At 42.0% G+C, this 109,505-nt stretch carries 86 protein-coding genes and 6 pseudogenes (1 of these 92 only partly in view); 43 read left to right on the forward strand and 49 right to left on the reverse strand.

The window, feature by feature from the left end; all coding sequences use genetic code 11:
* The 5 genes from V7K40_RS11415 to V7K40_RS11435 form a co-directional block, all read right to left on the reverse strand.
* A protein-coding gene (locus tag V7K40_RS11415) for a helicase-related protein (RefSeq protein WP_334959536.1) crosses the window boundary here: on the reverse strand, positions 1-2,261 show its 5' portion. It extends 1,453 nt beyond the left edge of the window; only the first 2,261 of its 3,714 coding nucleotides appear in the window; it begins with the start codon at positions 2,259-2,261; its stop codon lies off the left edge, out of view.
* A complete protein-coding gene (locus V7K40_RS11420; RefSeq protein WP_334959538.1) occupies positions 2,251-5,355 on the reverse strand; it encodes a hypothetical protein in 3,105 nt (1,034 codons plus the stop codon). The genes V7K40_RS11415 and V7K40_RS11420 overlap by 11 nt, the downstream gene beginning before the upstream one ends.
* A gap of 416 nt (positions 5,356-5,771) precedes the next feature.
* Positions 5,772-6,047: a hypothetical protein gene (locus tag V7K40_RS11425; protein ID WP_334959540.1), complete on the reverse strand. Its 276-nt coding sequence runs from the start codon at positions 6,045-6,047 to the stop codon at positions 5,772-5,774.
* Between the two features lie 94 nt (positions 6,048-6,141).
* Positions 6,142-7,110, reverse strand: coding sequence for a chlorophyll a/b binding light-harvesting protein (locus V7K40_RS11430; RefSeq protein WP_334959542.1), 969 nt, complete (start codon positions 7,108-7,110; stop codon positions 6,142-6,144).
* A gap of 162 nt (positions 7,111-7,272) precedes the next feature.
* Positions 7,273-8,307 (reverse strand): chlorophyll a/b binding light-harvesting protein, encoded by a 1,035-nt coding sequence (locus V7K40_RS11435; protein WP_334959544.1) that lies wholly within the window; start codon positions 8,305-8,307, stop codon positions 7,273-7,275.
* Here V7K40_RS11435 and V7K40_RS11440 point away from each other — a divergent pair.
* Complete coding sequence (locus tag V7K40_RS11440; RefSeq protein ID WP_334959546.1) at positions 8,298-8,540, forward strand: hypothetical protein; 243 nt, start codon at positions 8,298-8,300, stop codon at positions 8,538-8,540. The genes V7K40_RS11435 and V7K40_RS11440 overlap by 10 nt on opposite strands.
* A gap of 286 nt (positions 8,541-8,826) precedes the next feature.
* Here V7K40_RS11440 and V7K40_RS11445 read toward each other — a convergent pair whose 3' ends face one another.
* The 4 genes from V7K40_RS11445 to V7K40_RS11460 form a co-directional block, all read right to left on the reverse strand.
* Entirely contained in the window at positions 8,827-9,579 is a 753-nt protein-coding gene (locus tag V7K40_RS11445) for an alpha/beta hydrolase (protein ID WP_334959548.1), read from the reverse strand.
* Positions 9,580-9,756: 177 nt separating this feature from the next.
* Positions 9,757-10,269: a flavodoxin FldA gene (gene fldA / locus V7K40_RS11450; protein ID WP_334796149.1), complete on the reverse strand. Its 513-nt coding sequence runs from the start codon at positions 10,267-10,269 to the stop codon at positions 9,757-9,759.
* A 96-nt stretch (positions 10,270-10,365) separates the two neighbouring features.
* Positions 10,366-11,799 carry a chlorophyll a/b binding light-harvesting protein gene (locus V7K40_RS11455; RefSeq protein ID WP_334959551.1) on the reverse strand — a complete coding sequence of 478 codons (1,434 nt, stop codon included), beginning with the start codon at positions 11,797-11,799 and terminating at the stop codon, positions 10,366-10,368.
* 2 nt (positions 11,800-11,801) lie between these two features.
* Positions 11,802-12,833, reverse strand: a complete 1,032-nt coding sequence (locus V7K40_RS11460; RefSeq protein ID WP_334959553.1) for a chlorophyll a/b binding light-harvesting protein — start codon at positions 12,831-12,833, stop codon at positions 11,802-11,804.
* Positions 12,834-13,147: 314 nt separating this feature from the next.
* Between V7K40_RS11460 and V7K40_RS11465 the strand changes: the two genes are divergently transcribed.
* Positions 13,148-13,456, forward strand: a complete 309-nt coding sequence (locus V7K40_RS11465) for a hypothetical protein (protein WP_334959556.1) — start codon at positions 13,148-13,150, stop codon at positions 13,454-13,456.
* Positions 13,457-13,562: 106 nt separating this feature from the next.
* Here the strand turns inward: V7K40_RS11465 and V7K40_RS11470 are convergent, their stop codons facing one another.
* The 4 genes from V7K40_RS11470 to V7K40_RS11485 all read right to left on the reverse strand — a co-directional run bounded on the left by V7K40_RS11470 (position 13,563) and on the right by V7K40_RS11485 (position 20,074).
* Positions 13,563-16,091 (reverse strand): mannose-1-phosphate guanyltransferase, encoded by a 2,529-nt coding sequence (locus V7K40_RS11470; protein ID WP_334959697.1) that lies wholly within the window; start codon positions 16,089-16,091, stop codon positions 13,563-13,565.
* A 218-nt stretch (positions 16,092-16,309) separates the two neighbouring features.
* Complete coding sequence (locus V7K40_RS11475; protein ID WP_334959558.1) at positions 16,310-16,783, reverse strand: hypothetical protein; 474 nt, start codon at positions 16,781-16,783, stop codon at positions 16,310-16,312.
* A gap of 75 nt (positions 16,784-16,858) precedes the next feature.
* Complete coding sequence (locus tag V7K40_RS11480; RefSeq protein ID WP_334959560.1) at positions 16,859-18,733, reverse strand: glycosyltransferase; 1,875 nt, start codon at positions 18,731-18,733, stop codon at positions 16,859-16,861.
* 102 nt (positions 18,734-18,835) lie between these two features.
* The gene (locus V7K40_RS11485) at positions 18,836-20,074 is read right to left on the reverse strand and encodes a glycosyltransferase (RefSeq protein ID WP_334959562.1); all 1,239 of its coding nucleotides are present in this window, start codon (positions 20,072-20,074) and stop codon (positions 18,836-18,838) included.
* Positions 20,075-21,176: 1,102 nt separating this feature from the next.
* Here V7K40_RS11485 and V7K40_RS11490 point away from each other — a divergent pair.
* Together V7K40_RS11490 and V7K40_RS11495 are read left to right on the forward strand one after the other, a co-directional pair.
* Positions 21,177-21,653, forward strand: a complete 477-nt coding sequence (locus V7K40_RS11490; protein ID WP_334959564.1) for a hypothetical protein — start codon at positions 21,177-21,179, stop codon at positions 21,651-21,653.
* A 472-nt stretch (positions 21,654-22,125) separates the two neighbouring features.
* Entirely contained in the window at positions 22,126-22,788 is a 663-nt protein-coding gene (locus V7K40_RS11495) for a DUF1361 domain-containing protein (RefSeq protein WP_334959566.1), read from the forward strand.
* An 88-nt stretch (positions 22,789-22,876) separates the two neighbouring features.
* On the opposite strand, the gene dnaB is transcribed toward V7K40_RS11495, so the two are convergent.
* On the reverse strand, positions 22,877-24,409 hold the full coding sequence (dnaB, locus tag V7K40_RS11500; RefSeq protein WP_334959568.1) for a replicative DNA helicase: 1,533 nt from the start codon (positions 24,407-24,409) through the stop codon (positions 22,877-22,879).
* A gap of 14 nt (positions 24,410-24,423) precedes the next feature.
* Complete coding sequence (locus V7K40_RS11505; RefSeq protein WP_334959570.1) at positions 24,424-24,900, reverse strand: hypothetical protein; 477 nt, start codon at positions 24,898-24,900, stop codon at positions 24,424-24,426.
* A 262-nt stretch (positions 24,901-25,162) separates the two neighbouring features.
* On the opposite strand from V7K40_RS11505, the gene V7K40_RS11510 reads away from it, so the two are divergent.
* A complete protein-coding gene (locus V7K40_RS11510; RefSeq protein WP_334959572.1) occupies positions 25,163-26,335 on the forward strand; it encodes a hypothetical protein in 1,173 nt (390 codons plus the stop codon).
* Between the two features lie 151 nt (positions 26,336-26,486).
* Here the strand turns inward: V7K40_RS11510 and V7K40_RS11515 are convergent, their stop codons facing one another.
* A complete protein-coding gene (locus V7K40_RS11515) occupies positions 26,487-28,016 on the reverse strand; it encodes a hypothetical protein (protein WP_334959574.1) in 1,530 nt (509 codons plus the stop codon).
* Between the two features lie 243 nt (positions 28,017-28,259).
* Here V7K40_RS11515 and V7K40_RS11520 point away from each other — a divergent pair, with 243 nt between their 5' ends.
* Positions 28,260-28,472, forward strand: coding sequence for a hypothetical protein (locus V7K40_RS11520; RefSeq protein ID WP_334959576.1), 213 nt, complete (start codon positions 28,260-28,262; stop codon positions 28,470-28,472).
* 311 nt (positions 28,473-28,783) lie between these two features.
* On the opposite strand, the gene V7K40_RS11525 is transcribed toward V7K40_RS11520, so the two are convergent.
* Entirely contained in the window at positions 28,784-31,138 is a 2,355-nt protein-coding gene (locus V7K40_RS11525; RefSeq protein WP_334959578.1) for a putative PEP-binding protein, read from the reverse strand.
* Positions 31,139-31,898: 760 nt separating this feature from the next.
* Here V7K40_RS11525 and V7K40_RS11530 point away from each other — a divergent pair.
* Positions 31,899-32,357, forward strand: a complete 459-nt coding sequence (locus V7K40_RS11530) for an MgtC/SapB family protein (RefSeq protein WP_334959580.1) — start codon at positions 31,899-31,901, stop codon at positions 32,355-32,357.
* A 158-nt stretch (positions 32,358-32,515) separates the two neighbouring features.
* Here the strand turns inward: V7K40_RS11530 and V7K40_RS11535 are convergent, their stop codons facing one another.
* The 3 genes from V7K40_RS11535 to V7K40_RS11545 form a co-directional block, all read right to left on the reverse strand.
* Entirely contained in the window at positions 32,516-33,649 is a 1,134-nt protein-coding gene (locus tag V7K40_RS11535; protein WP_334959582.1) for an acyltransferase, read from the reverse strand.
* A gap of 743 nt (positions 33,650-34,392) precedes the next feature.
* On the reverse strand, positions 34,393-35,514 hold the full coding sequence (gene recF / locus V7K40_RS11540; protein WP_334959584.1) for a DNA replication/repair protein RecF: 1,122 nt from the start codon (positions 35,512-35,514) through the stop codon (positions 34,393-34,395).
* A gap of 69 nt (positions 35,515-35,583) precedes the next feature.
* The gene (locus tag V7K40_RS11545; RefSeq protein ID WP_334959586.1) at positions 35,584-38,442 is read right to left on the reverse strand and encodes a cation-translocating P-type ATPase; all 2,859 of its coding nucleotides are present in this window, start codon (positions 38,440-38,442) and stop codon (positions 35,584-35,586) included.
* 491 nt (positions 38,443-38,933) lie between these two features.
* Here V7K40_RS11545 and V7K40_RS11550 point away from each other — a divergent pair, with 491 nt between their 5' ends.
* The gene (locus tag V7K40_RS11550) at positions 38,934-40,613 is read left to right on the forward strand and encodes a transglutaminase domain-containing protein (RefSeq protein ID WP_334959588.1); all 1,680 of its coding nucleotides are present in this window, start codon (positions 38,934-38,936) and stop codon (positions 40,611-40,613) included.
* A 57-nt stretch (positions 40,614-40,670) separates the two neighbouring features.
* On the opposite strand, the gene V7K40_RS11555 is transcribed toward V7K40_RS11550, so the two are convergent.
* The 5 genes from V7K40_RS11555 to V7K40_RS11575 form a co-directional block, all read right to left on the reverse strand.
* Positions 40,671-40,970: a hypothetical protein gene (locus V7K40_RS11555; RefSeq protein ID WP_334959590.1), complete on the reverse strand. Its 300-nt coding sequence runs from the start codon at positions 40,968-40,970 to the stop codon at positions 40,671-40,673.
* Positions 40,957-41,643, reverse strand: coding sequence for a hypothetical protein (locus V7K40_RS11560; RefSeq protein ID WP_334959592.1), 687 nt, complete (start codon positions 41,641-41,643; stop codon positions 40,957-40,959). The genes V7K40_RS11555 and V7K40_RS11560 overlap by 14 nt, the downstream gene beginning before the upstream one ends.
* Positions 41,644-41,713: 70 nt before the next feature.
* Complete coding sequence (locus tag V7K40_RS11565; RefSeq protein ID WP_334959594.1) at positions 41,714-42,406, reverse strand: hypothetical protein; 693 nt, start codon at positions 42,404-42,406, stop codon at positions 41,714-41,716.
* A 76-nt stretch (positions 42,407-42,482) separates the two neighbouring features.
* On the reverse strand, positions 42,483-42,707 hold the full coding sequence (locus V7K40_RS11570) for a hypothetical protein (protein WP_334959596.1): 225 nt from the start codon (positions 42,705-42,707) through the stop codon (positions 42,483-42,485).
* 123 nt (positions 42,708-42,830) lie between these two features.
* Positions 42,831-43,685, reverse strand: a complete 855-nt coding sequence (locus V7K40_RS11575; RefSeq protein ID WP_334959598.1) for a PD-(D/E)XK nuclease family protein — start codon at positions 43,683-43,685, stop codon at positions 42,831-42,833.
* 147 nt (positions 43,686-43,832) lie between these two features.
* Here V7K40_RS11575 and V7K40_RS11580 point away from each other — a divergent pair, with 147 nt between their 5' ends.
* From V7K40_RS11580 to V7K40_RS11595, 4 genes and pseudogenes are all read left to right on the forward strand, one after another.
* Positions 43,833-45,257, forward strand: a complete 1,425-nt coding sequence (locus tag V7K40_RS11580; protein ID WP_334959600.1) for a phosphoglucomutase/phosphomannomutase family protein — start codon at positions 43,833-43,835, stop codon at positions 45,255-45,257.
* 72 nt (positions 45,258-45,329) lie between these two features.
* Complete coding sequence (locus V7K40_RS11585; RefSeq protein WP_334959602.1) at positions 45,330-45,602, forward strand: LapA family protein; 273 nt, start codon at positions 45,330-45,332, stop codon at positions 45,600-45,602.
* A gap of 9 nt (positions 45,603-45,611) precedes the next feature.
* Positions 45,612-45,707: pseudogene (locus V7K40_RS11590) on the forward strand (DUF433 domain-containing protein); the annotation flags it as partial.
* Positions 45,708-45,723: 16 nt separating this feature from the next.
* A complete protein-coding gene (locus V7K40_RS11595; RefSeq protein ID WP_334959604.1) occupies positions 45,724-46,167 on the forward strand; it encodes a DUF29 domain-containing protein in 444 nt (147 codons plus the stop codon).
* Positions 46,168-46,220: 53 nt separating this feature from the next.
* Here V7K40_RS11595 and V7K40_RS11600 read toward each other — a convergent pair whose 3' ends face one another.
* The 3 genes from V7K40_RS11600 to V7K40_RS11610 form a co-directional block, all read right to left on the reverse strand.
* Positions 46,221-47,834 (reverse strand): WD40 repeat domain-containing protein, encoded by a 1,614-nt coding sequence (locus V7K40_RS11600; RefSeq protein ID WP_334959606.1) that lies wholly within the window; start codon positions 47,832-47,834, stop codon positions 46,221-46,223.
* A 114-nt stretch (positions 47,835-47,948) separates the two neighbouring features.
* A complete protein-coding gene (locus tag V7K40_RS11605) occupies positions 47,949-48,671 on the reverse strand; it encodes a Uma2 family endonuclease (RefSeq protein WP_334959608.1) in 723 nt (240 codons plus the stop codon).
* 156 nt (positions 48,672-48,827) lie between these two features.
* On the reverse strand, positions 48,828-50,405 hold the full coding sequence (locus V7K40_RS11610) for an NAD(P)H-quinone oxidoreductase subunit 4 (protein ID WP_334959610.1): 1,578 nt from the start codon (positions 50,403-50,405) through the stop codon (positions 48,828-48,830).
* 337 nt (positions 50,406-50,742) lie between these two features.
* Between V7K40_RS11610 and V7K40_RS11615 the strand changes: the two genes are divergently transcribed.
* From V7K40_RS11615 to V7K40_RS11645, 7 genes are all read left to right on the forward strand, one after another.
* Positions 50,743-51,000 carry a hypothetical protein gene (locus tag V7K40_RS11615; RefSeq protein WP_334959612.1) on the forward strand — a complete coding sequence of 86 codons (258 nt, stop codon included), beginning with the start codon at positions 50,743-50,745 and terminating at the stop codon, positions 50,998-51,000.
* A 4-nt stretch (positions 51,001-51,004) separates the two neighbouring features.
* Positions 51,005-51,331: a type II toxin-antitoxin system RelE/ParE family toxin gene (locus tag V7K40_RS11620; RefSeq protein ID WP_334959615.1), complete on the forward strand. Its 327-nt coding sequence runs from the start codon at positions 51,005-51,007 to the stop codon at positions 51,329-51,331.
* 81 nt (positions 51,332-51,412) lie between these two features.
* Positions 51,413-53,461: an N-6 DNA methylase gene (locus V7K40_RS11625; protein ID WP_334959617.1), complete on the forward strand. Its 2,049-nt coding sequence runs from the start codon at positions 51,413-51,415 to the stop codon at positions 53,459-53,461.
* Positions 53,461-54,864 carry a restriction endonuclease subunit S gene (locus V7K40_RS11630; protein ID WP_334959619.1) on the forward strand — a complete coding sequence of 468 codons (1,404 nt, stop codon included), beginning with the start codon at positions 53,461-53,463 and terminating at the stop codon, positions 54,862-54,864. The genes V7K40_RS11625 and V7K40_RS11630 overlap by 1 nt, the downstream gene beginning before the upstream one ends.
* Entirely contained in the window at positions 54,861-55,346 is a 486-nt protein-coding gene (locus V7K40_RS11635; RefSeq protein WP_334959621.1) for a helix-turn-helix transcriptional regulator, read from the forward strand. The genes V7K40_RS11630 and V7K40_RS11635 overlap by 4 nt, the downstream gene beginning before the upstream one ends.
* An 83-nt stretch (positions 55,347-55,429) precedes the next feature.
* On the forward strand, positions 55,430-55,819 hold the full coding sequence (locus V7K40_RS11640; RefSeq protein WP_334959623.1) for a hypothetical protein: 390 nt from the start codon (positions 55,430-55,432) through the stop codon (positions 55,817-55,819).
* A 136-nt stretch (positions 55,820-55,955) separates the two neighbouring features.
* Positions 55,956-56,159, forward strand: a complete 204-nt coding sequence (locus tag V7K40_RS11645; protein WP_334959625.1) for a hypothetical protein — start codon at positions 55,956-55,958, stop codon at positions 56,157-56,159.
* An 83-nt stretch (positions 56,160-56,242) separates the two neighbouring features.
* Here V7K40_RS11645 and V7K40_RS11650 read toward each other — a convergent pair whose 3' ends face one another.
* The 5 genes from V7K40_RS11650 to V7K40_RS11670 all read right to left on the reverse strand — a co-directional run bounded on the left by V7K40_RS11650 (position 56,243) and on the right by V7K40_RS11670 (position 61,670).
* The gene (locus V7K40_RS11650) at positions 56,243-58,345 is read right to left on the reverse strand and encodes an NAD(P)H-quinone oxidoreductase subunit 5 (RefSeq protein ID WP_334959627.1); all 2,103 of its coding nucleotides are present in this window, start codon (positions 58,343-58,345) and stop codon (positions 56,243-56,245) included.
* Positions 58,346-58,676: 331 nt separating this feature from the next.
* Positions 58,677-59,063, reverse strand: coding sequence for a thioredoxin domain-containing protein (locus V7K40_RS11655; RefSeq protein ID WP_334959629.1), 387 nt, complete (start codon positions 59,061-59,063; stop codon positions 58,677-58,679).
* Positions 59,064-59,877: 814 nt separating this feature from the next.
* A complete protein-coding gene (locus V7K40_RS11660; protein WP_334959631.1) occupies positions 59,878-60,123 on the reverse strand; it encodes a hypothetical protein in 246 nt (81 codons plus the stop codon).
* 144 nt (positions 60,124-60,267) lie between these two features.
* Positions 60,268-60,486, reverse strand: a complete 219-nt coding sequence (locus V7K40_RS11665) for a helix-turn-helix domain-containing protein (RefSeq protein WP_334959633.1) — start codon at positions 60,484-60,486, stop codon at positions 60,268-60,270.
* A gap of 461 nt (positions 60,487-60,947) precedes the next feature.
* Complete coding sequence (locus tag V7K40_RS11670; RefSeq protein WP_334959635.1) at positions 60,948-61,670, reverse strand: NnrU family protein; 723 nt, start codon at positions 61,668-61,670, stop codon at positions 60,948-60,950.
* 212 nt (positions 61,671-61,882) lie between these two features.
* Here V7K40_RS11670 and V7K40_RS11675 point away from each other — a divergent pair, with 212 nt between their 5' ends.
* The 8 genes from V7K40_RS11675 to V7K40_RS11710 all read left to right on the forward strand — a co-directional run bounded on the left by V7K40_RS11675 (position 61,883) and on the right by V7K40_RS11710 (position 73,016).
* Positions 61,883-62,896, forward strand: a complete 1,014-nt coding sequence (locus tag V7K40_RS11675; RefSeq protein WP_334959637.1) for a LysR family transcriptional regulator — start codon at positions 61,883-61,885, stop codon at positions 62,894-62,896.
* A 484-nt stretch (positions 62,897-63,380) separates the two neighbouring features.
* Entirely contained in the window at positions 63,381-64,781 is a 1,401-nt protein-coding gene (locus V7K40_RS11680; protein ID WP_334959639.1) for a serine/threonine-protein kinase, read from the forward strand.
* A gap of 25 nt (positions 64,782-64,806) precedes the next feature.
* On the forward strand, positions 64,807-65,883 hold the full coding sequence (locus V7K40_RS11685; RefSeq protein WP_334959641.1) for a PstS family phosphate ABC transporter substrate-binding protein: 1,077 nt from the start codon (positions 64,807-64,809) through the stop codon (positions 65,881-65,883).
* A 65-nt stretch (positions 65,884-65,948) separates the two neighbouring features.
* Positions 65,949-67,346 carry an ABC transporter substrate-binding protein gene (locus tag V7K40_RS11690; RefSeq protein WP_334959644.1) on the forward strand — a complete coding sequence of 466 codons (1,398 nt, stop codon included), beginning with the start codon at positions 65,949-65,951 and terminating at the stop codon, positions 67,344-67,346.
* A 521-nt stretch (positions 67,347-67,867) separates the two neighbouring features.
* The gene (locus V7K40_RS11695) at positions 67,868-68,488 is read left to right on the forward strand and encodes a PEP-CTERM sorting domain-containing protein (RefSeq protein ID WP_334959646.1); all 621 of its coding nucleotides are present in this window, start codon (positions 67,868-67,870) and stop codon (positions 68,486-68,488) included.
* A 144-nt stretch (positions 68,489-68,632) separates the two neighbouring features.
* Positions 68,633-70,705, forward strand: coding sequence for an alkaline phosphatase family protein (locus V7K40_RS11700; protein WP_334959648.1), 2,073 nt, complete (start codon positions 68,633-68,635; stop codon positions 70,703-70,705).
* Between the two features lie 95 nt (positions 70,706-70,800).
* Positions 70,801-71,778 (forward strand): hypothetical protein, encoded by a 978-nt coding sequence (locus V7K40_RS11705; RefSeq protein ID WP_334959650.1) that lies wholly within the window; start codon positions 70,801-70,803, stop codon positions 71,776-71,778.
* A 191-nt stretch (positions 71,779-71,969) separates the two neighbouring features.
* Positions 71,970-73,016: a PstS family phosphate ABC transporter substrate-binding protein gene (locus tag V7K40_RS11710; RefSeq protein WP_334959652.1), complete on the forward strand. Its 1,047-nt coding sequence runs from the start codon at positions 71,970-71,972 to the stop codon at positions 73,014-73,016.
* A gap of 78 nt (positions 73,017-73,094) precedes the next feature.
* Here the strand turns inward: V7K40_RS11710 and V7K40_RS11715 are convergent, their stop codons facing one another.
* The gene (locus V7K40_RS11715; protein WP_012412419.1) at positions 73,095-73,814 is read right to left on the reverse strand and encodes a Crp/Fnr family transcriptional regulator; all 720 of its coding nucleotides are present in this window, start codon (positions 73,812-73,814) and stop codon (positions 73,095-73,097) included.
* A 307-nt stretch (positions 73,815-74,121) separates the two neighbouring features.
* Between V7K40_RS11715 and V7K40_RS11720 the strand changes: the two genes are divergently transcribed.
* The gene (locus V7K40_RS11720) at positions 74,122-75,135 is read left to right on the forward strand and encodes a DALR anticodon-binding domain-containing protein (protein ID WP_334959654.1); all 1,014 of its coding nucleotides are present in this window, start codon (positions 74,122-74,124) and stop codon (positions 75,133-75,135) included.
* Positions 75,136-75,316: 181 nt separating this feature from the next.
* Here V7K40_RS11720 and V7K40_RS11725 read toward each other — a convergent pair whose 3' ends face one another.
* The gene (locus V7K40_RS11725) at positions 75,317-76,186 is read right to left on the reverse strand and encodes a Cof-type HAD-IIB family hydrolase (RefSeq protein WP_334959656.1); all 870 of its coding nucleotides are present in this window, start codon (positions 76,184-76,186) and stop codon (positions 75,317-75,319) included.
* 212 nt (positions 76,187-76,398) lie between these two features.
* Here V7K40_RS11725 and polA point away from each other — a divergent pair, with 212 nt between their 5' ends.
* A complete protein-coding gene (polA, locus tag V7K40_RS11730; protein WP_334959658.1) occupies positions 76,399-79,341 on the forward strand; it encodes a DNA polymerase I in 2,943 nt (980 codons plus the stop codon).
* Between the two features lie 523 nt (positions 79,342-79,864).
* On the opposite strand, the gene psb27 is transcribed toward polA, so the two are convergent.
* The 3 genes and pseudogenes from psb27 to cofH form a co-directional block, all read right to left on the reverse strand.
* Entirely contained in the window at positions 79,865-80,269 is a 405-nt protein-coding gene (gene psb27 / locus V7K40_RS11735; RefSeq protein ID WP_334959700.1) for a photosystem II protein Psb27, read from the reverse strand.
* A 141-nt stretch (positions 80,270-80,410) separates the two neighbouring features.
* Positions 80,411-80,527 (reverse strand): annotated as a pseudogene (locus V7K40_RS11740) (phosphatase PAP2 family protein); the annotation flags it as partial.
* Positions 80,528-81,186: 659 nt separating this feature from the next.
* The gene (gene cofH, locus V7K40_RS11745; RefSeq protein ID WP_334959702.1) at positions 81,187-82,326 is read right to left on the reverse strand and encodes a 7,8-didemethyl-8-hydroxy-5-deazariboflavin synthase subunit CofH; all 1,140 of its coding nucleotides are present in this window, start codon (positions 82,324-82,326) and stop codon (positions 81,187-81,189) included.
* A gap of 584 nt (positions 82,327-82,910) precedes the next feature.
* Between cofH and V7K40_RS11750 the strand changes: the two genes are divergently transcribed.
* The 6 genes from V7K40_RS11750 (at position 82,911) to V7K40_RS11775 (ending at position 89,524) form a co-directional block, all read left to right on the forward strand.
* Positions 82,911-83,936, forward strand: coding sequence for a multicopper oxidase domain-containing protein (locus V7K40_RS11750; protein WP_334959660.1), 1,026 nt, complete (start codon positions 82,911-82,913; stop codon positions 83,934-83,936).
* A 196-nt stretch (positions 83,937-84,132) separates the two neighbouring features.
* Entirely contained in the window at positions 84,133-85,164 is a 1,032-nt protein-coding gene (locus V7K40_RS11755) for a helix-hairpin-helix domain-containing protein (protein WP_334959662.1), read from the forward strand.
* 137 nt (positions 85,165-85,301) lie between these two features.
* Positions 85,302-85,736, forward strand: coding sequence for a ferritin-like domain-containing protein (locus V7K40_RS11760; RefSeq protein WP_104906910.1), 435 nt, complete (start codon positions 85,302-85,304; stop codon positions 85,734-85,736).
* A 196-nt stretch (positions 85,737-85,932) separates the two neighbouring features.
* Positions 85,933-86,880 carry an FTR1 family protein gene (locus V7K40_RS11765; RefSeq protein ID WP_334959664.1) on the forward strand — a complete coding sequence of 316 codons (948 nt, stop codon included), beginning with the start codon at positions 85,933-85,935 and terminating at the stop codon, positions 86,878-86,880.
* 167 nt (positions 86,881-87,047) lie between these two features.
* Entirely contained in the window at positions 87,048-87,260 is a 213-nt protein-coding gene (locus tag V7K40_RS11770; RefSeq protein ID WP_334959666.1) for a hypothetical protein, read from the forward strand.
* A gap of 764 nt (positions 87,261-88,024) precedes the next feature.
* Complete coding sequence (locus V7K40_RS11775; protein ID WP_334959668.1) at positions 88,025-89,524, forward strand: family 10 glycosylhydrolase; 1,500 nt, start codon at positions 88,025-88,027, stop codon at positions 89,522-89,524.
* Positions 89,525-89,720: 196 nt separating this feature from the next.
* Here V7K40_RS11775 and V7K40_RS11780 read toward each other — a convergent pair whose 3' ends face one another.
* The 3 genes from V7K40_RS11780 to V7K40_RS11790 all read right to left on the reverse strand — a co-directional run bounded on the left by V7K40_RS11780 (position 89,721) and on the right by V7K40_RS11790 (position 92,889).
* On the reverse strand, positions 89,721-90,323 hold the full coding sequence (locus V7K40_RS11780; RefSeq protein WP_334959670.1) for a molybdenum cofactor guanylyltransferase: 603 nt from the start codon (positions 90,321-90,323) through the stop codon (positions 89,721-89,723).
* Between the two features lie 223 nt (positions 90,324-90,546).
* Positions 90,547-92,604, reverse strand: a complete 2,058-nt coding sequence (locus V7K40_RS11785; RefSeq protein WP_334959672.1) for a thioredoxin domain-containing protein — start codon at positions 92,602-92,604, stop codon at positions 90,547-90,549.
* A gap of 129 nt (positions 92,605-92,733) precedes the next feature.
* The gene (locus V7K40_RS11790; RefSeq protein WP_334959674.1) at positions 92,734-92,889 is read right to left on the reverse strand and encodes a hypothetical protein; all 156 of its coding nucleotides are present in this window, start codon (positions 92,887-92,889) and stop codon (positions 92,734-92,736) included.
* Positions 92,890-93,364: 475 nt separating this feature from the next.
* Between V7K40_RS11790 and clpP the strand changes: the two genes are divergently transcribed.
* Positions 93,365-93,976: an ATP-dependent Clp endopeptidase proteolytic subunit ClpP gene (gene clpP, locus V7K40_RS11795; protein WP_273768852.1), complete on the forward strand. Its 612-nt coding sequence runs from the start codon at positions 93,365-93,367 to the stop codon at positions 93,974-93,976.
* 260 nt (positions 93,977-94,236) lie between these two features.
* On the opposite strand, the pseudogene V7K40_RS11800 reads toward clpP, so the two are convergent.
* The 4 genes and pseudogenes from V7K40_RS11800 to V7K40_RS11815 form a co-directional block, all read right to left on the reverse strand.
* A pseudogene (locus V7K40_RS11800) lies at positions 94,237-94,422 on the reverse strand (hypothetical protein); the annotation flags it as partial.
* Between the two features lie 264 nt (positions 94,423-94,686).
* Positions 94,687-94,872: pseudogene (locus V7K40_RS11805) on the reverse strand (hypothetical protein); the annotation flags it as partial.
* A gap of 633 nt (positions 94,873-95,505) precedes the next feature.
* Positions 95,506-95,685 (reverse strand): annotated as a pseudogene (locus tag V7K40_RS11810) (hypothetical protein); the annotation flags it as partial.
* Between the two features lie 83 nt (positions 95,686-95,768).
* The gene (locus V7K40_RS11815) at positions 95,769-96,656 is read right to left on the reverse strand and encodes a hypothetical protein (RefSeq protein WP_334959677.1); all 888 of its coding nucleotides are present in this window, start codon (positions 96,654-96,656) and stop codon (positions 95,769-95,771) included.
* A gap of 1,218 nt (positions 96,657-97,874) precedes the next feature.
* Between V7K40_RS11815 and V7K40_RS11820 the strand changes: the two genes are divergently transcribed.
* The 3 genes from V7K40_RS11820 (at position 97,875) to V7K40_RS11830 (ending at position 102,264) form a co-directional block, all read left to right on the forward strand.
* Positions 97,875-100,229: a ribonuclease R family protein gene (locus tag V7K40_RS11820; RefSeq protein WP_334959679.1), complete on the forward strand. Its 2,355-nt coding sequence runs from the start codon at positions 97,875-97,877 to the stop codon at positions 100,227-100,229.
* A 17-nt stretch (positions 100,230-100,246) separates the two neighbouring features.
* The gene (locus V7K40_RS11825; RefSeq protein ID WP_334959681.1) at positions 100,247-100,867 is read left to right on the forward strand and encodes a flavin prenyltransferase UbiX; all 621 of its coding nucleotides are present in this window, start codon (positions 100,247-100,249) and stop codon (positions 100,865-100,867) included.
* 698 nt (positions 100,868-101,565) lie between these two features.
* Complete coding sequence (locus tag V7K40_RS11830; protein ID WP_334959683.1) at positions 101,566-102,264, forward strand: LapA family protein; 699 nt, start codon at positions 101,566-101,568, stop codon at positions 102,262-102,264.
* Between the two features lie 19 nt (positions 102,265-102,283).
* Here the strand turns inward: V7K40_RS11830 and V7K40_RS11835 are convergent, their stop codons facing one another.
* Positions 102,284-102,478: a hypothetical protein gene (locus tag V7K40_RS11835; RefSeq protein ID WP_273768857.1), complete on the reverse strand. Its 195-nt coding sequence runs from the start codon at positions 102,476-102,478 to the stop codon at positions 102,284-102,286.
* 497 nt (positions 102,479-102,975) lie between these two features.
* On the opposite strand from V7K40_RS11835, the pseudogene V7K40_RS11840 reads away from it, so the two are divergent.
* A pseudogene (locus V7K40_RS11840) lies at positions 102,976-103,200 on the forward strand (NB-ARC domain-containing protein); the annotation flags it as partial.
* Between the two features lie 627 nt (positions 103,201-103,827).
* Here the strand turns inward: V7K40_RS11840 and V7K40_RS11845 are convergent.
* A complete protein-coding gene (locus V7K40_RS11845) occupies positions 103,828-104,352 on the reverse strand; it encodes a sugar O-acetyltransferase (protein WP_334959686.1) in 525 nt (174 codons plus the stop codon).
* A gap of 334 nt (positions 104,353-104,686) precedes the next feature.
* On the opposite strand from V7K40_RS11845, the gene V7K40_RS11850 reads away from it, so the two are divergent.
* Complete coding sequence (locus tag V7K40_RS11850; protein ID WP_334959705.1) at positions 104,687-105,232, forward strand: shikimate kinase; 546 nt, start codon at positions 104,687-104,689, stop codon at positions 105,230-105,232.
* 11 nt (positions 105,233-105,243) lie between these two features.
* Here V7K40_RS11850 and V7K40_RS11855 read toward each other — a convergent pair whose 3' ends face one another.
* A complete protein-coding gene (locus V7K40_RS11855) occupies positions 105,244-105,846 on the reverse strand; it encodes a Uma2 family endonuclease (protein ID WP_334959688.1) in 603 nt (200 codons plus the stop codon).
* A gap of 108 nt (positions 105,847-105,954) precedes the next feature.
* Positions 105,955-107,655 carry a pentapeptide repeat-containing protein gene (locus V7K40_RS11860; RefSeq protein WP_334959691.1) on the reverse strand — a complete coding sequence of 567 codons (1,701 nt, stop codon included), beginning with the start codon at positions 107,653-107,655 and terminating at the stop codon, positions 105,955-105,957.
* A gap of 238 nt (positions 107,656-107,893) precedes the next feature.
* On the opposite strand from V7K40_RS11860, the gene argB reads away from it, so the two are divergent.
* Together argB and V7K40_RS11870 are read left to right on the forward strand one after the other, a co-directional pair.
* A complete protein-coding gene (gene argB / locus V7K40_RS11865) occupies positions 107,894-108,790 on the forward strand; it encodes an acetylglutamate kinase (protein WP_334959693.1) in 897 nt (298 codons plus the stop codon).
* Between the two features lie 109 nt (positions 108,791-108,899).
* Positions 108,900-109,202, forward strand: a complete 303-nt coding sequence (locus V7K40_RS11870; protein WP_334959695.1) for a hypothetical protein — start codon at positions 108,900-108,902, stop codon at positions 109,200-109,202.
* Positions 109,203-109,505: the final 303 nt, after the last annotated feature.

Consider the following 109,505-nt stretch of genomic DNA (forward strand, 5'->3'; position numbering starts at 1 on the left):
GCATCTAAAGTAAAAGTTTCATCTGTAATATTATCTGAGCTTAGTGACTGGACAAATATGTGATAATTAAATATCAGTTTGTCAGCGGGATATGAATTTGCATTTATCAGAGTCGCAGGCTTATTCAAAAAACTAAATTCATTAAAAGATAAGCATTGACCAATTGAATCTGAAACTTGTCTAACAAATATTTTATCTCCCTGAATTTGATTGTTAGAAAGATGATTTTCAACTACATCTTGTATTGTCAGTGACGCATCAGCAGTAATCACTTTCAGATTAAAGCCGTATTCAGGATTTAACAAATCATATTCTTCAACAAAATCTAAAACGCCATGTAGAAAAGCAACTCCCTCTTGCGAACCTGTAATTTCGTCAATCATAATGAAAATATTTTTCATCCGACTGGCGATTTCTTTCATCTTCTTTGGAATAATCCCAGGAGGCTTTTTGGAAGAATTATAAGCACTACTAAATATTCTGCCCAAATGCTTTAAAGTATTACCGTAACGAGTTTCTTTTAAAGACTGCATTGAGGCTGTAGCAATAATATTATTAGGTAAGTCAGGATTAATAATACAGGTGTGAATTGCTTCACATAAACTTGCTAGGACTCCAACCTCATGGCATTTTTCTACTTGTACCAAGTTATCTGCATATCTAACTAATCGACTGGGAAAGTCAGATACTTTCTCTTTTAAAATTCTAGCGTCTAAAAATTTCACTTGCCCTATATGATGCTCTTCAGTAAGGTTGTTGTTATAGTACTCAACAGCGTAACCTCCATTGGCATCATCAAGTATTCTTTTATTGGTATTAAGACAAATTAAATTGTCCGAAACCAACTTTAACCTACTTTTATCTTTAAAATTATTGTCGATAATATCTCGGTTAACCTGAATTCGAGGACTGACATATATTAGGAGTGACCCCTCATGCAAGTGGTCAATAATTTGCTTTGCGACTGCTGTAGTTTTACCAATTCCAGGATTTCCTGTCAAAAACAGCAATGGTATTCTAGAATCTGCAAGCGCCCAATATATCAACTCTGCATGAGCATCTCTAAATTTTGTTGCTGTTAGCTGTAGCGATCGCTTAATATATTCAGGTACAATATCAGCCGTATTAAAAAAGTCTTGTCCCGCTTCAAATACTTCAGTATTTTGGATATAGTTTATTGTATCTTTTTGATTTTCAACTATATTTTTGACAAATCTGCTGCCATCCTGAAAGTTTCTAGCTGCATTACTTTTAATGACTTCAAGTAAGGTGTTGCGGCTGTCATTAATATCTTTGTCACTCTTATTTTTGTATATTTCATAACAATTTTTTAGTATTTCCAGACTATTTTGAGCATTGTCTTTTTCTTTAGTCAAAGCAATGCCGTTAATCATTCTGTCACTATATCCAAAACAATTAAATTTAAGTTCATCAGTTGGTAAAATTTTACCTGACGACAGCAAAAATTTATAAAAACTCCAAGCATAACTACAAGCTTGGATAACCTTGACTGCTTCCTTATCGTTAGTCTTGAAAGCACAGAAGAAGCGGGTCAATTCTTTAGAATATATTTCGTTAAGTTTATTGTTATTGTCGCTACTATCTCCAGTATCTATACCAAGTCCACAAAAACTAGACTTGGAACGCACATAATTTAATTCAGTATTTAATGATTCTATCAAACTTTGAATGTTATTTAAGTCAGTTACAGAATGAATAGCTGAAGTTGTAAAAGTGGATAAGTCTACAACTAAAATTCGATACTTACCCAAATACCGCAGCAATAAGAGGGTATCTGCTTTCAGAAATTCACCAGCATCCATATAACGGCTGATATCTACGTTTTCAAATCCCTGAATTTCTAAAATTTCCTTGTAGCAGTCAGGAGCGGATCTTTCTAAATTTTTGATACCAAAGGCATTTTCATTGTGGAAATCAGACTGAAAATAGATAATTTCTATTTTGCTTTTAGTCAGCCAGCCAGCCGCTTCTATATACTCTCGCACAAAGCTGTAGCCCGAAGTCCATCCTTTTTGAATAAATAATTTTACCCAGTCTCCAATAATCTCTTGATGAGATTTATCTATGAAATTATTGGCTATAGCTTTTTGGATCTTATGCAAAGATAACTTACTTAAAGGTTGAAGATAAACATCGCCATAGGAATGTTGTAACTTGGAATGCTGAAAATAAGTTAAAATGCCGATATTAAAACTTATTTCAAATACTCGACCTAAGTTAATGCCTAAATCATTTGCCATAAAGCGCACTCCTAATTTCGGTCAAAAAGGCTAAGTTATTAAACTTAACATTCTTCACGGAGTAAGTATAAGTAGATATTTTACCGATACCTTCGTCACCAATTAGCTTACTGTAAGGGTTCAGCTTGAGAGCAATGTTTATATTTACTTCGTATCGAGAAAAATGAAACAAAGTAATGTATTGTAAAATCGTCTTTTGTAAAGGCGAATCTTTATCTAATAACCCTTCTATAATATCTTTCGTATCACCTACGTCATAAATATTTAATAAAGTACTGTAACAAACTACACTATTAAATATAGTACGCTTTTTATCTACAGAACGACCTGTAAACAGGTTGAGAAAAACTCTGGTTTGTTGACTTTTATCCAAAGATAACTTCTCCAATTCTTCAATGTCAGGAATATAAAAAGAATCAGCTTTACCTTCAACCAAGTTAATAGCAGGATAGTTATCCATAAATATTGGATACAGCTTGATATCTGGCTTACCTGCTTTAAGATACTGAACTACATCCTGAGACATGAAAAATAATGAATCTGGATCTGATTCCAAGTTAGTTATACCCAAACTTCTGGTATAGGGAGCTTTTGCTATGTATAGAAAATGGCGATAACCTTGTTGGTAAAGTTTACTAATTTCATCTCTAACAACCTCTGATTCTGTAGATATTTTAGAATGAGGTTGATTGTCTGCAAATGTTTTGATAGGTTCAACCTTGACTGCTGTGTCAGATACCTGATTAATGACAATAATTTCGCCATATATATTTGAAATTCTGACAGGTTTATCTTTTTCATCCCAAACTGCATCACTCAACCAGCTAGAAACAACAATAATTGCTAATTTATCCAGTTGAGCCTGATAACCTTCTCGCAACTCGAAAGTTTTAGGAATCAAAGCGTACAACGATGATAAGGCATTTTGTACTTTATACTTATCTATAGTTTTAACGTTAAGTCCTTGAGCATCAGCCATACAATCTCGACGAAGAATATGTGCTAATGCCTTTGATAAAGAATTGAGAAAAACTTCATCTTCTGTTGTTTCCTGAGTATTTTGGAGATGAAATCTAAAAATGGGAATAAAGAGTTTTTCTTGCTTTTCGCTATCTAGACTAATTTGCTCTCGACAAATACTAATGCACAAGTAACTTAATAAAGTGAAGACTTGTTGATATATAGTTGCTTCTGGTGATTGAGTATTTTTAAATATTTCTTCTCTAGCTTGTTTAGATTGGTAATAAATTCCAATCATTGTTTGTGATTTATAATATTTGTCATATATTGGATGATTCTCTAATTTGTTTGTTTTAGGATTAGGAGCAATAGGATAAAAGATTACTGGCAATGCTTTAATACCTGTGATATCATACTCCATCGAGAAATCTTGCTTATCGCTATCTGTAAAATAGCGAACATCATCAAAAGTAAAACTCACAGATAACGAGCTAAGAGATTGTTCATTTACAGTAGGTGGTAAAACCTCCACATAAGCCAGAGCTTCTCTAGCTCTAGCTTTCAACTGTGATTGATTTTGTTGATTTAAATCAAGTTTCAAAAAACTATGATTATTAATAATTTTTGAGACGCTTTTATGCAAAATCTCTTTATTAATACATAACTGTACTATCTTAGAAAAAGATGGCAATATTTCTTTTTTATTAAGAAAGGTTTGTAGCAAATTTCTTAAAGCTGCTAATTTGTGTTCGACTTGACAAACATCCTTATTAAATATCAAACTTTTAATTTTGATTAATAAATTTTTTACTTCCTCATCAGAAGTTGCACCCGCTTTCAATTTATTTAAAACATCCGTCTCAAATTTGGGAATAGGATTATAATCTTTATCAGGTATATTACCTTCTTCATCGACAGCGAAAATAAAATAATAAAGACAAGCAATTCTCAAAACCTTCTCTTTAAAGTTCTTGGCTTTGACTGGCTCTTTTAGTTGGTCGATATGACGCGGACTGTTGGGGTCAAGTTCAGTCATATAATAATTTAGGACTGAATTTTCATGATAAGAATTTACAGAACCATTGAGCTTTAACCTCACACCCAAGTTGAATTCTTTGATACCTCTATCTTTATCTATGCTTTCTCCTATCATTCCTTCATACTCAGGAATAATAGGCAAGATATCAAAGGCATTTGCTTGAGAAAAGGCTGTCCGCAGATTAAGAGGCTTGTCAAGTAAATAACTTACTTCATAATGGGGATCATCTAAATTTGGATCGTTAATATAATTTATTAACAATCTCAGCCGATTAATCAACGTTTCTAAACATTCAAAACCTTGTGTATTGGAATTACGTGGATTAGTTTTTGCACATTCTATCCTCAAATAATCTAGATAATCTATTTTGATATCTCGCAGTAGTCTCGGAAGAGATTCAGTATCTACTATTTTTTGGAATTCAGTAAGTTCAGATTCGTCTTGATCTGATATATTGTCTAAAATTTCTGTCAGTTGTTGCCAATCTTGTGAATCGGGTCTAGTTATAGTATCTATATAGCTTTTAAGACTATCTAAAAACCTACTCTTAAAATTAGATATGCCTTCAAATTTGACGTTCAAGTGATGAGCTTTTATGACTGACTCTGTACCCCTGCGCCTCTCTTGAGCCAACCTATTCTCAATAACTAATCGCTGAGATGTAAAACTATAAGGCTTGTTAAAAGGATATTGAAATGGTAAGCCAGCTTGAGTACTAATAAAATTAGATAATGGTGTACAAAGATTATCTAAGGAAGATTGAGTTTGGTTTTCTCCGCAAGCAGTATCAAGTTGTCTTCTCAATTCATCTCTAATAGTTTGGATTTTAGAATAAAACTCTGTATCCGAAATAAAATTTACGGTTGCTGCTTTAATACCTATATTCTGGGTTAAAGGACTTTGTGCCCGTAGGTTTAGATCGGTAGCAATTTCATAGGCTATATCATAAACTGATATCCTGAGTTTATTTTTGTCAGGAGAAAATTTAAAAAGTGTCTTTTGTTTAATTAACCCTAAAACTTTATCTAGTAATGGAGCGTAATCTAATTTGGCTAAGGGATTTGAGCTTTCCTCAATAGAATGTCTTGATGTCATAATGCAACCACTGTTTAGAAATATTTTAATTATGTATGTGACTTACCTTGAAAGATTAATGCGTTTAAACAGCAGCCAACATAGTAAGTGGTAGAATGAATTCTGAGTTTGTAAGATTTATCTTATAACCCAAAAATTTTAATTCAGCCATATCGATAGCTTTGAAGACTTATGCTTATCTGGTGAATTTTATAGTATAAATGTATCAAAAATATAACTTGATAAAAAAGTTTAAAATTATTAATTTTTAGTAATAATAGTTTATTAATCAATTTGGTAAAAAAGTGCTTTCAACTGTAAAGTAGCGATGCCTACGGCGGCAAGCTACGCACCCCAGTACACCCCATCATAAATGCGTAGCCGTAAGGCTTGTCGTCAGACATCGCACTCTTGTATCTTACTGAACGATTATAAATTTAACAAAGCTTTCGTCGTCCCTTTTGGCAAGCATTACAGGCAGAAGTTTTCGGCTCAAAATCAATACAAGCGATCGCTTCCTCAGAACAAGCTTTTTTTGGGTGTACAGTACATTTGAGGCGGTAGTCGTTGGTGAAATATTCACAACCAGAGCAGGGAATTTCATGCAACGTTTTTAAATGAATTATCCCTTTTTTTAGCGTTAACCAGACACTACCAATAAATAGAATCATTATTGTCCAACCACAGAAGGCGCACAAAATCATAGTTAACATTAGTTATCCTCATAAAAATTCCAAAAAAATGCCCGCAATCCACTGCTGTTAACCGCAGGCATAGGACTTTATTTAGCTAGGGTTGAGCGAAAAATTAACTATTAGCTTGACGCGACGATCGCCAATAGTGCCATACATAACCTAAGAAGGCCACTACACCAAGGAAGAACTGAATATCTGCCAATTCTAGACGTTCATAACCGTAAAACTCTCTAGGATAAACTGTCGTGTTATATGCCACGAACACAGCAGAAATCCAAGCCATCAAAGCTAAACCTAGCAAGCTGTAAGAAAGAATTTCTTCACCATTTTCGATTGGGAAAATTCGTCTTACCCACCTAAAAGGTTGCACAAGAATATGCCACGCGCCACCAGCAATTAAGATGAAGCCAACCCAAATGTGACCACCAATGACATCTTCTAAGTTGTCAACACTTGCCATCCCTAAAGGAGTCCAGCTACCATCTTTCAAACCAACTAAATAGCCAAAAATTGTCACTGGGTTTAAATTAGGATTGCTAATTAGGCGGACATTTTCTACGTTAGTATCATAAATTCCACCAAAAATCGTCGCCTTTAGTACTAGCAAAAATGCTCCCAAACCCAGAATAATTAGGTGATGACCTAAAATCAAACCCAATTGCTTGGGGTCATTCCATTCATAGTGAAATTTCGCCGCCTGTCCACCGGCACTATATAAAATTGCCGGGCCACGAAAAACATGAAAAAGTCCACCTGCACCCAATACAGCAGATGCAACTAAATGCAAAATGCCAATTACAAAATAGGGATAGGTATCGACTACTTCACCTCCAGCACCTACACCCCAGCCCAAAGTTGCCAAGTGGGGTAACAAAGTCAATCCTTGTTCATACATTGGTACGCTAGGAACAAAGCGTGTAACTTCCGATATTGTGATTGCTCCCGCCCAAAACATAATTAAGCCTGCATGAGCAACGTGAGCGCCTAATAATTGACCAGATAAATCAATTAAACGGGCATTACCCACTAACCACGATAAATTTGTATCTTCTGCTAAGGTTCTATCAGTTGTAATTGTCATAGTTAAATACCTTTATGAGCATTTTGAATTTTGAGATTTTGCGGAAAGTCTGAGCGCCGATTTCCGGCGTTAGCGAGTGAGTCCGCCAGCGTCTCAGAACTTTCCAAGACGGATTTTAGATTATGACAATCTAAAATCCCAAATCTAAAATCTAAAATTGTTTTACGACTCGCTACCTATGGCATTTATTGCCCTTTCAATTTGGCTAAAGTCAACACCAATTGCTCGTAGGGCGTGCCACAGATGACCTTGCAAGAAGAAGAAAGCTAAGAAGAAATGGGCATTTGCTAACCATGCTCTGGAAGTATAACCACCGTTAGCTAACTTAATGCTGTCGGCAAAATAAGGACTTACTCCGAGTTTTAGTTCCAGGATAGGGCCATAAAATTCCACGGGGTAAGCTAAAGTATTCACCGCACAGAAGTAAGCTGCAACAAATCCTGCTAAGGCAATACCGCCTAAAGAGTAAGAAAGGATGGCTTCACCGGAGAAGATTAAAAGCTTTTTCGCCCAAGGTAAAGGCTCTATGAGGATGTGCCAAATACCGCCGCCAATGAGTAACAAGCCTACATAGATATGACCGCCGACTAAATCTTCTAAGTTGTTAACACTGGCAAAGTGGGTTTGATAGCCATAAATGACCAAGGGGTTGAGGGTGGGGTCGGTGACAACTCGAACATCGTGAATTGTCGAGTCGTACAGTCCTCCCCAGAACATTGCTTTTCCTACCAAGAGTAAAGCACCTACTCCCAAGAAAATCAGGTGATGTCCTAAGATAAACCCAAGTTTTTTCGGGTCGTCCCATGCAAAGTGAAATTTCCGAGCGCGACCAGTGGCGTCTTTTAAGTTTTTTGGACCTTTGAAGGTGTGGAAAAGTGCCCCTGCACCAAGCACAGCAGAAGAAATTAAGTGTAAAGCGCCGATAACGAAATAAGGGTAAGTATCGACTACCTGACCACCTGCGCCCACACCAAAACCCAAGGTGGCTAAGTGGGGAAGCAAAATCAGCCCCTGTTCGCCCATAGGCACTTGAGGATTGTAGCGAGAGATTTCAAACCATGTAAACGCCCCAGCCCAGAGCGTCGTCAGCGCTGCTTGTGCCACATGAGCGCCGATAAATAAGCCAGAGAGGTTGGCGAAGCGGGCGTTACCATTCCACCAATCAAATTTAACGTCGGGATTGCCGTATGTCTGCATTGTTAAGCCGATTAGTAATTGTTGCTAATAATACTCAATTAATCAGTTCTTATTTCAGCAGTGAAATGTCGCGTCAGTCCAACAAATCAGCTAGCACATGTGTAGAGCTGAAGCTTTTACCTGAAGGAGGAGGGCTTCTTTTTACCGCAGGCGTTACCGATTGTAGTCAGCACTTCTTGCCACATGCTCTACTTATTGAAGTTAATTACCAATTATTGAGATTACAAATTTAGTTTATTGAAAATTATTCTTATTTGAAATACATCTTTACAAAATGTAATCATCAAAACCGGAGAAAAAATAGACACCACAAGCAAAGCGACAATACTAACTATTACCGCTCTAACTACTCTTGGCTGCAAGCAAATATCAATTTTTGCTAACAGTTTTTTCTGAAGCTGATATCAAGTTTGGATGAACACTTATAATTCAATCCGCTTGGGTTAAGACTTAATCCTCCCTAACCCTCCTTTTTAAGGAGGGAATTAGAGCAAGCCTTTTTAAGCGAAATTTATATTGTTAATTTGTAGAAGTGCTTAAGGATAGTGCAGATGCTTCCAGTGGATGCGGATGGTGGCATTCCCAAAAACTCAAAATCTGTTTGCCAACCTGTTCCGGATAGAAGTAGTGAAAAAAATGATAACCTTCTGGGCATTCCCACAGCTTATCTTCTGGCTTTAACCAATTCAACCAGTCATGCAATGCAGGTGGATTGACTACCGGATCACTCTTGCTACCACATACGATCATTGGCATAGAAACTCCACCCTTGGGTAAATAAACCAACTTAAACAAAGAGTGTGACGAGGGAGATTGTTCTAAATCTTTATCTAAGGCAGCTACTAACTTCTTAGTGGTATGAGGTGGTTGATTTCCAAAAAGACTGCGAACGTTGCTTGCCAAAACTAGTTCACGGCTGATCTGAAAAAGTTGTCGTTGAAAGTAATAGTGAGCGTGCCAATTGTTTGCAGGTTGAGCTGCTACAGCCAGTAGAGTAAGCGAGCGCACTTTTTGAGGAAATCGACGAGCATAGCTTAAAGCGATCGCACCACCCATACCATGACCTGCAAGATGCACAGGGCGATCGCGGCATTCTAAAAATTCATCCACTAACTCCACAGCTTGATCTATGGAACTGGCTTCATCTTTGGTTTGATGGTATTCCCACTGGGCGACGCTTATATACCCAGATAAGTATTTAAGTAATGGTTCATCAAAACGCTTCAAAATAGGACTAGCATTTAACCACAGAACATCAAATGAATTAGACATAAATACCTATAACTTCTGAATTATCAATTTCAGCTATAAGAGCGATTAGAAAACGCGTCTACACTAGGCTTTACCCATCTGCACTGGTAAAAAACCTTGATTTTCTATTAGCCCACGCAGGTGTAGTTCCTGTTTGTGTAGCCGCGTATTCCATTCACCAAGACTTAAGTTGACTTTCTACAAACCAAATTCTGTCTTCAACTGAGCAACCCAAGTTTTAATTCGCTCGTCTGTTAACTCAGATTGACTACCTTGATCAAGTGCCAATCCGACAAACTTGCCATTTTTCAAAGCTCTAGATTGATCAAATTCATACCCCTCAGTTGGCCAGTAGCCAACAGTTTTACCGCCCCGTTTGGAAATTTTTTCTTCCAGAATTCCTATTGCATCTTGGAAGTTATCGCTATAGCCATATTGGTCTCCATCACCAAAATACGCGACCAGCTTACCACTAAAATCTATATCATCCAGATCAGAGAAAAAGCCTTCCCAATCGCTCTGAAGTTGACCAATATCCCAAGTGGGAGAGCCAATAATCAGCAATTCATACTCATCAAAAGTGCTAGTATCCGCTTCGTAAATGGGATGTAATGTTACAACATCACCACCAAACTCATCCCGGATTTTTTCGGCATCAGATTCAGTGTTGCCAGTTTGAGTACCGTAAAACAAACCAATTTTTTTAGACATTTTGTCACCTGATAAATAGTTTTGCAATCAATCAAAAGGACTTATGCAACAATAGCTATTCGTCCTGTAAATAAACCTCACACAAGTTAATGCAACTTAGAAAAACAAACTGCTATTGGTTAACAGCAGGAAGGCAAACAAAGCTCCTCCGCAGCTACCCACTGTCCAGCCAGCATTAAACTCGCTCCAAGACTTAGCCGTTTTCATGTTTTCCGGTAGTTCCCCAAGAGCAGGTTTGCGTTTTTGAAATGACACACTGCCATACAACCACAAGCAAATAGACAAAATCAATAGCAGAGCAATTGTCGCAAGTAGCCCTGTTAGATTCGCCAACTCCGTATCCCGCAGTGGACCTAGTTTTACGAACGGGCCAATCAAGAAATAGCCGTGTGCCATACCAATTTCCAGCCCCCGTGAAAAGGGAGACAAGCCTTGACGGTAAATAGGAAGATTCGTCAACAACTTCAAGGTGATATCAGAAGCATTCACCGGGGTGTCGAAATTCCCAATTTCAGGACTCCCCGCAGGATTGATAACTCCCTGCTCAAAATCAAGTCCAGCCGCTATGACACGCACCCTCAAGGCGTGCCATATATGACCAGCTAAAAAGACAACTGCCAAAGCAAAGTGACTGGTTGCTAGCCAAGTACGAACCGTAATCACTCCCGATGCAGTAGTACTCAGTCCTAACGGCCCATAGAAAACTGTGGAATAAACGGTATCATTTACCGTTACAAAATATGCTGCCAACAAACCCATGTAAGCCAGAGCGCCCAGGCTATAGGATAGGTAAGCCTCACCAGACCAAAATAGTATCTTTTTCGCCCAACTAAAAGGCTTGGTGAGAATGTGCCAAAATCCTCCTACAATGCAGAGTATTCCTACCCAGATATGTCCCCCGATGACATCTTCTAGGTTATTAACTGCTGCCATTCCCTGTTTGCCAAAAGCACCGAAGAGATAGCCAAAGATGCGACCAGGGTTAATAGTCGGTTCAGTAATCACTCGTACAGATGCCACTGCTGGATCATAAAGACCACCCCAAAACAGCGCCTTTGCCACCAACAACCAAGCCCCCAACCCCAACAACAGCAAATGAATGCCGATGATCGTGGTCATCTTGTCTTCATCTTTCCAGTCGTAGCCAAACAAACCAGGGAAAGACGGATTATCATCCAACACTGTTGGGCCTAGAATGGCATGGTAAATGCCACCAGCACCTAGTACAGCGGAACTAATCAGATGTAAAACACCAATTACAACAAAAGGATAGGTATCAACAATTTGGCCGCCGTCGCCAACACCAAATCCTAAAGTTGCCAGATGCGGCAGCAAAATTAATCCCTGCTCATACATCGGTCGCGAGAGGTCGTATTTGGTGATTTCAAATAAAGTCATTCCTCCTGCCCAAAGGACAATCAACCCAGCATGAGCAACATGAGCGCCCAAAAGCTTACCCGATAGGTTAATGAATCGGGCATTGCCAGCCCACCAACCGGATTCCTGCGGGATTATCGTTGCAGTTGCCATAGTTAGATTGCCTCCCCACGAGTTGAACGGACGACTCTCCAAGCGCGGAAGTCAAATCCAGCAGCGCGTAAAGCGTGCCAGAGATGCCCTTGAAGAAAGAAGAAACCTAGCCAGAAATGAGCATTCGCCAGCCAAACGCGAGAGGATAGTAAATTTCCACTCTGGAAGTAGGGAAAACGGTCAAACCCAATACTCAGGGCTGGCCCATAAAATTCCGGTGGGTAAGCTAATGTGTTAACAGAAACAAAATAAGCAGCAATAAAACCCATTAGAGCTAAAGCACCCAAGCTGTAAGAAAGGTATGCTTCTCCTGACCAGATAAAAAGTTGCTTTGTCCAGCCAAAAGGTTGAGTGGTAATGTGCCAGATACCGCCAGCAATGCAGAGAATGCTCACCCAAATATGACCACCAACCAAGTCTTCCAGGTTGTTGACTCCAGCAATCCAGTGTTTGCCACCGCCACCAAATAAGTAGCCAAAAATGACGACGGAGTTCAAAGTAGGGCTAGAAACTACGCGCACCTCACCTACCGTAGAATCGTACAAGCCGCCAAAGAACATGGCTTTGGCTACCAGTAAGCCTGCTCCCAGACCCAGTAAGACTAGGTGAATACCCAGAATAGTGGTCATTTTATTAGCATCTTCCCAGCGATAGCCAAAGAAGGAAAATCTCTCTTCTAAGATGGCAGGCCCACGTAGGGCATGAAAGATACCGCCAAATCCCAGGAAGGCGGAGCTAATTAGGTGCAATACTCCAACGACGAAGTAAGGATAGGTATCTACTATCTGTCCACCACTTCCAACACCCCAACCAAGGGTTGCAAGATGGGGTAATAGAATTAAGCCCTGTTCGTACATTGGTTGCGCTCTGTTGAAGTGGGCAAGTTCAAAAAGGGTTGTTGCACCAGCCCAGAGAACAATTAACCCCGCATGAGCAACGTGAGCGCCTAAAAGCTTACCTGAGAGGTTGGTTAACCGGGCGTTCCCTGCCCACCAGGGAATTGACTCCGGTTTTTGAACAGCCACGCTTGTCATGGCGTTATCTCCTGAGAAAGTTTGCAAATAACTGAAACAATTAGCTTAATGAATATCTATCTCAAGAAGCATGAAGATATACTACCAGAGTTATTGCAAAGTTTTATCATTTGATTTAAGTAAAGTTTTATAAAGGATTTCAGAAACAAACTGAAAAGGCGGGCGACGATTCATTCCACCTCAAGAAGGAGTAGGCTACAACACAACTTCTTATAAGTACCTTACGATATCCTCACACAATATTCCGAATGATTACTAGTTTCAAAAAATACATCGGTAAAGGAAGCTAGAGAAAGTAACTTTTTTGTGCATTTATGAAATTAATCCAAATACTAAAAGTAGCTGTAATTCCGGTTTTGACTGTATTGAGCTTGTTGTCTGCATCAAATAAAGTACTAGCTGACTATTTAACTAGTCAGGGGTCAGGAGGTTATTCCCGTTACGAATTATGGTCTACTGATGATAATAGTGGTTACTATTTAAAAATTTGGTCATCTGAAGCAAGTCCAAACAGTGAAACATACTACACAAGTAGAGCATTCACTTCTACTGGGGAAGCTTTAATTTATTTTGATTGCAAATACGCTAATAAGAATTTACCTGAATGTCCGAATGTCCAATGATAATTTTGAACCCCTCGCAAAGCATTCTGGGAGGGGTAGGATAATTCGTAATTCGTAACAAAAGAATTCAATTACAAATTAGAAATTAGAAATTCAGAATTACAAATTACACTTCGGCGGGTTGATATTCTTGTTGTCTTTCTACAAACGCCTGAACACGGCTACGGTAGTTTCTTACAGTCTCATCTACCCAATCGCGATCGTTGCTATTTGCATACAAATGCACCAGTGGTTCGCTGGCATCTGGTAAAACTAACAGCCAACTGTCATCGTAGGGTTGACAAATTTTCACTCCATCGATGAGTTCTAGGTTTTGGGCTGGGTGAGTTTCCACTAAGTAACGCATCAAAGCACCCTTGGCTGTCCACGGGCAACGGATTGTATAAGTTTTGTGAATTACACGGGGCAATTCTGACCGAGCAGCAGCGAGCGATCGCTCCTGGATAGTCAACATCTCAATTATCTTAGCAATGCAGAACATGGCATCAAATCCTGGATGCAGTTGTGGGAAAATAAAACCAGTTTCTCCACTACCTCCTAACACCACATTCGGATTTTTCTGACAAGCTTCCATCAAAGCTGTAGGGTTGGCTTTGGTGCGAATCACTCTGCCATCGTGGCGACGGGCGACTTGTTCAATAGCACTGGAAGCATGAACTGGCACTACTACTGTTCCTCTGGGGTTAGCCGTCAGAATCATGTCTACCATCAGTGCTGTTAAAGTTTCCCCACGAATTGGGAAGCCTGATTCATCAACTAAAATCAGCTGTTCTCCATTAGCCGTAACTTGCACACCAAAGTTAGCTTTCAATGCCTCGACTACATGACCTAACTGAGTCAGCAGTCCTTCTCGGTCAGTTACTGACATCGCCGTTTTATTTACACTGGCATTCAGCACCACCGCATCAGCACCAAATTTATCCAACATTTGGGGTAAAACTGCCCCCGATACGGCATAAACATAGTCAATCACCACTTTTGCGCGGCTGTTGCGGAGTGTAGCAACATGTAAAAGCTTCTCAAACGCAGTGCAGTAGCGGTCAATGACTTGGCTGGGGTAAGATACATCGCCAATTTCATGAATTAGCGCCCGTCGCATATCCTCCTTAAAGTAAGCCCCTTCAATTTTCTTTTCTAGGGCTTTGGAAATATTAATCCCCTTAGCATCCATGAATTCAATCAAAATGTAGTCAGGACGATCAGGGTGTACCCGCACATGGATACCACCAGCTACCGACATTGTGGGTATAATCGTGCGGGTGATGGGGATAGCTGTAGCATCGAGGTTTTGAATATCAATACCTACTGACATCAAACCAGCAATCAGTGATCGCGTCACCATCCGAGAGACATTACGCTGATCACGAGAAACCGTTACCTTAGAACCAGGTTTCAAAGTAGAACCGTAAGCAGCTCCCAATTTCACGGCAAATTCTGGGGTGAGGTCGATATTAGCTAATCCTTGCACACCACGTTGCCCAAATAAATTCCGTTGGGCGGTGTTTCCCCAAATCAAGTTAATGTTTAAAATTGCTCCTGACTCAATCTTTTTACTGGGCCAAACACGGACGCCAGGGCTAATTTGGGCTTCTTCTCCCACCGTAGAGAGCGAACCGACAACAGCAGCTTCTAATACTTGGGCGCGGCGGTCTACACGAGTCCCACGGGAAATCACACAGGCAGAAAGAGCTGCTTCCTCGCCAATGAATGCCCCATTCCACACTATGGGACGTTTGAGATTAGCATCAGTGCCAATAGTGACATTATCACCAATTACGGTTCCTGGCTCAATATGTACTCTTGCCCCGATGCGGCAATTATCACCAATCACTGCTGGGGTTTGAATCACAGCCGTTTGGTCGATGTAAGTATTTTGACCCACCCATAGTTTAGGGGAAACTTCTTTATAGGCATAATCCAGTTGCACTTTCTGATCTAAGGCGTCATACTGAGCCTCACGATAGGCTTCTAAGTGACCAACATCACACCAGTAACCTTGAGCAATGTAACCATACATTGGCTCATCTTTTGCTAATAATAAGGGGAATAAGTCTTTGGAAAAGTCAGATTCAGTGTTTGCTGGCAGATATTCCAAAACTTCTGGTTCAAGAATGTAAGTGCCAGTGTTGACGGTATCGGAAAAAATTTCACTACTAGAGGGTTTTTCTAAAAATCGCCGAATCCGTGTTTCCTCATCGGTAATCACCACCCCAAATTCAATTGGGTTGGGAACTCTGGTTAAAATCAAAGTAGCTTTTGACTTTTTTTGTTTGTGAAATGCGATCGCTGCCGTGAGGTCAAAATCTGTTATGCTATCACCGCTAATGACTAAAAAGGTTTCATCAAGGAGTTCGGCAATGTTTTTCACACAGCCTGCTGTACCCAAAGGCTGATCTTCTTCGACAGCATAGGTCATCTGGACACCAAAATCGCTGCCATCTTGAAAATAGTCTCGCAAGACATCAGGTAAATAATGCAATGTTGCAATAACTTCTGTAATTTGATGTCGTTTGAGAAGATTGATAATATGTTCGGCAATTGGTCGATTTAGAATGGGCACCATCGGTTTGGGGAGATCGCAAGTTAACGGGCGAAGCCGCGTTCCCGAACCGCCTGCCATTAGTACTGCACGCATAAATCCTCCTTCTTCGCTATTTACAGCCTTGGCTGCTTCAAGACCCATAAGATATGTTTTGTTCTTCCTTCTTTAGTTTGCTATGGATCTTGATATTTGAGGAACTTCCACAAGATGCATCTAGATTGGGGTCATTGGGCATCGGGCACTTGTACTGAGCAGCTTCTTGCCTTGAGTGTTCGCGCAGCGTCTCGTAGAGAAGCCGACTTGTGCCGAGTTTAGCCTGAGCATCTCGGCTTGCGGACATGGAGCCGGCGTCGTAAAGCCTGCGGCATAGCTACGCTTAGGGCGCAGCCTCTCCAAGAGTTGGGCGAAGCCGAGGTAAAGGAGCCGAAGTATCGGGCATTGGAAGCTTTAAGGTTCTGAGGTGGATGAATCCAGTTCAAAGGTGGATGAACGAGTATCGAAGGTGGATGAACGAGTATCGAAGGTGGATGAACGAGTATCGAAGGTGGATGAACGAGTATCAAAGGTGGATCAACGAGTATCAAAGGTGGATCAACGAGTATCAAAGGTGGATCAACGAGTATCAAAGGTGGATGAACGAGTATCAAAGGTGGATCAACGAGTATCAAAGGTGGATGAATGAGTATCCGAGGTGGATGAATCCAGTTCAAAGGTGGATGAACGAGTATCAAAGGTGGATGAACGAGTATCCGAGGTGGATGAATCCAGTTCAAAGGTGGATGCACCAGATTCTAACTCTCCCCATGCCTCCCCTGCCTCCCCTGCTTCCCCTGCTCATTCATTCCCCATTCCCCAGCTTATTAACTCTGCTGGCAATGATAAAGTTCATATTCGTAGCCGTTTATGTTTGGCAAAGATTGAGTATTAGACTTAACGCATGTTTTGACGGTTTCTGCTACGGGGGCGTGAAAGTTTACTAGCCACAAGTCAAAAGGTCGTGGTAATTTCTTTAAAGTATTTTCCAGAGCAATGGTGGAAGTATTCGGGTCTTGGTCTTGATGGGCAAGAAGAAACAAAGGTTTTTGAGGTAAATTGGCAAGTTTAATCTCCCTAGCTACTCCCATCATTTCCCCAGTGTGTACATAAGTTTTGTGGGTAGTGGCAATCAGTACTGGCACTGGGGATATTTGTTGGATTAGTTGCACAAAAAGGTCAGGGCGATAATATTTTTGATAGCCAAGATTACAGAATACTGTTACTGCACTAAAAAATCCCATTAACCAAATTAACATCACGGCTTTTTTCCCGTTTATTCCCCATTTACCTATGCGTTTTATGCCATTTTTCCCTTGTTCTCTTTCCATCAATTTCTTGGGAGGATGCCAACAAACAGCGAGACTTGCCCCTAGTAAAATAACAATGGCGGGAAAGTAAACAAAGTTATAGCGAGCACCCCTGGTCAGGTCAATCCCCAAAAAGTACGTAAAGATAAAAAATAAAGCGATCGCACTGATAACGACTCCAGCAAACACCTGAATCATAATCCGGCTTTTTGGTTGCTGTAGTTGAATCTTGATTCCACGCAGCAAAATTGGTACTGCCCAAATAAAGAAAGTCAACATTACCAGTCCAGAAGGAATCACAACCAATAGCTGTGAAGATTCAACCGGGAGGAGGGAAATCATTGCAATCAATGTTCCTAAAGCTTGAAAAATTGGGCTGAACCAATCTAGTCCGACGCGAGAACCTCGAATCCACTCGGTCAAATTATCACGATTTCTATTTTGTAAAAAGATTGGTAGCCAAATTAAACTCGCAACAATTGTACCTGTAGCAACGGCATAGATGCGCCGCCAGGGAGGAGAGAATAAAAGAGAATATTTGCTGCTAGTCTGCAATTGATGCCAAGCAAGAAAAATCAAAACTACACCTTCTGTGCAGAGGGTGAGAGTGAAGAAGTAATGAGTAGCAACACCTAAAGCATTAATTCCTACCCAGAGAAGTGCTATCCAGATCGGTAAAGGTGTGCGGTTTTGAATATGACGGGTGGCAATTACTAAGCAGGTAAGGGAAGCAGTTACCCATAAGGCTGCCAAACTGTATTGGCGTGCTTCTTGTGCTAAAAAGATGCCGTAGGGTGATACTGCCATCATGGCAGCAGCCAAGTGTCCCACTAATGGCGAACGAAACGCTAGTTTACCTAATATGTAAATACATGGAATGGAGGCAGCACCGATTATAGCTGGTAGCGATCGCGCCGCAAACAGCGATACTAATCCTCCTTCGCTCTTAAATAATTTCATCCACAAGTAAGCCAGCACAAAATACAGTGGTGGATGGTTATCTTGTGTAACTAAGTTATGAATGACATCACCAATACTAGCTGCTGGGTTTGGTTGCAGTGGTTGTAACAGGATATCAGGTGCGATCGCTTGATCTAGGGGTACTGATAAAAAAGTATTCCCCAAGCTAAACACCAGCGTTGAAAACTCATCAGTCCAAGGAGGCTTTGCAGTCAAGTTGGCTAGGCGCAAGTTGATGCCGATGATTAACCACATCAAGTTCAGCAAGGGGTGAAGCCAGGAAGGAGGGAGGCGAGTCTGCCAATGATGCCAATGCTTGTGTTGTAAGCCAGAGTTTGTATCTGCTAGAGACAGGAAATGGGTAGCATAGACAGGTAGCAACGAGATAATTTTTCTGTAAAAATCAAATGCACCTTGGAAAAAAACTCTCATTGCTGATCCTCACAGGAATGGATTTGTAGATTTGACGTTTGAGATTTAAGTTCGTTCTAAAGTCTAAAAACAAAAATCAAAATCTCAAATCCCTCGTTGTGATTATTTCACGTCGGTGACGCGCCAGCTAAGTTTCAAATTAATCCAAAAATTCCAGATAGTAGCAACTGCGATCGCTATCAACTTAGCTAAATACTGATTTATCCCCAAGACATTATAGAGAAAGTTAATTATTAGAGCTTGTAATATAACTCCTGCCAAACAGATCACAGTGAACTTCAAGAATCGCTTGAAACGTTGATGGGGATCACGTTGCCTCCGAGAAATATCACCAAAAGTCCATAAATCATTCCATAGAAAATTATTTATGATTGCCACTCCGGCCGAAAGAATCGTACTGCGAGTTAAACCTAAATGAATCACAGTACGCAGCAAGTAAAACACCGTTAAATCCACAAACACACCACTAAAGCCAACCAACCCAAAGCGGAGGAATCGACCAACGGGGAAATTGACTTTTCTACTCAATCGTCCAACTCGCCCTGTGGAAAGCCGCAACCGCACTAAGTGGTGGATGTAATCTACATATTGCTTCCATGTCACCTTACTCTCACCCTCTTTGCGTTCGCAGAACACATACCCAACTTCGGCAACTTGGTTTACCTTTCCCCGCCCGATTACTTCTAGGAGAATTTTGTATCCGACTGGATTGAGTGTTGCATTTGCGATCGCACTTCGACGTACCATAAAATAACCACTCATGGGGTCGGAAACTCTGCCCAGTACCCCTGGTAAAATCACTAAGCCTAACAACTGAGCGCCACGAGACAAGAAACGCCTGACAACACTCCAGCTACTTACACCGCCTCCTTCTACATGACGGCTGGCTACTGCTATATCTGCTCCCTGCTCAATACTACGCAATAGTTGCATCAGCACCTCTGGTGGATGCTGCAAATCTCCATCAATCACCCCCAACACACTCCCCGTAGCTGCTTGCCACCCACGAATCACTGCTGAGGACAGCCCCCGTTCCTGTTGGCGTCGCATCACCCGCAACTGTGGGTATTCTTTCGTCAAGGATTCTGCTACTTCCCAAGTTCGGTCTGGGCTATCATCGTCTACCACAATCAATTCATACTTTCCTGGAATAGATTCATCCAGTAACTGACTCAATATGCTGACCACATTCTTAATGTTGTCACGCTCTTTGTAAGTAGGAATTACTAGGGAAAGATGGGTAGATTCACTACTTGTATCCACACCGTTAGGGGGCAACTCTGAAATCTTTAGTGGCCCAGTTGGTACTGTTAACAGCGAGTTGGATGAGTTTGTCTTCATAATTTCACATTACAGAACGAGGATGTGTAAAGACCGAGGGAAATCAAGCCAAACATCTGCTGGCTTTCTTGACTAAACCTGGTTAGTCAAAATTTAATGAATACTTTTGTTACAGTTAGCTGTTTTGAAAAGTTTAGTAATTCCAATACCTCAATTTAAAATATTTAGCTAAACTTCATCTAAACTTTAAATTTAACTACTCGTTTTCATAGTAAAATTTCAAATTTCATAGAATCTTTTTATACAAAAAACTCATTAATACTGTACCATTAAGTCAGCTAAATCAGCAAAAATACAGTTTATCAAGATTATGTGAAGATTTTTTAGTATTTAGTAAAGCTAATATACCAATCCAAAATCATTAGTGAGAAAATAGAGAAATAAATATAAAGTAGTGATTACGACTAAATGAAAAATGTAGTAATAGTGGGTGAAATCACTAAAAGACTCGCACTTTTGGGGCGCAAGACTTTGCGCCCCTACTAAGAGGTTATTTGAAAAGTATCTGCCCGTGATTTTAGGCACTTATTGATCTCCCCTAACCCACGCCAGTCGCTTATGGGTAGCCACTGCGTTGGGTGGGTAATGCCCGACTTGTTGACGCAGCGTCTCATGCCACTTGCTACAACTCTTGGAACCACCAAGGACGCAGGGCTGTCCCTTCTCAACATTGGGAAAGACTAACGCCTGCGGTAGGATGCCCGAACGCGAGTGCGTCTCCTATCTTGAGAAGGGCTATAGGGAGAAGCAAGTGGCGTGGATTAAGGGGGATCTAAAACCTTTTGCTTTTCGCTTAGAGAACTTTTAAAACATCCTCTAAGGCAGATGTGGTTCAACGCGCTTTGGTAGTGTCTGGTGGTCAGCATTCAAATAAACAGCAATATTTAACCACTTTTACAAGATAGTGCTACTTTAGACCAGTTGGGTTTACCGATAGATTGGTGATCGCAGATGAGGGGGGAGTGGGGAGTAGGGGGAGATAGAAGAGATGAGGGAGATGAGGGAAATAACCCATGCCCAATGCCTAATCCCTCTACTTAGTTACTTTTTTACTCATAATACTGGATACTATATTCTGGATTTTATTGCTGTTGGGGTGTTAATGTCTATTTCACATAAATATACTGTTATTGCTTTTGTTAGCCTGAGCATTGCTTTGTTCATTACTAGTTGTAACGGAAATAAAGTCTCCCAGTGCCAGCGACTGATTCGAGTTGTGAATGCTGGAACTTCTTTGATTGATAAAAATAAAGGAACCCAAGTGATCACTAGCTTACAACTGTCTAAAGATTTAGAATTTGTAACTAAATCGATTGGGGAACTGAAGTTAACAGACCCCAAGCTGAAAGAATTTCAAAGCAGTTTTGTCAAAATTTTTCAGAATCTCAGTGAAGCGATCGCCAAAGCAGCTAGGGCACTTGGTGCGACTAAAACAGCAGAAGCCTCAGCATCGGGTAGAGAAAAAATTGAAAAGGCCAGAGCCGAAATTGATTCAGCACTGACAGCAGCTACAACTGTTGGCAAGCAGTCCGATACCTTAGTGAATGAGATGAATAAGTATTGTAGCCAGCCAGAATAATCCAATTTGGTGAATTCGTTCTCAAGGGATTATAGGATTATTCTCAGTCTCTTGGCAAAAGCTTTAGGATGCTTCTGGAACTCGAGTAGGGCAAAATAAAATCAATATAATAGCCAGGACAGGGGTAACATTCCCATAAAAAAGTCCACAGTCAGTTATTGTGCGGCGTTTTTGTAGCTCAGACTTTCTTTCTGTGGTAAATTTTACCCTGATGATTTTTCTGGCTATACTAGTGATTTAAGCTGATTGATTGATAAATTTCATCCCCCAATATGAAAGATATAAAAACTCGAAATTTCATACATATATCATATCAGTGTGCATTTTCTTTCAAATGACACAAAAGCCTTGTCTGGTCTTGAAGGAAATAAATTTCTTGGGGGTAGAAAAATTTCATCAGTCAATCACTGAGGTTAATACTAACACTACAGAGTGAATCTAGATCAATCAAACGTCTTCTGAGTTAGCACCTATGAAAGAAGAATTGATAGCCAGAGTTGTGCAGGTCTTGCGAATTAATATGAGTTGGATGACTTGGAATTTATTTCTGGCTTTTATACCTTTAGCTTTGAGTGTGTGGCTATTTCGCATCAAGCGTGGTGGCACTTGGCTTTGGTGGCTAGGATTCTTAGTTTTCTATGCTTTCTTACCGAATGCACCGTATTTATTGACTGATGTAATTCACCTGATAGACGATATCCGCACGATTCAATCGATTTGGATGATTACTTTGGTACTCATTCCTGTGTATTTGTTAGTAATTTTAGGTGGATTTGAAGCTTATGTAATCTCGTTAATCAATTGGGGTTACTACTTACATCGCATTGGCAAAAGCCAATGGATTTGGCGCTTTGAGTTGATCACACATTTTCTCTGCGCTGTTGGTGTTTATTGGGGGCGATTTTTGCGTTTCAATAGCTGGGATTTTATTACTCAACCTGATGCCGTACTAACCAAAGGAGTAGAAGAAATTCTTGGGAAACAGCCTTTAGTAATTATTGTTATCACCTTTGTGGTACTTGCGGGTTTGTACTGGATTATGAAACGAGTAACTTTAGGTTTTGTCAGGCAACCAAAAAATCCATATCCTATCAAGACACAATCAGCCGATACTAACACCCCAAATGCTCGATGAGTGAAGGCTTTTCATCAAAATCTCAACTTCTATTATTTATAAAACACAATGTGAATTACTACGCCCCTCATGGGCGTAGCTTAATGCTTTAAAACTTGAGGTTCTTGAAGCAAGCAAACTGTGTATCGAACAAAAGCTTAATTGTTCCTGTGGGGTCGTTGCGGTGTTTAGCTAAAATGACTTCTGCAATACCTTGATCGGGAGAATCTGAACTATAATATTCATCGCGGTAAAGCATGATTACTAAATCAGCATCTTCCTCAATAGAACCTGACTCTTTTAGGTCTGACAGCATTGGTCGTTTATTAGTTCGAGACTCAACACTTCGGTTAAGTTGAGATAATACAATTACAGGAACATTGAGTTCTTTGGCTAGTCCTTTTAGAGAACGTGTAATCTTTGCTAACTCCCGCGCGCGATTTTCATCATTGTCTCCTGTCAATAACTGTATATAATCAATCACAATTAACCCTAACAAACTCTCGTGTTCGAGCATAACTTGGCGGGCTTTAGACTGAATTTTAGCAACACTAAGATTTGGACGGTCATCAATATAAATTGGAAGTTGAGTCAAGATTCCTATAGCACGTGAGAGGGGTTCCCATTGACTATTACTGATGCGACCTGTCCGCAAGTATCTACTTTCAATTTTTGCTTCTGCTGATAATAAGCGTGAGACAACTTGCTCTTTCGACATCTCTAAACTAAAAATACAAACTGGTAATTTATAAGAACTAGCGATATTGGAAGCAATATCTAAGCAGAAGGCAGACTTACCCATAGACGGGCGTCCAGCCACAATAATTAAATCAGAGTGCTGAAATCCGCTAGTCATTGCATCTAATTCATAAAATCCACAAGGAATGCCAGATAATGTTATACCTTGATATCTTTCTTCTATATTTTGAAATGTTTGGATTATTATATCTGATATATGAATTAGTTGATTTGTGTCACTTTTGTTAGCAATTACCTGAATAGATGCCTGTATAGTATTGATTAATTCGATAACAGGTCGCTGGTAGTTTCGATTAAGTCGTGTAATTTTAGCAGGTAACTGTTGAATTTGTCGGCGCAGATATAAGTCATATAGTTCTTTTGCATAACTTTCGGCATTCTGTAAATTAGGGCAAGAACTAACCCAATTATTTAGCAATTTTTCAGCTTCTTCTGCTTCCAAAACTTTAGACTGGGCTAAATAGCCAGCTATGATTACTGAATCAATCGCTTTTTCCTGATTAGCTCTATAACATAAGTAATTAAAAACTTCTCTTCTCAAATTAGATGTAAAAATATCAGGAGGTAAATCAGATAAGCTTTTAATAAAAGCAGGATTTTGCTGGAGTAAAGCTCCAAGTAGTCTTTCTTCCAATCTTTGGTCTGCAAGCCTCTGAACCTCAGCTAATGAATCATGATAGAGTTGATGATGATCAGAACACAGCACTACTAAATCTTCTAAATGGTCCCGTTCATTTCCGAGATTATCGTAGGAATTATGATGAACATCCAAATCATTTCCTGCTCCACAAATTTGACATTTACGCCCAGATCGTTGTAATGCAAGTTTTCGGACTTCCTGCCAATTCTGAGAATCTATATATTCGTAGTAGTTTAGTGACATAAAATATTTATTTATCAAGTGCTTGCGTAGTTAAGTACTCGTTCCCATTCCCAACGCCATGCAGTCTCTACCAGCAATTCTTTACTGTTAGTGAATACAATGTACTCTTTCCCTCGGTTATTAGCAATATTTGCAACAGTTTGATTACGCAGATCATAACCCCAAATCTTGGCAGCACTCTCATACCATCTTTGCCCTTGAGATTGCAGTTGGGGTAAACCAAGCCATTCATCACGCCAATTTTTTGGTTTCCATTGTTCGTTAAGTGCGCGGATTAATACAGCGCTAGGATATTCCATTGGTTTTTCTTGCTGCTGCAACCAAATCCAATAGGCAATAACGGCTTTTAAAGCATCTTCGAGTCCAAAACAACATACTTCTAAGATATCCTGCACGTCTTCCCTGCCAAAATCTATACCAATTGCAGATAATGCATATTCGTATTGCTTGAATATCTCGTACTCTATTGAGTCTTCCTCCCAAAACCCCATACCTAACCAACCTCCCAACAATTGACCTCATAATTCTTCTGGAGCCACCTATTTCTCCATCTAAAGGATAGTGTATACAATGGGTAATGTTTTATCAAAAGAAAGATGTAACTAAACCATTTTTGAGGTGAAATAAACTTAGAAGCAAACGGTTGGACTTCAACCGCCGCCACCATCAGAGAATAACGTCCTATCAGATCATTGAATATCCATGGTCTGGTTTAATGTATGTGAGTATGTAATCACGTTAATAGGAGGGGATATGCAATTAATCTCTAGAGAGGAAATAAAGACATTAATAGAGCAGCCAAAAGGAAATTGTGTTTCAATTTATATGCCAACGCACCCAGCGGGGCCAGAAATGCGACAAGACCCAATTCGCTTTAAAAATTTGGTCAAGGAAGCGGAGACTCGTTTAATTGATGCGGGTTTGGAACAGAAAGAAGCGATCGCATTGTTGGAAAAATCCCATGAAATCGATACCCAAGAGTTTTGGGAGCAAATGGGAGAGCAAGGGCTAGCGATTTTTATTTCTGAAAATATTTTTCGCTATTATACCCTGCCAATTGATTTTCAAGAATTGGTCGTGGTTACAGACCGATTTCACATCAAGCCACTGCTGCCAATTTTAAATGGTAATGGTCGTTTCTATATGCTGGCTTTGAGCCAAAAAGCTGTCAGGTTCTTTGAAGGAACACGCTACAGCGTCAATGAGGTGGAAGTAGAAAATCTCCCTAAAAGTTTAGATGAAGCTCTGCAAAAAGACGATACTGCCAAAGAGGGTCAGTTCCGCATCGCAACATCAAAAGGGGGAACCGCCAATTCTTTTTCACAGCCAGGCGCGTTTCACGGGCAAGGAAGCCCTGACAGGGATAAACACCAAGAAGACATAGTACAATTCTTTCAGATCATTGATGGCGCATTGCACGAAAAACTGCGAGAGCAAAAAGCCCCTTTGGTAGTGGCTGGAGTAGAATATCTCTTGCCCCTATATAGACAGGCAAATACTTACCAGCATTTGATGGATGAAGCTATCACTGGTAATCCAGAAATTCTTAGCGCTCAAGAGTTACATAATGAAACTTGGCCAATTGTCGAAGCTGATTTCCAGAAGTCCCAGCAAGGATTTTTGGAACAATTTCACCAATTGTTTGGTGGTGATACTGGTAAGGCATCTAACAACCTCCAAGAAATTGTCTCAGCGGCTTATTACCAACGAGTGGATTCATTATTAGTTGCAGTTGGTCGGCAACAGTGGGGTTTATTCGATCCAGCCTCAGAAACGGTTTATTTGCACCCAGAAAAAGAAACTGGTGATGAAGATTTGTTAGATTTTGTTGCTGTTCATACATTATTAAACGGTGGCACAGTTTACGCTGTTCCCCCAGAACAGATTCCATATAGCACACCTGTTGCGGCAATTTACCGATATTGAACATTTTCGCGGTGTTGTATAAAGTTGAATCTGCTATAGCAATCCTAAATCATTCGTGAAAAGTTAGTTTGGCAACATCCCTGTGAGAGAGGAAGCAGCACTCTTATTAGGGATCGCCTCTGATCACACTGTCACTACACCAGCAATCGTATTAGACCTTAATTAAAGTATCAAGCTGATTCATGTATATATTCAACTTTTTAAGCACATAGTCAGCAACAATGCCAGGCTCATCTCTATTGGTGTAATGGCATTCTATACAAATTTGTTTGTGTGGTAAATCAATAAAGATATCAGGTATAATATTAGAAATCCACGGATGTTGAGTGTCGCTATTTGCTTTGGTAGCTCCACAATCTGTAATAGCTTGTGCTAAACATTTATTTATTTCTTTGTCAGTTCCTGCTCCACTAACCCACTTCACCATTTCAGAAAATACTGGTTCTGCTGTAGCAAGAGCATCTGCTGCTGGTTTACCCCTTCTCATGCCAACCTGAAATGTCTCACCGATAAGTTGCTTGTAGACAGGGGTTTTCATCAAAGAACGCCTGGCTTTAGACTTATCTTTCCAGCCTTGTGGCATACCTGCTTTATCAAATAAATTTATTAGCTCTGCATTCTTAGAATAAGATGCTACACAAGAAATTAATGCATTGGTAGGTAAAAACAAAACTCTTGTTTTCAAAGCTCCATATAATGCCAATTGAAGTCTTTTTGCATTCCAGATAGAGCCACGTTGATTCCCATCATGTATATATTCATAAAACTTGTCATGGATAGTAGTCCAGTTGTCTTCGTTCCTATTACTCTTACGTATAAACTGTGCAATTATTGATTCTGCATCCTTATATGAGAAAATAAACCATATTTCAGTTGATTTAGGTATATTTGCCCTGAGCTTAATTTGATAATCGCTTACCTTGCGCCATCTCTCTTTCAAGATTTCCAAATATTCACGCATGGTTCTGTCGGTTACTGAAAGTTTTTCTAGCTCTTGACGAACCTCTGTCAAATCATCATACGTTAAACCAAACTCGGACAACTCTTTACCATTATTAAGAACGGAAATTGTTCTCAATGCAATGTCGGCAAACTTATTTGTACTAGGGCCTGAAAACTTTATTACTTCTTTTTCCCTATAAAAAATAGTGCCGGAGACGCTTTTTGAATGTTGAAGCATCCGATAAATATCAGTTTCGTCGGTTGCTGGCCACACAACAAATATTGGTGCATTCCTCAAAAGACCATTGAGCTTTCGGAAGAACCCCTTAACATCGCCATCCTCAAAATCGTCCAAGTATTCGAGATAATTTATAACGAGGCAAGTTACCCCATTATCCCTTTTATCTCTTGCCTCGGTTTCATAGGATTTGATTTTAGAAAACAAGTTAGAAATATTTCCATTAAATGTATATTCATTAGCATTAATTTGCACCATATCTCTAACATTTATGTGTGGTCTCCAGCTTAAAGAACGAATAAATGTTGATTTACCTGTACCGGGCTTACCTAATATGAAAACAACTTTTCCAGAATTGCCCATAGATAAAGTTATTTCATTAATTTCAGCTTCAATATCTGGCAAAGGCTCAATAAATTCCATGAGCTTGGAATTTAGTTGATCCCCATTAAGCTCACTAGCAATTTCTTCAAAGGTGGAATAAAGAATTAGTTCACTCATTTCTTACGTGGGCATTCCTGGACATTAATTAATATTATACGAAACAACTTGTTGTTAGTGTAATAATGATAACAGGCTCCTCCAAATGCTTACAGTCAGATGTTTATCGCTTTGATACAGCCAGCATTTCTTATTTAGAGCTTAATTAACTGACTACATATCTCAATTTTCGGTTAGTTTTGATACTCAGCACATCGCCAGCTGATGCGATAGACTGTCCACTGGATAGACTGGACACTATATATGACAGTAGAAATCGATCCGTTCCCCGTTGCTGCACTCCTTGATAGGTACAATCTTGGGAAACAAGCGGTTTACAACCGGATAGACGCGCTCGACATTAAGACATTCAAGCAGGGGAATAAATCTTACATCACTGCATCGGCGGATGTTGAATTGCTCGATCAGCTGCATGACCATATCAATAAGAATGCTTATCAGGCTGAGTCTGATTGAATAGATATATTTCTATGTAAACTGAGATTTATGAGTACTGAGATTAATTTTTCTTACTTATCAACAACTTGACATCCTACCTATCTCTGTCCCTTGGAGATTTTTACTATCTATTCTCAATAGTCTTCTTCTCTAGTACTTGGATTTTAGTTTCTTTGTACTATTTGGCTTGATTTTTTTTGATGTGTGACACTTTTGGGTGCGGAATGTAGGTTTAGTATCAAAGACATTTTAAAATTTTACGTAACTCTAGCAATTTTAGATTTTTAATTGTGAATTGAAGGAAAAATCTAAAATTGAATTACTCCTAACTAATCAAGTTTTCGTCGTGCAGCTGCTAAAATTAAGCGTTGTTCAGCACGAGCGATCGCCTGATATGTTCGCTCGACTGCTTCCGGTTCAACAGAAATGGAAGTTATGCCCCATTCCACTAACTTATCAATAATTTCTGGATAGAGGGCTGGTGCTTGACCGCAGATTGAACAAGGTATGCCGGCACTTTTAGCCATTTGGATCAGTTGAGCGATCGCCCTGATAACTGCCGGATGAAGTTCATTAAATACTTTTGCTAACTGTCCTTGTTCTCGATCCACTCCTAGCAGTAATTGGGTTAGGTCGTTTGTACCAATAGAAATTCCAGCTGCACCTGCTTTGACATATTCTGGCAGTAAAAACAGTACACTTGGCACTTCTGCCATCATCCACAATTGAAACTGCGACACCTCAGTTAAAAGAGCTTGCTCAACTTTGCGACGGCAAAAAACAAACTCTTCTACAGTCCGAACAAAAGGCAACAGTAGATTGACATTGCTGTAGCCAGCTTGCTGTACACTCGCTAAAGCTTTCAGTTCTAACTCAAATACTGCGGGATTTCGTAAATAGCTAAAGGTGCCACGTTCACCCAACATCGATTGGGGTGAAGATTGTAAATTATCATTCAATGAAGGGAAATCCTGCGATCGCCAATCTAAAGAACGATAAAAAACTGGTCTTGGTGCAAAAGCACGGGCAAACTGCATAATCTGCTCAGACCATAGCTTTAATAATTCTGCCTGACGCCCGCCTAAAATCCAACTATTGGGATGTTGCCCGGACAATATATTTAGTACCATTAATTCTGAGCGCAACAATCCTACCCCATCCACAGGAAAGCTTTGCACTTGTTTTATTAAAATCGACTGACTCAAGTTAACCAGCAGTTGGGTAGCAATCATAGGTAGACGAGAAGTAAGAGGAGGATGAGATGTTTTGGGGTTGGGGTGGTTTGGGGAAATAAAATTTTCTCCTCCCAGTCTCCCACTTTCCATCTCCTCCTTTGAGTTTCCTTTGATCTGATAAACTTCTCCTCTGTCGCCATCGAGCAGCAGTCGTTCACCAGTTTGGATTAAGCTTGTAGCAGATGTTGCGTTCACTACTGCTGCGATACCTAATTCTCTGGCAAGAATTGCAGCGTGGCTGGTTAATCCGCCTTGTTCGGTAATAATACCAGCAACTTGTTGCAGCAATGGTAGCCAATCAGGTGTGATCGTTGGTACTACTAAAATTACTCCCTCAGGTAGTTGTTCAGGTTTGTGTTGCGGATTAGTAATTACTAGGGCATTTGCCACAACCCGTCCCCCTGCCGCCCCTAGTCCCCTAATAAAGTGTCCGTGGAGAATTACAGATTGGGGAGAACTAACTTGTGTTATGTAGAGCTTGCCAGATGTAGTTTGCCCGGCGATAGTCCATTTAATCGTAAAAGTTTTACCTAGTTCACTTACTAGTTGAGTTCCCAGAGCAATTATTTGTTGTAAGTATTCTTCTTGTAAAGCGTACTGTTTTTGTTGGGCTGACTGAATTACGTAGCTACTTAGACAAGTGTGATCTGGCGTTAGCACTGAGTTCGGCACGGGTTGCGAAAAAGCTTCAGGGGCAGGCTCATCAACACCATAAGCCAGCATTTTATTGCCCAGATGTTGCTCAAGCACAACCCCAGTTGCCTGTTGAATGTAGTAAACATCTGGCTGGACTTCGCCAAGAGAGATCGCAACTCCTAATCCCCAAGTAGCTTCAATTTCCCACCCAGAGGAGTTGGCTCTGAGCAAGCCACTGGCGATCGCATTCTCAACTGGTTGAACCAAAACTGCTAAACTGATTTGTTGCAGGTTAATTCCTGAGTGCTGCCAATATAGTAGACTTCTGGCACGAAATATCTGGCTCCAGGTACGCTTTAATGCAAAAGCGATCGCTTCTGGTTCGCACTGGCAAAACACCGACTCCAGCAAACCAGATATATTCTTTAGACCTGGGGTAGCAGTCGATACTGCCAAGGTAGGTCGAAGAATCAAACAGGCAGTTTGCCATTCTCTAGCTGCTTGGAAAATTGTACTCACCCACTGCTGTGGCACAGTCGCAGTGAGAATTTCTTGGCGCAAGCGACCAGCCACCTGTTGAAGTTGACGCCAATTAGTGACATCCAGGTGTAACGAAGAATGGGGTAAATCAGCTACTAATGACTCTGAACTATTGAGATTTTCGAGAAATTGTCGCAGAAATTCTGCCGAAACGACAAAACCAGGGACCACCGGATAGCCACGCTGCATGATTCTGCTCAAGTAAAACGCTTTGTCACCTACTTTGGCGCGGTCTTGTAGTTTAATTTGGTCTAGCCAGTAGAGTTTGTCCACTCAATTTGTTAGTGTCAGTTGTCTATTTGTAATCACAGCCATTCCCTCTTGGTACATTATCAGCCGTAAATCCATTGACTACTTACTAGCAAGAGTTTCCAGCATTTACGTTTAATTTGCCGACCTTATTAGTGGTTAATTGCTACTTACACAATGTATTACTGTAATTCGACTCCTTTGTAAATCAAATTTTTTCCTTGATTTCGCCTCTCTTCCCTGAAACCGGGGGTTTAGTTGTTTGATCGAGTTGTAGATGGCAGTATCTAATTATTGAGTGTATGAGTTAAATCTAGCAATTTGAGGTAGAATTTTATAGTTCAGTCATTTTCAATAGTTCAAAACCTATTTAATAAACTGATAAATTCATGTCGTTTGCCCAAATTATGATCATTGTCATAATTTAAGAATGCAACCCCTCATTTATTATTGACAAAAATAATATCTTATTGTTAAAATTATTTTAATAATGGAAGATATTAATTTGCACCTAATAAACTATTCCCAAATTGATAGAATACAAATATTATATAGGCTATTAAATTACACCCGTTGAATTAGACCCCATCAATAAAAGATTAAAATATTTTTGCACTATTTTTGTAAAAATATTACTAATTAATCTAATACAGCTTGGCGAAGTCTGCCTACCTTTAACAAGGGGTTTTGCTGCAAGTCTTGTTAATTGAGATGGTAGCTGGATTTTCGCTGTGCTGTACTAATATTTATTATATAAATAAAATTCTCTATACCAAACTAAGCATTGCCAAACACTTACTACCTTGCAACTAATGATTGGCTAAATATCAGCTTCAGGCTATGCATTGCATTACTTATTGGAGCAATTATCGGCTTAGAACGCCAAATTAAGCGCAAACCAGCGGGTTTAAGAACTCATATGCTCGTGAGTTTAGGTTCAGCCATGTTTATTCTCATAATTATCCAAACAGGTGGATCACAGTCCAGTCCTGATGCACTCAGCCGCGTGATTCAAGGGATTGCAGCCGGTGTAGGATTTCTTGGTGCTGGAGAAATTGTCCGCCAATCTTCCCAAAAATCACAGCAACCTGAAATTCACGGACTCACCTCAGCAGCAGCTATTTGGGTTTCGGCTGCTTTGGGAATTGCTGCTGGCTGTGGTTTGTGGCAGTTAGGATTAATTGGTGCTTTGCTGACTTTTCTGGTTCTCAAAGTTTTTAAAAGGTTAGAAAAACATCCATAGTCTATCAATTTTGGATAATGGAATAATGGAATTTGGTGAAGCAGCGCGGTCTTCTCCCTACAGCCCTTCTCCCAAACAAGACGCTCTTGCGTTCGGGCATCCTACGGCAGGCGCTAGCCTCTGGCAATGTGAGAAGGGGAGACGAAGCCGCGCATAGCTCATGTCTTTTGTGCCATGTTATGTGAAAACTTTTTGCGTAGCTGTCCCAATGGAAACTCTATAAACTGGTAAATCACATAGGCTAATCCAAAAGAAATTAATAGAGAAATTCCTCCTTGGAGAACTTTATGCAATTGGGGTAAATACATCTCAACAGCTAAGATCACAGTGTCATGTACAAGGTACAGTGAGTAAGATAGTACACCAATAAAGCGTATCCACTTTAAATTTAGTACTGCGAATAATCCCCAATTGGGAAAGCGAATAGCAGTAATAAAGATTGGGTATAATCCAATTCCCTGTATGGTAAAACCAAAGGTTTGTTTAAAATCAGGTGAGCGATATATAAATGAGAAAAGAATCAAGATTAGTCCTGCCGGCAGGAAGAAATACTTCCAGACTTTATTAGAATAGTGCTGTGCATCCAACATCGGATTACCATTTACTGCCAATGCACAGCCGAATAAAATACTATCTAGGCGCGTATCTGTTCCATAATATGCACGATCAAAAGATGCTCCAAAACCATAAGTTAAAACACACCGCCAGAGTAAGACAGCTAAACATAATACCCAAAAAATTAGCATTTGTCTGCGTGAACTTACATGCAGTTGGCGTAGAGTTACATAAAGCAGTGGAAAAAGTAAATAGAAGTGCTCTTCGACAGCTAGAGACCAACATACCCAACTACCGACAGTAACATTATTCTCGCTAACCAAAACGCGATAATAGTTGCCATAGTGCAGACACTGAGCCAAGAAGGGCGGTAAGTCAATTTGTCCCTTAAGTAATCCTAAGACGGTTAAGCCAGCTCCTAATCCCAGCACGAGATAAAATGGCGGCCAAATACGCAGGATTCGTCTTAGATAGAAGAGCTTAAAATCAAAAGTCTGATAGCGATCGTATTCTTGCCTAAGAAGAGTTGTTATTAAGTAGCCACTGAGAAAGAAAAATACTGTTACACCGAAGCCTGCTGGAGCAAGCTTTTTAAGTCCTGCATGGAATACAAAGACAATTAGGAAAGCAATAGTTCTTATTCCATCGAGGGATGGTATGTACAATCTTGAATGTGAATTTGCACCAGCCGAAACATCTGGATTAGTTATAGGTGAAGCTTGGGAAGATTTTTCCAAGAATCTTTACTCCTTGAGGGTGCGACACAACAGGCTTAAAAGCTGATGAGATAAAGAATCCAGTAACTTATCGTATCTACCTACCGCATTTTTATAGACATATTAGACTTCTTGGATAAATGCCAAAACACAGGCTGAAAGCATTGCAATTACGTGGCAGAATCCGACTTATGCAAGAGGTCTATTGTGTTGTTTTTTGACAATTATTACTATACAACAATACCCCAGACAAAATTTAGCTATTACAAACATTAAATATAAGTATATATACTTAAAATTTTGCTCCCTATAGGTTGTTCGGTCAAAACCTGAATTTTGATAAAACAGCTATAATTCAATATTGGTAGGCGGATCATGCTTTTATTATCTAATTAGGTAGGCACAATTAAACCAAACTACGTAAATTTATGTAAAGTACGAGAAACGCTTTGAATGTAAGCTTTTAAGCAATTTACATTTCTTAATCTGGTTGTATTTTTTAACGCCCACCTACTTATGTTCTAGTTAGGCTAGAAAAAATATTAAAATTTTTCAACTAAGCTACTGAATATGGGATATGAGGCACTGAAAAAGGGAATTACAAGGATTACAGCCTCTAACCCAGATTTCTAAAGTTTGTATTAGCGCTGAAGTGCAACTATGAGTCTTCTTGAATCAGTAGTTATCAGATTTTAAAATATTAAATAATTTGACGTTGCTGAGTAAAAATATGAATTTGTCTAACAGGTTTTCAACCAGAATTATTAGACCTGTGGGATTATTTCTCCTGCTTTCACAAAAAGAATTTGGGAGGACTTCAACCATTGGGAATCAAAAGAACCCAAATGAGTGGTAGTAATCAGCGTCTGAAAGCGGTCTTGAATAGCATCAAGCAATTGATTTTGGCGGGACAGATCGAGCTCGGCAAGAACATCATCAAGTAATAGCAGCGGTGGCTCTTTGACGACTTCTTCAATTAATTGTAATTCTGCTAATTTTAAGGCTAGAACCAGCGTTCGTTGTTGACCTTGAGAACCGTATTGACGAGCGGGTGTCTGGTTAATAGTTAATTCTACTTCGTCTCGATGGGGGCCGACAAGAGTAGTACCTTGGTGCATTTCAGCGATCGCTCGCTGCTGAATTTTTACTAAAAAAGCTTGCTGAACTTCTTCTGGCTGGTTATCCTCTAAAGGAATATTAGGCACGTACTTGATTTGTAGAACTTCTGTACTGCCGCTGATACTGGCGTGCCAAGCACTAGCAATGGGAGCTAATCTTTGTATAGCGCGATCGCGTCGTCTAATTACCCGTGTCCCTGTGGTGGCTAACTGTGCATCCCACACCGCCAGTTCTGAATCCTGATTGCTGGGTGCTGAGTCTTGAGTTTTTTTTAAAAAAGCATTGCGCTGGCGTAACACATGATTATACTGGTGCAAAATGTGAGCATAAACTGGTTCGAGTTGAATTAAGAGTGTATCTAACCAGTTGCGGCGACCTTCTGGGCCGCCGCGTACTAGTTCTAAATCCAGGCTGGAAAATTGGACTGCATTCACAACGCCGAGAAAATCCATTTGACGGCGGATAGATTCACCATTGAGAGCAACGCTACGACGACCGTTGCGGCGCAAGGTTAAGGTAAGGTCACTTACGCCTGTTTGTCGCTCAAGAGTAGCATTAATTTGAGCTATAGCTTCCCCTTCTTGAACTAAATCGCGATCGCGGGTCATTCGGTGCGATCGCAATGTCGCCAGCAACTCCACCGCCTCCAACAAATTCGACTTTCCCTGAGCGTTATTACCTACCAAAATTGTTTTGGCAGCATTAAACTCAACCTTTTGGTCTTGGTAATTGCGAAATTGTCGGAGGTTTAGAGTTTTGAGGTACATAAGTGCGATTTTAGATTTTGGATTTTAGATTTTGGATTAAAGATAAATCTAAAATCTAAAATCTCCTTTTCAGACAGCCTTCTTGCCCATAATCCGCAAAAATATCTTCTCCAATTCAATCCACACGAACATTAAGGCGCTGAAGCCAATACAAACCCCCAATTCATGCATATTCAGGTAGTGAGTACCAAAGAAATCTCGCAGGGGTGGGACGTAAACTAGCATCAGCTGCAAAATCGTGGTTACAACTACAGCCGCTAGTACAAATATATTGGAAAAGGGATTCATCTCGATGGTCAGTCGGTTGTTGGAGCGAATAGCGATCGCATGACCCATTTGGGCGATACACAAGGTAGTAAATACCATTGTCTTCCAAGCCTCGCGATCGCCCTGATACCCAGCGGCATGGGTATGTTGATAAGCCCACCACATCAAGGCAATGGTGATAATGGCAAATATTATACCAATGCGAATTATGTAAGAACCCAATCCCCTAGCGAAAATACTTTCGCGCGGACTAAAAGGTGGACGTTTCATTACATCCGGTTCTGGAGGTTCCACAGCTAATGCCAAAGCTGGTAAACCGTCTGTGACCAAGTTCATCCACAGAATTTGTAAGGGGGTAAGGGGAACGCCTCCCAAACCAATTAGGGGTGCAGATGCAATTGTGAGAACTTCGCCAATATTACTGCCCAGGATGTATTTGATAAAGCGGCGAATATTGGTGTAAACAACTCTACCCTCCTTGGTGGCACTGACAATAGTGGCGAAGTTGTCATCAAGTAACACCATATCGCTGGCTTCCTTACTGACATCCGTGCCAGTGATGCCCATTGCAATGCCAATGTCAGCTTGTTTGAGGGCTGGGGCATCGTTGACGCCATCACCTGTCATCGCTACAAATCTGCCTCGGCGTTGCAATGCTTGGACAATTCGCAGTTTGTGTTCTGGGGAAACCCTAGCATAGATGCTCACCAAGTCAACGTTTTGTTCTAATTCCTGGTCACTCATTCGCTGCAATTCTTGACCTGTGAGCAGGCGGTCGCCTTCTTGGGCGATTCCCAAATCGGTAGCGATCGCTCGTGCTGTTAACTGGTGGTCACCAGTAATCATCACTGGGCGAATGCCTGCGTCCCGACACTCTTGGACTGCTAACCTCACCTCTGGGCGTGGTGCATCTAGCATTCCCACTAATCCCAGCCACACCAAGTCTTGCTCAAATACTTCATCTGAACCTTCCGGTGGGATCTGTGCTAAGGGTTTGTAGGCAAAACCTAGCACCCGCAAACCTTTACTCGCCATTTGGTCATTTTCTACCAAAATTTTCTGGCGTTGTTTTTCGGTCAAGGGGGCTGTATGATTGCCCAAATGAATCTGAGTGGAACGTCCCAAGGTTAATTCTGGAGAACCTTTGGTAAACATTAAGTAAGGTTCAGATTGGAGAAAAGCAGCGATCGCTGGGTCAACACCTCTCGAAGACGCTTCACCTGTGGCGACTTCCTGCACCTGAGAAATCACGCTCATCCGCTTGCGTTCCGAGGAAAAGGGGAACTCCGCAACGCGAGTTAATTTACTGTTCCACTGGTCTTTTTCGATTCCCGCTTTTCCCGCCAGTGTTAACAATGCCCCCTCTGTGGGATCTCCCAAAATCGCCCATTCTCCTTGTTCTTTTTGCAACACCGAATCATTACAAACGGCAGAGGCGACTGATAACGCTGAGATTTCTGGCAACTCCTCTAGGGAAATTTTTTGACCATCTAACTGAAAATCCCCTGTTGGAGCATAACCTTCTCCGGTGACGCAAAAAGTTTTGTCGTTAGTGGAAACCGATTGCACCACCATTTTATTTTGAGTCAGCGTACCGGTTTTATCAGAACAGATGGTAGTTACAGAACCCAATGTTTCCACTGCTGGTAGTTTACGAATCAAGGCATTCTGGCGCACCATTCGCTGAGTTCCCAGTGCCAAGGTGACAGTAATTACAGCTGGTAAACCTTCTGGCACTACAGCAACCGCCATACTCAAGGAAACTTCCAGGAGTTCTTGGATGTTTTTAAAACCTCCGTCCTTGATCACACCGCCAGCAACGACGATCGCCACAAGAATCAAAGAACCCGTAACCAAGACATTGCCCAGTTGAGTCATCCGCTGCTGTAACGGTGTCGGCTCACTTTCCACCGACTGCAACATCGTGGCAATTTTGCCTAGTTCTGTAGTCATTCCGGTGTTAGTCACCAGAACTTTGGCTCGTCCTTGGACTACTTCAGTTCCTTGAAACACAATATTTAGGCGATCACCTAAATCTGTTTCTTCGGGCAATTTCAATGTTGCCTGTTTATTCACAGCTTCGGCTTCACCAGTCAATGCCGACTCACGCACTTGTAAATTAGACTCTTCTATCAAGCGTCCATCTGCGGCTATCTGCATCCCAGCTTCCAGCTGCATTACATCCCCTGGCACTAATTCCTTGGCTGCTATCTCCACCAGTCTAGCGTCGCGGAAGACCCGCACTAAGGGAGAGGTCATTTTTTTCAGGGCTGCCAATGCTTTTTCAGCACGGCTTTCTTGGACGTAGCCGAGTATGCCATTGAGGATGACAATTGCTAAGATAGCGATGGTATCTTTAAATGGCACTTCACCAGGCTTCAAATTGCCCGACTGCAAACGCATCAGGTCTAAAAACCCAGAAATCAGAGCTACGCCAATCAGCATCAACAACATAATGTTCTTGAACTGATCCAGCAGAATTTCCCAAGCACTACGGCCAGCAGTTTCTTCTAATTCGTTGGGGCCGTATTGTTGCAACCTCTGTTGAATATCTTGGGATGTTAAGCCACTGTCTGCGTTACTATCGAGCAGGTCTAGCGCTTTATTAACTTCTAAACTATGCCAAACGGCGGCACCTTCAGGCAGAGAATTAGCAGACATCGTGTAGGTCACAGGAAATGGTTACAAAATTCGATCATAATTTAGTGATGGCAGGAATTCCATTTCCTAAAGTTACATTAAGGCGATCGCCCAGTTGCATGAGTGGATCTGTAATTCTTAACATTTGTAAATTTCTCCTTTTTTCAGATAGTATTATTTCTCACGAAAGAGTTTTTCGGAAAAGTTTGTACCGATAATTATGAGTAATAGAGCTTGGAAGCTTTGTTACATAGCATATGTCACAATTAATTTGAGGCTGTTATTTTTAATTCACATCTGCTCAATAGCCAAAATGCATGGCACGATTGCATTTCTTATCTACGATCCGCTACGCGAACATTTTGAATTTTGCCCAAAGTTGAGCCAATCGCTTGCGTATTTACCCCCGCTCAAGCGAACTGGTGTGCTAGTAGGGTTTCCTCACCTACAAAACTTTTCCAGCCGAATTTTTAATTTTAAATTGCTTCGGCGTGCTAAACCATTCAATAAATATGCTTAATATTAGTTTCACACCCCCCACTGTGACCGCAAGCCAGATGTTTGGGCAAAAAACAATTCGACCGCTTACTGCTGCTACCCTGTGTGGCATTACTTTCATTAAAGATAGACTGATTGCCATTGACAGTATAAAAGGGCATCTACTAGAGATTGATCCCACCTCTGACAACAGCAAAATTATCAATCCCCATCAAGTTAAAGAATTTACTGATGTCACTGGTCTGGCGGCGTGGGAAGATACCCTATGGGTGAGCCGAGAAAATAGTGTTTACTTGTGCAAGCTCAATACTTTGGGTCTGGAACATTTTGTGACATTGCCTTATGAAGCTGACGGTGTTGCTGTTTGGGAAACAACAGTTTATGTCAGCTGCCAAAGGCAGGGCTACATTCTGGTTTATGATCGCCAAACGCGGAAAGAGATTACCAGATTTTATGCCCCTGGAGTTGGCATAGAGAATTTAGCAGTGAGTCAAGAAATGTTGTGGATTTGCGATCGCACTGAACAATCAGTTTACGCGATGGATAGGGCAACGGGAGAACTTCAATTCAGTGTCCTGACACCCTTTGAATCTCCCACAGGCATAGCAATCCATAAAAATAGCGAAACAGGCAAAGAAAGTATTTACGTCGCTTACGCCTCAGAGGAGCCTTATATCCGGGACAACCCCAATGCTGATCCGAGTCATGAGCTAACGTTCCGCGATCGCACTTTTATTCACCCCCTGTATTATCATTACCAGCCAGATAAGCGTTACGCCCTCTCTAATGGCTATCTCATTGAAATGTCCTATGCTGAGGAAATTGCACCCTTAGACGAAGTTTATTTACCTGATGTGGAATGGCGCATCGCCCTACCATCGGAAACTGAGCGTCAAAAGGTGAAACACGTTGAACCCATTGGTATACCCTTTACTGAAGATGTGGTAGAGGGGCAACGTGTAGCAGTCTTTAAATTTGATTCTCTTACCCCAGGAGAACGGCATATATTTGGCTGGAAAGCACTTTTGGAAGTTCGAGGTATTAAGTATCGCATTACACCCAGAGATGTTGAAGATATACCTAAAGTATCCCCAGAATTACAAACACGCTACCTAGTGGATGACGACGATTTAGCAATGGATACTACTATTGTTCGCCGTGCCGCCAGAGAAGCGATTGGTTCTGAAACCAATGTGCTGCGGAAAATGCACAGCATCCGCAACTACGTCTATGATGAATTATCTTACGGTATTAAACCTTACATTGATACGCCAGATACAGTTTTAGAACGGGGCGTTGGTTCCTGTGGCGAATATGTTGGCGTCTTACTTGCCCTATCCCGTTTAAATGGCATCCCTTGTCGGACTGTAGGTAGGTATAAATGTCCTCCCCATAGTGACTTACTAGGAGTACCGCTACAACCCGACTTTAATCATGTTTGGCTGGAGTTCTACGTCCCGAATTTTGGCTGGTTGCCAATGGAATCAAATCCTGACGATGTGGCTGAAGGTGGGCCTTATCCGACGCGCTTTTTTATGGGTTTATGCTGGTATCACATTGAAATTGGCAAAGGCATCACCTTTGAAACTGTGACAAGCCAAGGTGCGCGGCTAACCAAAGAAGATATCCCCATTGGTGATTTGGCGATTAATCATATTCGGTTCACAATTCTTAAAGAATTACCACCCTTTTGAATTTGGGTATTGGAAAAAGAACCTTAAGAAAGTGAGTAGGGTGTGTTATGCCGTAGGCTAACGCACCTTAATACTCTCCTCTCTGCTTAACCCACTATTTTCGTCTACTTCTGAACTCTTGTTCTTATTCAAGTATTCTTCAAACAATTGAAAAAATTTCTGTAGTGCCTCATGCTCATCTACAGAATAGAAAAGAATTATCTTAGACCATGACTGACCTGAGTTAATTCCATATTTTTCTTCAATCCATGATTGAAAACCTTCAAATTCTCTTTCTGGCTCTGTTGGGAGTACGCCAACTTCCCTTCGAGCCAGACTGTATCCTCGCAAAAGCATATCAAGCTTAGTATTCGTCAACTTCTGAACTCTTGTTTCTATTCAAGTATTCTTCAAACAATTCAAAAAATTTCTGTAGTGCCTCATCCTCGTCTACAGAATAGAAAAGAATTATCTTAGACCATGACTGACCTGAGTTAATTCCATATTTTTCTTGAACCCATGATTGAAAACCTTCAAATTCCCTTTCTGGCTCAGTTGGAGGTACGCCAACTTCTCTTCTAACAAAACTATATCCTCGTAAAAGCATATCTAGTCTAGTAATTGAACTAGTTCCTAGATACATTCCTGGTCTTTTCTTTATAGCACCTAGAATCTCCTTGTAAATATCAAACCGAGGAAACATCAAATCCTGACGAAGCCTTAAAACGTCTTCACTTTCTTGCCTTTTTGAATTATTTTTCTGCTTTATGAACTTTTCAAAGAGTTCAAAAAACATATAGAAAGCATCTTTTTCACTACTAGAAAGAAACAGAATTATCTCAAGCCAGGATTGAGTTATATTAGTTTTTGCTCTTTCTTGCATCCACTTGTCAAATCCTTCCATTGGGTAGCCTTCTGGAGTTAATCCTAAGTCACTTAGTTGATTTAAATACCCAGCTATAAAAAAATCAAGGCAAGTAATTGATGGCTTATCTATGTATATAACTGGGTTATTTTTAATCTCTTGGAGAAGTCTAGATAGATTCCTCATATTGATTACTCCAATTGAATTTAGGGAGTCGGGTATGTTAGGCTACGGCATAACACACCTTACTCGCTACTTAACTACTATTTTCGTCTACTTCTGAACTCTTGTTCTTATTCAAGTATTCTTCAAACAATTGAAAAAATTTCTGTAGTGCCTCATCCTCGTCTACAGAATAGAAAAGAATTATCTTAGACCATGACTGACCTGACTTAATTCCATATTTTTCTTGAATCCATAACTGAAAACCTTCAAATTCCCTTTCCTGCTCAGTTGGGGGTATACCAACTTCTCTTTGAGCCAGACTATATCCCCGCAAAAGCATATCAAGCTTAGTAATTGAGCTAGTACCTAAGTACATTCCAGGTCTTTTCTTGATACTATTCAGAAGCTCATAAAGAGCGCGTACAGAAAATATCAAATCATTCCCAGAAGAGTTAAAATTGTTACCATTTTCCTTTTTTTGTGAACTCTCATCTTCTTTCAAAAATCTTTCAAACAGTTCAAAAAAATTAGAGAAAGCATTCCTTTCACTACCACAAACAAATATAAGTATCCCAGCCCATGATTGTGAAATAGTAGTTTTTTCTCTCTCTTGTATCCACTCTTGAAAGCCTTCAATACCAGACCCTTCTCTATCTAATCCCATCTCCGTTCGAGTGCTTAAATACCCAACTAAAAATGAATCAAGACAAGTAATTGATGGCTTATCTAAATAGATGACTGGGTTATTTTTAATATCTTGGAGAAGTCTAGATAGATTCCTCATATTGATTACTCCAATTGAATTTAGCGAGTCGGGTATGTTAGGCTACGGCATAACACACCTTACTACTCTCTGCTTATTACCAATTTTTTTGAATAACAAAACTGCCGTAAATTATAGATAGTTCAAAGATGTCTGTGGTAATTACAGCAGCTTTCTTATGGGATTCTGCACCGATAGAAAAGCCGATGAGATCAGCTTCTAGTTCATGTACTTCCTCTGAGTCATGCACACTCCACCTTATATCATGACAGTCCTGAAAAACTAGCACATAAGGCAAGCGATCCTCGGTAGGCTCGTACACACATTCAACTGATACTTCGTTTCCCCATAGAAAAACATTTACACTTGTAATTAGCGACGTCAAACCACCAAGTTTAAGTAAATGATAATCGTCCGGCATATTAATTAGTCACCATTTTTCCAGCTAGCTATTAACTCTTAAACTTGGCAGTGGATATGATTGAGTGTGCTTAAAATCGGCAAAATCACAGATTGAGTTAAATGGGCAAAAGCGGCAGTGAGAGCCAGGATTGGGAGGGAAAATTTTACTAAAATTAGTAGTCTCTTCCTGATATTTTTGCAAATCGTGCTGGTGTTTGTGGGCAATATTAGCTAATTCTAATTTTAAGGATTCTAATTCACTATTATTGATGCTAATTAACTCTGATTTTTTACATATTTCTAAATTATAAAATGATGCAACCGCTTTCCGTCCAGGGTAAAGATAACGAGCAGCTAATAAATAAACTAATGCCTGTCGTCGGTCAAAAGCCGACTTACCAGTTTTGAAATCTAAAATATGTAAAGTGCTATCAGATTCAATGAAAACGCAGTCCATAGCCGCATATAACCGAAAGCAATAATCTTCTTGTTCAATTACTATCGGTTTAGGAAAGCCTTCATCGCCCGGAGTTAATTGGATAATATCTTTATCCAAAAGCAACGGAGCATCGTGATATTTTTTTAAAATTTGCAAGACGCGTTGCTGGACTTGATTACTTGAGTTGCCTAATTTCAGTAACTGTGCAACTCTTTCTACACCATCTGCTTGCTTCAACAGATGCCTGTGATGATGAAACTCATAAACACCTTTTTGGGCGAGTATCCCAATCCGCTGGGGTGCGGTGGCTTGCGCTAAGAGCGCTTTGACCTGTGGTTCGTGTTGCCGTGCTTTGATAAACCCCCGTCTCATCTGGCAATGCCAGCGTTCTTGCCCGGTTGCTGGGGCAACTAGAGACCAAAGGTGATAACTGGCAAAAGGTCGATCGGGGGTTGACATTGCTGAGAAACAGTGAGACGAAAATACGATGGGGAGAAGTTTAACCTAAGGCTTCCTTAGAAAAGAACTTCGGAGAATACTTGCTGCTACACACGCTTTGCGGGAAGCTTTAATAGTACTGATAATGTACGGGAGCAAGTGGCAAAAATGTCCAGCAAGATAAAATTTGGCACCGATGGATGGCGAGGGATTATTGCCAATGACTTCACTTTCCCAAATGTGCGGAAAGTAACAAGGGCAATCGCTACTTACTTAGAAACAGCCTATACAAAAGATAGACCAGTACTTATTGCCTACGATACTCGCTTTTTAGCTGACGAGTTTGCTCAAACAGCGGCCCAAGTCCTGGCAGACTTGGGTTGGACTGTCAAAATTACTGATCGGGATTGCCCTACACCAGTAATTGCCTACAATGCCCGCCACCTAAATTCCGCAGGGGCGTTGATGTTTACTGCTAGCCATAATCCAGCACCCTACTGTGGAATTAAATATATACCCGATTATGCTGGGCCTGCCACTCCAGAGATTACTGATACTATTGTCGCAAATATCGAAAGTGCATCGGATGAGTTGCCTGGGAGCAACCCATCGGGTTCAATTTCTATTTTCAATCCCAAACCAGATTACCTGCAATTTATCTACACCCTACTTGATGTAGAACGGATTAAAAGCGCTAATTTAAAGGTAAAGTACGATGCGCTCTATTCTACCTCTCGCGGCTATTTAGATGAAGTTTTGCAACATAGTGGCGTTCAGTTAGAAAGTTTCCACGATTGGAGGGATGTTTTATTTGGCGGTGGAATGCCAGAACCCAAAGGAGAACAATTAGTTGAGTTAGTGGAAGCAGTAATTCACGATCAAGCTGATTTGGGCTTGGCAACGGATGGAGATAGCGATCGCTTTGGCATCGTCGATGAACAAGGAAACGTCCTTACTCCTAATACTGTGTTGCTACTCCTAGCACGTCATTTAATCAAAAACAAAGGTAAAACCGGCGCGATAGTCCGCACTGTAGCTACAACCCACCTGCTGGATAATTTCGCTGCTAAAAATGGGCTGCAAATTTACGAAACAGCAGTTGGTTTTAAATATATCGGCGAAAAAATGCGCGAAACTGCTGTATTAATTGGTGGAGAAGAATCAGGCGGTTTGAGTATTATCGGGCATATTCCCGAAAAAGACGGGGTTTTAGCCGATATGCTGGTGGCAGAAGCGATCGCCTATGAAGGCAAACCTCTGAGTCAACTTGTCAAAGAAGCGATCACTGAAGCTGATGGTCCACTTTACAACAACCGCCTAGATTTGCACCTCACAGAGGCGCACAAAACCGCCGTCATCGACTCTTTTACTAAAAATCCACCTACAGAGGTAGCAGGAATTAAAGTCAAGGAAGTGGGGCGTAAAGACGGTATTAAGCTCTATTTGGAAGAGGGTAGCTGGGTTTTACTGCGTCCTTCTGGTACAGAACCACTGGTGCGCGTCTACCTAGAAACCAACACTCCCGAAAAACTCACCCAAATCGCCCAAGAGTTAGAGAGTGCCATTGCTAAACTAGAGGCAGTAGCAGTTTAATCAGTTAGAGTTAGGAGTTAGGAGTTATAAGTTAAGAATTATTAACTCCTAACTCCTAACTTTTATCAAACTATGAAAATCGCTCCTTTTTTGACATCTTTAGTTGTAGCGGTTTGGGTAATAGCGATCGCAATTATTTCAGTCCAAAATGCCACACCCGTATCGTTAAAATTCTTAACATTCCAATCGATTCAGATACCAATGGGTTTAGTGCTAGCTTTTAGTGCCGGTGTAGGGTTAATTGGCATGGCGCTGCTGCAACCTTTTTGGGGCCTTGCTAGTTTTGGACAGCGTAATTCTCGATTGGAAGACGATGCCGAATTTTTTGTTGATGATGATTTTTGAGCCTTAGCTGTGCAGTACCAAAACATTATTACAATCTAACCAGGAAAACGAGGTGTTAAGCCTTGTATTCGAGGAATGCGAATTACCGTCTACGAAGCTATGCAGCTGATCAAAAACGTCTATGAGTGGAATTTATATAGCAGATTTTAATTTGTGGATTGAACAGACAGCCCAACTATTGCGATCGCATCACTGGCATGAAATTGATGTGGAACATCTGATTGAAGAGGTTGAAAGTTTGGGCAAAAGTGAACGGCGGGGTATTGCTAGTCAACTAATTCGCCTACTGTTGCATCTGCTCAAGTGGCAATATCAACCTCAGCGTCGCTCAGATAGTTGGTTGGATTCTATTACTGATTCTCGTACCCAAATTGAGTTAGCCATACTCGATAGTCCTAGTCTCAAGAGTTATCCAACAGAGCAACTTGAGGAAAGCTATCAAAGGGCACGTCGCCAAGCAGCCAAGCAAACGGGCATACTTGTATCCGTGTTTCCAGAAGATTGCCCATATTCTTTAGAGTTAGTGTTGGATGAAGACTGGCTACCGGAAGCAAACGATACTTGATAACTGTATTTGTGGCTGTGTCATAGAAAGCACATTATAAGGAAATGTCCATATTAGTTAACCTGTTGCCAAACTCTGATGACACGCTTTGCTACTGCAACTAAAAGTTTTCCATCTAGACTGAATGCTATTGCATGAGTTCTACTATAACTAGATTGAAGTTGTTCAGGATACTTGCAAATCAGTTGTCCTGTTTCAATCTCGTATAGATATACAGTCCCCTTTCCATCTATACTCGCAAGTAGCTTGCAGTCAGGGCTAATTGTAATTGCATAAATATAGTTTTCGTGTAACTTTATAAATTTTAAATGTGGTTTTAATCCATTTATTAAATTTTCATGAGATGTATTCAAAATTTTTATTGTTTTATCGTTACTACAACTTGCCAAAATCAATCCGTTGCTAGAAAAACAGATATCCATAATTTGTTCTTCATGCGCTGATAATTTACATAGTAAATGCTGAGAGGATACTCTCCAAAAACTAATATTTTTATCTTTTCCCGCAGTAGCTAAAATTTCACCTCTAGGATGAATTTTAATCGAATTGAGATTATCTTTGACATCTATAGTGAACTCTATTTCAAAGTCAGGTAGTTTCCAAGCCTTGACCGTTTGATCTGAACTACCACTAAAAATCCGCTTACCATCAAAGCTATAAACTAGAGAATACACAGATTTTGAGTGCCCTTTTAAGGTCTTAAGTAGACTTTTTGTAGTATAGTCCCAGATTTTAATAGTTTTATCATCACTTCCTGAAGCAAAAAAATTATTGTCAGGACTTAAAGCAAGAGCAGTAACATCTCCGCTATGTCCATCGCCAGTTTGTCTTCTAGTACTTGCAACAAAGTATTGCAAGATTTGATTTTCCAAATCCCAAAAATTGATGTAATGGCAACTATCGCCTGTTACAAGTGTCTTATTAGTTAGGCTAATTATAAGACTGCATATATCTCCACCTTGAGCCTGAATTTTATACTCTTTCCACTGCAAATTATTTATGAATTCTAAATTTTTCAGGCAATTTTTTAAACCACTACCATGAAGTAAATCCTCTATTTTAATAGTAATAAAATATCCCGATTCCTCAGACTGGAAACTAATTTCATTTGCGTTAATTTTATCTTTAATAATTTCTGTAGGAATGAATCCTGCCATCAGAAGTCTATATTCAGATTCAAACTCATTAAAACTTTGACTTTCCAAATGTTTTTTATAAATTAATACACACGCCAAAACTTTGTTTATTTCTATTTCATCTTTAGAAAACTTCCACTGAGTATTAATGTTGCCATGTCTAGTTTTAACTTGCATTCCAATATCTTTATTTGAATTAATCATAAAATCCACTTTCCCATCGCCGCTAGGGAGAATTTCATAACTTACTGAAGTTATGTAGTTTCCAAGAGAGTGTTTTACGGCAATTTCTCCCAATTTTCCCTTTAGATGATTAGAGAAAATCACACGAGCATTATTACTCTGATACTTAAATTTATCAACCATTTTCCAAGCAAACTCTCTAGCATATTTTAATTCATCCAATAAAATGATTTTTAATTCACTATAATTCCCTTCATATCTAGAACATAACAATTCTTCATCCTGATTTGTATTGAGTCTCTGAATGAACTCAACTTGTATTTCTCTCAGAAGATTAGTAGTATTCATAAAGATTTAGAAGATTCTTTATATGTTACAAACTACTGCCAAATACTGGACTTGAGCAGAATTTACAAAATGGCAATAAAGCGCTGATTTTTTAGCCTTTACTTGATAATAATTTCAAACCAAAGTTTCTGGATCAACACCAAGCGCCTTCAACCTTTCAATTAACATTTTCACCTGTTGTTCTGCTTCCACACGTCGCTGTTCTTCAAAAGCTGTGCGTTCTTCGGCTTCCCTAATGCGTTCTTCTGGTGTCAGTAATTTTTGCCCTTCTTCGTCATACCAGTATAGCCACTCCCGCACTATACCTTGATAAATTCCCCGTTCTCGCCCAATTCCTAAACCAACCTCTGGTAGCCAAACAGGATTTCCTGACATTAAAATATATTCCCCATCAACTAGGCGATACACCTCCAAAGGCGGCTTTTTATGCCGAAGAGGACTATATACAACGTAGTACAAAATTCCTAATTCTTTGGCATACAATTCTTTCTTAGTACTATATTCTTCCCGATATATTTGGGAAACAACTTCTAGTGCTAAAATCGGCAGTTTATTTTCTTCCCACAGCACATAACTTAGGCGCAAGTCCTCATCAATGAAGCGTTTAACTCCTAAGCTGAAAAACCCATCAGGGACAATGGCTGGTTTGTCTGGGTCATAATAAATACCCATCTCAACACCAAAGAACCAATCCCAGCGATCGCACCAAACCAAAGCTAGTGTCGTTTTCAGTAAGCCGGGAATTAAATTTTGTAGTTCATTATCCACAGCGGTATCATCTGAGTCGGGTAATTCTTCGGAAGATGGCAAACAATGTAGCGGATTGTAGTTTAACATGAGCGGTTTTGCCAAATCTTATTTTAGATAGATTGTAGGTAATCTATTACAGAATTGGTATTAGCGATCGCCTCCAAGCAATGTGCATCAAAAAAGGGCAGGTAGAAAACCCGCCCTCAAAGTAATAAATATTTCAACTAAACTAGCGATCGCAAGTTAATTAGCGATTTGGGGCGCACTTAAAGAAACCTTTAGTACATCGTCTTTTTGCTGTGCTAATGTCGGCACAGAATCACGCAATCTTGCTGTCAATTGTACAGTTGTGGCGTCGTACATTTGAGTCAGCAATTTTGGATAGAAACCAATACCAATAATTGGCACCAACAAACAAGCAATGATAAATACTTCGCGAGGTTCAGCATCTATCAAAGCTTGGTGAGAAACTAATTCCTTGTTCTCTTCTCCGTAGAAAATTTCCCGCAACATCGACAGCAGATAAATTGGAGTTAAAATTACTCCCACTGCCATCAAGAACACCACAATGACTTTAAAGGTAGAGCTATAAGCATCGCTAGTAGCAAAACCGACAAACACCATTAATTCTGCCACAAAACCGCTCATCCCTGGCAATGCCAAAGAAGCCATTGAACAGGTGGTGAACATGGCGAAAACCTTCGGCATTCTCTTACCGACACCACCCATTTCATCCAACATCAGGGTGTGTGTCCGGTCATAAGTTGCGCCAACCAGGAAGAACAAACTCGCCCCAATTAACCCGTGGGAAACCATTTGCAACACTGCCCCACTTAAACCCAAATCGGTAAAGGAGGCAATACCAATCATCACAAAGCCCATGTGAGAAATTGAGGAGTAGGCAATTTTTCGCTTCAGGTTGCGTTGGGCAAAGGATGTCAAGGCAGCGTAGATGATATTAACTACCCCCAAAACCACCAACACTGGTGCAAAAAAAGCGTGGGCATCGGGTAGCATTTGGGCATTCATCCGAATTAAGGCGTAACCGCCCATTTTCAGGAGAATACCTGCTAATAACATGTGTACAGGGGCTGTAGCTTCCCCGTGGGCATCAGGTAGCCAGGTGTGCAAGGGAATAATTGGCAACTTGACGGCGTAGGCAATCAGGAAGCCAGCATAGAGGGCAAGTTGGAAATTCAGGGCGAAGTCCTTTAAGGCGAGCGATCGCATGTCAAACGTCACCGTATCGCCGTAAAATCCCATTGTCAGAGCAGATAGCAAAATAAACAGCGACCCGCCAGCAGTGTATAAAATAAATTTGGTCGCTGCATATTGCCGCCTTTTGCCTCCCCAAATCGACAGCAGGAAGTATATCGGTACTAGTTCCAGTTCCCACACCAGGAAAAATAACAGCATATCCTGGACAGCGAACACGGCAATCTGACCGCCATACATTGCCAAAATCAAGAAGTAAAATAGCTTGGGCTTGAAGGTAATAGGCCAAGCTGCTAAAATCGCCAGCGTGGTAATGAATCCAGTCAAAATAATTAGGGGCATGGACAAGCCATCTGCCCCTACTGACCAATTCAAATCTAGTTGGGGTACCCAGGGGTAACTCTCCACCAACTGCAAACCTGGATTGGAGAAATCATACCCAGTATAAAAAGCATAAACAATTAGTGCAAAATCTATCAGCCCTACTATCAGGGAGTACCAGCGCACTGTTTTGCCTTCTTTGTCGGGGATGATGGGAAGAAGTAGCGACGCCGCTATCGGAAACAGAATAATCGTCGTCAGCCACGGAAAATTAGCTGTATTCATCACAATTCGTCTGCTATCAAAATCAAATTTGGCAAAAAGTCACTAGTTATTAAGTAACAGCTTTTTGGGGATTTCGTCTTCCTCGTTAGGTTGATTTAATTAAATTGGCAATCCTCCATTTTTTCTCTTGAGAATCTTTTTTGACAGTTGGGGGTACGGAATGTGGCTTGAGATACTCCCAGTCAAATCAAAAATTTACCCTAGAAAAGCCGCTAAACTAGAATTTTAGCGATGCGATCGCGTAGCCTAACCTATCGCTAAAAATACACGATGCTATTTGGTGGTTGTTGAAAAAAGCAATTTGGTGTAAAAAAGCATGACAGGAGAAATAACCATAATGATAATCGCACAAATTGAAAGTCAGATTCGTTATGTCACCAACATAGAGGGAGAAACAACAGATGTACTCGTTCCTATAGAACTTTGGCAACAGCTGATGAGTTCCATAAATTCTGATAACGCCAGTGGTTTAGCTTGGGTTGATGAACAAGAGCCAAAAGCACAAATATTAGCTGATTTGCAAGAGTCCGTGCGACAAGCAGCAGTAGGACAAACTTTTCCAGTTTCAGAGCTTTGGGACGATATCGAAGCCTAGATTTATGGCAGAAGTTCGCTTTACACCTCCCTTCAAACGCCGTCTCAAAACTCTGACTAAACGCTATCGCCAAATTCAAATTGACATTCTACCCATTATTGATCAGCTACATGCTGGGAATTTTATCGGTGATCAAATCTCTGGGATAGACTTGACTATTTTTAAAGTTCGAGCAAAAAACAGTGATATCCCAACGGGTAAAAGTGGTGGATATCGAGTGATTTATCAGGTTGTCTCACCTGAATGTGTCTTACTTCTACTCATTTATGCAAAATCGGATCAGGCAGATGTGAGCTTAGAAGAGATTGAAGATGCAATTATAAAAACATAGCCATATATAGATAAAGCGCGATCGCCTGCGATCGCATATCATTTATCTACTGTGTAGTCTGTCTTCCATAGCAATAACTTCATGCCTTTCTCCGATTTCACTAATCCTTACCAAAATCCGGCTAACATACCACAGAAGTATCGCCAGCATATAGATCTACAAAAGTTATTTAAAGCTGATGGTTCTTATGTGCGTCCAGCAGAAGACCCAGTGACGATGTGGGCGCTTCAGATTTTAGTAGAACAGTACGGTGTTCCAATACAGGCAATGGAACTAGAACTAAATGCAGATTTTGCCGAGGGAACTTATCAAAGTGGGCGACGCTATCAAGGACGGGCAGACGTTGTAGTTTATGATGACCGTTATGCTGATTCTGTAGGTAATTTGGATGTAGCCTTCATTATGGTGGAGGCTATGGAACCAAGTAAAAAAGTTGGCGGGACTGAGGGGGAAGGTTGGGTTGATCATCTTAACCGACTCAATGCTTACATGAGTGCTTCACCATCTGCCCGTTATGCTATTTTAACCAATGGTAAACATACAGTAATTTATCGTCGTGACCTTGACTATCCAAGAAAGTTAGAAATAATTGGTGATTTACAGAAGTATGAAAGCGCCCGTGAAGCCGCACAACACAGTTTTTATACTGTAATTCTTAATCCCAGTGAACCAGATGGAATTCAAACAGGACTCACGCCCCTAACCCGTGATAAGTTTCGGGAGGTTTTGGGAGATACGCGTTCTGGTTGTCACTCTATTCTGAGAGATAACGAGGGTTTGCAGCCACAAGAAGCCGTTGATGCAATGGTTAAATTCTTGTTTGCTAAGTGGTATGACGAACAGGCAACAATTGACTTGGTAAAGCAAACAGGAGAATCACGGGCTTATGTATTTAGTGTTAGTAATGAAACTGACCCAGAACGTTTATTAGTTCAAGTCAGAGACACTTTTGAGAAAGCGAAGCAGTGGGAACGAGAAACACTAGCGAAAAAATTTGGTGATGATTTGGGTGTGCGTTTGGCTTTTAATGAGGCTGATGTGCTGCAATTCAAGCCTCACACGACAATGGAAATCGTCAAGCGTTTACAGCCTTGGAGTTTGCGAAAATCTTCAGCAGATGTCAAAGGTGGAGTATTTGAAGATTTTTTGAGTAAGACTTTCCGTGATGATTTGGGGCAATATTTCACACCTACACCTGTAATTAATTTAATGGTGGGAATTTTGCAACCAACAGTAAATGATTATGTTGGCGATCCTGCTTGCGGTTCAGCGCGGATGTTGACGCACGTTTTGGATTATGTGCGTAAGCAGGAGTATGCAAAAGCAATAGCAAATAATGGTGGGAATCCTAAAGGGATTAATCCTGAAGAACCAACGCAAGAGTTTATCAAGTTTCGAGATAATCATTTATTTGGTGCTGAATATTCTCGAAATGTGATGCACGTAGCGCGAGTTAACACTTTAATGAATGGCGCACAATATGCGGATTTAAAGGTAATGGATTCGTTGGAGCGATTGAGTAGCATTACAGGAGGAATTTCAGAGGGACTGCCAGAACGTCCTGGGTTTTATCTAGGAGGGTTGACAATGATTTTAACTAATCCTCCATTTGGTTCTAAATTGACTAATGCTAATGTTTTGAAAGACTTTGCTGCACGGGATGGGGTGACAAAGAAAAAGGGTAAGGTTGTTAAAACTATTTCCCAAGAAGTCGCTTTTATTAACCGTTGTCTTGAGTATCTTGCACCAAATGCAAAGTTAGCAATTGTTTTACCTGATGGGGTATTGGCAACTAGTTCAATGCAGGATGTACGAGACTGGATTTTACGCTGGGCAAGGTTAAAAGCTGTAATTAGTTTGCCACAAGAAACCTTTACACCTTATGGTGCCGGTGTTAAGACTAGTGTAGTTTTTCTAGAAAAGCGCGAAACATCTTTGTCAGCAGAAGCTCAATTAGAATTAGGAAAGGAAGTTATAGAAGCTGATGAAGATTACGAAGTTTACATGGCAAGAATTGATGATATTGGTTATGATGCTACAGGTCGATTATCTGTATCTGAAGAAGAAGCACATTTACCTCTTGAAATAGTAGAAACAGTTACAGACTTTGAAAGTCTATCAGGATGGTAATGGATATTAATAAACATGATATAAAGCGATTTTTAGTTAAATCAAGTGATTTGACTAGAAAGAAACTTTTTGTAGAATTTTATCAGCCTAAATTTCAATTTCTATTTAAAAAATTGCATGAATGTCCATATCCTCTTCATTTATTAAAAAAATTAAGTAACCGGATGTTCGACGGCCCTTTTGGTAGTAACCGTAAAGTTGACATGTATCAGGATAGTGGAATTCCTTACATTAGAGTTAAGGATGTTCTACCTTTAGGAATTTTTTTAGATGGACTTAAATATATATCTCAAGAAAAACACAATGAATTGATTCGTAGCCGTGTAGTTACGGGAAATATTTTGATAACAATAGCGGGTAGAGTTGGGACTGCTGCTGTATTTCCTGAAAGTCTAAAAGAAGGTAATATTACTGGTCATATTGTTGGTTTAGAACTTTTAAAAGAAATAAATCCTCATTATGTTGCAACATTTATTAATTCTCAATTAGGTGAATTTCAAGCTATTAGATTAGGGCATAGAACAACAAGACCAGAATTGAATTTATCTGAAGTTGGAGAGTTTATAATCCCCATTCCTCCTAGACCTGTTCAAGATCACATTGCTCAAATAATGCAGGATGCTTATGCTATTCAAAAGAATAAGTTGTCTGAAGCGCAACCATTATATCAGGCAATTAATCAGTATATTTTAGGGGAATTGGGAATAGATATTACAAAACTTAAAAATCATAACCGAGTTATCAAATCAATTCGTTCTATTGCTGGTGGTAGATTTGATTTTGAAGCAGTAGTTACTTTGCAAGAAATAAATTTGGGATTAATGAAACCAGTTTTACTTCGAGAAGTTGTTAAGCAAGTTAATCAACGTATTACTCCTGTAAATGAGTATGCAAATGAAAATATTAATTATATTGGACTAGGTAATATTGCTTCAAATACTGGTGAATTAGTAGATTTTTTCCCAGTTCAAGGAGAGGAAATTCTAAGTTCATCACCAAAATTTGAAGTTGGTGACATACTCTTCGGACGTATGCGACCATATCTAAACAAAGTTTGGTTGGCTGAATTTAATGGCGTATGCTCAGGTGAAGCCGTTGTACTTAGACCTAACAAACAAAAAGTAGATCCTATTTTTTTGCAGGGACTTCTCTTAAGTCAAATTACTCTTAATCAAGTTGTGCCACTACAAAGTGGTACTTCACTTCCTAGAGTTTCTGCATCAGATATTCTTAATATCAAGTTGCCAATACCCGAAGATTTAAACAAACAAAGAAAAATTAGTGCCGAAATTTCACGCCGTTGTGCTGAATCTAAAAAATTGCGTGTAGAAGCTGAAAACTTAGTCACTGAAGCAAAAGCCCGTGTTGAGCGCATGATATTAGGAGTAGAAGAGGTGACATGAAGGAGGGCACCAAATATCAGCCACTCCTAAACTTTTTGCGTGGCAGTGATCAAAGTGAAATAATCCTTTCTTTTGCCGAAATTGAGACTTTAATAAATGATACTTTACCAAATTCAGCAAAAAGTAAACGGGCATGGTGGAGTAATCGCAGCAAAGGCGCATTACAAGCTTTAGCCTGGATAGAAGCAGGATATCGGGTTGAAGATGTTGATTTTGATCAGCAGCAAGTAAAATTTTACAAACCTCCTAATAACTTTCAAGTTCAGGTTAAAGGTGACACTGTACTGTGGAATGGCGAATTAATTAAAGCACTGCGTCTTCACATGGGTTTAACACAGGCAGAGTTTGCAGAAAGGCTAGGAGTCTATCAGCAAACAGTTAGCCAATGGGAAAACAACGCCTATCAGCCAACTCTCGCTACATCGAAATATCTAACTTTAGTTGCTGATCGGGCTGGATTCAAATATATAGAGAGAGGTTAGAAGTCAAAAGAGTTTTTGGATCTGTCTGTTGACATTTTACAATGTAAATTTTATTTTTGTCAATATACAATCTACATTGTAAAATGAATATTGAAAACACTGAACCGAAAGCCCTCTTCCTCTCCCCTGACGGCAATGTATACCCGGACAACCTAATTTGCTCCGGCATCATCCCCGCAGAACTCGACGGTAAACCCTGCCTCTATTCCCAAGCAGGGCGCTTTCCTGGAATTAAACCCCTAAATTCTGAAGACTCAAACTACACCATAGACAAAGGAAAACCAGGCGACCTCTGCCCAACCTGCGCTAAACAACAACTTGCACACCTTGGACACTGGCAAGGTCACAGAAATCAAATATTCCCTGAAGAACTGCTATCACTCCGGTTGTTCAAGTGCCGGATGTGGCTATGGCTAGTTGTCCCAGGACTGCACGACCATGATGCAACCCAGCTTTTACCGCAAAAGCTATGAGATGAGAGTGTTTAGAAGCGATGAAAACACACTCACACTTACAGCAACAAAATTACAAATCTTGTCAAAAGCCAGCAAATAAGTTTCCGAGGCTTGCTGCTAGCTCTTGGCTCCCTAACAAAAGGAGACATTCACCATGATAAAACCAGTTATTGCCCAAAATCATCCTTGGGTGATAGTAAAAACTGTAGTGATTACCCAATCTCACACCGTCGCCCGTTTTGCTAACCGCCAAGATGCAGACGACCATTTAAGATTTTTGCGTCGAACTATTCCCAACGGAGGTTTTGAGATTATGTTTGAACCGCCAAATGATCTAAAAGAAGACTTTAAAATTTAATTACTGACTATTAGCCAAAAAAAGGAGCCTAAATTAGACTCCTAAGAAACTTAGGGGCGGACATTCGCCCACCCCTATGAAAATCAGGTAACACCAAAGACAACCACTAAGCCCAAAACCGCCCCAAACACAATCAAGGCATAGAATTGAGCGCGACCGTTTTCTAGGTACTTCAGACCTTCACCGCTAACAAGGGTGAAAAAGCCTGTGAGGTTAACAGCACCATCTACAACGCGGAAGTCGACTTCCATAACTTGTCTAGCTAGGCGACGCAAGCCGACAACAAAAACCCGATGGTAAATGTCATCGAAGTACCACTTGTTGAGGGATAATTCGTAAAGTGGTTGGATTTTAGCAGCGATCGCAGCCGGGTCAATCTTATGGCGCAAATACATTAGCGAAGCCAGAGTAATCGCAATCAAAGAAATTCCGACTGAGGCACCCGCCATGATGTAGAATTCCGTCGGATTGAACTCGGAAGCCTTTTCTATAACTTCGGAGAGAGTTTCGCTAGGAGGAAAGATAAACTCTTCAAAATAATTGGCGTAGGGAGTTCCCACCAAACCAATCAAAATCGAAGGCACAGCCAACAGTGCCAACGGCAGCGTCATTGTCCACGGCGACTCGTGGGGGGAGTCACTATGATGCCCGTGGGAGTCGTGGGAGTCATGATGCTCACTAGTTGCCGCCAATTCTCCTTTCTTCATCGCCCCAGGCCCAAAATTCGGGGCTAGTTCTTCTGACTCTAACTCCAGGACAATTGTCGCCGCAGCCTTCTTGAGTTTTTCCTTGATTTTCTCGTCAGTACCCCGGAATTTGCCTTCAAATGTCGAGAAATACATTCTAAACATATAGAAAGCAGTAATACCGGCAGTTAGCCAGCCGATAAACCAGAGAAGTGGGTTCGCCTCAAAAGCCTTCCCTAGAATTTCATCTTTTGACCAGAAACCAGCAAAGGGCGGAATACCAGAAATTGCCAAGCAACCAATCAAAAAGGTAATTGCCGTGATCGGCATGTACTTCCGCAGTCCACCCATCAGCCGCATATCTTGCGCTAAAGCGGGGTCGTGACCGACGACACCTTCCATGCCATGAATTACTGAACCTGAACCCAAGAATAGCATCGCCTTGAAATAAGCGTGGGTCATCAGGTGAAATAGTCCAGCACTGTAGGAACCTATTCCCATTGCCATCACCATGTAACCGAGTTGGGAAATGGTGGAGTAAGCCAAGCCCTTTTTGATGTCGTTTTGGGTAATCGCAATGGTTGCCCCCAAAAACGCCGTAAACGCCCCAGTAAAGGCAATGACGTTCATTGCGGCTGGGACGTGTTCAAATACTGGGTACATCCGGGCAATTAGGAAAACACCCGCCGCCACCATCGTTGCCGCGTGAATCAAGGCAGAAATGGGAGTGGGGCCTTCCATTGCATCTGGTAGCCAGACATGGAGGGGGAATTGGGCTGATTTAGCAACTGGCCCTAAGAAAACTAAAATCGCAAACAGGACAGCAAGAAAATTGCTGATCGAACCTGATTGGACGAGTTGGGCGAGGCGATCACCCATGACATTAAAATCAAAGCTTCCTGTTGCCCAGAACAGCCCCAAAATGCCGAGTAAAAGACCAAAGTCACCCACGCGGTTGGTCACAAACGCTTTTTGAGCGGCATCTGCTGCTGACTTGCGATCGTACCAAAAGCCGACCAGCAAGTAGGAACACATCCCGACCAGTTCCCAGAATATATAAATCTGTACTAGGTTGGGGCTGACCACCAGACCTAACATTGAGGAGCCAAACAAACTGAGATAGGCGTAAAACCGCACGTAACCTGGATCGTGAGCCATGTAGCCATCGGTGTAAACCATGACTAACAAAGCTACCGTTGTCACAATCACCAGCATTAGGGCTGTCAGGTGGTCAATAGTGTAGCCCATGTTCAGGTGAAAATTACCTGCTGCCGCCCACTCCAAGGTGCGGATATAAGGCGCGTGTCCTTGAATTTGACTCCATAGCAAAGCAAACGACAGCCCCATCGCTGCTCCCATTAGGGAGATAATCACCACAGCGTTAAGCTGCCGTAGGCGGTTTGTCACCTGATTCAACGAGATTAACCCTAGACCGACCAGCATTGCCCCAAAAAGAGGTAACACCGGAATCAGCCAGGCATACTGATAGATTACTTCCATCACTGACGCCTACTTTTAGAATTCTTGACTAGCGTGTCGGAACTGTTAACAATTGTGACACACACCCTTTAGGATAAAATAACCCACCCAAGGGTGATTGGGTGGGGTGTTAAGCATGGTTTTAGATTTCGTCACTGGTCATTGGTCATTAGCGCTCTTTTTTTACTCTCATTAGAGAATATTTAAAACATTGTTTCTCCGTGCTTGATTCCAAACAAGGATTTTTTGGCAATGCTTATCAAGCGAGGCTTTGAAAAAGATTCAAGGTCAGCATCTTATTTTTCTCTCCTCACAGACATAAAAGAGCGTTAGTCCTAATGCCCAATGCCAATCAAGCAGACCGATACTCTAAGTCAGCTGTTTTCGGACTTTTGTAGATTTTTGGGCAACTGCTGTAGTTAGCTTTAATGTCTTCTAAAGCTAGACGTAAATCTTCTCTGCCGCGAAAGCTTTCCAAGCGATGCCGAACAGTGCCATTTTCAATCAATAGTAAGGTTGGTAGTGACTTTAGCCTATAAGTAGTAGACAATTTAAAATTTTGATCGGCATTAATCCCAACTAATTTGATTTCTTCCCCATATTGGGCTTGAAATTGCAACAATAGCGGGTGAATTATCCGACACAAGCCACACCAAGGTGCTTCAAAGTTAACTAAAACAGGAATAGGAGATTCTAAAACTTCTTGAGTAAATGTCCGCTCACTAACCGACAACACCATGACGCCTCTTGGATTATAAGGTTTTTATATCAAACTACTTATCAGCACTGAAGTGAAGGATTGGTAAGTCGTTAACTGCTAATAGATGCTTTCAGGAACCAAATCTCAGGACACAGAATAATTAGGCAAAAATTGAGCGCGTTGATGTGTCTCTGACAAAAAAACCAGCGCGACTCTCACGGTGGCTTTTTTGGATGTTAAACTCCTGATTGCCGTCTCCACCTGTGAATTTGACTAAATTGCCATTTATTCCCAAGGAAAAGCAACTGACCAACAACTACCAATATAAAATCTTAAACTGACTGAACGCACCTCCACTGAATAGCTGTTTGAACTGATCGTACATTGATTCGGGGCAATTGATAAGGTGAAATTCCCATCTATTTTGGATTTTATGCTGATACTGGGGATCGCGTGAACTACCTACATTTGGGCAAGCGGTAAGTGTAGGTTTCCCAATTCATTGGCAAACTATCTTGCAGGATACCTTGTGTAGAAAATCTTCTCGAACTCTAGATATTTTTGAGTAAGCTTTAGCCAGAGCTAGTTTAGCTTTACGTCATTTGTTAGTAGTCTTATCCTTTTTTCGGCGGGATAGCTTTCGCTATTTACGCTTTAAGTTTCGTTCGTATTTTTATCAGATGTTTTGGATTCTGATATTTTGACCCGTCAGAAGTAACGGCAAAATCAATCAATCCAAGGTCAATGCCAATCGCCTTCCATTCTGGAGCCAGTGCGTTGCGTATTTTCCCTTCGTTATAGCAACTGGTGAACCAGCGCACCCAAGTTGGTTTCCTTCTGTAGGCGACTGATGTTAGCGCCACGGAGAGCGATCTCCCAAGGGGAGACGCTTTAGCGCAACGAGCGTCACCCGTTCGCTCTTAGCGTTCCCGCAGGGTAGGGCGTTGCTAGATGGTATCTTTTCAGCTTCATCGTCAATTAATAAAGATGCATAATATCTACCATCAGACATCTGAGAAATAGTTAGAGTTCTCAATTTACCAACAAGGTCATGGTGAATCTTCGCTTTTACCACTCCCAGTTTTCTAGGAAATTTCATCTTTGAGTTAGAGATGATTTTGACGTTAGTTGGATATTGAAGAGACTGTCTACCGTGCCTAGTTTTAAAGGTTGGGTATTTAGTCAGACCATCAAAGAAGTTGATAAAAGCTTGAGACAGATTTAAACAGGATTGCTGCAAACATTAGGAATAACATTCTTTGAGCCATTTATACTCAACTTTCCAAACTGGAATCTGTTTCTTCATGTCGTAAGCTGACAAGCCCTTACCCGTCTTTTTGTAAGTCTGAGACATTACACATAGAGACTGATTCCAAATCCAGCTAACACAGCTATAGGCTTGTACCAAATGAGCTTGCTGGGCTGTTGTTAGGTAAAGTCTGACTTTGACCGCTCTCAACATGAATCGACCTGATTACGCTTGAGTCACCATGATAATATCTCTTTTGCCAACAATCAAGACATTTGTTCGTCTCCTCATCCACCTCCTTGATTGTCGAGAGCTACGCTTGTTGATTCATTCGGGGGGTGGTAATCGTCTTAGGCGGATTAAATGGAGCAGTGCGGTGAGCCAGACGCTAACAGGGGGTTTCCCGACTTGTCCCTTGCGCGTCTCCCCGAATCACATTGAGAGAGGCTAGCGCCTGCCGTAGGATGCCCAAAGGGCTGTAGGGAGAAGCAACTGGCGTTAGTGCAGATAAGGCGAGTCAGACGCTACGCACAGTCACCTTAGCTGCGCTACCCTTGCGTCATGAGCATCACCCGTAAGGGTCTTGGGGGAAACGAGCGACTACCGTCTCATCGCCTCCCTTTCCTGCGGAACGCTACTGCCAACGGGTAGGCGAGAGGCTTCTGCTCTTTAAGCTAAATTTCCCATCTGATCCTACTAGTTGCTTCCAGCAACAGAGGGTGCGACCACCAAAGCAAAACTATAAAAATAGTGACTCCCAAATAGGCAGGGCGGATAAATTCCTGCCATTTGATAGATTGACGACCGTCAATAATTGCTTTGAAAGGAATAATTGAAGTCCGTTGTTTAGCAATTTCAAAGGATTCCCCATAGCGATCGCTCAGACGGCGATCCCCGTGCCAAACCCCAAACAAGTGATGCAACACCAATCCAATGGAAGTCACAAGGGTAAAGGTAGTACCCAGCCACAGAGTATGGGCAACACACCAAATTATTTGTCCTACCATCTGAGGATGACGGGTAATCCGAATAATTCCTGTTTCGTAGAGATGAACTTGGGGCTTTTGAATGGCAGCAACTTCTAGTAGATTGAAGGTAGCAGGATATAAAAACAAGAACGAGATCGCTGACAGCAGCCAAACAAATTCTCGCACTCCTAGCACCCCTTGCACCTGCCAAAGTTGCAAACCATCATAGCGGTGCCTAAAAAAGTAAATAATTAATATCACAGCCAACGTTAAGCTGACTAATGCAAAGAGAATGCGATAAAGCCTTGGCCCAATGTATTTTTCTGCCCAAGGGCGCAAAGCAGCGCCTCCACTATGAGCGATCGCAAAAACTATTTGTAACCCCAGTATGACAAAATGACTAGGTGTCAACCAAGAAATCAGTAGCATATAGACGGGTGAAGTAATTTAAAGAAAATTGAATTCAGTACAACCAATACCACAAAGTGTTCAAAAGGGGACTTTAGTCAAGATGTTGTGCTACTGTCTTTTTCGAATCAAGCCTTCAAGTTTAATATGCAACAAATCATGCCGAGCTGATTGCTGCCAAACCTGATTTATTGTGTGCATCCGCTCCTTTCAAAGTTTGTGGGTTGAGCCTTATGTCTGACCTTCCTTTCACTTTAGATCAGTTACGTATTTTAATAGCGATCGCCCAAGAAGGAAGCTTCAAGCGCGCCGCTGATAGTCTTTATGTCTCCCAACCTGCCGTCAGCTTGCAAGTCCAAAATCTCGAACGACAGCTGGATGTCCCCTTATTTGACCGTGGCGGACGACGCGCCCAATTAACCGAAGCAGGGCATCTACTCCTTAGTTACGGTGAAAAAATCCTCAGCCTGTGTCAGGAAACCTGCCGCGCGATCGAGGATTTACAAAATCTCCAAGGCGGTACTTTGATTGTCGGTGCTTCTCAAACCACCGGCACTTATCTTTTGCCCAAAATGATTGGGATGTTCCGACACAAATATCCAGATGTGGCAGTGCAATTACACGTCCACTCCACCAGGCGAACTGCTTGGAGTGTCGCTAACGGACAAGTTGATCTGGCAATTATTGGCGGTGAAATTCCGGGTGAACTATCAGAATCTTTAGAAGTTCTTCCTTACGCTGAAGACGAACTAGCGCTGATTCTACCTGTCTTTCATCCCTTAGCCAAACATGAAAAAATCCAAAAAGAAGAGCTATACAAATTACAATTCATTGCCCTAGATTCCCAATCGACTATCCGCAAAGTAATTGACCAAGTGCTAGGACGCTGTGAGATTGATACAAGACGTTTTAAAGTTGAAATGGAACTAAATTCCATTGAAGCAATTAAAAATGCTGTGCAATCTGGTTTAGGAGCTGCCTTTGTTTCAACTAGCGCGATCGCTAAAGAGTTACAAATGGGTGTTCTGCACTCTGCCAATATTGAAGGCGTCGTCGTCAAACGGACGCTGTGGCTGATTTTTAATCCCAATCGCTATAGATCCAAGGCCGCAGAAGCTTTTAGTCGGGAAATTTTGCCCCAGTTTGCTAATCCTGGATGGAATCAAGATGTGTTAACATTGCCACAAAAAAACATAGTGGTAACTACATTAGATATAGCAACGCCCACCTCCGGCGGCGAAGACTAAAATCTGGTGATTAGTCTTTGAAGTTCTGTACCCTTGTTTTGAGGTCGCCGCTGCGCGTAGCTTGGCTTTTGAGTAGGGTTCCGGGAATAGTAACCAGACCCTCTCTACCAGACACGCTCTCTACGCGGACTCGTTGGCAGAGCCTCTGGTAGAGTTGAGGCTGTGCTATCGCCGTCAGTCGGCGCTCATACTTCTTTTTTTGTCATTTGTTCTTTGTTTTTTTGTAAATGACCAATGACCAAATAATTCGTAATCCCCTACGGGAAGGCTGCGCCTACGTAATTCGTAATTATTACCTCATAGTTGTTCGCGCAGCGTACCATACCAAGCTAGGGGTTTGACATCAGGAAAAAAGTTTCTTGTTCTTTACAAATAAATTTAATCGCTCTGTAACCTGAATGAATTACGAATTATATAGCTTGCTTATCGCCAGAGGCGAGTATTATCAATTACGAATTATTTTGACTAATGACTAATCACGAAAATGGAAGTTTACTGTACTCGTCCACGTTGCCCACGCCCACAAAACTATTTTGCCGATTTAGATGATATTACGACGTTGAAAACAATGCAGCAAAAGTACTGTATTACCTGTGGTATGCCACTGCTGCTAGATGGTCGATATGTGACAATTAAGCTGCTGGGAAGAGGGGGATTTGGAGCAGCATTTTTGGCACGCGATCGCCGAATTCCAGGAATGCGTCAATGCGTAGTTAAGCAGTTTCAACCAGCGGGTAATTTAACTTTAAATCAACTGCAACAAGCACAGATAATGTTTGAGAGAGAGGCAGAAGTTTTAGCACAGCTTGGTAACGATCACGAGCAAATTCCTGACTTGTTTGCCTTCTTTCCAGTGATAGTTAATAGTTTGCAGCCGGGACAGCAAGACCAGTTTTTTTATTTGGTACAAGAGTATATTGATGGGCAAAACCTAGAGGAAGAATTAGTTCAACAGGGTAAATTTTCTGAACAGCAAGTGTTGGAGGTGCTGCAAGAAATCTTGAAGGTGCTAAAGTTTGTCCATCATAGAGGCATTATCCACAGAGATATTAAACCGTCTAACATCATGCGCCGTCGTGATGGTAAACTTTTTCTTCTAGATTTTGGCGCAGTAAAGCTTGTGACAAACGCTGCATCTGGTTCTGCTGCTTCTTCCACGGGAATTTATTCTATGGGATTTGCACCACCCGAGCAGATGGCTGGAGGTCAAGTATTTCCATCTACAGATTTATACGCCTTAGCTATAACTCTTATTACTTTGTTGACAAATCAGGAAGCAATTCAACTATTTGATGCCTACAGCAATCAGTGGAAATGGCGATCACAAGTGACTATCAACCCTCGCCTTGCTGATATTTTAGACAAAATGCTGCTACCTGCTGCTAATCAGCGCTTCCAATCAGCCCAGGAGGTTGTAGATGCTCTTAACTCACAGCCTCTAGCCCCGACACAACTTAATTCGCCTTCTGTAACACTCCCAGCACAACCACCTAAAAGTTCTAGTCCCGTCGTCCCCCCCCGTTCACCAACTCAACCAGCGTTTTCTACAGTGGAATTATTGGGTGGGGCGGCATTTAGTGGATTTGAGGGTGCATTGATCGCGATCGCCCTCTCTAGTCTAGTAAAATTACCAATAGCTACTTTCAGTATTGCATGTGTGATTTTGGGGATACTGATATTTGCCCAAACCAAGCGGTGGATTGAAAAGTTCGATTTATTAATTATTCCGACAATTACTTTTGCGATTATTTATTTTCTTCCCTTTTTACGGGTGGGTGTTGATATTCAGACAGTAGTTTTTTTATCAGTTGCAGCAGGCTTAGTAGCCATTTCACTAACAGCCGTATTTCGACTTATTTATAAATTATTATCTCTGTTACTTTAAAAACTTCTGGTGTTAACAGCCACCTATGTCTCAGAAAAACGAAACACTTAGTCTTTTCTTAGCCGTAGTCATTACCATTGGCTTAATCTTTGGTGGCTTATGGTTTTTTATGGCACGATGGGCGCAATTAAATAAACTTATTGCGAACCAGTCGGAGAATAGCAATCCCAGAGATACCATTTCTGTTCCTAAGCCTATAGAGACTGGCAAGACAAGTAATACCATCAGCAAATGTGACGTGCCAAATCTCCCAGAAGGGACATTCAACTATGGTGGTAGCACAACCTGGGCACCTATTCGTAAAGACGTAGACTCCGTACTCCAAAGCCAATGCTCTCAGTTTATTTTACGCTATACTCAACCTCCGTCAGGTGAATCAGGATCTGGAACTGGCATTCGGATGTTGATAGACAATCAACTAGCTTTTTCTCAATCTTCTCGCTCGGTTAAGGCTGAAGAAAATACAGAAGCTAAACAAAAAGGATTTAGTTTCAAAGAAATTCCAGTGGCGATTGATGGAATTGCGATCGCAGTTAACCTCAATCTCAACATTCCTGGTTTAACTGTCGCCCAACTCAAAGAAATCTACACCGGCAAGATTACTAATTGGCAACAGGTAGGCGGGCCAAATTTACCAATTACAGTTTATTCTCGTAGCAAAGAAGCTGGGGGTACAGTGGAATTCTTTGTCGAAAATATTCTAAATAAAGAGAATTTTGGTACCAACGTTAGTTATGTTGGGACGACCACTGAAGCAGTACGAAAAGTAGCTGCAAGTCCTGGCGGAATTTACTATGCTTCTGCCCCAGAGGTTGTACCCCAGTGTATGATAAAATCCCTGCCACTAGGGCGCACAAGCGGTCAATTTGTGCCTCCCTACCAAGAACCCTTTGTACCTCCGTCTGAATGTCCCACTAAGCGTAATCAGTTGAATACTCAGGCGTTTCGTAGCGGTGACTATGCAATTACCCGCAATTTATTTGTAATTGTTAAACAGAATAGTCAAACAGATCAGCAAGCAGGCGTTGCTTATGCAAATTGGCTGCTGACACCTCAGGGTCAAGAACTGATCCAAAAGGCTGGATTTGTCAGAATTAAATGATCAAAGCGGTTAGATTTAGCAAAATAATCAAATAATAAACATTTTTATTTTATTCAAATTTTTTTATGTCACAAAAGAATGAAACCACAATTTTAGCCTTGGCTCTGTTGCTGACAGTTGGAATAGTTGGCGGTGGTGTGTGGTGGTTTACTAATGGCTCTGGGTTCAAAATTGGTAATACCATCATTTCAAATCAAGAAACAGGCAGCAATCCATCCCTAGAAAACCGGATTAGTTTTGGGGAAAAAATTTTGACTCCAGGTGACATTTCTCCTGCAAAAAAAGAAGGAGTACAGGCGATCGCTGCTAAAAGTTATGATAAAGCGATCACTAATTTTACTGCTGCCTTAAAACTCAAGCCTAATGATCCAGAAACATTAATCTTTCTTAACAATGCCCGGATCGGTTCCAAGAGCTACACCATTGTGACTTCTATACCAATAGGAACTGACCCCAATATTTCTTTAGAAATTTTACGTGGCATCGCCCAAGCCCAAAATCAAGTTAATCGCTCTGGAGGAGTCAAGGGAGTGCCGTTGAGGGTAGGGATAGCTAACGATGACGACAAGCCAGAAATATCAAAGCAAATCGCTTCCAGCCTAGTTAGCAATTCAGAAGTATTAGGTGTAGTTGGGCCTAATACTAGCGATTCCACCTTAGCAGCAGGTACTATTTATAATTCTGGACAACTTGTAGCAATTTCCCCTACTAGCACATCTGTAAAAATTTCTAACTTTAGCCGCTACGTTTTTCGCACGGTTCCCAGTGATTTTATGGCTGCTAGAAGTTTAGCTAACTACATGGTGAAAAGGTTGCAGAAAAAAAATGCAGTGGTTTTCTTTAATTCTCAAAGTAATTATAGCCAGTCTTTAAAGTCTGAGTTTGTTTCATCTGTTTCCCTAGAGGGTGGACAAGTATCCAGCGAATTTGACTTATCCAAGGTGGATTTTAGCGCGGCTAAAAGTCTAGAACAAGCAACTAAGCAAGGTGCAGAAGTGTTGATGTTAGCAGCTAACACTGAAACTCTGGATAAAGCGTTACAAGTAGTTCAGATTAACCAGAAACGGTTAATTCTGCTGGGAGGAGATGATGTTTACACTGTCAAAACTTTAGAAATTGGTAGAGAACAAGCTGCGGGGATGGTAGTGGCAGTTCCCTGGCACATTGATAGCGATCCTAAGTCAGATTTTCCCCAGAAATCACGGCAGTTATGGGGCGGTGATGTGAGTTGGCGAAGCGCCCTCAGCTATGATGCCACTGTAGCCCTGATTGAGGCATTAAAACGCAATGCCACACGATCAGGAGTCCAACAAGCACTCTTCTCCTCTGACTTTTCTGCCACTGGCGCTTCTGGTACAATTCGGTTTTTAGCATCAGGCGATCGCAATGCACCAGTCCAACTTGTGAAAATTGTTCCTGGTTCTCGCTCTGGCACTGGTTATGACTTTGAACCAGTGCGATAACCATCGAAGAAAGGCAGAGAGCTGGAGGCAGGAGGGTTTTAGCCTAGTTTATCTTTCTTTACATAGTTTGGTTTTATGATGCCAACTTACTTATTTGCTATCCAGATTGTCTGAATGCTTTTTTCTCACTTGTGAGAAATCGGAGTAATACTGCCATAACTATTTAATAAACTTTGCTTTTTCTTAACTTTTCATTAATTTTCAGGTAACAAAATACAGAAGTGGGGATTTATTAGCACCTGGTGAGGTATTGCAATCTTGAGGTTTTCCCAAGTGAGTAACTGCCGAACCCAGAGGGCTAATGGACGAGTTGTTTAATACCCTGTCGTTTGTGGGGAAAATCAAGAATAATTTGATGCGATGGAAATTGTACCAAATTATGGGTGCAGTCATTTCTGACTTCTGGATTTTTCTTTATACCTTCAAGCCTAGCCATAGCAGTATCTTCACTTTGGCATTATTTTCGGTGTGCAAAGAACGCACTTTTCTAAACTATGGGCAAAAATATTAACAGCAAAATTATGCTGAATGCAACACCTTTAAGAAGGTTATCGCAAGCAACTGCTACCGCAGCGCTTGGTTTCGCTATGCTTGCAGCTATTGGTACAGATCCTGCCCAGGCTGTCAATTTGAAAACATTTAATATTTCAGGAAATTTTGCTCCTGCGGCTCTTGATGGTTCAGTAGGGCTACCTGTGAATTTAGCAAATAGTTCTTTTAATGGGACTTACACAGTGGATGTGGATCAATTACCCACTTCTAGTTCTTTTGTAGATTTGACAAGTTGGACTGTCAACTTAGTCAATGACAATACTGTTTTGCGAACATTATCCAACAGTTTGGCTGGCAATACAGCTTACATTCAAGAGAACATACTTGCTTTTGCAGACGCAGGCTTATTGACAAAGCAAAACCATAATTTGTACAGTTTGGAACTATATTTTGACAGAAATTTCACAGGTACAGGTAGTACCAATGATGGAAAATTTTTGGACAACAGTAACCTGGGAAGTGTCCAAAGCTCCGGCATTACTGGCGTTACTTTTGCGAAAAGTGAGCCTGTTCCTGAACCTCAAACTTTTGCTGGAACAGTAGTTGTTGCTACTATCGGTTTGTGGCTGAAAAGAAAGCAAAAAGCTTAAATAGCAGCATAATTTTGCCTCTGCTCAAAGGTGTTAAATTTTTCTGAATTTCGGAACCAATGAAGCACGGTGGAAGCCAAATACCTATTTTAAATCAATCAAATGCTTGCGGTATATGAATAAGAATTACTAAGGAGATGTGCTTTGAAACGATTTACAAAGTTCTATTTTGCTCTAACCCTCTTGCTACTACCGTCCTCGATCATACCGTCGATGTTTCTCGGCGAGGCTCGCGCAGAGGATTCTTCTGCACATGAAGCATTGCCAGCAAACTCAACCGTCACAACTCAGCCAGATGTAATGCCAGACGTGAGGCGATACTTAAATGATCCGCACAAGGAACCCAAGCTGCCGCCGAAGTTGCTCACGAAAGTACTTCACGAGCGGATCAAATATGTCTTCGTAATCTTTAACGAGAACCACTCCTTCGATAACGAGTATGGCACGTTGCCCGGTGTTAACGGACTCTACTCAGATGGACAAAAGCCCCGTGACCCAAAGAAGACGCCGGGTTTCACCCAGAGCTATACGGATGCTAAAGGCGAGACCGTCACGCTTGAGCCATTCCGGCTTGGGCCTGAGCAGAACTCCAGCGTCGTTGACAGCGTTGACCACTCGCACACCGGACTTGCAACCAAGCTCCACGTTGTGAACAGTAAGCCACAGATGGATCAGTTCGCCTCCGACGAATACACACGTTTCGCATCGAAGGGTGGAGCAGCCAACATTGCTGAGGGCAAGCAGTTTGCCCGCCTTGTCATGTCGCACATCGACTGCGACACCATTCCGTTCTTCTGGAAGTGGGCTAGTCGCTTTACAGTCTTCGACAACATCTTTGCAACCGAAGACACGCCTTCAACCCCGAATGCGGTGGCGATGATCGCGGGGCAGTCGGGTGAAACGCAATGGGTGAAGCACGGTTCGAGCGGCAAATCTTACACTGTGGGCAGCCACACTGGCACGACGCAGGGTGTACCCATAGTCAACGACCCACAGCCTTTCTATGGCTCCCAGTTCGACACAACGACGGACAACAAGCAACCTGCTGGCACGAGAGAGAGCTACGCCGATAACAACATCTCCTCGAACCTGACCTTCGCCAGTCTGCCGCTCACCTTCCAGGGGCGCGATATTCGGTCGGCCTTGGCTGGTAACAGGAATCCTTTATTCGATCTAGCCGACATCCAGCAGGATATCCCTTATATCCAGCAACTCCGAACTGAGCCTGTGAATTGGCGCTGGTATCAAGAAGGCTACGATTTCGAACCGACCGATACCAACGGGATCGCTTCCCACAATGCCTATGTCACCCATCACAACGGCACACAGTATTTCGGCTATATCGCCAACACCCCGGAGGTGAGCAAAAACCTCCGCGGGCTTAGTGACTTTTTCACCGACATAGCCAAAGATACCCTGCCAAAAGGCGGCGTGTTCTACGTCCGTGGCGGCTACACGAACCAGCAGGGGTTGAAGCCGCCGATCACGAACCCCAATACACCCGCAGATGAAATCGCCGCGATTAATGCGGCGAAGTCGGGCGATGACGATCATCCGGGCTACACCGATCGTCAGCTCAGCGAAGCGATGGCGGCCAGGGTGATCAACGCGATCGCCTCAAATCCGAAGCTTTGGCAGCAGAGTGCTATCATCATTACCTACGACGAGTCCGATGGTTTCTACGATCATGTGCCACCGAGGATCTTGTCCTATGGCCCTGACGGGCTGCCGCTCTCCCGTGGTGTCCGTGTGCCACTACTTTTAATTTCACCCTACGCCCGGACGCACGCGGTCTCACACGTCGAGGGCGATCACAACTCGGTGATCGAGACGATCAACACGATCTTTGGTTTACCTGCCCTTGCCAGCCTGCCCGATGAGGCACAGGCACTTGCTGCTGGCAACTCCCCACAGTTCAACAAGTTCGGGCCGCCAGGATTTGAGCAGAAGTACCTCGGCCCACGGGACATCAATTCGCCGATCACCGACAGCCTACTGTCAGGCTTTGATCCGAAGCGCCTGCTCGGCATCTCGCCGCCACTGCCAGCCTCGTTTGCGAAGATTCCAGACAGCGTTATAAACACACTCCCGCACTACGGTGGGCAAGGCTGCCAGGCGATCGGAGTCACGCCGGAGGACAAGCGCCAGGGGATAGTCAACAAAATCCCCAAGGGCTTCAACCCACTACCAAGTACTTATCCAGAGGCTAACCCTTAAAGTGCTGAGTGCTGAATAAACAAGTGGGGAATCTCACTTCTTTACTCAGCACTCTTCAAATATCCCCATTTTTCGACATTCCCTGAGGAGAATTCATGCGCTTTATCTTAGTCTTGCTGACTCTGCTTGGTGTCAGCTGCTCGATTTCCACCGCTCAGGCGGGTTCTGTGATCAAACGTGTCAAGGAACACAATGTGGTTCGCTGTGGCAGCGTCGAGCGGACAGGTCTGGCAACTGAAGCCGAGCCAGGAGGCTGGAGTGGTCTCAACGTCGACGTCTGCCGGGCGATCGCCGCCGCCGTGCTGGGATCTCCTGACCGCATCGAATATCATGAGTACGAAACGCCGAAAGACTTCGATGCTGTGCGTAACCAGCAGGACGACGTATACTTCCTCACAGGATCGGAGATTGACGAGCAGAAGCTGGCCGGCAAGTTAGTACCTGGCCCTACTATCTTCGTAGAATCCAATGCGGTGATGGTGGCGTCCACCTCGGCTGCACACCACGTCCGCGACCTGGCCAAAGAAAGCATCTGTTTCATGATTGGCAGTTCGGTCGAGCGCAGCCTGACGGCTTACTTCGGTGCACTCCACAAGAACTGGTTCCGTCGGCCGTTCTCTGAGGATGGGGAGATGATCGACACATACAACGTCCAAAATTGCCACGCGATCGCCGATGAGATCACGACCCTTGCAAAGATCCGCCTTGACCCTGGAGTTAACCAATTATCGAGCCGCATCCTCCCGGAGCTACTGACGACCTTTCCGGTGATCGCTGCAACCGGAACCGCGGACGCTCAGTGGTCTGCGATCGTCGCGTGGACAGTCGATACATTGATCAACGCCCAGAGACCGGAAACACGCTGGTATGCGGGCAATGCTGGGGCGATGCCAATCTTTGCACCAGAACTGGGTCTCGATCACGAGTGGCAGCGCCGTGTTCTTGCATCTGTAGGCAACTATGGCGACATCTTTGATCGTCATCTAGGGAAAGGCTCCCAACTCAAGCTCGACCGCGGATTAAATGCGAACTATCTCCAAGGAGGACTTCTTCTAAGCCCGTTCCTTGAATAATTTCAACTCAGACAAAGTTTTTGGCAAAGATATTGATGGGGAAATTTATTATACCTTGGCATCTATTGTAGTCAGAGGTTAGGATTTATCATAATTCCTTAACAAAACACCCGTCCTCCCAATACAATCTCAAGTAGCAAGCACCTATCAAGTCAAGCACTTATATTGAATGGACGCGCGGGTAATTTAGTATGTCCCAAAAAAATGAAATACCTATTCTTGTTTTATCCATCCTAATCACGGTTGGGCTAATAGCTAGCGGTTTTTGGTGGTTCACCAGAAAGTCTGGTCTTGACCTAAATACAATTAATTCTGGTAGTACCAAAACGCCCCAAACTGCATCAGAACAACCTAGTGGCAAGACTTTCGCCTCAGTACAAAATGTTCCTACAGGATTATTCAATTACGGAGGCAGTACATCTTGGGCACCGATTCGACTGGTAGTTGATCCAGGAATTCAAGCGGCGCGACCAGAACTTCGGCTACGCTATGTAGAACCCAGCAATGGATCTCCTGGTTCTGGTACTGGTATCCAGTCACTGATAGACGGTCAATTAGCTTTTGCCCAGTCCTCCCGACCAGTTCTAGATCAGGAGTTAAGCCGTGCCCAGCAGCGTGGGTTGACTTTGAAACAAATTCCTGTGGCAATTGATGGTTTGGCAGTCGCAGTTAACCCTAACCTCAATATCTCAGGACTAACGATAGAACAGTTAAAGTCAATTTATACAGGCAAAATCAATAATTGGAGCCAGGTGGGCGGCCCCAATATCCCGATTAAGCCCTATTCTCGCCGCATTGTTGATGGCGGTACAGTCGAACTTTTTGTTCAAGACATCTTGGGTGGTCAAGCTTTTAGCTCCAATGTGGAATTTATCTCCACAACCACCCAAGCCTTGCAAAAATTGGCTAGTAGTTCTGGCAGCATCTACTACGCTTCTGCCCCAGAAGTGATTCCTCAATGCTCAATCAAAGCCTTGCCGTTGGGGCGGACGCAAGGGCAATACATTGCTCCATACCAAGAACCTTCTGTCCTCCCGTCTGAATGTCCTGGTAAACGGAACAAATTGAACACTGAAGCTTTCCAATCAGGAAAATACCCCATTACTCGCAATCTATTTGTGGTGGTCAAACAGAATGGTCAGACTGAGCAGCAAGCAGGTGTCGCTTACGCCAACTTACTACTGACTGAGCAGGGACAAGAACTGATTAGCCAAGCTGGGTTTGTCAAAATTCGCTGACAGGAGCAATCGCCTCCGGCGGGGCGTAGCCCATCGCACCCAGACAGAGTGGCGGAAATCGCCGCTCTGAACTGTGCTTTAACCAGCTCTATTAATCGATTCTGCTGGCAAGCAAATGAGATTATCCCCTTGGGTGAGGATTAAGCCGCGTTGACGCAGCTTACCCATCAAGCGGGTGACGGTGACACGAGTCGAACCAATCGCGCTCCCAATTTGGGCATGGGTGAGGGGGAAGGGCAGACAATAACCGCGAATCACATCAGGATCAGTGTCGCTCATTGCTGGCTCTCCATATTCCTCAATTAACAATGTGAGAAATCCTAAGAGGCGGTCAATTGTGCGGCGTTGTCCCAAGGCACTCAGCCACAGCAGCTTACGCTGATGCTGATACCTAAAGGCATCCATAACTTCGCGACGGAAGTGAGGCCAGTTGTCTAAGTCATGCCAGTACATCCACAGCACCGCAGTTTGGTCAACATGGGCGTAAGCCTGGAGTGTAAATGGTGATTGGGCAACAATTTCAAATGGCTGTCCCGCTCCCACAAAACCCAAGAACGCTTCTTCTGGGGTTCTGTTGATTCGTCGAGACGTTAGCTGACTGGCAGTCGCACTCACTTGGGCGGTTCCTACCATGCGGATCGCACCCCTTTGCACCAAATATAGCAATCCAGGTCGGGCTGGAATGCGCTCATCTTTGCTAAAGGTACGGCAGCGGTAGTGTTCTTGAGCCCAGTCAAGAATTCGTTGCCAAGTTAAAAAAGGCCGTGATGCCTCAGAAAAGGAGGATGGAGATTGCATAGGTAACAAAGAGCGTTCGGCTGAAGACAAAGACGTTATAAAAAGGTGCAAGGAGTGTCTTTGTATTGGCGAGGCTTAACGCCTAACAGCGCCAGCCAATCCAAAGAATAGAAAGCAAATTACTCTCTACTCTTTTGTTATACTTCCTACTGTACAATGATGGTAGTAAAGTTTACTTACTATTCATCAATTATTCATCAAATTTTATCCTCTTCTCATTTTTCTTTATCTAAATTATATTTATCTCGCAAGATAGATGACAGAAAATCAGTAAATATATTTTACATAAGGGTTTATACATAATTACGTGCATTATAAATTACTAGTTAGGAAATATACGTCAATTAAACAGCTATTATATAGTTATCTGAAAAAACTACTAAGCATTGATACTTATAAACTAGAAAATATATGCGTAAAAGACGAAAAAATTCCTCTATATAAAGATAGAGATGAAGGTAGAGTTTTATATATCTCAAGTGTGGCTCTGCAGCTATCAAAATCTCAGAATCGAAAAGCTATGGAGCTTGCCAGTGCGATCGCCTCTGATTTATCGAAGACTTGTGGCGACGTTTTTAGCGTCCAAATTGTTCCCCCTGGGTGGATACATTTTGAATTAACTCACTGTACCTTAGCGGCTTGGTTACAAAGTCTTGCAGTGGAGAGTTTAGGGGAGCAGGGAGCAGAGGGAAAAGAGGTAATTTTTAATTCTCCCCTTTGCCCCCAGCAAAGAGCCTCTCTGCCTTTTGTGCCCAATACAACTCTTGGAGAGGCTGCGCCAACGACGCCGGGTCCATCAAGCGTTCGCGTAGCGTCTTGTAGAGAAGCCGAGATGCTCAGTACAAGTACCCAATACCCAATGCCCAATTCATTGTTTGCTGTTCAGTACGCCCATGCACGTTGCTGTTCGCTAGTGCTGATGGCTCATCGAGAAGGATTGATTAAACTTAGAGAACCAGTTCCAAATACTAGTCCAGCTTTTTGGAGTGTTATCTTCCCTAACCCTTTACCTTGGCTCAATTGTGATGGAACATTGCGGCTAAATCACCCAGGTGAGCGTCGTCTAATTGCTGAGTTAGTGCAAGTGGTAGATAACATCGAGTGCCCTGATATTAGCGGTTCTGTGAAATGGGAAAAAGTAGCGCTGAATTTGAGCCAAGCTTTTGAAAACTTCTGGTCTAATTGCCGGATTTGGGGTGAGGTGAAAATTACCTCACCAGAGCTAGCTCAAGCCAGACTTGGATTGCTTATGGCTACTCAGTCAGTATTAAGATATGTGCTAGAGGAAAACTTGGGTGTTTTTGCGCCCTTGGAATTATAAATCGGTAATGTCGCTTAGGTAGAAAATAAAAACTTTTATAATAGCTATTGACTGAATGCATCACCTGGGCTACATTAGCAGGTGTGTGAGGAGCGAACCAGCTAGGGCACCGAGACGAAACACGGCCAGTCGTCGGTGTCCTTTCTGATTTATATGGGTTAACTTTGAAAAAGTGCCCTGATTACAGCAAAAACTTTTCAATTGCTACTGCTGCTCCGTCTTCCTCTACGCTAGGAGCTACCCACTGAGCGATCGCTTGCACTCCTGCTGGTGCGTTGCCCATAGCTATACCAAGTCCAACATATTCCAGCATTTCCACATCATTGAAGTTATCGCCAATAGCCATAACGTTGGCTGTCTGTAATCCCAGCAATTCTTCGGCTAGGTAACGCACAGCAGTTCCCTTATTCACAGAGGCGTTAGTTGCTTCAAAAAAGGTAGCAACAGATGTTGTGAGATAAAGTTCAGCAGGTGTGTATTGGCGGCGCATATTCCCCAATAGCTGATCAATCACATCAGTGTCATCGCACAAAGCGAGAATTTTTGTTGGTTCATTCGTTAAGGTTTGGCGCAAATCACCTACGGGAATCGGGGTAATACCAGAACGTTCTGCATAAATTCGGGTTTCTCTAGTTAACTCACGGACGTATAGCTGATCATTGATGTAAAAGTGGACAGATAGGAGCGATCGCAACTCAGGCTGCTCAAAATAGTCGATTAACTTGTGGGCAATTTCCCTGGAAACACCCCAATGGCGATGAACTTTTTGGCTGATCGGGTCTTGAATCCAAGCTCCCTGATAGGCCATTAATGGTAGGGTAGAGCCAATATCTTGGTGGAAGCGCAAGGCTGAACGATACATTCGACCTGTAGCGATCGCCACTTGAATTCCTCGGGCTTGGGCTGCAACAATCGCTTGCTTGACACCTGCACTGATAGTGTTAGAGTGTCCAGCGATCGTGCCATCTACATCTAAAACTAGTAGTTTAATGTCTTTTGCAGCAGCCTGATTATCAGTAGATGCCAAATGTGTGGCAGATGCTTTGTGCATAATTTCCTAGATTTTAAGTTCAAGTAAGAGGTTAACAGGCTCTAGAAACCAGTGGGGAGTACTAAAGCTGCAAATACGTAGACATCAGTTTGTCTGAAATCATGTACAGGAGCTATTGGTAGGCAAAAACTGCGCTATTGTCGCCAAAGCCAAGCTGAACGAGCATCTAAAATTGCTAACTATCTGACAAAGCTTCTGGCTAAAATAGGGTTATGTCTGAAATCACTTCTGCAACTGCAACACGCCCCACGTTCATCCTTGTAGATGGGCACTCCCTCGCTTATCGTTCATACTTTGCTTTCGCCAAAGGGCGAGATGGAGGACTGCGGACTACAACGGGGATTCCTACCAGTATATGTTTTGGTTTTGTTAAGTGTCTGCTGGAGGTAATGGCAACACAACAGCCCCAAGCAATGGCGATCGCTTTTGATTTGGGCGAGGCAACTTTTCGCCACGAAGCTGACGATACTTATAAAGCTGATCGTCCTGAAACGCCAGAAGACTTCATTCCTGACTTAGCAAACCTGCATGAGTTGCTCAATGGCTTCAATCTCCCAATTTTCACTGCCCCTGGTTACGAGGCAGATGATGTTTTGGGAACCTTAGCCCAGCGAGTAACTGCTGCTGGGTATAGGGTGAAAATTCTCACTGGCGATCGCGATTTATTTCAACTGATTGACTCTGACAAAGAAATCACTGTTCTGAATTTTAGTCCAGATGCTCTAAAGCGCTCTACAAATAGCAGCATTACGGAATTTGAAGCAGAACAAGTCAAACAGAAGATGGGCGTTTTACCTTCACAAATTGTGGATTTCAAAGCTCTTTGTGGTGATAAATCAGATAATATTCCTGGAGTCAAGGGAATTGGGGAAAAGACAGCAGTGCAGTTGCTAAATACCTATGGTTCCCTTGACCATATTTATGCTGCGTTAGATGAAATTAAAGGCGCAACTCAGAAAAAACTAGCAAGTGGTAAAGAAGATGCCGATAGGTCTCGGTATTTGGCAACTATAGTTTTGGATGTTCCTATAGAAATTAATTTAGAAGATTGCAAATTAAAAGGGTTTGATACAAGTGTCCTGACACCAATTTTAGAAAAGTTAGAATTCAAGTTTTTTTTAGGGAAAATCAACGACCTACAGCAACGTTTTGGTGGCAAAATTGAAGAAAAACAAGAAGCGAAAACAGACGCAATTAATCCCAATACTAACTCAGAATTTAGCGCTGACGAAGATAATGATTTGTGGTTTTTCAGTGCTAGTGATACAGCAGCAGTTCTCCAAAAATCCACTTCCCCGATTACACCACGCATTATCAACACCAAAGCCAAACTAACTGAGTTAGTAAAACTTTTGCAAAAATTCACTAATCCACAGACTCCTGTTGCTTGGGATACTGAAACCACCGATTTAGAACCAAGAGACGCTGATTTAGTAGGAATTGGTTGCTGTTGGGGAACGAAACCAGATGAGATAGCCTATATTCCTTTGGGGCACAAAACTGGGGAAAATTTGCATAAAGATTTTGCGCTAGAAACACTACGCCCAATTCTCGAAAGTGCTAATTATCCCAAAGCTTTACAGAATGCCAAATTTGACCGCTTAGTTCTAAAGTGTCAAGGAATTAATTTGGCGGGAGTAGCGTTTGATCCCATGCTGGCAAGTTACATTCTAAATCCAGATTCGAGTCATAATTTGATGGATTTGGCGCAGCGATATTTGGGATTGATCGCAAAAAGTTACTTAGATTTAGTTCCTAAAGGTAAAACCATCGCTGATATAGATATTCCCGCCGTAGCAGATTACTGCGGTATGGATGCTTATTCTACCTTTGGCTTAATCCCGAAATTACGTGAGGAACTAGATAAAATTCCAGCTTTATCTAAGCTATTAGTGGAAGTGGAACAGCCACTAGAAGCGGTTTTAGCCCAAATGGAATACACGGGTGTCCGCATTAATTCAGCTTATTTACAAGAACTTTCGCAGCATTTAGAAACAGAGTTAGCCAGGTTAAAAGAGAAAGCAACTGAAATAGCTGGGGAAAATTTTAACTTGGGTTCTCCTAAGCAATTGAGCCAAATATTGTTTGAAAAGTTGGGGTTAAGCACTAGACATTCTCGTAAAATTCAAACGGGCTACTCTACAGATGCAGCAACGCTAGAAAAACTCCAAGAAGATGATAATACTGGATTTGTTGAGGCGCTCATTGAGTACCGCACTCTATCTAAATTAAAGTCTACTTATGTTGATGCATTACCTGCATTAGTGCGTCCAGATACCCAGCGGGTGCATACTGATTTTAATCAAGCAGCGACATCAACTGGTAGGTTATCTTCTTCCAATCCGAATTTGCAAAATATCCCCATTCGTACAGCTTTTAGTCGCCAAATTCGTAAGGCGTTTTTGCCAGAAGCTGGTTGGCTAATGGTGGCTGCTGATTACTCACAAATTGAATTACGGATTTTGGCTCATTTGAGTCAAGAGCCGATATTAGTGCAAGCATATCAGCAAAATGAAGATGTTCACACTGTTACGGCGCGGTTAGTCTTTGAAAAAGAAAATATAACCTCAGAAGAAAGAGGGTTGGCAAAAACTATCAATTTTGGCGTGATTTATGGAATGGGTTCTCTAAGGTTTTCGCGCTCAACTGGGATAGACAAGACCATTGCCAATGAGTTCATTAAGCGGTTTAATGAACGATATCCTAAAGTCTTTGCATATTTGGAACGAGTCAAAAAAGAAGCGATATCTCTTGGTTATGTAGAAACTATTCTCGGTCGTCGTCGTTACTTTGATTTTACTAATAACAGTTTACGCAAATTAAAAGGCAGTAACCCAGAAGATATTGATCTGAGTAAATTGAAGAATTTGGGTGCTTACGATGCAGGTTTATTACGCTCCGCTGCTAATGCACCAATTCAAGGTTCCAACGCTGATATTATCAAAATTGCAATGGTAAGACTGCATGAGGTTTTAAAGAATTATCAGGCGCGTTTGTTGTTGCAAGTTCATGATGAATTAGTGTTTGAAGTCCCCCCTCAGCAGTGGGAAGAATTACAACCACAAATTAAGTCGGTAATGGAAAATGCAGTCCAGTTGAGTGTACCCTTGCTGGTGGAAGCGCGTGTCGGTGAAAATTGGATGGAGACCAAGTAAGTTGAACTAGAGACTGAGAATTCTGACAATTACATTGGTATAAAAGTACTTTTGTCTTATACCAATTCGCTATGAAGATGAACTTAATTTTTATTAAACGAACCGCCCTACCCTGCGGGAACGCCTTGGGCGAACGGGTGACGCTCGTTCGCCCAAGGCGTCTCCCCTTCTCCCAAAGGGAGAGGCTAGCGCCTGCCGTAGGATGCCCAAAGGGCTGTAGGGAGAAGACTCGCTCTCCGTGGCGCTAACACCAGTCGCCTACGGCGGGAAACCCGCCGGAGAGCGCTGGTTTACCAAGGACAACCAAGGACGCCTTCACGCAGCGTCTTTTAGAGAAGGAAGAAGAAATAATAAGGACGCCAAGGACGCCTTCACGCAGCGTCTTTTAGAGAAGGAAGAAGAAATAATTAAGTGCAAGTTTACGGAGAATTGATATTAGTAAGTACATCAATTTGACAAAGTAATCAAGAGTCAAAAGTATTGATTTTTGACTCTTGATGATGGAGCAGGCAATAGTTAAGAGTTAACCGCCACGCTTTAGCGCTGCTTCAACTTGCTGTAACTCCTTCTCTAAACGATTTTTGAGTTTTTCGGGTACAGAACGATTTGGGTAAGAACTGTAATGTCCAGCTAGGGAGTTGAGGGCTGTTCGCATGGTTGTAAAGGAGCCAAGACCAGAAACAGAGTTAACCCGCTGATAGCGAGCTGAAAAGTCATTAATTTTTTGACGCGCTTCTGCTTGAACTGCTGCTTTGTCTGGTGAATCTTGTGATATATCCAGAGCTTGTCTCATAACATTGACCACAGCTAAGGTGTCTTGGCGATAATCCCCACTCAAACTATCTCGACTGCCAGAACAGCCCATTAAGCCGATAGCTACAACCAAAACCAGCGCAAGTAAACGCGACCAATAGCGCTTCATATGCATTAAGTAAAAGAATACGTAAATCAACGTCCATCCTATCTTGAATTGGTAACTTGGGGATCAATTGAGTGGGGAGCAATTGAGTAAGGAGTGGGGAGTAGGGGAGTGAAGGGCAGTTTCATTCCCTAAAAGGCGCTCATTTACTAAAACAAAAAGGATGAGCAAACAACTAGCAAGTCCAACAATACCAATTGTGGCAATTAAGGGAGCAAAACGAGGATGTATATGACGCAACCAGAAATTAGAAATTTGTCGAAGCATACTTTAATATCATTCATCGTTAGAAGACCCAGCCACGGTTAGTCTTCTCTGCTTTAGAGTTGTGAACAGGATACAAACTCCAAGTATTGACACAAAGACTATAGATGAGCCGATAGTACCAAAATCCAGGCCACCTATTGGGTGTGGTTTTGTGAGAATATCCCCCAATGTTGAACCAAATGGTGTATTTCAATATGGCTAGCGCCTTGCGCTACGCGCTTCAGCAACGCCAAAAATCAGAAAGGGAAGGTTTAGCAAATCTACGATTCCGAGGATAAGGGGTGTTCCGATTATGGGGTGAGATCATTTATATGCTTAAACGCATCACTCAATTGGGTGACGTACTTTTTTCTCATTTCGCACGGAAAAGAATAGGACAACCGCCAGCACGATAAAGGCGATCGCTAAACCAATGATGATGGCAAATAAGCACGGAACTTAAAATCACATTGTCAAGAAGTTGGTAAACGCACAGTAAAACAACTACCAATTCCTAGAAGCAAGCAACTAAGTTAAGCGTTGAAGACTAGTTTTTTTAAGATGACTCGTAAAATCTGTTTTTTTCTCTCTGCTCTCTCTGTGCCTCTGCGGTTTAAAAGTAATTTATTTAACTATTGAGGCGTAGAGAACACAGAGATAAGTATGAGATAAGGCTTCCTTTAACTCCTGACTTTCTGATAAAGAGTATTGCGTTGTTGGTAAGGTCTTCCTAAAGAAGCGATCGCAGCTTCCAAAGTTTCCACTTCCATACATGTACCACCCAAAGCACCTGCCATTGTGGTAATGTGCTCCTCCATTAATGTGCCGCCAATATCATTGCAACCCCAAACTAAAGCTTCTGTTGCACCAGCAAGCCCCAGTTTTACCCAACTCTGCTGATGGTTGGGAATCCAATTACCCAAGTAAATCCGCGCCACAGCCCCTAGCAGCAGCGCATCGGTTAAAACTGGTTGATCGCGTCCGACACGGCGACGTAAGGGTTTGGGCGCTTCTTGTCCAACAAAGGGTAATAAAATAAACTCTGTGATACTTGCTGGATATCCCTGATTGATGGCGGTTTTTTGGAGCGATCGCAATTTTTCTAAATGCCCGATTTGCTGTTCGTGGGTTTCAATATGCCCAGATAACATGGTGCTAGTGGTATGCAAGCCTAATTTGTGAGCTGTGCTGACAATTTCTAGCCAAGTGGCTGTGTCAATCTTCTCTGGACAGAGTATCCGCCTTACCTTATCGTCTAACACTTCTGCTGCTGTTCCCGGCATTGAGCCAACACCAGCATCGCGCAAAGCAATAATCACATCAGCATACTCAAGTCCGTCAAGTCTAGCGATAAATTCCACTTCCTGGGGAGAGAAAGCGTGGAGATGTATCTGAGGAAATTCTTGTTTAATGGTTTCTACTACCTTGAGATAATAGGACAAAGATTTACCATTTATCTGCGCTTGTGGATTTAATCCCCCCTGCATACAGATTTCCGTCGCACCCCGCCGCACCGCATCTGTCGCCTTTTGCAAAATTTGTGCCGAATCTAACCAGTATGCATCGACATTACCATCATCTCGACGGAAAGCACAAAAACTACAGTGTTGCTCACAAATATTAGTAAAGTTGATATTACGATTAATTACGTATGTAACTGTATCGCCTGCTTGAGTGTGGCGGAGTGTGTCGGATGTAGCACGGATTGCGGCGATCGCTTCTGGCTCACTTTGTTCTAACAATACCACTCCCTCTTCGAGAGATAAATCGTACCCCATCAAGGCACGTTCAAGAATTTTTTCAACTGTAATTTTTGTCAGCATTACTTTCTTAATTTCTCAGTAAATATTAATTTTATGATCTTCTAAATAATAAAATTCTACTTAATAAATACACTAAGTACTGGAAAATACCAAGTTTATACTACTAATTGAAGTACGATATGTAGGATTAACCAAGACAATTGAAGCCAAAACATTGAATTCTGCGAGAGTTTTATTGGCCTTGTATGCGAACCTTAGGAGCAATACTTGCCAGGGTTAGCGCGTCTCAAACCCTATTGACAAAAGGACTTATCTGATAAGCAATCTTTATTGGAAACAAAGTGGCACTATCCGAGCTAGGGTAAGATTTAATCTATCGAGCTGCCAGTTCAAAGTAATGCCAACTTTCCTTTGAGAACAAAAAAAACAAAACCAAAGCATTTTTTGCACCCAGTACTGTTAAAGTAAGAAAATTTTGCTAGAGTTTTCCGAGACTGATTCTTGCTTGCTCTGGATTTAACAACTTAATTAGCAGTTTTGATGTAAGATAAAATTATTGACAATAATTATTAATCCCTCTAATATTTAGCAATTGCAAATCTTTGACAATTCTTTTTTGGTGCTAACCGTAACTAAATGTCATGCCCAACAACTTCGCTCTAGGTAACGAAAAACCGTGGAGCCGCCGTCAATTACTGAAGCTAGGACTAGCAGGTGCTGGAGTGATTGGTGCAGCTGGACTTTGGCAGACGTTAAATCTACAAAGTAAGTCAATCGTCAAAGTGCCACCACTGGATATGGAAGTACCAGACGACGGTACTAACCCGATGAAGATGTTAAGGGATTTTGATTATGGAACGGTAAAGCAAGAAAATGGGCGGACTATCCGAGAATTTCAGTTAACTGCGGGTACTTCCATAATAAAACTCAATAGTGCTGTCTCTTACAACATCTGGGATTTAAACGGTCGCATACCAGGGCCAACGCTACGGGCAAAACAGGGCGATCGCGTGCGAGTGCTTTTTCTCAACAACGCAGGACATTCTCACTCTTTGCATTTTCATGGCGTTCATCCGGCACAAATGGATGGGGTTCGCCCAATCAGCAATGGCAAAGCCACAATTTATGAATTTGATGCTGAACCCTATGGCGTACACTTGTACCACTGCCATATTGAACCAGTTACCCGTCACATCGCCAAGGGACTGTATGGGATGTTTATCATCGATCCACCTACGCCCCGTCCCCCGGCTGATGAGATTGTACTAGTCATGGCTGGGTATGACGTGAATGATGATGGCCATAATGATTATTATGCCTTCAACGGTTCGCCCCATCATTACATGCATCATCCCATTCCTATTTACCAAGATCAGTTGATTCGGCTGTATATCCTCAACATCATTGAATATGATCCGGCAGTAACGTTTCATCTCCACGCCAACTTCTTTGATGTCTATCGCTATGGCATGAGTATGACTCCTAGCGAGAAAGCAGATGTGATTACGATGGGTATAGCAGAAAGGCACATCTTGGAATTTGCTTTTCGCTACCCAGGTAAGTATATGTTCCATCCCCATCAGGATGCGATCGCCGAAAACGGTTGCATGGGTCAATTTGAAGTAGTTGCTCAAAGCAAATCTCAAAAGACTGTTAACAATTCATGACAAATAATTAATAATTTCTATTCAAGCTAAGTACAAGGTACACAATTGGTAAGAATAAAATTTTAAATCAAATAGTTGATAAAAAATATCATTATATGCGAAAGTAAAATCTATGACGATTTCTTAAACAAACTACGTTTAAGTAATAGTTTGAAGCATTTGAACCAATACCTTTTAAATTGTACGAGAAGCAGAAATGAAAAAATTTCGCTATATCTGTTTAACAGCGGCAGCTGCGGCAATAGTTACCTTGAGTTCCTGTAGTAGTACACCAACGGCAGAAAATCCCTCAGCACCAGTTACTAGCCCTCAAGCTACAGAGGCAGTCAGTGAGAACAGTCATAGTGGTCACGGTGGCAAAGAAAAAATTAACATTAACACTGCAATATTGTCAGAATTGGATAAGTTTGAAGCCAAGCTAGGTGTCCCGGCTTTATCCAACAAAATTCAGGCAGGTCGTCCCTATGGCAGCCCAGAAGATTTAGTTACTAAAAAAGTAATTACTCAAGAGCAGTTCGACCAAATTAAAGACCAGGTTGGTGTTCAAGAAGTGGTACTCACAGGTGAGGCAAAAGATGTTGACTATATGTCTAAATTAGGCTTAATGAAAGGGCATCTTTTGGTAGCACAAGAACTGCTGGATCAGAATCAGCCGAAACAAGCAGAACCTCATATAGGACATCCAGTTGAGGAGATTTACGTTGACGTAGAAGAACAATTGAATGAGCGCAAAGTCAAAGAATTTAAGACAACTTTGGTGAGTTTGCAAGATTTAGTGAAATCTAATTCAAAAGATAGTAAAGTTAAAACTAATTTTGCTTCTTCGGTACAAGCAGTTGACGGAGCGATCGCAGCTTTGCCAGCAGATCAACGCTCCAAACCAGGATTTGTGCTACAGGTAATTAACGAATTGCTAGATTCAGCTAACTCCGAATATGGCGCTGCGATCGCAGATGGTAAAATAACCGCACCAATTGAGTATCAAGACTCTCGTGGTTTTGTCGTTTACGCCAATGATTTATACAAAGGAATTTCTAGTCAAGTAGCTCAAGCCGATCCCGAAGCACACAAAGCGATCGACAGTAGTTTCGCTGAACTAATAAAAGTTTGGCCCGCCGCCATCCCACCAGCAAAAGCAGTCAAAACTCCTAATGATGTTACCAAGCTGGTGAAAACCATTGAGGAAAACTCTCAAAAAGTGGTTGACAAATCCAATACCCAAGTATAGCGATAACACTTTCATTTAATGGGAAGGGTAGGGTAAGGAGTTTAAAATGAGGAAATAGTTAGGAGTTAAGAATTACGAATTACGAATTACTTACTCCTAACTCATTACACTCCATTCGTTACTTGAACTAACAGCTGATGCAAGAACTTGACCAGAAAAAGACCATTGACCTGCTGAACGCCATCATGGAATTTGAACTAGCAGGGGTAGTGCGCTATACACATTATTCTTTGATGGTGACTGGTCCTAACCGTATTCCAATTGTGGCTTTTTTCAAAGCACAGGCAAGTGAGTCTTTACTTCATGCCGAACAAGTGGGAGAAATTCTCACCGGTTTAGATGGGCATCCCTCCCTGAAAATTGCCCCAATGGAAGAAACCTACCAGCATAAAGTCAAGGATATCTTGGCAGAAAGCTTATCCCATGAAAAAAAGGCATTGGATCTGTATAAAGATCTGCTCGAAACTGTCACCAATGCCAGCATTTATCTTGAAGAATTCGCTCGCGGCATGATTGGGCAAGAAGAGATGCATAATCTCGAACTGAAAAAGATGCTACGTGATTTTGGTTAATAGTTATTAGTCATTAATTATTGGCTAGGGACTAATGACAAAGATAGAAGTCTGAAGAGAGCGAAAAACCGGAGCGGATGTTTCCTCTGCTCTGGATTTTTCAATTTTTGGCTTCCGGCCATAAGAACGCTTGCTTCCCCGTTCGCGTAGTGTCCCGTAGGGAAGGGGTACAGGGACAAAAGACAAAGGATAAAAGATGAATTTTAGTACTGCTCTACCGACTTTTGTAATAACACTTCGAGAAGGAGTGGAAGCTGCTCTTGTTGTTGGCATTGTCCTAGCTTTGCTCCAAAAAGCTAAACAATCTCGACTCAACTCTTGGGTGTATGCTGGTGTCGGCGTTGGCATTGTCGTCAGTGCCTTAATCGGTGTGCTATTCAGTTGGATAATTCCAGTACTGGGAGCAGTGAATCCTCAATACACCTCGGTAGTTGAGCCAGGGTTAGAAGGTGTGTTTAGTGTATTAGCGATCGCAATGCTCAGTTGGATGCTAATCTGGATGACCAAACAAGCCAGATTTATGAAAGCTACAGTTGAGGGAGCAGTTACACAAGCACTGACACAAAACTCAAATGCTGCTTGGGGTGTTTTTACTTTAATTTTAGTTGCCGTTGTCCGCGAAGGCTTTGAAACTGTTCTGTTTGTTGCTGCTAATTTTCAACAGGGATTAATGCCAGCATTGGGTGCTATTGCTGGTTTGGTAGCCGCATCTGCTATTGGAGTACTGCTATTTAAATGGGGTGTCAAAATTAACATCCGCCAGTTTTTCCAGGTAATGGGTGTTTTCTTAGTGTTGATTGTCGCTGGGTTGGTAGTTTCAGGCTTGAAACATTTTGACGACGCTGTAGCTAACCTTGCCCTTAGCAGTCGTGCCACAGAAAGCCTTTGTTTCTATTACGAACGTTTTACTAAAGTCCACTCCTGTATTTTGGGGCCAATAGTTTCAAATACTTCCACAATCTTGCCTGACGAACAGTTTCCTGGCATTATCCTCAAATCTTTATTTGGTTACACAGAGAATCTCTATCTTGTACAAGCAGTGGGATATGTGGCATTTTTACTTATCATTGGAGGACTGTATTTCCGCAGCCTTGGAGGTGCTTCTCCTGAAGGTAAAAAGAATATCCCTTCTGCTCAAAAATAAATTAGTTCTGCGAAAGATTAAAAGCACAGTCAATTTTATATTTTTTGCCTCGTTCCCACTCTCTGACTGGGAATGCCTATTGGGGGGCTACCGCCTCCCCTATTCATTATTCAAGGTAGAACCTGCAAATTAGATTTTAAATTATATTTATTGAGCTAAGTACAGTTTTGCATAAAATCGTAGCGTTTTTAAATGCAGAGGGACGCATTGGCATTGCAGAGGGACGCATTGGCATTGTAGAGGGACGCATTGGCATTGTAAAGGGATACATTGACATTGCAGAGGGACGCATTGGCAATGCAGAGGGACGCATTGGCATTGTAGAGGGACGCATTGGCATTGTAGAGGGACGCATTGGCATTGTCACCCGTCAATTTTAGATTTTGGACTTTCCTGCGGAACGCTACGCGTAGCTTGCTTCCACGAAGTGGTACGGCTACGCTCAGTCGAACGATTTTAGATTTTGAATTAAAGAATTGTTCAAATAAAAACACGGCGGCTCTAAGTATTTTCTTGCAATCTAAAATCTAAAATTTAAAATCTAAAATTGATTGCCCCGCACCTTGTGTTCAGGGTCAGCACTGAGCGAACGCAAGAGCGTCTCTAAGAGTTGCCGAAGTGTCAATCCAAAATTGCTTGACCTTTGCTAATACGGAGAATATCCTTGAATCTTGAGTCATTCTTAAATAATTTACTACCAGTGATTCCGATAACTTTTGTTTGATCAAGTCGAGAGATAATGTCAGCAAAAAGAGAAGAAAGAGCAACAACTCTTTTTGCTGATCCTTTAGGTATAGGACTTACGCAAAAACCCTCTCAAACTCTCATTTCTCCGTGACCTCTGCGTCCTCTGTGGTTCGTTTTCCGTTACCTATGCATAAGTCCTAAGGTAATTGCTGAGAATTTATCTTTTTCGTCTCAGTAGGGTTTGTGACTTTTTTTATGACTGCTGAGTAATTGCAGTCGTGCAAGCAGCTAAAACTATACTCATCTTTATAAAAAAATGCAGTAACACAAATAGGGCTTTGGCAGTCTTAAAAAAATAGGTTTTAAAACCCTTACTACTTAACTATATAATTCGATACACGTTGCCACAATTATCTAAATTGGGGTCGATGATTATTGTGTCCATCTACTGGTAGGTATGTCTAACCATCCCTTGAACGTTGCAAGATCAACATTATTTTGGCGGCGGCTATTCGCTGTTGTTTTCACTAGTAGTTCGTTGCTCCCCAACTTTGGAAGCGAACCAGCAAGGGCGCAAGTAACCCAGTATTGTCAGTTATCATCAGCGGCGGCGGAAGAAAAAGAAAACTTACGTTTGTCAGCCCTCAAAGGCAAGCAAGATGCTCAAACGCGCTACCAAAACATGGTAGAAAGACACGCACAAGAATTACACGAGTGTCGCGCTCAGACTTGGCCGCAAATCCAAGCCATTTGGTTGCGCGTATATCCCTGTGACATTCAGCCAGGAATAATTGATCAAATTATGGATCGGGCTGTTAACCGTGGCTATAACCAAGTTTATTTGGAAGTATTTTACGATGGTCAGGTATTATTACCAGCAACAGCTAACCCGACGGTTTGGCCTTCTGTGATTCGCACTCCAGGGGCAGAAAAGGTTGACTTACTCGCCACGGCAATAAAAAAAGGTCGGCAACGCGGTTTGAAAGTTTACGCTTGGATGTTTACCACAAATTTCGGCTATACTTATGCCCAGCGCCAAGATAGAGAACCAGCGATCGCTCGTAATGGTAAGGGTCAAACCAGCCTCTATGTGGTAGATAACCGCTCTCAAGTATTTATCGACCCCTACAACTTGCAAGCAAAACGCGATTACTATCAATTAATACAGCAAGTTTTGCGCCGTCGTCCAGATGGCTTGCTATTGGATTATGTGCGCTATCCGCGACAAGCAGGAAGTGATTCCATAGCCACTAAAGTTTCAGATTTATGGCTATTTAGTCCCGCAACCCAAGAAGCTTTATTTAAACGGGCACAAAATTACAAAGGGCTGGACTTGATTCGCCGCTTTTTGAGTCGAGGATACGTCACCACTGGAGATATCGCCGAAGTTGATAAACTTTATCCCCAGGAAGGGGAACCCCTCTGGCAAGGACGCCCTCTCCCACCAGCCCAAAAATCAATCCTGTCTGTAATTGATAGACAACTACTTTTACAATGGGAGTTGTGGCAGCTCGCCGTTGCCCACGCCATGCAAGGAATCCTAGATTTTGTTACCATAGCCAATTACCCAGCAAAGAAGCAAGGAATTCCCACAGGAGTGGTGTTTTTCCCCGATGGTAACCAAACTGTAGGACAAGGGTATGATTCCCGCTTACAACCTTGGGATCGGTTCCCCTCCACATTAGAATGGCATCCTATGTCTTATGGAAATTGCGGTAATGTCAGTTGTATTGTGGCACAAGTGCAACGGGTTTTGAGTATGGCAAAACCGGGTACGCAGATAATCCCAGCTTTAGCTGGTGTGTGGGGAAAATCCGTCAGTAATCGTCCATCCCTAGAAGCGCAAATGCAAGCACTTCACAAATTTGCCCCCCAACTCAAGGGAGTTAGCCATTTTGCCTACTCTTGGCAATATCCTCAGAGTGATAGCGATCGCAAATTTTGTCGCACTCGTTAAACAGTAGAATTCAGCAGTTAGAATTCAGAAGGAAAATTCCCCTCATCCCCCACTAATTAGGGACTGACAAAAAATAAATTATCCAAAATTATTTGTACATTTGTAGGGGATTTTGACCAAGATCCCCTACGATAGGATGTTTTATTTAACTGGAAGTCCCTTAATTCTGAATTCTGTATTCTGTATTCTTCTTCAATTAACTTAAAGCCAAGTCCTGTGGTGTATTACAGTTAAACAGCATTTCGGGTTCTGCTAAGGGCAAAACTTCTACAGGATATTGCCGAAGCCACTGCTGAAACGATCGCCCCCCTCCATTGATAAACTCTAAAAGTTGTGGCAAACAGCGACGGCGATAGAAACCACATAGAGGTTCCCAGCCTTTAGAATGATCGGCTAAAGCTGCGATCGCATTATCTCCCACGCTATCAAGTCTAGTTACCCAATCTTGCAACACCTCAACCCGCAACCTCGGCAAATCGCAAGCTAGCAACAGCACCCATTCTGTTTGCACTTCGGCTAGTCCTTGGGAAAAACCAACTAAAGGCCCGTGGGCTAGAGATTCCTTAGATAAAGGTACTTCCCGAATAAACTGACAACCAGGCAAAAGCAAGTCTTGATAGCGTTCTGGCCAAGGAGTTACTACATAAACAGTATCAGCACAGCTTTGAGCAATACCACAAACTCGCCGTAACAATGGCACCCCTTGAATGGGAATCAAAGCTTTATCTTGACCCATGCGAGAACTTTTACCACCTGCTAATACAATAGCGGTTAATTTGCTAGGCGAGTCAATAGTCATTCGTCAAAAAAATAGAGGGTAAAAATATATCTTGCACTTGTGTGCATCACCCGCCAGCGATTCAAATCGCTGGCTTAATAGCCAAAGTGCATTGTAAATGGACTAAAATTCTTGTTTAGTCCTCTTTTAGAGGACTTAAGCTATTAGCCAGGGGTTTATAACCCCTGGTGGTTGAGGATCTCAATCAGAATATTGAGTACTTAATCCCTTCTTGAGAGCGATTTCACGCCCTCACCTGACTTTGCTGGACTTGCTGCAACAAATGCTCTACACTTTCTGCTGGTGCAAGACACTTCAAACCTTGGCAAACTAACCCAATGCTTCCCTCTGGTATATCAGATACCACAGCAAACACAGCCGCTGGTAGAAACTTGGGGATCAAAGTGTTAATTTGCTCACTTGTGCTGCGAATCAAGGTAGAATTACGATACCAATCCAAAGCTGTAAATAAGCTGGGACAAGCTTGGGGAGCGCCATGCATTACACTCCTAAAAGCTTTCAAACCAAGTTCAGCTAAATCCAAATAATCTAGATTATCGGTGAGTAAGGCTAGACGGACAAGGTTAGCGATCGCAATTCCATTAGCTGATGGTGTAGCATTATCCGCGTAACTACGCTCTTTGACAATTAAATCTTGACTAGAATCACTAGATGTGTTATTAAACCCACCTAACTCTACACTCCAGAGAAATTCGTTGAATTCATCTTGGATAGCGATCGCATTTTCTAACCATTGTTTATGCTCAGGGTTGGAAGCTTGTAAATCCAGGAGAGCTTTAATAAAAAAGGCATAATCCTCAGACTGCGCTAAAACGGTCGGTTCTCCTTGATAGTTGAGTCGGTGGAAACGCCCATCGACAAACTGATTTTCCCAGATAAAATTCGCCGCTTGTGCTGCTAATTCCAGGTATAACGGTTGTTGGAATACCCCAGCAGCTTTAGCCAACCCAGAAATCATCAAGCTATTCCAGGCGACAATCATTTTTGTATCTGTCACCGAAGGAATGCGACCTGGCCAGTTAGCGGTTTTTGCTTCCTGGTTATTACGAGCCGGGGGAAAAGTTTCTAGTGACTCAAGACTAACGCCATAACGGGCTGTAAAAAGCTTGCTCAGTGCCGTTTCCAGTGTTGGACTCAGTTGCCCTAAATTCCTTCTTTGTAAGACATTACGTCCTTCAAAGTTACCGTTAGGCGTCACCGTAAACTGTTGTTGTAATTCCCTGAGTTCTTCAGGTGTTAACAGTTGTTGTAGTTCGCTGTAACTCCAAACGTAAAAGGCTCCTTCTTCTGGTTCTACTGCCGTGGCTTGGGTGAAGCTGTCGGCATCTTGAGCAGCATAGAAGTAACCTTCAGGCGCGGTCATTTCTCGCTTTAGCCATTGTACAGTACCAGCAACTGCCCTCTCAAAGGCTGGTTCTTGTATTCCTGCACTCCACAAAGAAGCCAGATACTCCACAATCTGTCCATTGTCGTAGAGCATCTTTTCAAAGTGGGGAACTGTCCAAGTAGGGTCAACAGTATAGCGATGAAAACCACCACCCACATGGTCATAAATGCCTCCCAGCGCTAAGTTTAGTCCCCGCTTGGTAGAAACTTGTTTGCCATCATACTGAGATTCAAAATTAAATCGAGTTCCCCGCAATGCTAATTCTGTATAGGGAATCATCGGAAAGCTATTGCCAGATTGCCTAGTAGTAATTACACCGGTGCTGGTTTCCCAACCTTGACGGAGTAATTCACGGTCTTCAAGCTCGGTTGTTGTACCGGATTGTAACACCGCAGACGTGAGCAAAGACTCAATAATTAGGGCTTTGCGTTGCTGTAAGTCTTCTTTTTCTGTATCGTAATAACGGCGAAGCGATTGCAACACCTGCAAAAATCCAGGACGACCATAGCGCGGGTCTACAGGGAAATAAGTACCAGCGTAAAACGGCACTAAATCTTCTGGGGAAAGAAAAATATTCAAAGGCCAACCCCCTTGACCGCTCATCATCTGCAAAGCCTGCATATAGATGCTATCGAGGTCAGGTCTTTCTTCCCTGTCTACTTTGATGGGAAGATAATTGGCATTCATGTAGTCAGCGATCGCAATATCAGAAAAAGCTTCGCCTTCCATGACAGTACACCAGTGGCAACTAGAATAGCCAATGGAGAGAAAAATCGGTTTATTTTGCCCCCTTGCAGTTGCAAGTGCTTCGTCACACCAAGACCACCAATCAATCGGGTTTTCGGCGTGTTTGCGGAGATAGAGGCTCTTAGCTTCAGCAAGGCGATTGGTCATGATCAAATAGCAAGTAAGTTGCCTTCTTTGCTCAGTCTATCCTGTTCCCAGGAGTGTTAGCTCTTGAGTTAACAGGTAGTAGTGCATGTCTTTGATATCGCCGACACCTGTGCAATTGATGAAACATTCTTACTGAAAAGGTCGCAATAGCAAGCTAACAATATTTGGTGGCATTTCTGGCATAGGTGATGCTGTCTTTGTCTGAATCAGAGTATTTGGGCTAAGTCCTACTATCAGGTGGAGCAAGAAGGTGATGATGGCGGCTTGTACAAGTTTTTCCAGCATGGCACGTCTCTCTGTGTGGATAGCATTTCAAGTAAGACTGGTTATTCTAAATACACCTCGTACTACCGATTTACCGAATTTAACAAAAATAACTTAATAATTGCTGAGGTAAATCCTAAGAAAATGTTTAAAATTTTACTGGATATTTAACATAATTCCCTAAGCAGGTCGGATTTCGGTTATCGGTTTAATCACCACATCACCAAGATAGTCCAGCAAAAGCCGAAATATGAGGTTGGCGATAATTGGAGTTTTTTGATTTGTTTTTCCTAAATGGAGATATTCTCTTAGACACCTTTTGCCGCTAAAAAGTGCCCTTGAGGGTTAAATCTATAAGATAAGCACCTTTTGCCCTCTTTTTGAGTAAAGAAAAACCAGCAAGGTTTAATTTATCTGCCTGGGAACAGTAGAGATAAACCCCAGTTTCGTGCCGTCACCGATAAAATGTATTTAAAGTAGCCACAAACACGCTTCCATGATTCCTATCGTTATTGAACAATCGGGTCGAGGTGAACGCGCCTTTGACATCTACTCACGGCTGTTGCGTGAGCGCATCATCTTTTTGGGACAACAAGTTGACAACAACATTGCTAACTTGATTGTTGCCCAACTGCTGTATTTGGATGCTGAAGACCCGGAGAAAGACATTTATATGTATATCAATTCTCCCGGTGGTTCGGTGACGGCTGGCATGGGCATTTTTGACACTATGAAACACATTCGCCCTGATGTCTGTACAATTTGTACCGGATTGGCGGCGAGTATGGGCGCTTTCCTCCTCAGCGGTGGTGCTAAGGGTAAGCGAATGAGTTTACCCCACTCTCGGATTATGATTCATCAACCTCTAGGTGGCGCTCAAGGACAGGCGACTGATATTGAAATTCAGGCGCGGGAGATTCTGTACCACAAGCAGCGGCTAAACAACTATTTAGCTGAACATACAGGTCAACCAATTGAGCGGATTGCTGAAGATACTGAACGTGACTTCTTCATGTCACCAGAGGAAGCGAGGGAATATGGCTTGATTGACCAAGTTATTGACCGTCACGCCGCTGGTAGCCGTCCAGCAGTTGCTGTTCTTAATTAATAGTCACGATTTGCAAATGGTGATTTACCACTTTTAATTCCCTTAAACTCTAAAAATAACCCTTCTTCATAATCAGAAGAGGGGTTATTTGACTTCAAAACTCGATTTAGAAGTTCAAAACTTGATTTAGAAGTTCAAAACTCGATTTAGAAGTTCAAAACTCGATTTAGAAGTTCAAAACTTGATTTAGAAGTTCAAAACTTGATTTAGAAGTTCAAAACTCGATTTAGAAGTTCAAAACTTGATTTAGAACTTGGAAATCAAAATCCTGCTCTTGGGTCTGGCTGAGATTGGAGATATTGGAGGAATTCCTGCAATTCCTCATCGGTCAGCAAAAAACGCGATCGCTTCCCATAAGTTTTAATCAGATACTCCCGTCCCTGTTCTGATGTCAACCCTAAATGCTGCATTTCAACATCGGTCTTAGCCAATACCTTAGATAAATCCTCAGAAGACATTCTAGTAATTACCTTGTCTGATTCTTCTGAGTATGTAGAGAAATCTTTAAACTCTTCATATTTCGCGTCAAGATCGCTGGGGTATTCTAGTGTAGGTTGAGATTCTAAGTATTTGAGGAATCCTAGTAGTTCTTCTTGGGTAAGCAAATTTGTATTTTGCTTGCCATAAGTTTCTATGACATACTCCTGTTCCTGCTCTAGTGTCCACCATAACCGTTCGATTTCAAAATTAATTTTGGCAATCAGAAGTTCGTCTAATGATGGTGTCGGTTGAGATGTAAGGTATTGGAGGAATTCGTACAATTCCTCATCGGTTAGTAAAGAACGCCCTCGCTTCCCATAAGTTTTAATCAGATGCTCCCGTCCCTGGTCTGTTGTCCAGCCTAAGCGCTGCATTTCGACATCAGTTTTAGTAAGTACTTCAAATAAATCCACAGGATACAATAAATGCACAGGATACATTCTAGTGATTATATTGTCTGATTCTTCTGAATCACTAGAGAAATCTTGAAACTCTTCATATTCCGCGTAAAGCTCAGAGTAGTCTTCTGGTATGGGGTGAGATTCCAAGTATCTGAGGAAATCCAGTAATTCTTCCTGGGTAAGCAAAGTGCGATCTGGCTTGCTGTAAGTTGTTATAAAATACTGTTCTTCCTCCTTTTTTGTCCAATATAACCGTTCGATTTCAACATTAATTTTGGCAATCAGAACTTCGTCGAAGGGTGGTGTAGGTAGAGATTCAAGGTATTGAAGGAAGTCTAGTAATTCTACTTCTGTCAGTAAAGTACGCGATCGCTTCCTATAAGTTTTTTTTAGATGCTCCCGTCCCTGCTGTCGTGTCCAACATAACCGTTCGATTTCAACATTAATTTTGGCAATCAGAACTTCGTCGAAGGGTGGTGTCGGTTGAGATGTAAGGTATTGGAAAAACTCGTGCGATTCATCATCGATCAGTAAAAAACGCGATCGCTTTCCATAAGTTTTTTTAAGATATTCCCGTCTCTGCTGTGTTGTCCAGCCTAATCGCTGCATTTCGACATTAATTTTGGCAATTAGAACTTGGTCTAATGTTGGTGTAGGTAGAGATTTAAGGTATTGAAGGAAGTCTAGTAACTCTACTTCTGTCAGTAAAGTACGCGATCGCTTCCCATAAGTTTTTTTAAGATATTCCCGTCCCTGGTCTGTTGTCCAGCCTCGTAGCTCCATTTCGATATCTATTTGAGCAATTACTTCAGAAAAATTTACCGATTCCATAGCTTCATTAGTATTTCAATAGCCTATGTCTTTTCTGATTGACCCTCACCAATTACAAAAGACAAATGACTATTGACTAATCAAAATCCCGCTAATGGGTCTGGCTGAGATTGCAGGTATTTGAGAAATCCGTGTAATTCTTCTTCAGTGAGCAAAGTACGCCCACGCTTGCCGTAGGTTTCAATTAGATGCTCGCGTCCCTGTTCTGGTGTCCAGCCTAAACGCTGAAGTTCCACATCTGTTTTAGCAATTACATCCGATAAATCCACGGGTTCAGCTTTCTTCTTTCTCTTTCCTGTCACTGACGGGGTGGGGACATCCTCTTGAGGGCTATAACTCCGAGGTGTAAATGGTGTGACATTATTGGCAGAAATTGCTGGAAAGGTCTGATTTTCCACCTGGTTATCAAAATTTATTTCCAAGTTTTCAACTGGAGGATCAAATTCTAGCTCCCGGTTGGCAGTCACAGGAAAGTTTTGACCTAAATCCTGGCTATAGGTATCGTTTGATAGGGGATCAGCATCGCTGTAGCCGTACTGTTCGTTACTGCTTGTTACTACTTCTGGTTTGATGTTGCGGACTCTAGAAGGCGGGATAGATATTTCTTTGTCGCTGACCACTGACCACTGACTACTAACAAAATCCTCACCTTTTGTAGAGGAATAGGCAGCAGCCTCATTCAATCCACCTTTAGTGTTCAAGGAAGGGTTTAGCTGCGCTGGGGAAATTGGATTTGAGGTAAATGCCACTGATTCGGGTGGCGCATTTGTAATACCCAAAACTATCAGCGCCCTCGTTCTGGCTTGGTCTTCTGCTGCTTCTACTGTTTCTGCCGCTGCCATACCCGTAGCACGGGTTACGCCTTCAATTTGCACGCTTGCCCGGACAATATATTTTCCTTGAAAAATTTGCACTAATTCAGAAATAAGACTGCCCTTGGGATACAAGCTCTGGAATTGAGCCAACATAATACTGCTACCAATCTAAATCTTTTTAATAACGGGGTCGATACTGCCTGTATGCTCAAGCGATGTAAACTGCCCTTACTTTAATTTACATCCACTCGATACTCAGGATGCCTATCAATAATATCGCGTGCAAGTAGCATTGAAAGCAAAATGTCCGCTAACGACTGATTGCTGTGATCACAATAAAATTTCTACCTTTTTCAATCCCTCATTCTGAGTGAAAATTCCGGCTTTGAGCGATCAAGGTGATATTTTTGCTTTATCCCGTGTCCTAATTGTAGCAGTAGCTCTTTTTTGACGAAATTTTTGACTAGTGCTAACTTACCTGGGTAGTCTTGTCTACAATGCTATACTGATAACCCAACTCGATATCTAGAACTATTTTCTGGAAGTGCGCTCTAAATCTACAATAATGAAGATAAGGTTCGCCCTCACTGCTAATTAAGCTGATTACCTAATTGTTACCGATTCTACATGTGGGAAAATTGGGTTCATCGGCAGTTCCTCCTAGTTCAAATCAAAGTCTAATGGCGTAAAATTACCTTCACTCTAGACAATCAAACACCTGTAGTTTCCACGCCACTTGACGCCAGTCCGCTCAAGTCGGGAGACCCGCCCACGCGGCTGGCTCCTCCATTTGGGGAGACCCCAAGACCCTTCGGGTTCGGCAGTCCCCCAGACGCTTGTTCGCCTTTGGCGTCTCCCCTTCTCCCAAAGGGAGAGGCTAGCGCCAAGGGAAATGACTCGCTCTAAGCGAAGCCATGCCGCAGGCTTTACGCTGCGCTATCGACGGGAACCGCCAAGACGGGGGCTGCCTCACCGCAGTGGCTCCCCTGCATAGCGCTTTTGGGCAGTATGGATTCTCTAAACCCAGCTTCTCAAAAAACCGTTGCCTAATTACCTAGCGGGGCTAAATCTTAATCAGGTGTGCAATCTTAAGTTTGGTTAGGTGAAGAGACTTGAACGCAGGCGAACTCTGAGAGCATTGTGCAGTGAGAAGTTCGTAGACGCCCAGAGTTGTCCGTGGGTAAGCTTCCTTTGCTCGCAACTGCGGGAGTAGTTTCTTGCAAGGCTGGGTTGGGCTTCCTTTCCTTAGAACTTAGGAAGCTTTGCCTCAGGGCAATTCGTTTCCAGCTTGTTTCTGTAAGCCGTGAGGGTATACAGAAAAGAACCAGATTAAACAAAAAATGATGTTTTGACCAAAGGTCGGTTCACTGCATGGAATTTTCAATCGCTACACTCCTTGCCAATTTCACCGATGATAAATTGGTAGCTCGAAAAGTTTTGGAAAAGAAACTTGGCTGTGAAGATGAAAAAAGCTTACAAAAACTTCACATTGCTTTAGATGTTCTAGAAAAAATCGGTATTTTAGTAAAAGAACGGGGTAAGTATCGCCGTGTCTCAGAAGAGGGAATAATCGAGGCAAAACTTCGTTGTTCTAGTAAAGGCTTTTGCTTTGCTATTCAAGATGTGGAAGGATCTGAGGATATTTACATCCGCGAAAGTCATCTGAGTAATGCTTGGAATGGCGATCGCGTTTTGGTAAGAGTTCTCAAAGAAGGCAGTCGCCGTCGCTCTCCTGAAGGGGAGGTGAAGCTGATTCTAGAACGTTCTAACCACACATTACTGGCACGAATTAAGCAAGTGGATAGCGGTTTCCGCGCTGTGCCCTTAGATGATCGATTGCTGTTTGAACTCAAGATCCAACCTAACGAGGCGAAGTTGGAAGAAGCGATCGATCACCTTGTCCATGTGGAAGTCTTGCGTTACCCGTTGGCACAATATCCCCCACTAGGTCGAGTGGTGCAAATCCTCGGCAGCGATGCCGAAGCTGCTGCTGATATAGATCTGGTAACATGCAAACACGACCTTTCCCGCACTTTCCCGGATAATGTGCTAGATGCAGCCGCCAAGTTGCCCAAAAAGCTACTCAAAGCAGACCTGAAAAATCGGCTGGATTTGCGTAATTTGTTTACTCTCACCATTGAAGGGCTAAATGGCGACACCAAAGTTATAGAAAACGCTTTTAGTTTAGAAAAAAACCTAGCCGGAAATTGGCTTTTGGGCGTTCATATCACCGATGTTTCTCACTATGTCCAACCTGACGAAGCCCTAGATAGAGAAGCACTCAAACGGGGTAAATCAGTGTATCTAGGAGAATTAGTGCTGCCAATTTTGCCACCAGCTGTGGCTGAACGCTGTTCTTTAGTACCTGGGAGCGATCGCTTAACCATCTCTTTTTTAATTACAATTGATCCCCAATCAGGACAAGTGTTAGAGTGGGAAATTCAACCCAGTGTAATCAATGTAGAAACAGCACTGAGTACAGAACAAGCCCAGGCAATTCTTACAGGTGAAGCTGAAGATCAATCTCCACAGGTTTCTCAGATCCTGCAAGACCTCCAAGCCTTGCAAACAGCGGTGAAACAGATAAGGTTGACTCGTGGCAGCCTCCAGTTGAATCTGCCACCCAGCCAAAACGCCTACTATGATGAGGGGATTCTCGGCGCTGTGGTGGTAAATGATTTACCAGTGCGATCGCTACTCACGGAGTTAGTACTGTTAGTTAATCAACTGGTTGCAACTCACTTAAATGCCCTTGGTGTTCCGGCTATCTGGCGAGTCCAAGGCACACCCGATGTCGAAGATGTCCAGGAAATGCTGAAATTGGCAGTCAATTTAGGCGTTGACCTAACGCTAGATCCAGAAGTCGATATCCAACCCTTAGATTATCAACATTTGACCACAGCTTTTGCTGAATCTCCCTCTGAGCAAGTTCTTACTTACTTGTTGCAAGATACCCTCAAGCCATCTGCATACAGCACCACCAAAGGATCTCACTTTGGTCTGGCACTACCGCAATATATCCACTTTAGTGCGCCTTTGCGGCGTTACCCAGATTTGCTCATGCAAAGAGTGTATTACACGCTACTAGAAAACGGACGCGATCGCCGCAATACCCGTGTTAGAGAACGCGTTAACCTCCGTCACTCCTCCAGCCATGAGGAAATTAACTGGAACGTTTTACCCCCAGAATTGCAGCAAGAACTGCAAAGCGATTTAACTAGGGTAATTGTCCAAATCAACGACCGAGAAAAAGAAGTCCAAGAAGCTGAAGCCGATTTAGCCGGACTGCAAAAAGCCCAACTGATGAAGCAGCGGATCGGTCAGGTATTTCAAGGCGTAATTACTGGTGTTCAATCCTACGGTTTCTTTGTGGAAATTGAAGTCCCAGCAGCCGAGGTGGAGTCCAGCAGTAATCCTGGTGTGCCTTTGAGGGTAGAAGGATTGGTACACGTCAGTTCTCTCAAAGACGATTGGTATGAATATCGTGCTAGACAACAGGCACTGTTTGGTCGCAAAAATCGCGCTTCCTATAGATTAGGCGATCGCGTCGCCGTGCAAGTTAAAAGTGTCGATTACTACCGCCAGCAAATTGATTTGGTAACAGTCGGCAGCGATGGTGTAGCCAAAGTTTTAACTGGCAATGGTTCCAATGATGATCTTTCAGACCTCTACTTACCAAATGACATTGAGCCTGATGACCTAGACTCTTACTCTGAAGATGAGTAAAATCAACTAAATTTTACGTGTCAAACAACACTAAACCTCTAATTTTAGGCGTATCGGGCGCATCTGCTCTGATTTACGCTGTTCGCGCGATCAAATTTTTGCTAGAAGCAGATTACAGCATTGAATTGGTTGCCTCTAAATCTACTTACATGGTTTGGCAGTCAGAACAGGAAATTCGGATGCCACCAGAACCAACCGCGCAAGAACAATTCTGGCGAGAGCAAGCTGGAGTTTCACTTTCGGGTAAACTCCGCTGCCATCCTTGGGGTGATGTTGGAGCCGGGATTGCCAGTGGTTCCTTTGCTACTCTGGGGATGATAATTATTCCATGCAGCATGAGCACAGTGGCAAAGCTAGCGGTTGGCTTGAGTTCCGATTTACTAGAACGGGCAGCGGATGTCCAACTCAAAGAAGGACGAAAGCTGGTCATTGTCCCTCGGGAAACGCCTTTTAGCCTCATCCACCTGCGTAACTTAACCTCTCTAGCAGAAGTTGGAGTGAGAATTGTCCCTGCTATTCCCGCTTGGTATCATAATCCTCAAACCATCGAGGATTTAGTTGATTTTGTAGTTGCCCGCGCTTTAGATCAACTAGATATTGACTGCATCCCAATTCAGCGGTGGCAAGGTCGTCGCTAACGCCCTCATCTGGAAATTTCATAATAGTCCTAAAAGGGCAAGCGAATTAAGCGCGGTTTATATAAAACTTCCATTGGCAGGATAATTAACGCCGATACCGATGGAAGTATAAATATAGCTCGCATAATACCTAAAGCTGATGAAGCGATAGTGGGATTGCTATTTATCCCAGTAGTTTTAGCAATTTGGTCTAAGATTACAAACGTAGTTGTCTAGTGTTGGCAATATGAGGGTAACTTTTTAGAGATTTCTTTGTCCAAGCGGTAATGATAGAGATGGCCCATATTGTCAGTAATCAGTGAACAGTAATTAGTGAAGAATATAGGACTTAGGCAAGAACTTTCTGAAACTCTTGTTCCTCAGCGTCTTTTGCGGTAGCCTGCGGCAAGCTCTCCGGGTGACGCTCGTTCCTCGCTCTAAGCGAAGCCATGCCGCAGGCTTTACGCTGCGCTAACAGCAGTCGCTCATGGGGAGCCACTGCGGTGGACGGGTTAAGAGGCATAAAGGAGGCAGTGCGCCCTTGCGGTTTCCCGACTTGTCCCTTGCGCGTCTCCCCTTCTCCTTTTGAGAGAAGACCGCGCTACTTCACCGCTTTGCGTCTACGTTTTTTGATGATTTTGTATAAGTCCTAGAATAATCAGAATGATAACTGACAACTGATAACTGACAACTAACCACTGACAACTGACAAAATTGCTATGGCTGTAATTCGCTTAATTCTATTGGTCGCGGTACTAGGAGTACTAACGCCGTTGTTAGTCCAAAATTGGTCACCTCCCCTATCGGTAGTATTTTTGGGCGTGCGAACTCAACCATTACCACTAGCGATATGGATTTTGTTCAGTACTGCCACCGGTGCTTTCACATCTATATTGATTGCTACCTTGTTTAAATTATCCAATTATTTTGTAGGAGGACAACGCCAAACTCCAGACCGCCGAAGCGCAACTTCGCCTCGTGCTAAGGCAACCCAAAAAGAAGAACCGACATCTCGCCCTGTCAGTCCTCCACCACCAGCTAGTAAAAAAGAACAGCCTACTAGTGATGTATTTGATGATTGGGAGACAAATGGCACTAGAGATGATGATTGGAACTTTGATGAAAAGTCAGAGGAAGCGCCTACCCCTAATCCTCAAGCTCAACAGCCTAGAGACTCTAAAACTTACGAACGTCAATCGGAAGCCAAAAGCAGTTCTCAGTCTGGTTCAGTTTACTCCTACAGCTACCGTGAGCCAAAAAATACAGCTGCGGGAAAAACTGAATCAATTTACGATGCTGATTACCGGGTAATTATCCCCCCTTATCAGCCACCGACTACCAATCAAGCGGATGATGATGATTGGGAATTTTTTGATGATGATGATTTTGAGGATGATGATAAGCGCTCCCGTCGGTGAAATGTAGCAGGCTACGTCTCTACTTGATGCCACACCGCTCTCTAGACTCTTGCTTGACCTTACCAATCATGGCAGCTTCCTGTAAAGTCATGAAAGCATTAAAATCTTCCAAGTCATATCGGGTAGTCAACAGTTGTCGGAGTTGATTTTCAGCTTCTACTGTCAAATAGCCAGTTGCTAAAGCTTTCTGTACAACGTCACGAATTCGAGTCATAGTTGACACCTCATTCATACTATATTTATTCATTCAGGCTTATTGGGGTGAAATATGCAGTAGTCTTTGTACCAAAACTTCAACTTCTTTGCAAAACTTTTTTAGATGATCGCGGTAAATAAGTCATCTTTTACACCTTTATCAGGAACATTTAATTGAGTAGGGCTTGTTATAACTGAACTTTTAGAATAACGAGTTTGTGCTGTTAATAACACAGTATTGGGTACACTTAATAATTACACACCAGAGTCAAAGTCTCGATTATTTAGATAGACAGGAATTATTTGAATAAAGTTTCAAACAAGCTATATTATTTTTTTCGTTAAGTATAGCGATCGCTATGCAGCAATTACCAAGTTACTTCAGGAAAGTTACTACATTCCTGAGAAATTCATCGTTTATTATTTATGGTAATTTCACAGAAGAATCGTTAAGCTATTACAAAAGTTACTTTAAATACATTAATAACGGTAATGACGGCAGTTGATCCATCTTAAATAGAAGATGAATTTGTAGAATTTAAAAACAATTGGAAATTAGAAAAGTTATACGTAAATTTGGTATTTACAAAGGAAAAAGCCTTGACACCCGTTGAAAATAAATTTATCAAAGGTTTACTTTGTGGTTGTAGTCCTGCGGAAATTGTTAATGGAGTTTATCAAAATCCTAGTAGTAATACTGTCAGAGTTTATCTTTCTAGTGAATTGTATAGATACATTGAATAAATGCTGAGTAACTAAACCAGATACTCAGTGAAGGTGAAAAACTGGAGTCGCCCCAGGATGCGTTAGCGTACCCCTGCTTTTAAGCAAGCGACGCCTAGCATTCCGTAAGAAAGTTAATCTACCTCTTAGCTACGGGACGCTACGCGAAGGGGGAAGTAAGTACGCATAGCGTCTCGCTCCAGAAAGTATAGCGGTATGCATTTGAGTAAAACAATAAAAGCTTTCAGAGAAATTCAAGTTGATATCTCATTTCTTCTGGCTCAAGAACTTCCCAGATTAAAATTAAACTCCTCAATATTTCCCCGATTAAGCGGCGGTTCTGAGCGCAGTAAGTAATTCCTGCGTGCATAATAACTGGAGTTTAGACTAAAAAAGATATGAGGGAACGCAAGTCAAATGGAGTTACGGATTAAAAATACTCTCAAGTCAGTCTCAAAACATACGCGACCTCTAGTAATTATGTAATACATTTGTGTCAATAGTAATTACAATAATGATAATCATGTAAAAGGGGTTGCGATCGCGCCCGTGGGGCACTCTCAAGAGTTAACATTTGAGGTATCGTTTGAACTGTCGGCTTGTAGCAATCGCACAACACGGCAGGGGTTACCAACAGCAACTACGTTATGGAATATCTTTAACAACTACGCTCCCTGCACCAATTGTAGTGTTGTCACCGATAGTGACACCCGGACAAATGATGACACCACCTCCAATCCAGACGTTGTTACCAATTTTGACGGGAGCAGCCAGTTCCAATTCTCGCTTGGCTAACCGTAGATCAGGATCAGTAGAATGATAGGCGGTGTAAATTTGGAGATAGGAACCACACAGAAGATTATCGCCCAACTCTACTATGTTACAGTCTAGAATCGCACCGCCGTAGCCTATGTATACATTGTTGCCTGCATGGATATTACTGCCATAATCACAGAAGAAAGGCTGGACAATCTCGGAGTTACTGCCAAGTTTACCCATCAAATCTTGCAGAAGTTGAAGTTGGTTTTCTGGTTCCTCTTCCGTTGTAGCATTATAGAGACGGAGTAGTCGGCGTGCTCGTTTGCGTTCAGCATTTAGCTCGCGATCACTAGCAAGATACAACTCACCTGCCAGCATCTTCTGCTTTTCTGTTTTTTGTAAATTTGTCATTCTACTCCTCAAATTTCCAACTGGGGTTTAGACTAAAAGCGATATGAGAGAACGCACATCAAATGGAATTAGAGATTAAAAATATTATCTTGTCAGCCTCAAAGCATCCGCGACCTTTAACAATCATGTAGTATGCCTGATTGAGTTCATGATTATCAGCTTATTAGCGATCGCTTTTCTATTCTTATACATAATTGTGTTGGCGCAGCCCAACCCAAACATCGCTTGAATACGCAGGTATGAGTCGTTGAGTTTATAATTGGAAACTGTGACTCAGCACGGGCTAAACCCTAGCTATCCGCTAACAGAACTCATAATTGGAGCGAAGCAACTGGTGAGCAGCTTATTACAAGGAGTCAACCTGTACTTAATTGGGATTATGGGCGTTGGTAAGACGACAATAGGGCGCTTACTGGCAAAGGAACTGGGCTATGGGTTTGTGGATACCGATGATGTCATTGCCCAAGCGACAGGTAAATCTATCAATCAGTTATTTGCACAAGTTGGTGAAGCAGGGTTTCGCCAGGTAGAAAGCGACGTACTTTCACAAGTTTGTGCTTTTACAAAGTTGACTATAGCAACCGGTGGGGGCATTGTACTGCGGCGAGAAAATTGGGGTTACTTGCACCACGGTTTGATAGTGTGGCTAGATGCGCCAGTGGAGCTAATTTACAGTCGTTTAGCTGAGGATACCACAAGACCACTGCTGCAAGATGTTGATCCCAAGGGTAAATTGCGATCGCTCCTCGAACAACGAACACCACTTTACTCTCAAGCCGATTTGCACATCACCGAGCGAGAGGGAGATACACCCGAAGACGTTGCCAAGCGAGTACTTGAGGCAATTCCTAGCGTTCTCAAAACACAAGTTTCTCATTAGGAAGACTCAATTTACCAAATTTTGACCATTCGTAGGATAAACCCTGGTAATTTTGGATTACCGCTAACTGCTTCCGGATTTTCCAAAATTTCAAGTTCCCGATTAGTCCGGTAAATGTAGACTTTTCGATTCTGCCGATCAATTAACCAGCCTAGTGATGCACCGTTATCGATATACTCCTGCATTTTGTCTTGTAATTTTATCAGGCGATCGCTAGAGGAGCGTAACTCAATCACAAAGCTGGGACAAATTGGTGCAAATGAGGCTTTTTGTGCATTTGTTAAGGCGTTCCAGCGCTCCAGTTCAATCCAAGAAGCATCAGGGGAACGCATCGCTCCATTAGGTAGTGTAAAACCTGTACTGGAGTCAAAGCCTATGCCAGTGCCATCTTGTTCAGTCCAATACCCAAGCTGTGCAGCAATGTTAAAGTTACGGTTGCCCGTATCTGAAAAAGCTGGTGGCATAATGATGACTTCCCCATTGGCAGTACGCTCAATTCGTAAATCTCCATTGGCTTGGCAAAATTCGTAGAACTGCTCATTTGTCATCTGCACAAGGGAGGGGAAATTTACCGTTAGGGGTGTGCTTTCAGTTTGGATTAGCAGCGTGGTCATTTTCATTCCCTAGCTTCAGCCGAATGATTTTAATTCTAGAGGCTTGAAGGAGCGATCGCCTGCTTATTGTGTCGGGTAATGTGGGAGGGAATAGTGATTTATTTAGTATCAGTTATTCCGAACACTACCATCAGGCATAATAGTTTTACAGAATATTGCTCCTTCCAGATTTGCATTATCTAAAATTGCGCCTTCCAAATTGGCATTAGTTAGATTAGCATTACTGAGATTTGCATAACTTAGGTCAATATACTTTAAAATTGAACTGCTTAAGTTTGTATTAGATAAAGTAACTCCATTTAAATTAATTTTTGAAAAATAGATATGAGATAGATTTACGCCTGAATCAAGATATATAGCTTTTGATAAATCAGTACCATTAGGAAAAATAGTTTCCGAATTATAAAATGCTCCCAATAAATTTGTATTAGTCATGATGGTATAGCTTAGATCAGCATTACTTAAATTAGCACCACCTAAATAAGCATTAGTAAGGTTAGCACCTATTAAACTTGTACTTTTTAAATTGGCATCACTGAAACGAGTATTACTAAGATTAGATTCACTAAGGTTTGCACCACTCAAATTTACATCATTCATGTAAAGACCGCTCAAGTTAGCTCTACTTAAATTAAGAGAGTGTAAATCTCTACAAGATAAAAGAGATTTTTGATATCCAGATAAATTTACTCCAGAGGTAATGGGGATAGCTTGAGATAAATCAATATTTGCAGAAAAAATTGTTTCTGAGCAGTAAATTGCTTCACTCAAGTTAACTCCAGTTAAGTTGGCTTCACTGAAATTGGCACGCATTAAATCAGTCTTACTTAGATTTGCATTTATTAAGTTAGCTCTAGTAAAATTAGCTTTACTTACTATAGCTCTTGCTAAATTGGCATTACTTAAATCAGCTTCCGTGAAGTCTGCATCTGTTAAGTTTGTTAAAACACAACCATGTTTACCCACGTCCAATCTAGCACCTTTGAAGTTTGATCTTCTTAAATTAGTTGATTTAAAAGATGAGCTACTCAATTTGCTTTCTTCAAGATTAATACCTTCTAAATTGGCATTTTGGAAAAAAATTTCAATTAACCAAGCACCACTCAAATTTGCATTACTTAGATTTACGCCTTCTAAAAGACCATTCCATAGTTTTATACCAGGAAGCTGTACACCACTTAAATCGACTCCTCGCAAATCAGAAAGCCTTAATTCAACACAACTGAAATTGTTTGTAAAATCTCGTTCTCCTAATGCGTAACGTTGCAACAAAATATCTTTAATTGCAGCAGGATTACAATTGTCGTTGCAAATATGGCCGCTTGGCATAATCGTGTTGCACAAAATAGCGCCACTTAATTCTGGGAAACCACTTGTTTTCACAATCTCAGCTTTACTTAAATTAGCATTTGTGAGATTTGTATCCTCTAAACTTGTATCAACTATCTCTGCATTTTCTAAATTTGCGCCTTCTAGATTTGCACCTTCTAAACTGCTTTCCAAGATTGTACAGTTAGTTAACTTTGCCCTTTTTAAGCTGGCATATTGGAAATTGCACTCAGTTAAATCGGCATTACTCAAATCTGCTTCATCTAGCATTGTGTAGCGTAGGCTTGCTCCCACTAAATCAACTCCTTTAAGAATAGTTCGTTGAAGATTAGCCCCGTGTAACTCGGCATTTCTTAAACTAGAGTTGCTTAAATTAGCCTCGCTCAAGTTAATACCTAGTAAATTGGCATCCCTTAAACTAATGCCAATAAAATTTCTTTCACCAGAGGCGTACTGCCTGAGTAATTCTTTAATATCCATGACTCAAATAAAGCGCTTATTAACACCACTAACAGTATCTGCTTACAAAAGAGATACTGCCACTATGACTGTTATTGCTGTGTGATCTACACAACAAGCAACCAGATTTTTACAAATCCAGCCAGATTGCTACAGTCATTCCAGTACAAACATACTTGATGGCGGCAAAGATTGTGAAGAGTTACAAAGTCTTCTACACTGACTGAAATACGTTTTAACTCTCTCTGTTAGGCTCCTCATGACGGTCAACGATTCTGAATACATTAGGCAAGCTGAAGCCACTCGTGTGCGTGTATTAAGCGAAGCACTACCTTATATTCAACAATTCGCCGGTCGCACTGTTGTTGTCAAATATGGTGGCGCAGCCATGAAAGACAGCACACTCAAACACAAAGTTATGCGCGACATTGTATTCTTATCCTGCGTGGGCTTGCGTCCAATTGTAGTCCACGGCGGTGGCCCAGAAATTAACAGTTGGTTAGATAAGCTGGGAATAGAACCACAATTTAAGAATGGTCTGCGAGTCACTGATGCCGCCACAATGGATGTGGTGGAAATGGTTTTAGTTGGTCGAGTTAATAAAGAAATTGTCTCCCTGATTAACCAAGCTGGTGGATTGGCTGTAGGACTTTGCGGTAAAGACGGTAATTTATTTACAGCCCGTTCCCAAGGTCAAGAAGGCATCGGTTTTGTAGGGGAAGTCAGCAATGTGAATATCAAGATTTTGGAAACCCTTGCTAGCAATGGTTATATTCCGGTAGTGTCCAGCGTCGCCGCAGACGAGACAGGACAAGCTTATAACATTAACGCCGATACTGTAGCTGGAGAAATCGCTGCTGCACTAGGAGCAGAAAAGTTAATTTTACTGACCGACACTAGTGGAATTTTAAAAGATTACAAAGACCAATCTACTTTGATTCCAAAAGTAGATATTCGCGAAGCCCGCGAGTTGATTGTCAATGGTATAGTCAGCGGTGGGATGATTCCTAAAGTGAATTGCTGTGTGCGATCGCTTGCTCAAGGAGTCCGTGCAGCACATATCATCGATGGTCGCATTCCCCACGCCCTATTACTAGAAATCTTTACTGATGTTGGGATTGGGACGATGATTCTCGGTTCGCAGTTTACATCGTAGAGCAAGAGGAGCAGGGGAGAATGATTTGTAACTGTAATTTTGTGTAAATTAAAATTCGTTTTTTGCTCGCAGGCGAGTCTTTGATACTTGTGACGAGTCTTTGATACTCGTGAGCGAGTCTTTTTTACTCGTGAGCGAGTCTTTGATACTCGTGGACGAGTCTTTTTTACTCGTGGACGAGTCTTTGATACTCGTGAGCGAGTCTTTGATACTCGTGGACGAGTCTTTTTTACTCGTGGGCGAGTCTTTGATACTCGTGAGCGAGTCTTTGATACTCGTGGACGAGTCTTTTTTACTCGTGGACGAGTCTTTGATACTCGTGAGCGAGTCTTTTTTACTCGTGGACGAGTCTTTAATACTCACCTCCCCTGCTCCCCCTGCCCCCTGCCCCCCTGCTCCCCCACTTCCCTAGCGGGGATAGGTAATAATAACCCGCGATCACCTACCGCTAAATGGTGTATGACACCATGAATTATTTATAATCACCGGATTAACTACAGTTGAGTCTCGAATTGTCGGATTAATCAAAGTTGGATTAATCAAGGTGGAATTATCTCACGTTCTGCCTTACCTGGGGAAAGTAAGAATCAGGCTGCCTTACCTGGGGAAAGTAAGAATCGGGCTGCCTTACCTGGGGAAAGTAAGAATCGGGCTGCCTTACCTGGGGAAAGTAAGAATCGGGCTGCCTTACCTGGGGAAAGTAAGAATCGGGCTG

The organism is Nostoc sp., assembly GCF_036917195.1.
In the GTDB taxonomy this organism is placed as follows: Bacteria; Cyanobacteriota; Cyanobacteriia; order Cyanobacteriales; family Nostocaceae; genus Nostoc.

Excerpts from the sequence above, each read along its gene's own strand:
- V7K40_RS11420 (WP_334959538.1), bottom strand. The coding sequence starts at position 5,355 with ATGACATCAAGACATTCTATTGAGGAAAGCTCAAATCCCTTAGCCAAA.
- V7K40_RS11425 (WP_334959540.1), bottom strand. The coding sequence starts at position 6,047 with ATGTTAACTATGATTTTGTGCGCCTTCTGTGGTTGGACAATAATGATT.
- V7K40_RS11430 (WP_334959542.1), bottom strand. The coding sequence starts at position 7,110 with ATGACAATTACAACTGATAGAACCTTAGCAGAAGATACAAATTTATCG.
- V7K40_RS11440 (WP_334959546.1), top strand. The coding sequence starts at position 8,298 with ATGTCTGCATTGTTAAGCCGATTAGTAATTGTTGCTAATAATACTCAA.
- V7K40_RS11435 (WP_334959544.1), bottom strand. The coding sequence starts at position 8,307 with ATGCAGACATACGGCAATCCCGACGTTAAATTTGATTGGTGGAATGGT.
- V7K40_RS11445 (WP_334959548.1), bottom strand. The coding sequence starts at position 9,579 with ATGTCTAATTCATTTGATGTTCTGTGGTTAAATGCTAGTCCTATTTTG.
- fldA (WP_334796149.1), bottom strand. The coding sequence starts at position 10,269 with ATGTCTAAAAAAATTGGTTTGTTTTACGGTACTCAAACTGGCAACACT.
- V7K40_RS11455 (WP_334959551.1), bottom strand. The coding sequence starts at position 11,799 with ATGGCAACTGCAACGATAATCCCGCAGGAATCCGGTTGGTGGGCTGGC.
- V7K40_RS11460 (WP_334959553.1), bottom strand. The coding sequence starts at position 12,833 with ATGACAAGCGTGGCTGTTCAAAAACCGGAGTCAATTCCCTGGTGGGCA.
- V7K40_RS11465 (WP_334959556.1), top strand. The coding sequence starts at position 13,148 with ATGAAATTAATCCAAATACTAAAAGTAGCTGTAATTCCGGTTTTGACT.
- V7K40_RS11470 (WP_334959697.1), bottom strand. The coding sequence starts at position 16,091 with ATGCGTGCAGTACTAATGGCAGGCGGTTCGGGAACGCGGCTTCGCCCG.
- V7K40_RS11480 (WP_334959560.1), bottom strand. The coding sequence starts at position 18,733 with ATGAGAGTTTTTTTCCAAGGTGCATTTGATTTTTACAGAAAAATTATC.
- V7K40_RS11485 (WP_334959562.1), bottom strand. The coding sequence starts at position 20,074 with ATGAAGACAAACTCATCCAACTCGCTGTTAACAGTACCAACTGGGCCA.
- V7K40_RS11490 (WP_334959564.1), top strand. The coding sequence starts at position 21,177 with ATGTCTATTTCACATAAATATACTGTTATTGCTTTTGTTAGCCTGAGC.
- V7K40_RS11495 (WP_334959566.1), top strand. The coding sequence starts at position 22,126 with ATGAAAGAAGAATTGATAGCCAGAGTTGTGCAGGTCTTGCGAATTAAT.
- dnaB (WP_334959568.1), bottom strand. The coding sequence starts at position 24,409 with ATGTCACTAAACTACTACGAATATATAGATTCTCAGAATTGGCAGGAA.
- V7K40_RS11505 (WP_334959570.1), bottom strand. The coding sequence starts at position 24,900 with ATGGGGTTTTGGGAGGAAGACTCAATAGAGTACGAGATATTCAAGCAA.
- V7K40_RS11510 (WP_334959572.1), top strand. The coding sequence starts at position 25,163 with ATGCAATTAATCTCTAGAGAGGAAATAAAGACATTAATAGAGCAGCCA.
- V7K40_RS11515 (WP_334959574.1), bottom strand. The coding sequence starts at position 28,016 with ATGAGTGAACTAATTCTTTATTCCACCTTTGAAGAAATTGCTAGTGAG.
- V7K40_RS11520 (WP_334959576.1), top strand. The coding sequence starts at position 28,260 with ATGACAGTAGAAATCGATCCGTTCCCCGTTGCTGCACTCCTTGATAGG.
- recF (WP_334959584.1), bottom strand. The coding sequence starts at position 35,514 with ATGTACCTCAAAACTCTAAACCTCCGACAATTTCGCAATTACCAAGAC.
- V7K40_RS11545 (WP_334959586.1), bottom strand. The coding sequence starts at position 38,442 with ATGTCTGCTAATTCTCTGCCTGAAGGTGCCGCCGTTTGGCATAGTTTA.
- V7K40_RS11550 (WP_334959588.1), top strand. The coding sequence starts at position 38,934 with ATGCTTAATATTAGTTTCACACCCCCCACTGTGACCGCAAGCCAGATG.
- V7K40_RS11560 (WP_334959592.1), bottom strand. The coding sequence starts at position 41,643 with ATGAGGAATCTATCTAGACTTCTCCAAGAGATTAAAAATAACCCAGTT.
- V7K40_RS11565 (WP_334959594.1), bottom strand. The coding sequence starts at position 42,406 with ATGAGGAATCTATCTAGACTTCTCCAAGATATTAAAAATAACCCAGTC.
- V7K40_RS11575 (WP_334959598.1), bottom strand. The coding sequence starts at position 43,685 with ATGTCAACCCCCGATCGACCTTTTGCCAGTTATCACCTTTGGTCTCTA.
- V7K40_RS11580 (WP_334959600.1), top strand. The coding sequence starts at position 43,833 with ATGTCCAGCAAGATAAAATTTGGCACCGATGGATGGCGAGGGATTATT.
- V7K40_RS11585 (WP_334959602.1), top strand. The coding sequence starts at position 45,330 with ATGAAAATCGCTCCTTTTTTGACATCTTTAGTTGTAGCGGTTTGGGTA.
- V7K40_RS11595 (WP_334959604.1), top strand. The coding sequence starts at position 45,724 with ATGAGTGGAATTTATATAGCAGATTTTAATTTGTGGATTGAACAGACA.
- V7K40_RS11600 (WP_334959606.1), bottom strand. The coding sequence starts at position 47,834 with ATGAATACTACTAATCTTCTGAGAGAAATACAAGTTGAGTTCATTCAG.
- V7K40_RS11605 (WP_334959608.1), bottom strand. The coding sequence starts at position 48,671 with ATGTTAAACTACAATCCGCTACATTGTTTGCCATCTTCCGAAGAATTA.
- V7K40_RS11610 (WP_334959610.1), bottom strand. The coding sequence starts at position 50,405 with ATGAATACAGCTAATTTTCCGTGGCTGACGACGATTATTCTGTTTCCG.
- V7K40_RS11615 (WP_334959612.1), top strand. The coding sequence starts at position 50,743 with ATGATAATCGCACAAATTGAAAGTCAGATTCGTTATGTCACCAACATA.
- V7K40_RS11620 (WP_334959615.1), top strand. The coding sequence starts at position 51,005 with ATGGCAGAAGTTCGCTTTACACCTCCCTTCAAACGCCGTCTCAAAACT.
- V7K40_RS11625 (WP_334959617.1), top strand. The coding sequence starts at position 51,413 with ATGCCTTTCTCCGATTTCACTAATCCTTACCAAAATCCGGCTAACATA.
- V7K40_RS11630 (WP_334959619.1), top strand. The coding sequence starts at position 53,461 with ATGGATATTAATAAACATGATATAAAGCGATTTTTAGTTAAATCAAGT.
- V7K40_RS11635 (WP_334959621.1), top strand. The coding sequence starts at position 54,861 with ATGAAGGAGGGCACCAAATATCAGCCACTCCTAAACTTTTTGCGTGGC.
- V7K40_RS11640 (WP_334959623.1), top strand. The coding sequence starts at position 55,430 with ATGAATATTGAAAACACTGAACCGAAAGCCCTCTTCCTCTCCCCTGAC.
- V7K40_RS11645 (WP_334959625.1), top strand. The coding sequence starts at position 55,956 with ATGATAAAACCAGTTATTGCCCAAAATCATCCTTGGGTGATAGTAAAA.
- V7K40_RS11650 (WP_334959627.1), bottom strand. The coding sequence starts at position 58,345 with ATGGAAGTAATCTATCAGTATGCCTGGCTGATTCCGGTGTTACCTCTT.
- V7K40_RS11655 (WP_334959629.1), bottom strand. The coding sequence starts at position 59,063 with ATGGTGTTGTCGGTTAGTGAGCGGACATTTACTCAAGAAGTTTTAGAA.
- V7K40_RS11660 (WP_334959631.1), bottom strand. The coding sequence starts at position 60,123 with ATGAAATTTCCTAGAAAACTGGGAGTGGTAAAAGCGAAGATTCACCAT.
- V7K40_RS11665 (WP_334959633.1), bottom strand. The coding sequence starts at position 60,486 with ATGTTGAGAGCGGTCAAAGTCAGACTTTACCTAACAACAGCCCAGCAA.
- V7K40_RS11670 (WP_334959635.1), bottom strand. The coding sequence starts at position 61,670 with ATGCTACTGATTTCTTGGTTGACACCTAGTCATTTTGTCATACTGGGG.
- V7K40_RS11675 (WP_334959637.1), top strand. The coding sequence starts at position 61,883 with ATGTCTGACCTTCCTTTCACTTTAGATCAGTTACGTATTTTAATAGCG.
- V7K40_RS11680 (WP_334959639.1), top strand. The coding sequence starts at position 63,381 with ATGGAAGTTTACTGTACTCGTCCACGTTGCCCACGCCCACAAAACTAT.
- V7K40_RS11685 (WP_334959641.1), top strand. The coding sequence starts at position 64,807 with ATGTCTCAGAAAAACGAAACACTTAGTCTTTTCTTAGCCGTAGTCATT.
- V7K40_RS11690 (WP_334959644.1), top strand. The coding sequence starts at position 65,949 with ATGTCACAAAAGAATGAAACCACAATTTTAGCCTTGGCTCTGTTGCTG.
- V7K40_RS11695 (WP_334959646.1), top strand. The coding sequence starts at position 67,868 with ATGCTGAATGCAACACCTTTAAGAAGGTTATCGCAAGCAACTGCTACC.
- V7K40_RS11705 (WP_334959650.1), top strand. The coding sequence starts at position 70,801 with ATGCGCTTTATCTTAGTCTTGCTGACTCTGCTTGGTGTCAGCTGCTCG.
- V7K40_RS11710 (WP_334959652.1), top strand. The coding sequence starts at position 71,970 with ATGTCCCAAAAAAATGAAATACCTATTCTTGTTTTATCCATCCTAATC.
- V7K40_RS11715 (WP_012412419.1), bottom strand. The coding sequence starts at position 73,814 with ATGCAATCTCCATCCTCCTTTTCTGAGGCATCACGGCCTTTTTTAACT.
- V7K40_RS11725 (WP_334959656.1), bottom strand. The coding sequence starts at position 76,186 with ATGCACAAAGCATCTGCCACACATTTGGCATCTACTGATAATCAGGCT.
- polA (WP_334959658.1), top strand. The coding sequence starts at position 76,399 with ATGTCTGAAATCACTTCTGCAACTGCAACACGCCCCACGTTCATCCTT.
- psb27 (WP_334959700.1), bottom strand. The coding sequence starts at position 80,269 with ATGCATATGAAGCGCTATTGGTCGCGTTTACTTGCGCTGGTTTTGGTT.
- V7K40_RS11750 (WP_334959660.1), top strand. The coding sequence starts at position 82,911 with ATGCCCAACAACTTCGCTCTAGGTAACGAAAAACCGTGGAGCCGCCGT.
- V7K40_RS11755 (WP_334959662.1), top strand. The coding sequence starts at position 84,133 with ATGAAAAAATTTCGCTATATCTGTTTAACAGCGGCAGCTGCGGCAATA.
- V7K40_RS11760 (WP_104906910.1), top strand. The coding sequence starts at position 85,302 with ATGCAAGAACTTGACCAGAAAAAGACCATTGACCTGCTGAACGCCATC.
- V7K40_RS11765 (WP_334959664.1), top strand. The coding sequence starts at position 85,933 with ATGAATTTTAGTACTGCTCTACCGACTTTTGTAATAACACTTCGAGAA.
- V7K40_RS11775 (WP_334959668.1), top strand. The coding sequence starts at position 88,025 with ATGTCTAACCATCCCTTGAACGTTGCAAGATCAACATTATTTTGGCGG.
- V7K40_RS11780 (WP_334959670.1), bottom strand. The coding sequence starts at position 90,323 with ATGACTATTGACTCGCCTAGCAAATTAACCGCTATTGTATTAGCAGGT.
- V7K40_RS11785 (WP_334959672.1), bottom strand. The coding sequence starts at position 92,604 with ATGACCAATCGCCTTGCTGAAGCTAAGAGCCTCTATCTCCGCAAACAC.
- V7K40_RS11790 (WP_334959674.1), bottom strand. The coding sequence starts at position 92,889 with ATGCTGGAAAAACTTGTACAAGCCGCCATCATCACCTTCTTGCTCCAC.
- clpP (WP_273768852.1), top strand. The coding sequence starts at position 93,365 with ATGATTCCTATCGTTATTGAACAATCGGGTCGAGGTGAACGCGCCTTT.
- V7K40_RS11815 (WP_334959677.1), bottom strand. The coding sequence starts at position 96,656 with ATGTTGGCTCAATTCCAGAGCTTGTATCCCAAGGGCAGTCTTATTTCT.
- V7K40_RS11820 (WP_334959679.1), top strand. The coding sequence starts at position 97,875 with ATGGAATTTTCAATCGCTACACTCCTTGCCAATTTCACCGATGATAAA.
- V7K40_RS11830 (WP_334959683.1), top strand. The coding sequence starts at position 101,566 with ATGGCTGTAATTCGCTTAATTCTATTGGTCGCGGTACTAGGAGTACTA.
- V7K40_RS11835 (WP_273768857.1), bottom strand. The coding sequence starts at position 102,478 with ATGACTCGAATTCGTGACGTTGTACAGAAAGCTTTAGCAACTGGCTAT.
- V7K40_RS11845 (WP_334959686.1), bottom strand. The coding sequence starts at position 104,352 with ATGACAAATTTACAAAAAACAGAAAAGCAGAAGATGCTGGCAGGTGAG.
- V7K40_RS11855 (WP_334959688.1), bottom strand. The coding sequence starts at position 105,846 with ATGACCACGCTGCTAATCCAAACTGAAAGCACACCCCTAACGGTAAAT.
- V7K40_RS11860 (WP_334959691.1), bottom strand. The coding sequence starts at position 107,655 with ATGGATATTAAAGAATTACTCAGGCAGTACGCCTCTGGTGAAAGAAAT.
- argB (WP_334959693.1), top strand. The coding sequence starts at position 107,894 with ATGACGGTCAACGATTCTGAATACATTAGGCAAGCTGAAGCCACTCGT.